Source organism: Microbacterium lacus (assembly GCF_044794305.1).
GTDB lineage: Bacteria > Actinomycetota > Actinomycetes > Actinomycetales > Microbacteriaceae > Microbacterium > Microbacterium lacus_B.
This window is the reverse complement of record NZ_CP084996.1, coordinates 2352067-2466769: the sequence shown is the minus strand read 5'-3', so window position 1 is coordinate 2466769 and position 114703 is coordinate 2352067. Positions and strand designations below refer to the sequence as shown.

Genomic DNA, 114703 nt, shown 5'->3' with positions numbered 1-114703 from the left:
AGGTCACGCTCGTTCCAGATCACCTGAATCATTTCCAGGACGGCCTCGACCTCGGATCGGTAGACATCCGGACGCGCGCCGGAGTCACCGATGGCGATCGGGTCGGCGGGTGCCGCCTCGTTCCAGGAACCGGTGTACCCACGGAAGGCCTGAGCGCGCGCGAGCTCGTCGAGATCCGCCCCGCTCTCAAGTGCACCCGCGAGCGAGTCACGCACGACCCATTCCTCGACCATGCGGCCTCGGCGGTAGAGGCAGTTGGCGATCGTCCGGCTGAACTGCGACGTCTGCAAGTGGCCGGACAGCACGAGATGAGAGCTCAAGAAGGCGTCGTCTCCGCGTGCCTCCCAGATGACATCTTCTGCTTGGCCAGTTCGGTCAGGGGTGGAGGAGATGCGCATGAGCGTTCCCTCGATCACCTCGTCGCGAGTCGTCGAGGTGCCGTAGGCACCGTGGACGATCGAGTCCGGCTCGTAGTTCTCGCGGATGTAGCTGATCGAGCGATCCACCCAGATGAGGTCGGTGACCTCGCGAATGAAATCGTCGGGGTCTCCGTACGGGAGGTAGGCGACCGGATCGAGAGGCACGCGTGCACTCCTTCTGTTCAGGGTTCGCGTGCATCCGATGCGCCGCGAATGGTGGGCAATGAATGCAGTGTATGCGTATGCATTGCGCGAACGCAAGGATGAGCGAGCAGGCAGCGCGAGCTTTAGGTGGCGGATGCCTCGCCCAGAGTGCGCCGCGGAACAAAGGTCGTACCGAACTCGACGTGCTGAATGGGCGAGTCGGGATCGACGATTCGCTGAGTGACCAGTCCCGCCGCTTCGCGCGCCATCGCGGCGAAGTCGTAGGCGATCGTGGAGAGCTCGATGATCGGCCAGGACGCCGCCGGGAGATCATCGAATCCGATGATGGAGACGCCATCCGGCACCTCGACACCCGCCCGGCGCGCGGCGTTGAGGGCGCCGTACGCGACGACGTCATTGCCGCAGAAGATCACGGTCGGCGGCTCGGCAAGGGCGAGCAACGACGCCGCTGCCTCATCCCCGGCTGAGGTGTCGAATGGGCAGCGCCGGACGTAGTTCGCGTCGAGCGTGACACCGCGTGCGGCGAGCGCCGCTCGCAGCGCGGACTCGCGCGACTGTGCCGTGCTGGTGTTGCTCGGGCCGAGAATGGCTCCGATCCGGCGATGCCCCAGTTCGATCACGTGCTCCACCGCTTGATCGAAGCCTCGCTCCGGGCGAACGACAGTGGCATCGGCATCCACCATCGCGGACGTTCGGTTGAAGTACACGAACGGCAATCCACGGTCGCGCAGCCGCACAGGCGCGACCGAGTCGATCGTGGTCGTGGCGAGGATCACACCGTCGAGTCCGTTGGCGATGAGTCGCTCGACGACGGTCTCGTTGTCGGCGGACTCGGTGTGCAGCATGAGCTGGTACCCCCGCTCTTCCAGCTCCAGATGTACGGGCGCGATGACCTGCGCGTAGAACTGGTTGGCGAGGTCGGTGACGAGGAGGCCGACCCTGCGCGTGCGCCCGGACGAGAGTGCCCGACCCGCCTCGCTCGGAACGTAACCCAACAGATCGGCAGCTTCGCGAACCCGTCGCCGGGTGTCTTCAGAGACGCGTGGGTCATCGCGGAGGGCTCGCGACACCGTCGGCTGCGACACGCTCGCCAGGCGAGCGACGTCGCGGCTCGTAACGGCCATGTCACCATTCCTCACGCGTGGCGAAAATCCCGCCTTAATGCTAGCGCCCTTGACCGCTTCTGCATACGCAAGCATAATTGAACATACGTATGCACGAAAGTCGTGCTGAGAGGAACCCCTGATGCCCCTGTACCTGAAGAGCGCGCCGACGAAATCTTTCACCGATGTCGCCCAGGCCGACGTCGCTGAAAAAGTCACCGCGGTCATCGCCGACATCCGCGAAAACGGGGACGCAGCAGTGGCACGGTACTCCGCCCAGTTCGACAAGTGGCAGCCCGAGGCTTTCCGCCTGGACGATGCGCAGATCGAAGAGATCATGGCGACGCTGGACCCCCAGGTCATCACCGACATCGTGTTCGTTCAGGAGCAAGTGCGGCGTTTCGCCCAGGCGCAGCGCGACTCACTCGTCGACCTCGAGGTCGAAACCCTCCCCGGCGTGTTCCTCGGCCAGAAGCACGTCCCCGTGCAGGCTGCGGGCGCGTACATCCCCGGCGGCAAGTATCCGCTCACCGCATCTGCGCACATGACGATCATTACGGCGAAGGTCGCCGGGGTGAACCGAGTCGTGGCATGCACACCGCCCATTCGCGGCGAGATCCCCGCCGCCACCGTTGCCGCCATGAAGCTCGCCGGCGCCGACGAGATCTACGTTCTCGGCGGAATTCAAGCTGTCACCGCGATGGCCGTGGGCACCGAGACGATCGCGCCCGTCAACATGATCGCGGGCCCAGGCAACGCCTACGTCGCCGAGGCGAAGCGACAGCTGTTCGGCGAGGTCGGCATCGACCTCTTCGCCGGTCCCACCGAGATCCTCATCATCGCCGACGACGACGCCGACCCCTTCTTCACGGCCGTTGACCTGCTCTCGCAGGCCGAGCACGGCCCGGAGTCGCCGGCCGTGCTCATCACCACGTCGCAGGCACTCGGCGAGCAGGTCATCGCGCACATCGAGGAACTTCTTCCGGGAATGTCCACGAAGGACTATGCCGAGCCCGCGTGGCGCGACTGGGGCCAGGTCATCGTCGTCGACGACATCGACGAGGCCTATGCGCTGGCCGACACGTTCGCCTTCGAGCACGTGCAGGTCTTCACGAAAGAGCCGCGCGAAGCGCTCGAGAAGATGCACGATTACGGCGCGCTCTTCCTCGGCGAAAACACCTGCGTCTCGTACGGCGACAAGGTCATCGGCACCAACCACGTGCTCCCGACCCTCGGCGCAGCCCGCTACACCGGCGGTCTGTGGGTAGGCAAGTACCTGCGCACGGTCACCTACCAAGAGGTTGTCGACACCTCTTCGTCTGCTCTCCTCGGTGAGGTGTGCGGTCGCGCCGCGCGCGTCGAGTTGTTCGAAGGCCACGCCCGATCTGGTGACGCCCGCGCGTGGCGGCACGGCGGACGCTCTTTCGAGTGGATCGACGAAAGCCTCGCCGCGCAGGCCGGTTCGCGATGACCGAGCTGGCGGGACGCACCGCGCTCGTCACGGGTGGCGGCAGCGGCCTCGGTGCAGCAATCGCCGCCGCCCTTCACGGCGTCGGAGCGAACGTGGTCGTGGTGGGTCGTGACGTCGCCAAACTCGACGCTGTCGTGGAGATGCTTGGCGACCGTGTGCGCGCTCTCCCCTGCGATGTCGCGGACCCCGCCTCCATCACCGCGCTGCGCGATGAGCTCGAAGGCACGCCCGTGTCGATCCTCGTGAACAATGCGGGCGTGCCCGGACCGGTCGCGGCGCTCACCGACATCGAGGTTGAAGACTGGGATGCCGTATTCGACGTGAACGTGCGGGGCACATACCTGATGTGCAAAGCCTTTCTGCCCGCAATGGTCGCCCGAGGCGCCGGCGACGTGATCAACGTCGCTTCGGTGTCGGGCAAACGTCCACTCGCGCACCGCACGCCGTACGTTGCGTCGAAGATGGCCGTGATCGGACTCACGTCCACCCTGGCGTTCGAGGTCGGTCCCTCCGGAGTGAGCGTGAACACCCTCTCGCCTGGTCCGGTTGCCGGCCCACGGATGGCCCGCAACTTCCGCCTCGAGGCGGAGCGATCGGGCACGACCGTCGCCGATGCCGAACACGACTTCGTCTCGCGAGCAGCACTCGGTCGGATGGTCACCGAAGAGGAGGTCGGGCTCGCGGTCATCGCGATGCTGAATATGCCCGGCCTCTGCGGCGCAGACGTCGATCTATCGGCGGGAATGGTGGCCTGATGACTGCCTCGCTACGAAGCCGCGCCGAAGGTGGTGAGAAACTTCTCGGGGTTCTTCTCCGCATGCCCGGTGAAGAGCTCGTCGAGATGGCGGCGATCGCCGGGTTCGACTTCGTCCTGGTCGATTGCGAGCACGGACCGGCCGATGTCGTCGCGTTGCGTCAGCACATTGCTGTGGCCGCCGTCCACGACGTTCCCGTCATCGTCCGCGTGGGCGCGGGCGAGCACGGGCTCGTTCTGCGGGCCCTCGATCAGGGTGCGCAGGGCATTCTCGCCCCGCACCTCGACACCGCCGCTGATGCGCAGGCGATCGTCGAAGCCACGCACTACCCCCCGCTCGGGGACCGCGGGTTTGCCACGTACAGTCGCGCGGGAAGATTCGGTACGACGGATGCTGCAGCCCACCGTGACTGGTATCTCGCGAACACCCTCGTCCTGGGCATGATCGAGTCGCCGCGCGGCGTCGCCGCAGTGAAAGAGATCCTCGCCACCCCTGGACTGGACGGCATCATGATCGGTCCTGCGGACCTCGCCGCCTCCTCCGGCCCGGATGACCTCGCTCCCGCTGTCGCGACGGCTCACGTCAACGCCGCGATCGCCGACTCCGGACAGATGCGCATGGACATCGTCGGCACGCGAGCCGCCGCATCCGCCGCCTTCGATGACGGGGCGACGTTCGTGGTCTACAACCTTGCCGCCGCGCTGATGACTCACCTCGGTGAGTTGCGCGCGGCTCGTCCCTGAGATCGACTTAGCCGGACTGCGCGAGCCAGCCTCGCAGGAGAGCTCCGACCGCTTCGCCTCGCTCGAGGGGGAGCAGGTGCCCGCCTTCGAGCGTGACCATGCGTGCGCGGGGGACCGCCTCGGCGATTTCGGTGTGAAAGCTCGGCGGACACAGCGCATCGGCATCGGCCGACACCACGAGCGTCGGTACGTCGATACTTTCCAGCGCGGAGCGCAGATCCGTGCGGGTGGACTGCAGGAGCAGTTGGGCGCGCAGTGTCTCCGGCGGTGTGTCGTCGCCCATCGCCAGTGTTCGCTCGACGACGTCGTCTCGCAGTTGCGCCGCCGGTGACAGCAACATCGCAACGATCTCCTCCTGAAGCGCCCGCGGGCTCTCCCCGGCGTCCAGCCGTGCGATCCATGCGGCCCACGCAGAATGCTGGGCAGGAGTAGGGCCCTTCGCGTTGGTCGACATCACACAGAGCGCGCTGACACGTTCAGGCGCACGCACCGCGAGAGACATCGCCACGATGGCGCCCAGCGAGAGCCCCGCGAGCACGAAGCGATCGGGCAGTTCATCGAGCAGACGCTCGACCTGCGCATCAATGGACGGCAGGTCGAGCGTCGGAGCAATGACGGATTCCAGGCCACAGTCGGCCCACAGGTCCGCCGTGCAGTTCATGCCGGCGAGCAGCACCAACGGCGGCATATCAGCCCTTGACGGCGCCGTCGCTGAGTCCTGCCACCAGATACTTCTGCGCTATGAAGGCGATCAGGATCACCGGAATGGTCAGCAGAATGGATGCTGCTCCCGCCTGTTGCAGCATGGGCAACGTCTGCCCGAGCTGAGTTGCGATGAACACCGGCACGGTCTTGGACGACGAGTCCGTCAACACCAACGCGGTCAGGTACTCCTGGAACGCGAAGAGGAAGACGAAGATGCCGGCGGTCAAGATGCCGGGCCCCATGAGGGGAATCATGACTCGGCGAAGCATCCCGATCCTGGTGCACCCGTCGATCATGGCCGCTTCATCCAGTTCGCGCGGGATCTCGGCGAAGAAGTTCCGAAGCAGCCAAATCGTGAAGGGTTGGTTGATCGCCACGAGCGCGATCGCCAGCGCGAACGTGGTGTCGTAGATTCCGAGCGCCCTGCTGATGTCGTACATCGGCAGCACCACAGCGAACCGGGGCAGCGCACGGAAGATCAACGCCAGCACGAGCAGAAGTGCCGAGATGTAGCTCGGGAACCGCGAAAGTGCGTACGCGGCGGGAATCCCGATCACCAGCGCGAGCACCGTCGAGACGACCGCGACGACCAGTGTGTTGACGAGGTAATCCGAGAAGTAGGTCGTCTCCCAGAGGTTGACGAACGCATCGAAGGTGGGTACGTAGCCCCACATGACGGGCGGGTTGGCGAATGCGACGTTGGTGGGTTTGGTGACCGAGAGCGCCATCCAGATGAAGGGGCTCATCATGAGCAGGCAGAGCACCGCCAGCAGCACACCGGTCACCACAGGAGGGCGCTTGCGTACACGCGTGCGGCGACCCTTGCCCTCCACGTCACCCGTAGTGATCGCGCGGGTCGAGAGGTCCAGGCTGTTGAGCGTCATCGCAGGGCCTTCGCTTCCTTGAAGATCCCTTGAATGAAGGGAATGAGCATGATCAGGATGAGGATGATCGTGAGCACGTTGATCGCGCTGCCGAGACCGAGTTGTTGCGCGCCATCGGCGAACGCGACGGAGTAGACGTAGAGCATGATCGATTCGTTTCCGATCGTCTCGGCCTGTGGTGACAGCGGAATGAGGTTGTCGAACATCCGCAGCACATCCATGATCGTGATCAGTGTGACGAAACCGAGCACACCTCGAATGGTCGGGATGATGACGTGCAGGTGAGTCTGCAGCGGACTGGCGCCATCGATCGTGGCAGCCTCCCGGAGCTCGATCGGAACGCCCTGCAGGCCCGCGAGGATGATCAGCATCGCGAACGGAAGCATGTGCCACACGGTGTTCGCGATGATGAGAATCGCATTGGGCACCTGATCGGTGAACCACAGCACTTGTGTGCCGCCGATGAGACCGATGAACCGGTTGACGACACCACCGAAGTTGTCATCGAAGAGCCAGGAGAAGGCAACGGCACCAACGAGGTTGGGGAGGACGTAGGAGATGAGCATGATGCCGAGCACCAACGGGCGTGATTTCGTCAGCCGGTTGAGGCCGGTCGCAACGATGTAGCCGAGCACCAGCATGATCGCGGTCGTGATGATCGTCACCACGATCGTGAAGAGCGCAGCCTTGCCGAAACGCGGGTCCGTGAGTGCTTCAACGAAATTGTCGAGACCGACGAACGTTCCTGGAGTGCCATAGCGCACGTCCTCGAAACTCCACTGAATCGTGCGGACGAGTGGGATGACCAGGAGAGCTGACATCACCACGAAACTCGGCGCGAAAAGCAGCCAAAATTCTCGTGTCTTCATTACTTACCCCCTTCGTGGGCTGTGGCCCGAAGCGTCGTTCGGGCCACAGTCCACGATTGTCGGATTGGGTGGTCGATTGTCAGCCGGAGACGGCTTCGCCCGCCGCCTGCATCTGCTCCATACCTTCGGCGACCGAGATCTGGCCCGCGATCACCTGCATGAGGATGGGACGGATCTCGTTGGTGACATCGGCGATGAACGGTGACACGACCGGGGGCATGGCGCCCGCGATCGATCCGTTCGCAGCCTCACCGTAGGGCGAGTTCTCCGGCGTCATCATGCCTTCGCGCGCGGGGAACGCCGCGGGCACCGAAGCCTTCGACGCCTCTTCGCTGACGGCGGATGCCATCATCACGAAGAGCATCTCGTGGTCGAGCGCGGTGTTGAAGGGAATCGACCATCCGTCGATCGACAGGCGGGTGTAGACGTAGTCTGCCGCGTCACTCACCTTCGGCGGCGTGGCGAACCCGAACGATTCCGACAGGTTGCTGTTCGTGTCGAGCGTGAGGTCGTTCATACGGCCGGAGAACATGACCGACATCGCCGCGGTCCCGTTGTACATCTGCTGCTGGACCTTCGGCTGATCGAACGTGGTCACCTGCGGATCCATGTACGGCTTCAGCGCGAGCATCGCCTCGAGTGCTTCCTCTGCGACCGGAGTGTCGAGAGTGACCTCGCCGTCTTCGCTGACGAAGTCAGCGCCGAGCGAGTTCATCACGGCCTGGTAGCTGGTGGAGACATCGCTCGTCGCAAGCCACGGCAGCGCGATCGGGTAGTCCATGAGGCCCGCCGCCTGGATTTCTTCGGCGGCAGCGATCATCTCGGGGAAGGTCTGGGGAACCTCGAGGCCCAGGTCTTCGAAGATGTCAGTGCGATACGCCATCACGAACATCTGCGCTTGCATAGGCAATGCGTAAAGGCTTCCGTCGAACGACATACCCTTGCGCATCGACTCGCTGATGGCTCCGAGGTCGTAGTCGTCGGCGTACTTCTCGAACAGGTCATCGAGCGGGACGAGCTTCTCGTCGGTGGCCAGGCCCGGGATCACGAAGCCGTAGGTTTCGATGATGTCGTATGTTCCGGTGTCGCCGGCGAGTGTCGCCGTCGTCTTGGTGACCTGACCGCCGAAGTCGATCGGGTCGTGCTTGACGGTCACGTTGCCGCGGGTGCAGCTCGAGACCATCGTGTTGGTGAAAGGGTCGATGGCGGATGAGTTGTACGCCAGGACGTTGACCGTCGTGGCGTTCTCGGGATCTGGGAAATCGCATACGACATCGGTCGCGTTGGCGTTTCCGGTACGGCTGCCTGCACCACAGCCGGTAAGGGCGATGGCTGCGACGGCAACGGCGGCGACAAGTGCGGTGGCACGCGTGGTGGTGGTGGACATGGCCACAGCGTATACGTATGCACCGAGGTTAGGAAAGCCTAATTTCTAGGGCAGTTTCCGCCCTGAATACGTATACGACCGCTCGAGTGCCCAAACGAGTGCCGCGCCCCCAACCTTCGAAGAGGTCAGAGGCGCGGCATCCGGCGCGAAGGACTTACCGCTTGCCGGCGATCTGACGGCCGACGATCTCACGCATGATCTCGTTCGTACCGCCGTAGATGCGGTGTACGCGAGCGTCGAGGAATGCCTTGGCGATCGGGTATTCGGTGATGTAGCCGTAGCCACCGTGCAGCTGGACGCCCATGTCGAGGATCTCCCACTCGCGCTCAGTGGTCCAGAACTTGACCTTCGCGGCTTCTTCGGCGGTCAGCTTGCCGTCCTTGTAGGCCAGCAGTGCGCGGTCGAGGTATGCCCAGATCACGTCGACGGTCGTGGCCATGTCGGCGAGGCGAAAGCGAGTGTTCTGGAAGTCGATGATGCGCTCACCGAACGCCTCGCGGCTCTTGGTGTAATCGACGGTCCAGTTGAGGGCGGCTTGCGACGCGGCACCGGCGGCGATGCCAATCGACAGACGCTCGAGCGGGAGGTTCATCATGAGCTGGATGAAGCCCTGACCCTCTCTTCCACTGATGAGGTTCTCTTCGGGAACGAAGACGTCGCTGAACGAGAGCTCAGCGGTGTCATGACCGTGAGAGCCCATCTTGTGAAGCTTCTTGCCGTGGTCGAAGCCCTCCATGCCGTTCTCGATGATGAGCAGGCTGAAGGCATCGGCCTTGTTGCCCTCACCGGTCTTGACGAAGGTCACGACGATGTCGGCGGTCTTGCCCGACGAGATGAACGTCTTCGCGCCGTTGACGATGTAGCCGCCATCGGTCTTCTTCGCAGTGGTCTTGATGCCGCGGAGGTCAGAACCGGCGCCGGGCTCGGTCATCGCGAGTGCGCCGAGCACTTCGCCGGTGGCCATGCGCGGCAGCCACTTTTCCTTCTGCTCCTGCGTGCCCATGTGAACGAGGTACGGCACAGCAAGGTCGTCCTGGATACCGAAGGCACCGGCGAGAGACCCGGCGCCTGCGCCGATGACCTCTTCGTTGACGATCGTGCGGAAGCGGTAGTCCTGCAGCATGCCGGCGCCGCCGAACTCTTCGGGAACCGAAAGACCGATCAGGCCCTGCTCGCCGGCGGCGAGCATCGTGGCGCGGTCGATCTCGCCGTCCACCTCCCACTGGGCCATCTTCTCGGCCGTGGCATACCGCTTGATGAACTCTTTGACGACGTCGCGAAACGCCTCGTGGTCCTCGTCGTAGATGTCGCGCTCCATGAGCTGCGTCCTTTCAGTTGACTGATGGCGGAGCCCCGGAAGGCGACGTCGCCGCAGGCGAGTCTAGCCAGGATCAGTGCTCTCCTGCCAGACGTTTTGAGATTGCATCTCACGTTTCATGGTACTGGGTACCGCGATTTGTGGGATGCCTCTACCCCGCCCGATTCCGTCTAACCCAGGTACTGAGGCGCAGCCGGAAGGCCGAAGAACTCCTCGAGCGACTGCCACCCGCCGGCGGTGTACTCCGCGGCGAGTTCGGGGCCGACGTACCGCAGGTGCCACGGCTCGGCGATGTAGCCGGTGACCTCGGTCTTGCCTTCCGTGTAGCGCACGATGAAGCCGTACTCCGACGCGTGAGCCTTCACCCACGCGCCCTGTGGCGAGGCGTCAAGGTCGTCGATCGTGCCGCACCCGGCGTTGCAGGGCAAGACGTCGCAGGTGAGTCCGGACTGATGCTCGCTGTAACCGGGGCGCGCACTGACGAGGTCCGCGCCTTCAACCCCGCGCGCAACGACCTGACTGGAGTAGGTCCGCTGCTGCGTCGCGTACGAGCGGAACGCGCTGCCGAGAGCGACTTCCCCCGCGCCGGCGGCAGCGGCACCCTGGACGAGCGCGGTGAGGGCGGCCGCAGCATCCGCCCGCAACCACCCACCGTCGATGTTGCGCACCCCTTGCGGCGCAACCAGCGACGCCGGACGGAAGTCGATCGGCGCATACGGGCGCGCTTTGTTGACCACGACCCAGGCGAGGTTTGGGTTGTCGAGTGGAATGCAGGAAGCTCTGCCCTCGGCGATCTCGGTGCGGAACGTGTCGGCGCCGCCCGCGGCTGCGATGACGCCGGATGCATCGCCCGCGGCGAGCGCGTCCGTCACCGCGGGCTGGCTGCATACGTCAAGGGCGGCAGGTTCTGGGGCAGCGAGTGCTTCTGCGGGGAGCGGCTCGGCCATGCGCGCGAAAGCCTCGGCGCCCGTAACATCGGCGACGGGCGGCTCGGGTGAGGTCGTGCCGACAGCCTGCGGGACCGCGGGCTCCGACATCGCCGCCGTGACCGCTGCCGTTGAGCCGAGCAGCAGGGTGCCGACGATGCCTACGGCAACGATGGTTCCGGCTCGGCCGAGCGGTCCGATTCGGTGCCGCCGCGCGTGCCGAGCGCGTGCCGGGCGACCCGGCAGAAGCACCTCGCGGCGAGTCGAGGGATGGTGCGCATCGGCGGGTGCGAGCGGAGAAACCCTGAAAATGACCGGGGTGGGCTGTGTGTCGGCCCGTTCCTCGGAGGCGCGCAAAAGCGCCTCCTCGCGCAACGCACGTGCAGCGCGGCGCGATGAGGGGATGTCGTGCGGTCGGGAAGCCGTCACTTCTCCAGTCTGCCTCGGACTGAGCGTGAGACCTAGGGCGAGGCACCCGTTCACATGTAGTGTTCGATTTTCGCACGCGCAAGCTTGACACAGTATCGAATCTCTGTTCCCATGGATGCATGCGGTGGCAAGGGCAAGAGATAGGTACGGCGGATGCTGCAGCCCTGCCGGGTATGGAGCACCTGGGCGGGTTCGTCCAGTCAGTGACCACCCCTGATTTCGCCGGTGTGACCTTTCACGAAGTCATGTCCAAGAGCGCTCTGAACCATGTGCCGGGTGCATCGGCGATGCCCTTCGACTGGACGGTCAACCCGTATCGAGGATGCAGTCATGCATGCCTTTATTGCTTCGCGCGGGGAACACACGAGTACCTCGATCTCGACGCGGGGCGCGACTTCGACTCGCAGATCATCGTGAAGATCAACGTCGCTGAGGTTTTGCGGCGCGAACTCGCGCGCGGGTCCTGGCAGCGTGAACCCGTCATGCTCGGCACCAACACCGACCCCTATCAACGCGCCGAAGGCCGGTACCGGCTCATGCCCGGCATCGCATCGGCGTTGACCGACGCGGGTACGCCATTCTCGATCCTCACTAAGGGCACTCTGCTGCGGCGCGACCTGCCGATGCTCGCCGAAGCCGCGGCCGAAGTGCCGGTGTCGATCGCGATGTCGATTGCGGTGTTCGACGATGCGCTGCAGAAGATCATCGAGCCGGGCACTCCGTCGGCGGCGGCGCGCCTCGACACGGTACGAGCGGCGACGGATGCCGGGTTTCGGGTGACCGTCTTTCTCATGCCGATCCTCCCCCACCTCACCGACTCGGTCGAAGCGATCGACCACGCCCTGACCCAGATCAAGGCCGCCGGCGCGGTGCGTGTGGTGTTCGGCGCCCTGCACCTGCGCCCTGGTGCGAAGCAGTGGTTCATGCAGTGGCTCGAGCGGCAGCATCCGGAACTCGTCTCTTCGTATGTCGGCCTGTACCCGGGCATGTCGACGACCGCGCCGAAGGCGTACCGCTCGTGGTTGAGCAAACGGGTGCGACCGCTGCTGCGGATGCATCGGCTCGACGGGTACGACGAAGAGGACGCTCCCCGGCGATCGGGGGTGCCGGGGCTTGCGGCGCGACAAGCTGTCGTCACGACCTCTCGCGGGCGTGCCGCGAAGCTCTCCTCACAATCGCAGGCCGCGCTCCTGTTCTGAGCTGTTGGCGAGCGCGCGCTGGTACCGATGTATTTTCACGCGTGAACGCGACACTATGAGTGCAGGAGGTCTTGATGGCCAGGTTCATGCTGTCTGCGATGCCGTTCACCGGGCACGTCGCGCCGCTGTGCGTCGTCGCCGCGGAGCTCGTCGCGCGGGGGCACGATGTGCGGGTCTACTGTGGTTCGGCGTTCCGCGCGCGGATCGAGGCATCCGGAGCACGATTCGTCCCGTGGCAGACCGCCCCCGACTTCGACGAGAACGACCTTGCATCGACGTTCCCTCGGCTGGTCGGCAAGAAGGGCTTTCGCCAGGTGATCATCAACGTGCAAGACGTCTTCATCGAGACCGTCCCAGAGCAGATGGACGACCTCGCACACGAGTGGAAGCGCGAACCGTGGGACGCGATCGTCGCCGACGAGATGTCGATCGGGGCCTCGTTCACGGCCGAGAAGCTCGGCTCACCGTGGGGGACGGTGTCGGTGATTCCGCTGAACCTCGCGAGCAGCCAGGGTGCGCCCAGCACGCTCGGGCTCGCTCGCGGACGCAATCCGGCGACCAAACTGCGCGATGCGCTCATCCGCGGGCTGGTTCCGCTGATGTCAGCTCCGATCAATCGGCCCATCGCCCGGGTGCGCACCTCGGTGGACCTGCCGCCGACGAAGCACGGGCTCGACCGAATCGCCTTTTCGCCCCGGCTCGTCGTGGCGAGCGGATCACCAGGCCTCGACTTCGAGCGCACAGATCGGCCGTCGAGCGTAGAGTTCGTCGGTGAGCTGCGTCGAAACGCGCCTTCAACCGAGCAGCTGCCGCCCTGGTGGGGCGACCTCGCGGGTCGCACGGTCGTGCACATCACGCAGGGCACGCAGAACATCGATCCGACCGACCTGATTCGGCCGGGGCTCGAGGCGCTGGCCGACCTCGACGTGCTCGTCGTGGTCTCGACCGGCGTTCGCGGGCGCGACGAGTTGCCCTTCCCGGTGCCCGCCAACGCGCGGGTGGGTGGGTTTCTGTCGTACGCGCAACTGCTCCCGCTGGTCGATGTCGTCGTGACGAACGGCGGATGGGGTGGCACGCTCGCCGCACTCTCGCACGGGATTCCGCTCGTGATCGGCGGCGGCGACCTCGACAAGCCCGAGATCGCGGCCCGCGTGGCCTGGACCGGTGCCGGGGTGAACCTTCGCACCGGAACCCCGACTGCGGCGCAGGTGCGGCGAGGCTACGACCGTGTGGTCGCGGATGCGTCTTTTCGGGATGCCGCGGCCCGCGTGGGTGCGGAACTCCGCTCGCTCGGCGGCCCGACGCGGGCGGCCGAGCTGCTCGAGACCCTCGTCACGGCCTGATCCGCGGCGACGGGAGGAGATGCGGCGAGGTCGTGTGCCGAAGCGCGCAGTTCGGGAAGAGAAATGCGAAACGGGAGGATGCCTGGGGTCCAGGCATCCTCCCGTTCTGTCGATCTCCTCCGGAGCGACGCGCTTACGCGACCGGGTTGACCTGACGGCCGGTGAGCTCTTCGATCAGATCGTCACCGATGCGTACGTCGTCGAACGGCGCCTCGATCTCGGCCCGGTCGAGCATCTCGACCATCTTGCGGCGACGCTGGCGGGTGATGAGAGTCACGACCGTTCCCGAGCGACCCGCGCGGCCGGTGCGGCCGGAACGGTGCAGGTAGGTCTTGTACTCGTCGGGCGCGTCAGCCTGAACCACGAGATCGATGTCGTCGACGTGGATGCCTCGGGCAGCAACATCCGTCGCCACCAGCACGTTGACCCGACCGGAGGTCAGGCGCTCGAGGTTGCGCGTGCGCTTGGCCTGGTTCAGGTCACCGTGCAGCGCGACCGCGTTGATGCCGGCGTCGTCGAACTGCTCGGCGAGCATTTCGGCGTAGGCGCGGGTACGAGCGAAGACGAGCGTCTTGCCCTCGCGGTCGACGAGCGAGGTGAGGATCTCGGCCTTGTCACGGTGCTCGATGACGAGGATGCGGTGGTCGATGGTCGAGGACTCCTGGTCTTCACCGGCGACTTCGTGCACAGCCGGCTCGACGAGGAACTCGTCGACAAGGGCCGCGACCTCGCGGTCGAGCGTCGCCGAGAAGAGCAGCTTCTGCGAGCCTTCACCGGTGGCGCGAAGGATGCGCTGGACGCCCTCGAGGAATCCGAGGTCGCACATGTGGTCGGCCTCATCGAGGACCGTGATGCGGATCTCAGACAGGTCGAGCTTGCCCTGGTTCATGAGGTCTTCGATGCGACCGGGGGTGCCGATCACGATGTCGACGCCCTTGCGGAGCGCTCCGACCTGGCGGCCCTGGGGCACGCCACCGTAGATCTGGGTGGTGAACAGGCCGACGCTGCGCGCGATCGGCTGGATGGTGCGGTCGATCTGCAGGGCGAGCTCACGCGTCGGGGCGAGGATGATCGCCTTCGGGCTGCGGGCGAATTCGCGACGCTGTCCCTTCTGGCTCTGCAGGATCGACTCGACGAGCGGAGCGCCGAACGCGATCGTCTTGCCCGAGCCGGTGCGGCCACGAGCAAGCACGTCGCGACCCGCGAGGATCGCGGGGATGGTCGCTGCCTGGATCGGGAAGGGAGCTGCGGCACCGAGGTCGGCGAGGGTCTTGACGATGTTGTCGCCGAGGCCCAGGTCACCGAACGTGGTGTCAGCAACGTCGGTCGCCTGGACGGCCTCAGCCTGAAGGCGCTCGTGCACGACATCGACGCGGTCCTGGTGGGCCTTGTCGCGGGTCGGCGTGGCGTTCCAATCGTTGCGAGCCGGGCGAGCGCCGGAATCACGGCGAGGGCCACGGTCATCACGGCGGGGAGCCCGATCGTCACGGTTGTTGTACGACGGACGCGCGTTGTCGCGGTTGTACGCGGGACGGGCATCGCGGTCGTCACGACGCGCAGGGCGCTCGTCGCGGTTGAACGACGGACGCGCATCGCGGTCGTCACGACGGGCGGGACGCTCGTCACGGTTGTAGGCGGGACGCGCGTTGTCGCGGTTGTACGCCGGACGCGCGGGGCGCTCGTCACGGTTGTATGCGGGTCGAGCCGGTCGCGAGTCGTCGCGACGGGCCGACGGGCGGGCATCGCCGAACGAGCGACGGTTGTCGCGGTCGACGTGCTCCTGACGAGCAGGACGTGCGTCGCGGTCGTAACGGGGGCGATCGTCCTGACGGGCGGGACGCGCGTCGCGGTCATAGCGGGGACGGTCACCCTGTGCGGGGCGGTCACCAGCAGAGTGCGAACGGATGCCGCGTGCTTCGGCGCGACCGGCGCGCTCCTGCGCGTTCCACCGGGCCTTGACAGGCGCCTCGGAGGTCTCGGCGCGGTAGCCGCGGTGGCTGGGGCTCTTGCTCCCGGGCTTGGACGCCGCGGGGCGGCCGGTGGAAGCATCCGTCCGGTTCTTGCGATCGTGGAACGATGTCTTCTTCTCGCCGTAACGCGGTTCGAAGTTCTTGGCCGGGCGTCCGCCGGCGGGCTTTTTGCTCTTGGGCATGATGTGTCTTTCTGGGTTGTCTCACTGTGAGAACAGCACTCCAGAACGCTCCGCGACATACGGAGGCGTCGCCGCTGTATCGCGGCGCGGGAGAACCCGGACACTGTCGGCCGGGGGCCATTCATTGATGGTCGTCGGGATGAAAGCATCCCCACCATCGGCCCCTTGGACTCACAAACCCATCCGCGAATCACCGCGGTGTCCAGAGCCGACTGAGAATAGCGTAGCGAAGACGCCTGAGAATCCCCCCGGCGGGTCGTTCAACGGACTATGGATCACGGCCGTGGCCGGCTCTACACTGGCGCCATGAGCGCCGACTCCCCCGCATCGCTGTTCGCCGACACTCCCTCCGCCGACACCCGCAGAACCGAGGCGGTCGCGCTGTACACGGCCTTCGGCGCCGGGATCCTCGGTGCGATCTACGGCTTCATCGTCGCGGTCGTCGCCCGCGCTCAGCAACTCGATGCTGTGGACGGGTCGTTCGGACTTCTCGCCGCGACGGGCGCGACAGTGGTCGCTGCTGTCGCCGCGGGCGTCGGGTTCTGGCTCGCACGAACCCTGCCCGGTCAGGAGTGGCGCCAGAAGCTCCCGTCGTGGAAGTTCACCGTCAACACGATCTCGGTCGTGATCGTGCACGCCGGCCTCGCCTTCGTCATGACGTACGCGCTCTACCGGGTGCTCGCGCTCGGGTTCATCGGCATTCCCGTCGTGCCGTTCTGGTCGGTCGTTCTCATGGCGGTCACGCTCGGGCTCACCGCCTGGATCGTCTACCTGTCGGTCTCACGCATGACGACGCAGCGCATGTCGTCGCTGCTCATGATGTTCATCGTCGTGGGCACCCTCACCGCGATGGTCACCACCCCCGACCCCGAATGGTGGAAGGTGCACTTCAGCCAGCTGGGCACTTTCGGCGACCTCTCGAGCTGGGTGTTCAACGGCACACTCATCGCCGGAGGGCTGCTCGTCACGACGTTCGGGGTCTACATCGCCAATGACATGGAAGCCCTCGCCGACCGGGGAGTGCTCACGAGCCCCAGCGGACCACGCATCGTCCCCGCGCTCTTCGTCGTGATGGGCATCATGCTCGCGTGCGTCGGCATCTTTCCCGTCGACGTGAACCTGTGGCTGCACAATCTGTCTGCGTCGGGTATGGCCGTGATGTTCTTGGCACTGCTCATCGGAGGGCCGAAGTACTTCGCCGGAATGCCGCGCACCTACTTCGTCGCTTCGTGGACTTTCCTCGCGGCCACGGTCATCTCGGTCGTGCTGTTCGCGGTGCAGTACTTCTCGCTGACGGCGTTCGAGATCATCGTGTTCGCGCTCATCTTCGGCTGGATCGCGGTGTTCATCCGCTTCCTCGGGGTCGCGGGCCAGCGCGCCTGACGATGAACTCGGCGTAGCCGCGCAGGTGGGCAATATCGACGACGACAGAACGCTGGGGCTCACCCTCAGCGGCGGCGGTGCCTATGGGGCAGCGCACGTCGGGGTCCTGCAAGAACTCGAGGTGCGCGGCATCCATCCGGGGATCGTCGCGGGTACCAGCTCCGGTGCTTTGGTGGCGGCCGCCTACGCCGCCGGTATCTCCCAGGAGTCCATCGAACGAGCCGCGCGCGCGTTTCGCTGGAGTTCGATCGCCCGGATGTCACTGACTCCTCGCTGGGGGCTGCTGGATTCCGGCGCGTTGACCGTGGCCATCCATCGAGCCCTCGGCCACGATCCGCTCATCGAAGAGCTCCCGCGTCGCTTCGCAGCCGTGGCAACCGACGTGCGAACTCGGCGGGCCGTGGTGATCGACAAGGGGCCGTTGAACGTCGCTCTTCGCGCGTCGATCGCGGTTCCCGGGCTTCTCCCTCCGGTTCGGCGCGGCCGCCAGGTGCTCATGGACGGCGGGATGGTCGACAATGTGCCGGTGGCGGCCGCCCGCCATTTGGGGGCGGCCAGGGTGATCGTCGTGCGCCTGCACGCCAAGTGGGAGAACGTGCGCATGATGCGCGTCGCTTCGAGTGCCGCAGAACTCGAAGCGGACGGGTCGATCATCCTCATCCAGCCGGAGATGACGGGTATGGCGCAATGGACGATGGCGGACGTGCCTCATCTGATCGAAGAGGGTCGCCGTGCGGCGCGCGAAGCGCTGGATACGGCGCCGCTCGGATTTCGCAAGATGTGACGAACTTCGCAGGATTTCGTCGTGATCGTGCGAAGTTCGCGCGATCCTGCGAAGTTCGTGACCGCGGTTCAGGCGCGTGGCGCGTTCGGGTCCTCGTCGTGGGCGGGGGCGGATGCTTCGACCTCAGCGTCGCGCTCGGCAGCGCCGGCGATCTCAGCCGACTCCTGGACCTCGTCGTTTGCGGCAGCCTCGAGCTCACGGCGCTCGCGACGCGTCAGCGCCTCGCCGGTCGCGCCCGCCAAGGCAGGTCCAGGTTCGGCGGTCGAGGCATCCGTCGACGACAGCTCACGCCGCGCTTTGCGACGCTCTTTTGCACCCTCGACGAGGTTGTAGAGCGTCGGCAGCACGAGGAGGGTCAGCACGGTCGACGAGATCAGACCGCCGATCACGACGATCGCGAGCGGCTGCGAGATGAAGCCTCCCGACCCGGTGATGCCCAGAGCCAGCGGCGTCAGGGCGAAGATCGTCGCGAGCGCCGTCATGAGAATCGGGCGGAGCCTGCGTGACGAACCGGCCTCGGTCGCCTCACGGGCAGTGAGCCCCTTCTCGCGGTACTGGTTGACGAGGTCGATGAGCACAATCGCGTTCGTGACCACGATGCCGATCAGCATCAGCACGCCGATGAGCGAAGCGACACCGAGAGGCACTCCGGTGATGATCTGCAGCAGGATGGCTCCTGTCGCCGCGAACGGCACCGAAACCAGCAGCAGCAACGGCTGGCGCAGCGACTTGAAGGTCGCGACCATCACGATATAGACGATCAAGATGGCCGCGAGCAACGCCAGACCCAGTTGCGTGAACGCATCGGTCTGCTGCGAAACGACGCCACCGAGCGCGGCATCGGCCGTCTCGGGCAAGTCGGCCTCGGCTAGCGCTTCAGTTACCGACGTCGAGGCTTCGGCGAGGTTATCGGTCGACGGTGTGACGGTGACCGTCGCGGTGCGCTGGCCGCGCTGGGTCGTGATCGAGCTCGGGCTCTCGGTCGCTTCGACGACCGCGACGTCGGTCAGCGGTACGGGTCCAGCGGCCGAAGGAATCTGCAACGCGCGCAGGTCCTCGAGCGAGGCGGGGGTGTCGGATGCTGCGAGGTACACCGTCAGCGCCGACTCGTCGATCTCGACCGAACCGATGCGCTGCGGCTGCATCGCACCCGAGACGATCGCGCCGACAGCGACCTCTGGCAGGCCGAGCGATGCGGCCTTGTCGCGATCGACGACCACCGAGATGTAGGGGAGAGATGAGGAGAGGTTGCTCGAGACCTGGCCCACACCCGCGGTTCCCGACACGGCGTCGACGACCGCGTCGGTTGCTTCTTGCAGGGTCGCCGAGTCGGGGGCGGTGACGTCGATCTCGATGTCGCTCGACCCGAACCCACCGCCGCCTCCGGCGACGGTGAAGGTGCCAGCATCATCGAGGTCGGCCACAGCCTGCTGAACCTCTTCGCGCAGGGCGACCTGATCGGCATCGGGGTCGGTCGTGATCGAGTACGTGATGCCGCTGCCACCGCCGGTGAAGGCGTCACGCAGCGCCGAACCGCTCGAGCCGATCGAGACCTGCACGGTCTCGATACCGTCGATGTCGAGCAGCAGGGGTTCCACCTCGGCCGCAGCATCCGACTCCGCTTCCAAGCTCGGAGCCTCACCGATGGACTGGGTCATCGTGAAGGTATTCTGCCCCGAGTCTCCGAGGAAGTTGGTCTTCATGAAGGGCGCCGCGGCGATGGTTCCCGCGAGCACAAGCACGGCCATCAGGAGGGTCGCCCACGAGTGCTTCAGCGTCCAGCGGAGGATCGGCAGGTACGACTTCTGCAGCCCGCTCGGCGGAGCCGCCGGGTCTTCAGGGTCGATCTGGTGACCTTGCTCATCAAGCGTCGGCTTGCCCGGGCGCAGGAACCAGTACGCCAGCACGGGCACGATCGTGAGCGCGACGAACAGCGAAGCGAGCATCGCGATAGTCACGGTCAGAGCGAAGGGACGGAAGAGTTCGCCCGTCACATCACCGACGAACGCGATCGGAAGGAAGACGGCGACGGTCGTGATCGTCGACGAAGTGATGGCGGTCGCCACCTCGCGCACACCGCGCAGGATCGATCGGAGCTTGTCGGCCGTGCCGACGTAGTGACGCTTGATGTTCTCGATGACGACGATCGAGTCATCGACCACGCGTCCGATCGAGATCGTCAGGGCGCCCAGCGTGAGGATGTTGAGGGAGTAGCCGAAGACCTGAATGCCGATGAACGTGATGAGCACGCTCGTCGGAATCGAGATGGCGGTCACGAGGGTCGCTCGCACCGACATCAAGAAGACGAGGATCACCAGGACGGCGAAGACAAGGCCGAGTAGGCCCTCCTTCGCGAGGGTGTCGATTGACTGCTGAATGTAGGGTGCCTGGTCGAAGACGACGGTGAACTCGCCGCCGCCCAGGTTGTCTTGGAGGGCCGGAAGAGCCGCGAGTATTCCGCGGCTGACGTCAACCGTGTTCGCCGAGGGAAGCTTCGTGACGGCGATCGTCAAGGCGGGCTCGCCATCCACCCGCGAGATGCTCGTCACGGGATCTTTGTCCTGCACGACCGTGGCCACATCGGCGATCGTCGTCGTGCCGCCGGCGAGTTGCTCGGCCGACGTCGCGACGAGCGGAAGGGCGGCGATCTCATCGACCGTGCTCAGCTTCGCGCCGGTCTGCACCGTGAGGGTCTGATCGTTCTCAGTGATCGCTCCACCGGGGAAAAGGATGCCGTTCTGATCGAGCGCGTCGCGGATGGCCTGCTGCGAGAACCCGGCTCCCGCGAGGGCCGCAGCATCCGGAGTAATCGTCACGCGCTGCCCGATACCGCCGACGATCGCGGCGGCGTTGACCCCGGCCACGTCTTCGAGTTCGGGAATCACGCTCGCTTCGAGCTCGGACTGAATCGTGTCGGGGTTGTCATAGCCGGTCACTGCCAGCTGAATGACCGGAAAGTCGTCGATGCTCGCCGTGATGACGAGAGGCTCCACACCTTCGGGCAGCTGACTGGAGATGCGGTTGATCGCCTGGGTGAGCTTCTGCTCGGCGGTCGCGAGGTTCGTGCCATAGGTGAACGAGGCCTGGATGATCGAGGCGTTCGTCGTGCTGGTGGCCGACGTCGCTTCGAGCCCGGCGACGCCCTGAATCGCGGACTCGATCGGGGTCGAGACATCGTTGTTCACGACCTCGGGCGACGCGCCCGGATAGTTCGAAACGATCACGAGCTGCGGGAACTCGATCGAGGGAATGAGCTCTTGCTTGAGGCTCGTCAGCGCCAGGCCGCCGAACACGGCGGCGACGATCGTGACGAGGGCGATGAGCGCGCGGTTCTTGAGGCTCAGGATGGCGAGGTTCTGCACGGGACGCCTTCGGAGAAGATGCTGTGGTGCCGCGAGAACTGCGGCCCGATACGCGAATGTATCGGGCTTCAGTATCCCACGGTGATTCCTGAGCCGAGGCCGTGAGCGGCGCGCCGCGTGGCCCCTAATGCCGGGCGAGCAGGATGCGGATCGCCGACTCGGGGGCGATGCCGAGGTCGAGTGTCTCGCCGCGGGCGAAGCGGGCGAAGACCCGCGGGTCGATGTAGCTCGACCGTGCGACGGCGGGAGTGTTTCCCAGGGCATCCGCGGTGGCCTGCACAGCGAGCCGCTCGGCGCTCTTGAAGTCTTTCGCAGTCGCAGGAACCCCGATGTGCGCGAGCGCCTCGGCGGCGAGGATCGTGCCGCGCAGAGTGCGGAAGTCCTTGGCCGTGAACGCCCCGCCGGTGAGGGTCTTCACGTGGTCGTTCACTTCGCTCGGAGTGAGGGGTTTGCGCCGGTTTCCGAGGCGATGCGCAAGCAACGCCGATCGGGCGCGCCCGGTCACCAGCTCTGACACCGCCTCAGCGAGGTCGTCATCATCGATCTGCAGGAACGCGCGCTTTCCGCTCTTGCCGGGAAAAGACAGAGTGACCACGGATGCCTCGACCGAGGCATCCCGTCGCTGCAAAGTCGTCAAGCCCCGGCTGCCGTGGCGTTCGAGGTAGCGGGAAGAGCCCACGCGCGGGGCCGCAGTGTCAAGCAGGCGGAAAGAAACCGCGAGCACACGCTCGCGGTCGAGGGTGTCTGTACGCAGCGCCGAGGTCACCCGGCGCCGGGCCCGAGGGAGGGCCTCGGCAAGCTCGAGCGCCCGTGCGAACTTGCCCTTGTCGCGGCGGTCACGCCACTGCGGGTGATAGAGGTACTGCCGCCGGCCAGCGGCATCGGTGCCGACGGCCTGGATGTGGCCGCGCTCGTCGGCGCAGATCCAGACGTCTTCCCAGGCGGGCGGAATGACGAGCTCGTCGATGCGCTCGCGGTCGATCGGCAGAACGGCCGCGCCATCGGCGTCAAGGTAGCGAAAGCCGGACCCCGACCTCATGCGACGGAGTCCGGGGGTTTCTCCGGGGCTGACCCGCGCGAGCCGTCGGCTCGCGGACGCGCTCTTCCTATCTGGCACGCTCACACGTTAGGTGTGACGGTCACACAGATCCAGACCGTTGACATCGCCGCTCATTCCACGTAAGCATCCCGCGGCTACCACGCTCCACGGCTCTGCGCAAGGGGTGGCGGGCCACTTCACAGCAGTGTCATAGTCGATGTGTACCCAAGAGGTATCCGCTGAGCATCGCGCTCATCGGCAAACGGAAGGAGACCCCCCTCCCATGAACATCGCACTTATCATCATCATTGTCGTCGCGGTCGTGCTGGCGATCGTTGGTGGACTCAACGCGGCCTTCAGCTGGCTGCTCTGGGTTGCTCTCATCGTCGGAGCCATCGCCCTGATTGCATTCCTGTTCCGAGTTATCAGCGGGAACCGCGCAGCGTAAAGCAGTCGACGGACCCCCGCAAGAACAGAGAGGATGCCGCGACCCGAAAGGGTCGCGGCATCCTTCTTCTGTGTCTCGGTCGTGACTCAGTCCGCGTGTGCCATCAGCCACACGGTGGACTCCCCCGCCACTGCCCCGACACGCGTGTCGGCGCTCGCGAGAAGGAAGTCGGCGTCGTCGAGGTCGAACGACTCGGTGCCGAAGTTCGTCACCACCGTCCATCCGTTCGGGCGCGTGAACCGCAGCACGTCGGGGCGCCCTGTGTCGACCCACTCGAGCTCTTCGCCGGACTGCAGCTCGTGGCGCAGCGCCAGCGCGCGGCGGTAGAGCATCAAGGTCGACTCGCGGTCACCGTCCTGCTCAGCCACCGAGTGCGCGGCGAACCAGTCCGGTTGCGGCAGGTGCGCACCGTCGGCACCGAAGCCGAACGACGCACCTGACGAGGTCCACGGCAGCGGAACGCGGCATCCGTCACGACCCATATCCAGCCCGGGGCTGCGGAAGAAGGTCGGGTCCTGACGCTCTGCGTCGGGAATGTCAGCGACCTCGTGCAACCCGAGTTCCTCGCCCTGGTAGAGATACGCCGAACCCGGCAGGCCGAGCAAGAAGAGGGCGGCGGCCCGCGCCCGCCGAAGTCCCCGAGCACGGTCGAGTTCCGGCTGCATGCCCCCCGACAGCAGCCACTCGTTGCCGTGTTTGAGCGCGGGCCGCCCGCTTTCGTCGCGGTCCGGATGCGGCAGCCCGTACCGCGTCGCGTGCCGAACGACGTCGTGGTTGGAGAGCACCCACGTCGTCGACGACCCCGAGGAGCTCGCGAGCACAAGGTTCGCCGACACGATTTTCTGGAATTGGTCGGCATCGAAGTCGGCCTCGAGCAGATCGAAGTTGAACGCCTGGCCGAGACCGCTCGCGCTGGCATACAGCGGCACACGCGACGGGTCCACCCACGCCTCAGCCACCGCGGTGCGCGGCGGGTCGTACGAGTTGAACACCTCGCGCCACTGCGCGTACACCTCGTGCACATCGTCACGGTCGACCATCGGGTGGTTGCCGTCCTTGGGGAGTGCCTCGAGCTCGGCGTGCGAGAGCAACGGCTCGGTGAGGTCCTTCGTCAAGAAGTGCGCGACGTCGATGCGGAACCCGTCGACCCCGCGGTCCGACCAGAAGCGCAGCGTGCGCACGAAGTCCTCACGCACTTCGGGGTTCGACCAATCGAGGTCAGGCTGCTCGACGGCGAAGTTGTGCAGGTACCACTGGCCGTCTTCGACGCGCTCCCACGCCGACCCTCCGAACAACGACTTCCAGTCGGTCGGCGGCTCAGCACCATCGGGGCCTCGTCCCTCGCGGAAGATGTACCGCTCGCGCGCGGCCGAGCCACGGCCGGCCGCGAGCGCCTCTTGGAACCACTCGTGCAGATCGGAGGAGTGGTTCGGCACGATGTCGACCACGACGCGAATGCCGGCCGCGTGCAGGGCCGCGAGCATCTCGTCGAAGTCTTCGAGGGTGCCCAGGCGCGGGTCGACGTTGCGGTAGTCGGCCACGTCGTACCCTCCGTCGGCGAGCGCCGACGGATAGAACGGGCTCAACCACACCGCATCGATACCCAGTTCTTGCAGGTACGGCACGCGCGAGGTGATGCCGGCGATGTCGCCCAAACCGTCGCCGTTCGCGTCGGCGAAGCTGCGCGGATAGATCTGATAGACCGCGGCCTGCCGCCACCAGGTGGCGTCGTCGATGGCGAAAGCGGAGGAGAGGGTATGGAGAGTGGTGGTCACGGGGACCGGGTCCTTTCGGTTTCTTGGGTGTTTTTCGACGGATGCCGGGGCCTTAGCCCTTGACGGCACCCTGGGTGACGCCTTCCATGACCCATCGCTGGGTGAACAGGTAGACGATGATCGCGGGCGCCATGGCCATGAGGTACGAGGCGAACGAGACGTTGTAGTTGTTGCTGAACTGCGACTGGAATAGCGAGTTCAGCACCGGGAGTGTCTGCTGCGCCGGGTCGGCGATGATGAGCGACGGCATCATGAAGTCGTTCCAGGCGTAGAGGAACGCGAAGATGCCGATCGTCGCACTCATCGGTGCCAGCAGCGGGAAGATCATGTGCCAGAAGGTCTGCCACGTGGATGCGCCGTCGATGCGCGCGCTCTCTTCCAATTCGAACGGGATCGAGCGCAGGAACGCGGTGAACAACAGCACACTGAAGCTCAGCTGGAACATCGTCGCGAGGATGACCACACCGAAAGGGTTCGCCAGCCCAACGAGACCCGTCAGCTGCACCTGTGAGAGGGCGACCACCGGGAACGGGATGAACATCGCCGCGAGCAGGTAGAAGAACGAGTAGCGGAAGAACTTGCGATCCCAGTTGCGGACGATCGCGAACGACGCGAACGCCGCGAGGAAGATCGTCGCCACAACCGTCCCGGCCGTGACCAGCAGCGACATCGCCGCGCCCGCCGGGAAGTTCGTCAGGTTCCAGGCCGCGACGAAGCCCTCCACGCTGAACGGCGCGGGAAGCGAGAACGCGTTGCCGTCGACGGCCTGTGCGCCCGTCTTGAACGCCATCGAGATGGTGACGTAGAGCGGCAGCAGCACCGTGACCGCGCAGAGGATCAGGATGATCGTGCCCGACCAGTTGACCCGCTCTATGGTGAAGCGACCCTTGGCCTGTTTCGGGGCTTTACCCTCGAGGACTTCGGTGGCCTCGACCGTTTCGATGACCAAAGCTGGCTGAACAGACATCAGAGAGCGTTCCTTCCGCGCGTGATCGAGAGTTGGAGGACGGCGATGAGCACGGCGATCACGAAGAACACGGTGGCGTTGGCCATCTGGTACGCGTAGTCGCCGGTGGTGAGCCCCGAGACGACAGTCATCGCGATGCTGTACGTCGAGGTTCCAGGTCCTCCGCCGGTCAAGCCCTTGATGACGTCGTACGCGTTCAGGAAGCCCTTGAAGCCGAGGATCACGTTGATCACGATGTAGCCGAGCATGAGCGGCACCGTGATGCGCATGAGCTGCTGGAACTTGCTCGCCCCGTCGATGTCTGCCGCTTCGTATACTTCGCCGGGAATCGACAGGATGCCGGCGATGTAGATGAGCAGCGCCCCGGGGATCGCCTGCCACGCCGTGACGATGACGACCGCCAGCCACGCCCAGTCGGGGTTGGACAGGATGCTCCCTTCTAGCCACGCGATTCCCGACCATGTGCCGAACGCCGGCACTGAGTTCGAGAACAAGAACTTGAAGACGAACGAAATGATGATCGCCGAGATCACCATCGGGATCACGAAGATCGTCCGTAGCGGGGTCTTCAGCCTGATCCGCGACGTCAACGCGACTGCCAGGAGCAGAGCGATGATGTTCACTGCGACGACAGTGACGAGCGAGAACGAGAACGTGAACACGTAGCTCTGCACGACCAGCGGGTCGCTGAACAGGGCGATGTAGTTCGTGAGCCCGATGAACTGCCACTCACCGATACCGATCGAGTTGGTGAAGCTGAAGAAGATGCCGATCACCGCAGGAACGGTGATAGCCAGCGTGAACAGGATCAGGGTCGGAACCAAGAACCAGTAGTAGATGGGCTCGACTCGGCGGTGATCGCGCGGCTGCCCGCGACGTCGCGCGCCCTGCGTAACGAGGGTCGTTGTCGTTGTCATGAGGGGACTCCTTTGTTCCCGATTACTGCTGACGGAATGCGAGCCGCGCATAGTCGGCGTCGATGCTGCTGAGGATTCTCTGCGGGTCGCCGCCGAGCATGAGGGACTGCGCGTAGTTCATGATCGGAATCGCTCGCGGCACCAGCTGCGTGGAGCCCTGATACATGTCGCCAGCGTCGATGTACTCCTGCAGGCCGAGAATGCGCTCGTCCGACGCCGGCGGGGCGCCCTTGGTCGGCGTGAAGCCCAACTGAGCCGCGTTATAGGCCTCGATGATCTCGGGCTGGTAAAGGTAATCGAGGAACACCCGTGCCGCCTCTTTATGACTGGATGCCTCGGGGATCCATGCGGCAAGGTCGATGTTGATGCGCGCCTTGCGGTCGTCGGGGTTGTCGGTGACGGGCAGGGGGAACATCCCGAGCTCAAGATCCGGCGCAGTCTTCGCAATCTCGCCGAGCGCCCAAGGCCCCTGCATCAGCATCGCGGCATCGCCGTTCGCCATGGCCGTGTTTCCGTCGCCGTAGCCGCGACTCTCGGCATCGTCGTTGACGTACTGCGACAGCTCGAGCATTTTGGCGACAGGCTCAGCGTGGTCCTGTTGAAAAGACGCGGTCGAGTTCGGGCCGACGTTCACGCCTTCCTCGGCGAGAGTCTCGAAGAACGCGACCGAATCGAGCATTCCCCCCACGGCATAGTCGTACCACCCCTGACCGATCGTCCAGTTCTCGGCGAATGTCGCGTAGAACGGCGTCACGCCCGCGGCCTCGAGCGTCTCGCACACCTCGATGAGCTCATCCCACGTCGTCGGCACCTCGAGACCGTTCTGTTCGAACACCTCGACGTTGTAGATCACCGCCGCGCCCATGACCGAGTACGGAATCGCGCTTGTCTGGCCCTCGCACACACCGAACTGATCCATGAACACGTCCAGGTCGTCACGCACACTCTGCGCTGCAGACGTGTCGGACAGGTCTGACATGGCGCAGCGCTGGATGAAGCGGGCCGTCTCCTGGTTGTAGTTGTTGAGGCCGATGTCGGGTGGATCGCCACGGACGAACCCCGCGGCGAACGCATCGGGACCTGAAGAGTCCAACATCACGGTGACGTCGTCTTGCGAGGCATTGAACTCCTGAACGACTTCCCGCATGTAGGGGACCGCCTCGGGCTTGTTGAAGGCGAACTGAATCGTCTCTCGACCGTCAGAGGAGCATGCGACGAGCGTCGAGCCCAGGAGAGCCGTGAGCGCTCCTGTCGCGAGCGCTCTTTTCTTGCTTCGGGGGGATAGTGCAGCCACTTTGCTGTCCTCTCGGAGACTCATCATTGGTGTCCAGGTTTTCTCCGGTTATTAGATTTACCCGCCGGATCAACTCGTTATGGACAATAATGCAGGGTGAGCCCCGAAAGGTCAAGACCCTTGTCTCTCCCGATTTCTGCCGCCGGCGCACTACGCCGCACAAGCCTCGACGCCGTGCTCTCTTTCGCGTGGGATGCCCCTGAGTTCACCGCGAGTGACGCCATGGCGGCGGTCGGCCTCACCCGCTCGACGACGATCGATGTGATCGAAGAGCTCGTCGACCTCGGTCTGCTTCGCGAACTGCCGAACGCGCGTGCCGTCGGCGACTACCAGAAAGGGCGACCGGCCAGGCGGTTCGAGCTCGCCGCTGACTCCGCGGTCGTGGTCGGAATCGACGTCGCGCCCGACCACATCCTCACGGCGATCACCGACCTACGCGGATCATCCCTCGCCCTCGAACGCACCGAAACGGACCTCCTGCACGACTCACCCGAAGAGCGTCGCGCAGCGGCGACCTCCGCGGTCGACGGCGCGCTCACCGTCGCCGGACGTGAGCGCGCTGACGTTCTCGCCCTCTGCGCAGCGGTGCCAGCCCCTGTGGATGCCACCGGGTCCTCTCCCCCGCACCGGACCGGATTCTGGCGGCGTATGAACCCCGACCTCGCCGAGCTTTTCAGCTGGGTTCCCCTCGTGCGCGTCATGAATGATGCGTCACTCGCCGCCGTGGCGGAGGGATCGGTGGGATCCGCCGTCGGCCTCGACAACTACGTCACGGTACTGAGCGGCGAGTTCCTCGGCGCGGGCGCCGTCGTGGATGGCAATCTTCTGCGTGGGGCGCACGGCGGAGTGGCCGAGATGGTGGCGTTCGACCACGTACGTGGCGTCGACGATGCCGACGGTCTGTGGGCGCACGCGGCCCGGTGGGCGAAAGACGCGGTCGTCGCAGGAGAGATCGATGAATGTTCAGCCGTCGCTACGATCGCACCGGACACTCTCGGCGGTGTCGCGCTCTTCGCCCTCGCTCGAGCGGGCGATCCCGACGCCGAGCGCGTCGTTGCCCGCGCGGGCAACGCCCTGAGCATCATCACCGGGGTGTTCGGCAGTCTGTTCGACCCGGTTCGGGTGGTGCTGTCGGGGATGCCGCCAGCCGATGCCGCACAGATCGTCGCCGCCGCTCGGGATTCGATTCCGCTCGAACTCGATCTGCCTGCCCCCGAACTCGTGGCCAGCGAACTCGGTGTCGATGTGGTCTGCGTCGGAGCGGTCTCGGCCGCGCTCGATACCGCCCGCACCGGAGTGCTCAACCTCGGCGAGCGCCGGCGGGGAGCTGCGTAGATTGCACGAATGGATGCCGCGACCCGGCCGGGTCGCGGCATCCGTCACCTGTTCTTACAGGTGCGCGTCTGCGTAGACGCGCAGTGCGTCGCGGACGAACTCGGCACCCCGCGGGCCGCCGTAGTTCGCACCGAAGCGGTCATCGGCCACGTACATCTCGCCGAGGCCGATCACGTAGGCCCTGAGGTCGCCCGGAATGCCCGGAACCGACGTCAACCACTGCACATGCCGCTCGGCGAGAGCCTGAGCCTCGGCGCTGCCCGGCGCGATGCCGGTCTCGGCGGCCGTCGCCCAGTCGCTGCTGAGCTGCGCGACCTGCTGCTGAAACGCTGCCTTCTCGTCAGCACTCTTTCCCCGCCACCAGCGGTCGCCGTCGGCGTAGGCCCTCTTTCCCCAACGCTCTTCGACCTCATCCTTGTATTGGGTGTGGTCGAAGCCGTCGAACATGTCTTTCGCCATGATCTGTTCACCTCCTCTCAGTGCCTCGATGGTGAGCTGGACCGACAGGATTTGCCGTCCAAGTCGTTGTTGTTCTTGACGCAGCCACGCGAGGTGGCCGGTCAATGCGTCGGTTTCGGATGCCTCACGCCCCAGCACCGCGCTGATTTGCGGCAACCCCAACCCCAGATCGCGCAGGAGCAGAATGCGCTGCAGACGCACGAGCGCGCTCCGGTCGTAGTACCGGTAGCCGTTGTGACCGACGCGCGAAGCAGGCAGAAGCCCGACCTCGCCGTAGTGGCGCAACGTGCGGCTGGTGGTGCCGGCGATCTTCGCGATCTGCTGGATCGACCACTCCTTCTCGTTCATGATGAAAGGCTAAAGGTTGACGCTGCGTCAATGTCAAGCGAAGCGCACTGGCGCCCGCCGCGAAGGGAGGAGATACAGCTTGCCAACTCGCGATATATCGTGTTACCGTGGTGGAACGCGATATATCGCGTACCAATCCTCACACCTGGAGAAGCAATGACCCTCGAGAAGTGGATCATCCACCCCGGCGAAACCCGCGTCATCGACATCGAGGCCGTGCGTTCGCTCAAAGTCGGCCTCGTCGGAGGCCAGATCGACGTCGTCGCTCACGACGAGCCCGGCGCCCGCATCGAAGTGCACGGCGTCACCATCAAAGACCTCCGCATCGAGGTGACCGGCGATGCCGTCGAGATCGACCACCCCCAACTGCGGTGGGACAACTTCCTCGAAGTGTTCCGCAACTTCGGCTCGAGCGGGCCGAAGGCCGAAATCAGCGTGGCTGTGCCCCGCGAGGTGGCTCTCACTCTCGGGGTAGTGTCGGCGAGCGCGCTGGTCAGCGGCATTCGCAGCGATGCGCGCCTCAACACCGTCTCGGGCGACATCATCGTCGACGGCCTGGTGGGCGACATCACCGTCAACGCCGTCTCGGGCGATGTCCAGGGGCGCGAGCTCGTCGGAGCACTCTCGGCCAACAGCGTCTCGGGAGATGTGGCCGCGACCGGCACCCTCCGCAAGGCCAGCATCGACACTGTCTCGGGCTCGATGGTCGTCGACTCGACAGGCCCGATCCAGTCGGTGAACCTCAACACCGTCAGCGGCAACGCGACTATCCGCCTCGATGAGGGGCTGTCGGCCAACTACGTCGTGCGTAGCGTGAGCGGCCGCGTGCAGGTCGACGGCATCGTCCGGTCGGGGCAGGGCACCGGCCCGACCACAAACTACAGCGGCTCGATCGGTGAGCTCAGCAGCGAGTTCGCTGACGTGCGCTCGAACTCGGTCTCGGGTGACCTCACGGTGCTTCGCCGGGCGGCACTCACGCCCGCGCAAGAGCAGCCCATCGAGCAGACTGCCGCTCACCCCACCGAACAGCCCGCCCCGGCAGCTGAGCCTTCCACCGACGGCGAGGCCTGGTCATGACCCCGACGTTCTCGCACGGCGACCTGCGCCTCTACCTGCTGAATCTGCTCGATGAGGGCCCACGCCACGGGTACGACATCATGCAAGCGCTGTCTGACCGCACCGGTGGCACTTACACTCCGAGCGCCGGCACCGTGTATCCGCGGTTGTCGAAGCTCGAAGAGGAAGGTCTGGTCACGAAGTCGGTCGATGGCCGTAAGACGGTGTACCAGATTACGGATGCTGGACGCGCTGAGGTCGCCGCCCGCGCAGGCGATCTCGAAGGCATCGAGGCCGGCCTTGCCGACAGTGTGCGCCTGATCGCCGACGAGGTGCGTGGAAGCGTGCGCGAAGCGATGAAAAGTCTGCGAGCAGATCTTGCCGCGGCCGCGCGCGACGAGAAGGCGCACGCGACGACTGCACCGCCCTCCGACGACGTGCGGGTGCAGAGCCGTGAGCAGTTGCACCGCTCTGACGCGCTCGTGAGTGAATTCCGCGCCCGCATCCGCAGTGACGTGCGTACCTATGTTGCCCGCGGCGGAGTGCTTACTTCTACCGTCGTCGATGATCTCGAACGCTCGCTCGACGACGCAGCCCGCGCGGTGACCCGCGCGCTGTCGGTCTAAACCAGCTGCTCGCGCCTGAGAAGATCAGGCCGTCGGCCAGATCGCCTCGTCGTCCGGCACGGGTTCGCCTAGCGGGACGACGAGGATCGGCCGATGTTGGCGGTGTGCCAGACGCGCCGCTACCGACCCGGTGAAGAATTCGCGGATGGACTCACCCAGACCGTGCCGCCGCGTGCCCACGACGAGAAGGCGTGCATCCACCTGATCGGCGAGGTGCTTCATGGCCATCGCCGGGTCGCCGACCAGCTGTCGCACGCTCCATTCGATTCCTGAGCCGTCCAGCACGGCGGCGGCCGAAGATCTCACCGATTCGAGTGCACCTTCGCCCGATGCGATGTCGATGTCGATCGGGGCAGAGTGCACGTACCCGTCCGGGTCTTCGTAGGTGACGAACCGCGTCACATCCACATGCACGACGAGAAGGTGCACGCCGAGCAGCTTCGCGTATCTCGCGCCCTCTTTCAGCACTCGAGACGACTGATCGGGAATCGTTCCGACGATTACGGCGCCGTGCGCCGCATTCGTCGCTTCCGCTGACTGTGCGCTTGCGGATGCCTCGTTCGTCATCGAATTCCACCCTTCCGGCGTTTCTGCGCCGACTCGCGCCGCCGGGGTCCGGGGGCTCCGTGTTATCCTGAATGCTACTCTTACCGGCCTCGATGCCGGATGTCGTTGAGCGGGCGCACTCGAGGCCCGTAACTCAGAAATGAGGGGGTCTCGCATATGGGGCGTGGCCGTCAGAAGGCGAAGAACACAAAAATCGCCCGTGAGCTCAAGTCGTACAGTCCGAACCTGAATGTGTCTGCCCTGCAGCGCGAACTCGGGCACCCGGACGAAGATCAGTATGTCGACAAGTGGGCTGATCAGTACGCCGACGAGTACGAAGAAGAGAAGGCCTAAAGCCTCACTCCGACGTGCGCGCGCCTAGTTGTAGGCGCGTGCCGCCTACTTTCGTGCGCGTCGCGCTCTCCACCTTGCCCAAAACCGGTCGGGCATGCGCTTGAGCCAGTTGGCAATGCGTCGCGCCCAGTGAAACTCGGTACCGCCTCACCACGCCCCGTGCCGGCGCTCCCACTCGTCCTCGATGGTGTGCTCCGGCGCCGCCACGAACCCTGCAGGGATCGCGGTCGCAATGACGACCGCCAGGACGATCAGAGGCCCGGTCCAGGAATCGGTCGCATCGTGGAGCAACCCGATGCTGATCGGAAAGACGGCGACGATTGCGTAGCCGACGCTCTGCACGAACCCGCTGAGGGCGACGGCGCCTTCGTGTGTGCGGGTCCGTAGCCCCAGCAGCACAAGGGTCAAGGGGAAGAGCAACGGCGCGGTACCGAGCAACACCATCCACAGCCACGGCGCAGCGGCGGGAGCGAAGAGCAAACCGGCGACGCCAGAGAGACCCGCGACGACGGCGACCCCGAACAGGATGCGCGTGGCGTTGTAGCGCACTACGAGCACCGGAACGAGGAGCGAAGCCGGCAGCCCCATGGCGGCGAACAGCGACAGCAGGACGCCCGCCGTGGCAGGAGTCACCTCGGCGATGTCGACCAGAATGCGCGGCATCCATGCGAAGGACGTGTACGCGAGCACACCCGACACCAAGAACCCGACCGTCAGCGCCCAGGTGAGGGGCAGCTTCCACAGTCGCCCGAAAACGCGAGGGTTCGCGCTCTCGATGTCGACCTTGTCGCCGCCCCGCTCACGGATCAGCATGAGAATCCACGGGATCATCGCCACGACCGCAAACACGGCCCACATGCCGAGCGAGAAACGCCAGGACGTAGCATCCGCCACCGGCACCGCCACGAGCGGCGGTAGGAAGGTCGACACTGCGAGGGTCGTGGAGTAGATCGTCATCATCAGGCCGATGCGATCGGGGAAGTACTTTTTCACCAGCGGCGGCAGCAGCACATTGCCAACGCCGACGGCGGCGAAGATGATCGCGGTCGAGCCCAGCAAGGTGTACGCGTCCACGGCCAGCGCCCGCGCGATGAGTCCGACCGACGCGACCGCCATCGCTGCGACCGCGAGCCGTTCGAGGCCGAAGCGTCGCTCGAGTTGAGGGGTGACGATGCCGAAGATCGCGTAGCACACCGCCGGGGCAGTGCCGATCAAGCCGATGACAGCGGCAGGGAGGTCGAAGTCTTCAGAGATCTGGCCGAGCACCGGCGAGAGCGAAGCGACCGCCGTGCGCAGCGAGAAAGCGAACAGCACGATGCCGAGCACCGCGAGGGTTCGACCCCGCCAGAGGGGCTGGGCGGGGGTGGATCTCATCAGGCCAGCCTAGGGCCGCCCGCAGCTGGGCAACGCGTTGTCGCCTGCGCTCAGCAGACGTAACCCGGTTGCATCGCCGCGGAGGCCGACATGTCGCGTAGCACCGACGGCCCACCGATGAGGACACTCGATGCAACACTTGTCGTCTCGGTCCCCATCCGAGTAGGCCACGGAACACACGTTGCGGTCGACAGATACAGCGGAGCGCGAAGCCGTGCGGCAAGGGGGACAGCCGACAATGCGTCCGCGAAGTTCAGCCCCGAGGCGACCACGACCCGATCCGGTTGGTCGAAAGCCTCGAGATTCACCAGCCATGCGGTCTCGAACCTTTCCGCCGCACCGATTCGCTTGACGTCCGTGATGGCGCGAAGGTCAGACTCGATCTGCATGCCGACGGCCGCCGGCCCGCCGGCGATGACGACATGATCCACGCCGAGGTCATCGATGAGTGCCTCGGTGCGCTGATCGAGGGCTCCTGTGCCGTTGACCAACAACACAGGGCTTGCGGTACTCGCCGCCGCAGCGCCGGCCGACAGTGCATCAGGAAAATTCAGGCCCGATGCCACATATGCCTTCGTAGCCGCCTGGAAGGCGTCCCTGATGACGAGGTCCGCCGTTGCGAAACGGTCGGCACCACCCAGTCGAGTCACCTCGGCGTCGCCGGGCGCCAGCGCGGCGATCTGCACCCGCACACGCTCAGATACGGCGGCCGGTCCGCCCACAATGACGATCCGCTCCGGACGCAACCGCGTGAGTTCCGCGACCACGACCGCGGGCAGCATGTCGGCCGTGGTGAAGAGTACGACACCACCATGCTTTGCCGCGGCCGGCCCGGCAGTCAGTGCGTCCGGGAAGCTCAGACCGTTAGCGACGTACACTACCGGCGCGCGCGTGCCGGTAGGCACCAGTTTCTGTGAAACCAACGCAGATGTCTCAAACCTGTCGGCGCCCGCAACACGCTCGGTGTAGATGACGTGGGGCTCGAGCACCAACTGACCCAGATCAGCCACATCGCCCGCGCGAAGCTCGAAGGTACGGGCCTGATCGATGTATCCGGTGTCGTCGAAGAAGCGGCGTGGGAGTTCGATCCAGCGTTCCCCGACCCGCACATCCATACCCATCACACCGAATCGGTACGTCCCGGCCCTTAGGCCCCACTGTTCGGTCGGGCCTGAGATCGTGCCCCCGACGTGAGGCGTTCTCACCTCCCATCGTCCAGTCTCTTCGTCCCACTGATCGATCGTCACAACGGCTTCGTTCTGCGGAAGGAGTGGCCCGCCGGGATCGGCACGGAAGACCACCGACCCGGTCATCCCCGCGTACGCCTCCACCTGGCCGTCGATACCGGTCACCTCGCCCCCGTCGGACACAGTGATGCGCGCGGCTGTCTCGAGCGAATCGCCGCCCCAGAAGGATCCCCATGACTTATCAGCCGTTAACGCCACAACGTACACACCTGCGAGAAGCACAGGAACCCGATACCTGCCGTTAGCGTCTGCCCGCGCGCCCTTTGCGGATCGCGGGACCCCTTGGTCATCCAGTTTGTACAGCTGAGCCCACCCGTCGACCGGCGAAACAACCCCCTGGCTGAGGCGGGTGATGGTGCCCGAGACTGCCCCATAGCCGGATTCCGGCGCCACCGCGTGAGCGGGTGCCGAAAAGAGGGTGGCGAACAGCGCGACAATGAGCGCCATTGCGGCGCGGCGGGGGGCAATCACTGCGGAACTACTCCGATCCGGAGCGCATCGGGGGGACGCGTGTAAGCAGACGATAACACCCGCCGAAACCGTTCTGCTACGACGATTTCAACTCTGCTGGGACCCCTCGACCCAGGCAAGGTATTCGTCGCTCACGGTGCCGGTGACGTACCGGCCATCGAAGCAGCTCATGTCGAGGTCGTCGACATCCGACCCCTCCAGAATCGCTGCCTTCAGGTCTTCGACCTCTTGGTAGACCATGTAGTCGGCGCCGAGTTCTTGCGCGATCTCGGGAATCGTCCGGCCGTGCGCGACGAGCTCGTGGCGTGAGGGCATGTTGATGCCGTACACGTGCGGGTACCGCACCGGCGGCGCGGCGCTGGCGAACGTGACGCTCTTGGCCCCGGCATCCCGCGCCATCTGAATGATCTCTTTACTCGTCGTCCCGCGAACGATCGAGTCGTCGATCAGCAGGACGTTCTTGCCTTTGAACTCGCTCGACATCGCGTTGAGCTTTTGGCGCACGCTCTTCTTGCGCACCGCCTGCCCCGGCATGATGAACGTGCGGCCGACATAGCGGTTCTTGTAGAAGCCCTCGCGGTACTCGAGTCCGAGCTTGCGGGCCACCTGCATCGCGGCGGGGCGCGATGAATCAGGAATCGGCATGACCACGTCGATCGAGCCCTGGGGCGTGTACTTCGCAATGGTGTCAGCCAGACGATCGCCCATGCGCAGGCGGGCCTCGTAGACAGAGATGCCGTTCATGATCGAGTCGGGTCGGGCGAGGTACACGTACTCGAACGAGCACGGAATCAGCTGCGGGTTCGTCGCGCACTGCTTGGTGTGCAGGTGCCCCTCGAGGTCGATGAACACGGCTTCGCCGGGCTGGACGTCTTGGACGACCTCGAACCCGCCGTTCTCGAGGACGAGCGATTCGGATGCCACGACCCATTCGTATGACCCGTCTGCGGCTTTGCGGGTTCCGAGGATCAACGGGCGGATGCCGTAAGGGTCGCGGAAGGCGAGCAGCCCGTACCCGGCGATCAGCGCGATCGCGGCGTACGAGCCCTCGACCCGCTCGTGCACGCGCGAGACGGCCTGGAAGATCTCGTCGGGAGCGAGGTCGATGCCCGAGATCGAGGCCTGCAGCTCATTGGCGAGCACGTTGACGAGCAGCTCGGTGTCAGAGCTCGTGTTGAGGTGCCGACGGTCTTTGTGGAAGAGCTCGTCGGTCAGCTCACGCGTATTGGTGAGGTTGCCGTTGTGCACCAGCACGATGCCGTACGGCGCATTGACATAGAACGGCTGGGCTTCTTCTTCGTTCGAGGCCGTGCCCTGGGTCGCGTAGCGCACGTGGCCGAGGCCGATCTCGCCCTGGAGCGAGCGCATGTCGCGCGTGCGGAACGCCTCGCGCACCTGACCCTTGGCCTTGTGCTGGTGAAAGACACCGTTCGCCTCGGCGGTCGCGATGCCCGTCGAGTCTTGACCGCGATGCTGCAGCAGAGCCAGCGAGTCGTAGATCTCTTGGTTGACGTTGCCGCGCCCGACCATGCCGATGATTCCGCACATGGGCGTCAGACTCCGTCGCTGTAAGTGCCGACGAGGCGCACGGCCCCGCCGTCGACGCCCTTGGCGCCCTGTTCGAACTCTCCGTCGGGCGTGGTGCCGGTACGTACGGTTCCGACCTGCCAGGTGGCGATGCCGTCTTGGGCGAGGGCGGATGCTGCAGCACCGGCCTTGTCGGCAGAGACCACCGCGAGAAACCCGATGCCGAGATTCCACGTGCCCTCGGTCGCCTGCAGGTCAAGGCCGCCGAGGTCGGCGAGAACCCGGAACACCGGCGGCGGAGACCATGTCGAACGGTCGACCTCGACCCACGAGCCCTGGGGAAGCACTCGGGCGAGGTTCGCGGCGATGCCGCCACCCGTGACGTGACTCAAGGAGTGCACGCGGTCTCCGTGCTGTGAGATCAACCGCAGCAGGGGCGAGGTGTAGAGGCGCGTGGGCTCGAGGAGCGCTTCGCCCCACGTGGTGCCGTGGGTGCCGAGGTCGGCGGCACGATCGCCGTACTGAATGCCCGCGCCCGCCACGATGTGACGCACGAGCGAGTAGCCGTTGGAGTGCAGGCCGCTGCTCGCGAGAGCGAGGACGACATCGCCGTCCTCGACGCGATCGGCGCCCAGAAGGTGCCCGGCCTCGACGATGCCGGTCGCGGCACCCGCCAGGTCGTAGTCATTGATGCCCAGAAGACCAGGGTGCTCGGCCGTCTCGCCGCCGACGAGGGCGGTACCGGTCTCGGCGCAACCGGCCGCGATACCGCGGACGATGTCGGCGATGCGCTCGGGAAAGACCTTGCCGCACGCGATGTAGTCGGTCATGAACAGGGGCCTCGCCCCCACCACCACGATGTCATCGACGACCATGCCGACCAGGTCGAGCCCGATCGTGTCGTGCTTGTCGATCGCCTGAGCGATCGCGACCTTCGTGCCGACGCCATCCGTGCTGGTGGCGAGCAAGGGCCTGTCGTAGGCCTTGAGGGCCGACGCGTCGAAGAGACCGGCGAAACCGCCCACTCCGCCCAGGACCTCAGGCCCGTGGGTGCGGCGGACCGCCGACTTCATCAGTTCGACAGCAAGATCACCGGCGGCGGTATCGACGCCTGCAGCGGTGTAGGGATTGGTGGGTGTGACCACCGTCCCAGCCTACCGGGGGTCGGGCCGTGTCATCGCCCGGGGTCTCTGCCTCCCGCTGCAGCCGGCCGGGCGCCGTGGTCGGTTCGCAGCCGCCGGGCGTCAACGTTCCGGGACGAACTGGGCGCCTAGGGCCTCACGCCTGGCCGGAGGCGGAGTTTCGCCCGGAACTTTCACAGCCGAGCGCCGAGACCACCCCTCCCACGGCGCAACCCCCGCAATACAATGGCGGCATGGGTGGTGCTCCGGAGTGGTTGGTGCGCGAAGACGCGAGCCAGCCCGTCCTGCTCGCCCTCTATCTGCGGCAAGTGCTCGGCATTCGCTCGCCCGATGAGCTGCCGCACCTGCGCGGTATCCCGCCCCGCACGATCGAGCGCCCCGAGCACGACCAAGACGTGCTCGAGCGACAGTGGCGGAGCTACTGGGACATGACCGTCGAGCCGCAGGCGAACATCTCGCCCGTGCCGCTTGATCTGGTCGACGGGTTCGAGACGCTTCTGGCTCTGCCCCTCGAAGGCGCCGACGAACTGCGCGCCGCCGTCGAGCCGTTCGGCCCCGACGCGGTCGCCTTCTCTCAGTCCGCCAACGCCCGCTACCGCCGAGAAGTCGGTTCGGGCAGCGGCAAGGCGTACCGCGCGTACGCGAGCGCGATCGCCGAACACGAACGGGTCGTCGGCCGGCGCGCGCACTCGTTCGAGCTGAATGTGCAGGTACTCCCGCTCAGTCAGCGGGGGGTGTGGTGGATCGGATCACTCACCGTCGCCGTCACCGACGGGCTGCGCGGAGATGTCGTCGCGTTCGACGCCGCGATCCACCCGATCATCGCCGAACTGGCCTAAGCCTCAGCGTCAGTCGGTGTGTACCGACGTGTGGTCGACCGTGACCTCGCGCGCGTTGCGCGTCGCCCGGCGGTCGAAGATCAGAGCGACCGAGCCGCCGATGATCAGACCGACCGAGATGCAGATGAGCGAGAGAAACCCGAAGACCTGCAGCGGAGCGTAGACGACACCCGTGTTGGGACTGATCTGGTCGGTGCCGTTGAACGCGAACGTCAGAATCAGCGCGACCAGCACCCCGAGACCGGCGCCGAGCAGAAGAAAGACCGAGATCTTCGGCGCACGACGCACGCTGACCGTCTCGACGCGGTCGTCACTTCGGGTGCGCGGTGCGGCGGGTGTGGATTCGGGAACGGATGCCTCGTCGGCCATAGCCCTATTCTCCCACCGTTGCCGGGCGCGAGGCGCAGGTCTCGCTGGTTCAGGGCCGCAACGGCAGAAGGTCCGATACGTCAGCGCGAGTACCACTGGCGATGATGCGGCCGGAGGTCGAAGCATCCGCCCACTGCAGTTCACCCAGAGCGAGAGCGATCCAGGTCGCGGCGTCGGTTTCGACGACGTTCGGCGGCGTGCCTCGGGTGTGGCGGGGGCCTTCGATCACCTGGACGGCTCCGAAGGGCGGCACGCGCACCTCGACCGACCCGCCCGGTGCCTTCTCGACCAGCAGCTGCAAGAGGTACCGCACGGCCGTGGCGAGTTCGGCGCGGGCAGGTTCACCCGCCGCAACGGCGGCGAGCGCGGCACGGCCCTCTCCGGTCAGGATCTTCTTCGGCACGGTTCCACGCTACGCCTCCACGGGCTTCGGCCCCCTCTGGACCGCGCCCGCTGGGTAGGCTGGGCGGGTGAGAATCCTCGTCCTCGGCTCGGGCGCGCGCGAGCACGCCATCATTCTCGCCCTGCGTGGGGAGGCAGAGCCGCACGAGGTTTTCGCCGCCCCCGGCAATGCCGGTATCGCCCGCGACGCGACCATCGTCGACCTTGATGCGAACAGCCCCGCCGCCGTGACGACCTTCGCCGAGGCCGACGCGATCGACCTCGTCGTGATCGGCCCCGAGGCTCCGCTCGTGGCGGGTGTCGCCGATGCCCTCCGGGTTCGCGGAATCCCGGTGTTCGGTCCGGGCAAGGCCGCCGCTCAGCTCGAGGGATCCAAGACCTTCGCGAAGCGCATCATGGATGCGGCCGGGGTTCCGACCGGCCGGGCCAAGCGCGCGACCACCCTCGACGAGGTCGCGAGCGCGATCGACGAGTTCGGCTCTCCGTACGTGGTCAAGGCCGATGGCCTGGCCGCCGGCAAGGGCGTGCTCGTCACGGACGACCGCGCGGCTGCCCTCGCCCACGCTCAGACTTATCTCGCCTCGGGCGCGATCCTGGTCGAGGAGTTCCTTTCCGGCCCCGAGGTGTCGCTGTTCTTCCTGAGCGACGGCGACCACGTGCTGCCCCTCAGCCCGGCACAGGACTTCAAGCGCCTCGGCGACGGGGATTCGGGCCCGAACACCGGAGGTATGGGCGCGTACTCTCCGCTGCCGTGGTTGGCGGAGCCCTACGGCGGCGAAGACGCCTTCGTCGACCTCGTCACGCGCGAGGTCGCCGAGCCCGTGATCCGCCAGCTCGACGCAGAGGGCACGCCGTTCATCGGGTTGCTCTACGCGGGCCTCATCCTGACGAAGCAGGGCGTGAAGGTCATCGAGTTCAATGCACGATTCGGCGACCCCGAAACCCAGGTGGTCCTTCCCCGACTGCTCGACCCACTGTCGCAGCTTCTTCTGGCCGCAGCATCCGGCACCCTCGAAACCGTCCCCCGCCCGGCGTTCGCCGACGCGGTCGCCGTCACAGTCGTACTCGCGAGCGAGGGGTACCCGGCAGCGCCGATCACCGGTCGCGAATTGCAGGGGACGGATGCCGCATCCGCCGTCGACGGAGTCCACCTCGCCCACGCTGCCACCGCAGAGCGCGAAAACGGCCTCGTCGCGACCGGCGGCCGCGTGCTGAACGTCGTCGGGGTCGGCACGACGTTCCATGAGGCCCGCGAGCGCACGTACCGGGCGCTGGCTGAGATCAGTCTCGAGGGCGGGCAGTTCCGCACCGACATCGCCGCCCGCGTCGTCGAGAGCTGACACACCCGGGCCGCTCGCCCGCGATAATGGGCGGGTGACCACTCCTCTCGCGATGCCCGGCTGGAAACACGTCTACTCGGGCAAGGTGCGCGACCTGTACGTGCCCGAGAGCCACCAGCAGGACGCCACGCCCGAGCGGATGCTTGTTGTGGCCAGCGATCGCGTCAGCGCGTTCGATCACGTGCTCTCGCCCGGGATTCCGGGCAAGGGAGTGCTGCTGACCACCCTGAGCATGTGGTGGTTCGACCAGCTGGCGGGAGCTGACGGAGGTCGCAGCATCCCGAACCATCTCTCCTCGCCGTTCCTGCTGAGCGACGGCGCAGACAGGGTGGCCAACACGTCCGACGACCTGACCAGCCAGATTCCTGCCGAGGTGGCCGGGCGGGCGATGGTGGTGCAGACCCTCGAGATGCAGCCGATCGAATGCGTGGTGCGCGGGTATCTCACCGGGTCGGGGTGGGCGGAGTATCGCGAGAACGGGACGGTCTGTGGCATCCGCCTGGCAACGGGCCTGAACAACGGCGATCGACTGCCCGCACCGATCTACACCCCCGCCTACAAAGCGCCGATGGGTGAGCACGACGAGAACATCACGTTCGAGCAGTCCGTAGACCTCGTCGGCGAGGCCTGGGCAGAAGAGCTGCGCGACCTGTCGCTTGAGATCTACGAACGTGCCGCGCGCACCGCCGAGGCGCGCGGGCTGATCCTCGCCGACACGAAGTTCGAGTTCGGGCTCGATGATGCCGGGGTCATGACGCTCGGAGACGAAGTTCTCACGAGTGATTCATCGCGATATTGGGATGCCTCGACCTGGGCGAACGGCACCACCCCCGAAGAGCGCATGGCGAGCTTCGATAAGCAGATCGTGCGTGACTGGCTCGCGACGAACTGGGATAAGACGGGCACTCCGCCTGACCTCCCCGCCGAGATCGTCGACCGTACGACGGCGAAATACCGCGAACTGCTCGAGCGCCTGACCAGCGCGTAGCGGCAGGCCTGTTCAGCCGAGCAGGATTCGCTCGAGGTTCTCGATCGGGCCGTACCAGCCCTGCTCGAGGATCCACGCCTGGAGCAGGCGGTCCCAGCCGAGCGCGACGCCGATGCCGACGACCACGAGGATCCCACCGACGATTCGGCGGAAGAGTCCGTGCGGGTCGGCAAGCCAGCCGAGCTTGCGGACGAGTGCCGACCCGGCGAGTGCAATGGCGAGCAACGCCAGGGCGAGGCCGATCGCGTACGCCGAGACGTAGAGCACGCCCGCACCGAACGTGGCCGGCAGCACGGTCGCGACGATCAGGGCGTACGTCGGGCTGCAGCTGCTGAACGCTGGCCCGAGGGCCGCGCCGAGCGCGATGTCACCGCCAAGGCCGGTGCGGCGGTAACTGCGGTCGAGCAACTGCCCGCCGCGGGCCTGCATTCCGGTCGCGACGGTCAGGCGTTCCCAGAGTGTCGGGAAGAGCATCGTGAGCCCGAAGACCGCGACAATCACCCCCGAGATCGACTGCCACACCCAGGCGGGTACGCCGAGGAGCGCGGATGAAGCCTTGAGCAGCAGGGTGAACGCCACGACCGAAACCGCGAGTGACGCGGCGATCACGACCGGTCGCAACCATGTGCGGTCTGACCCGGCGCTCTCTCCCGCGGTGCGAGCCGCGGTGCCGCCGACGATCACCGGCAAGAGCGGCAACACGCAGGGCGCGAGCACGGTGAGCACCCCCGCCGCGAACGAGACGATCGTGAGCGCGAGCACGTCAGCCCGTCAGCCCGTCAGCCCGAGGCCCGCGAGCCCGGCGTTCAGGGTCGGATCGTCGTACGCGACGAACAGGCCCGCTCCGTCCCCCGCATCGTCGAGGGCGACGAGCGTGGTCTGCAACCGAACGTCGTAGCGCTGGCGCAGGTCCTGCTGCGAGTCGTAATCCACCTTGAGGATCGTCACGCCGTCGGGAACGCCATTTGCCTCGATGTCCTCCTCCAGCGCCCGGCACTGCGGACACCACGGCGCGTGGAAGAACAGCACCCGCGCGCCCTCGGCCGCTGCGAGCGCAGCATCCGAATAGTCCACATACGCGCCCGGCGACAGTGCCTCGGCGGTTGGAATCTGCTCGACCGGAGTCGTCTCGGCCGGACTGGGCATCGCCGACGCCGACGCGGATTCTTTCGGCGGGGCCATCGTCGATTCGGAGGTCGTGGGCGCCGCCTGACCGGCGCCACCCGTCGCCGACACCGCGACCGCAGCCCCGACCCCGCCGACCAGGACGGCGGCGATGACGATTCCCACGACGGTGGTGCGCTTCATGCCCCCATTCTCGCGGAGCGAGAGCGCGCGACGACCTCGAGGGCATTACGGTTCGATGACGCGCACCCCGACGAGAGAGCGACCGGAGGAGCGCAGCATCCGGAATATCACCGCACTCGCCGCCGTTCCCTATTCACATGCATGAAAAGATGGCGGATGCCACGACCATGGGCGCGGTCACTCTGCTTGTCGGCGACCTCGACGCGATGACCCGGTACTACCGCGATGTCGTCACCCTCGATGTGCTGTCCGCCGAGGGCGATGTCGTCACCCTCGGACGTGCAGGCCGACCGATCGTCGTCCTGCGGCACGAACGGCAACTTCGCCACGCCTCCCCGGGTTCGGCGGGCCTCTTCCACACGGCGATCCTCTTCGAATCGCAGGCCTCGCTCGCTGCCGCGCTGTACTCGGTCGCCCGCCGCGCTCCGGGCACCTTCACCGGCAGCGCAGATCACCTCGTGAGTCAGGCGTTCTACTTCACCGACCCCGAAGGCAACGGCATCGAGCTGTACTGGGACCGCGACCGCACCGATTGGTCGTGGGTGCACGGCCAGATCGAGATGGCGACGCTGCACCTCGACCCGAACGCCTTCCTCGCCGCCCACCTCACCGACGAAGCGGCGAGCGGAACCATGACCCGCGACGCGGCCTCGGTGGGTCACGTGCATCTTTCGGTGGGGGATGCCGCCGCCGCCCGCGCCTTCTACGTCGATGCGCTCGGGTTCGATCAAACCGCGGCGCTGGGCAACCAGGCCGTGTTCGTCAGCGCGGGCGGCTACCACCACCACATGGCGATGAACGTGTGGAACTCGCGCGGAGCGGGACCGCGCACGCCCGCTCTCGGGTTAGGGCGTGTCGACCTCGTCCTGCCCGACGCGGATGCGCTCGGCGCGCTGGACGAGCGACTCGGTCACCGCGGCTTCGCTCGCCGGGACGACGGTCGAGCCCTGAGCTTCGAAGACCCCTGGAACAACCTTCTGGTCGCGTCCGTCGGCTGAGAGCCACTCAAACCGAGTCGCGCACGACCAGTTCGGTCTCGAGGATCGTGACGTGCCGCGGGTGACGACCTGCGAGCAGATCGAGCAACACGGTCGCCATCCGCTCACCCTGCGTGAAGGAGGGCTGCTTCATCGTCGTGAGCGCCGGGGTCACCGATGTGGCCACCGGCGAATCGTCGAACCCGATGATGGCCACATCGCCCGGGACGCTGAGACCGGCTGCGGCAAGTTCAGACAGAGCGCCGCGCGCCATCAGATCGCTCGCGACGAAGATCGCGTCGGGTCGTTCGTCGCGCTCGAGAATCTTGCGCATCGCGACTGCCCCACCGTCGGAGGTGAAGTTTCCGTCTTCGGCGGAGTGTTCGGTGAGCTCCCACGCGCCGAGCGCGTCGCGGAAGCCCTTCAGTCGGTCGACGCCCGCAGGCATCGTCAGCGGGCCGGTGATCGTCGCGATCTTGCGATGGCCGCGCTCGATCAGGTACACCGTCGCGTCGTGCGCGCCGCGGGTGTTGTCGACATCGACGTAGTAGTCCCGCTCGCGCTCGCGCACGGGCCGACCGCCGTAAACGACAGGGACAGCAGAGGCAATGCGGTCGATGAAGCTGTCGCTCGTGTGGTGAGAAACGACGATCGCGCCGTCAACGGCGCCGCTGCGGACGTAGCTGGTGGTCTTGTCACCCGGGTCGTCGCTCGCGATGAACAGGTTCAACACATAGTCCGAGCGGCTGAGACGCGCGTTGATGCCCGACACGATCGCCGCGAAGAACGGGTCGCCGAAGAACCGGGTCGTGTCTTCAGGGACGATCAGGGCGATCGCGTGCGTCTGGCGGCTGGCGAGCGACCGGGCCGCACGGTTCGGGACGTAGTTGAGCTGGGCGATAGCGCGCTTGACGGACTCGAGCGCCTCAGGGCTGACCGCGGTCGACCCATTCACCACTCGCGACACCGTCGACCGCGATACCCCCGCGGCCACGGCGACCTCTTCGATCGTCGCGGCTACACGCATCACTTCCGTGCTCATGTCCCGCCCTTCTCTCCGTGCTAGGACTGCACCGGGGAGTTGCCCAGATCCAGGCTACGCGCCTCGATGATGCGGGTGTACTCGCGTCCGCTGTCTTTCACGACTCGCTCTTGTGTGTCGTAGTCGACTCGAACGATACCGAAGCGCTTTTCGTAGCCCCACGCCCACTCGAAGTTGTCGAGCATCGACCAGTAGAAGTAGCCGCGCACATCAACGCCGGCATCGATCGCGTCCAGCGTCGCGCCGAGGTGACCCCGAAGGAAGTCGACGCGGGCGGCATCGTGCACGCGAGGCTCACCGTCGGTGAGGACGAGTTCGTCGTCGTAGGCCGCGCCGTTCTCGGTGACGTAAAGGACGGTGCCGGCGGGAGCGGCGTACTCGGTGCTGACGCGCTGCAGCAGGCGGTTGAGGCCCTCGAACTGCACCTCCCAGTGCATCGAGGTGCGCTCGAGTCCGCGCTCGTTGGAGTGCCCATGCCCCGCGGGGAACGCCGACTCTCCACGGCGGTCAGTCGGGGCATCTCCACCGGTGGGCGGGTTCGCCGGCGGCTCGGCGCTGACGAGGTCACCGTGGTAGTAGTTGACGCCCAGCGCGTCGATGTGCGCTGAGATCTTTTCGAGGTCGCCGGGCAGCACCGCAGATTCGAAGGCCTCGGTGGCGGCAGCATCCACCGCACGGAAGTCCTCGACGATGTCAGCCGGGTATTCCCCGCGGAACACCGGGTCGAGGAACCAACGGTTGTGCTGGCCGTCCAGCCGGCGGGCGACGTCGACATCGGCGGGGTTGGTCGGGTCGAGTGCGTCCGCAACGGTGAAGTTCAGCGTGATGCCGAGGTCGAGCGTCTCGTCGCGCTTGCGCAGCTCGGTGACGGTCTGGCCGTGCCCGAGCAGCAGGTGGTGCGAGGCCAAAAGGCCCTCGCGCATGCTGTAGTGCCCCGGGGCGTGCATGCCGGCGGTGTAGCTGAGGAACGACGAGCACCACGGCTCGTTGAGGGTCGTCCACACCTTGACGCGATCGCCGAGAGCGTCGTGCATGGTGAGCGCGTACTCGGTGAACTTGTCTGCGGTGGAGCGCGCGGTCCAGCCACCTTCCTCCTGCAGCGCCTGCGGAAGATCCCAGTGATACAGCGTGAGCCACGGCAGGATGTCGGCATCCAGCAGCTCGTCAACCAATCGCTTGTAGAAGTCGACGCCCTGCTCGTTGACCGCTCCACCGTCGGGACGCACACGCGACCATGAGGTTGAGAACCGGTAAGTCTGCAGCCCCATTCTCTTCATGAGTGCGACGTCATCGCGATACAGGTTGTAGTGATTGCACGCGACATCGCCGTTGTCGGCGTTGATCACAGCGCCGGGTTCGCGGCAGAACTCGTCCCAGATAGAAGCGCGACGGCCATCGTCAAAGGCTGCGCCCTCGATCTGGAAAGCAGCGGTGGCCGCGCCGAACAAAAAGTTCGACGGGAAGGAACGCTCGGTCGCAGACATGCGAACAGAGTCCTCTCGGGAAGTAAGGATGGTCATGTGTCAGCCCTTCACTGCGCCGGCCATGATGCCGCTGACCAGCTGACGCCCGGCGAAGGCGAACAGGATGAGGAGCGGAATCGTCGCCAGCAGCACGCCCGCGAGGACGATGGAGTAATCAACGAAGTAATTGCCCTGCAACAGTGAGAGCGCCACCGGCAACGTCGGGCTTTGGCGATCGAGGACGATGAAGGGCCAGAAGAACTGGTTCCATGCTCCGACGAACGTGAACAAGAACAGCATTGCAGCGGCAGGACGCGCCGCGACGACCCCGACGGTCCAGAACGTGCGCAGCTGAGAAGCCCCGTCCACGCGCGCTGCTTCGATGAGCTCGTCGGGGACGGCTTGCGTGAGGTACTGCGTCATCCAGAACACACCGAACGCGCTGGTCAGGGCGGGGATGATGATCGCGCCGATGTTGCCCGTCCAGCCGAGATCGGCGAACAGGATGTACAGCGGCACGACGCCGAGCTGCATCGGAACCGCCATGGTCGCAACGACGAACGCGAGCAGCCACTTTCCCCCCTTGAAGCGCAGCTTGGCGAAGGCCCAGCCGGCAAGGGTGGAGAACACGACGACGGATGCTGCGATCACTGTGGAGGAGAAGATCGAGTTCCACAGCGCCAGCCAGAAGTTGACCGCCGGGTCGTTCATGACCGTGAGGGCGTTCGCGATGAAGTTGCCCCCTGGGATCCACGACATGTCGGGATCGTTGATGGTGGAGGAGTCCCCCGAGCCGATCAGGAACGACCAGTAGTAGGGGAAGATCGCCGAGACGGCGACCACGATGAGGCCGATGTAGACCCAGAAACCGGCGCGGAAGCCGCGAATCTTGGTGCCGCGATCGCCTCGACGGCTGCGTCCCGCGTTCGGGATGCCCTCTTCGACGATCGCGAGGGGAGGGGTGCTGAGGGCGGTCATCGCTGTACTCCCTTACGTCCGCGGCGGGGCGCGGTGACGCCGCGTCCGCCTTCGTCTCTGACCAGACGCCTGGTAATGAACAGATTGATCAAGCCGATCACGATGATGATGATGAAGAGGATCCAGGCCAACGCCGCAGCGCGACCGAAGTTGAACTCGCCCCAACCGATGTTGTAGAGGTACAGCGTGATCGTGAGCCACTGCTGAGCGGAGCCACCCTGGCCGGTGTTGTCGAACATGCGCGGCTCGTCGAAGATCTGCAGACCACCGATGGTCGAGGTGATGATCACGAAGATCAGCGTCGGCTTGAGCGACGGCAGCGTGATGCTCCAGAACTGACGGAACGCGTTCGCCCCGTCGACAGTGGCTGCCTCGTAGTACTCGCGCGGGACGGCCTGCATGGCGGCGAGGAGGATCAGCGCGTTGTAGCCGGTCCAGCGGAAGTTCACCATCGTGGCGATCGCGATGTGGCTCGCGAACGCGTCTTTGTGCCACTGGATCGGCTCGAGCCCGATGTTGGTCAGGATGTTGTTCACGAGACCGTAGTTGTCACCGAACATGTTGCTGAAGATGAGGGCCACGGCGACGGGTGCCATGACGAAGGGGAGCAGAACGCTCATGCGCCAGAAGGTCTTGGCGCGGATGTTGCGGTCGAGCATCGCCGCAATGAACAGCGCGAGGATCAGCTGCGGGATCGTGGAAAGCAGGAAGATGCTGAAGGTGTTGCGCAGCGCCGTCCAGAACTTCGGGTCGTTCAGGATCCAGGCGTACTGCTCGAACCCGACGAACGTGCCGGAGTTGCGGACGAGGTCCCACTCCTGAAAAGAGATGACCGCCGTGAACACGATCGGGAAGATGCCGATGATCGCGAACAGGATGAAGAACGGCGAGATGTAGAGGTAGGGCGAGAACTTGAGGTCCCACCGGCTCAGCTTCTGGCTGAACGAAAGGACGCGCGTCCGTCGCTCAGGCGCTGGCGATCCCGGTGTCGTCCGGGTACGGGTTTCGGTCGCAGTCACGTGAGGCTCCGTTGTCGACGCGGTCAGAAGGTTGCAAAGAAGAAAGTGCGGGCCGCGCCGCGAGGGCGCGGCCCGCACTTTACTCAGGGGATCAGAAGGCCGAAACCTCGGTCACCCAGGTGTTCCACGAGGTCTCCTGGTCTTCGACACCGTCGAAGACGCGGTTGACTGCGTTCTGCAGTGCGTCGTGGTACTTGAAGTAGTTCGCGTCCTTGAAGGGCGTGACCGTGATGGCCTCCGAACGCTCAGCGAAGATCTGACCGGTCGGGGCGTTGTTGAAGAACTCGTTCGTCGAGTCGGTGATCGCGGGGTCGCTCTGAGCCTCGATCGCACTCGGGAACTGTCCTGCGTTGACGAACGTCTTGGCCTGCTGCTCGGGAGCGGTCAGCCAGTCGGCGAGCGCAAGCGCAGCGTCGACGTTCTTGCCGTTGGCGGGGACGGTCAGGTACGACCCACCCCAGTTGGCGCCGCCGCCGGGGAAGACGTTGGCAACTTCCCATCCCTCGACGTCGGGAGCGTTGCCCGAGATGATGCCGAGCATCCAGCCGGGGCAGAGCATCGTGGCGAACTCACCGTTGGCCATCGAGGCGTTCCAGTCATCGCTCCACTGGCCCGAGTACGCAGCGTTCGGGATGGCCCGCTCGACGACGAGGTTGTACGCGTCGGCGATCTCGGGGTTCTCCGTCGCGATGATCGCACCATCGGGCTCGGTGTAGGTGTATTCCATCTGGTTCACGATGCCCTGGAGCACCGAGTTGGCCGCGTCGATCATCGGCTTGCCGGTAGCAGCCTTGTACTGGTCAGCCACGTCGAAGAAGTTGGCCCAGTCGCCGTCGAACAGAGTGGCGACCTCGTCGGGCGTGGACGGGAGTCCGGCTGCCTCGAACAAGTCGGCGCGGTAGCAGATTGCCTGCGGTCCGATGTCGGTGCCGTAGCCCACGAGGCGACCGTCGCCGTCGGTTGCGCCGGCTTCCTTCCAGTCCAGCCAGCGGCCCTTGGCGCTGTCAGGCACCTCGGCGAGCAGGTCGGAGTACTGCATGGCCTCTGCGAACCAGTCGATCTCGACGGCCTCGACGTCGGCGAGGCCTTCCTTACCGAGCTTCTGGAAGTAGTTGGCACGGGCGTCGCCGGACTCGGCGGCCTTGTTGTGGACGATCGTCACGTTCGGGTTGGCGTCCATGTACTCCTGGAGGAGTTCATCGGTGTAGCCGAAGTTGTTGAACGTGGCGAGGGTGAGCTCGATCTTTGCGTCAGGATCGGTGGAAGCGTCGCCGCCACCGTCGCCGCCGCCGGCACAGCCGGCGAGCACGATGGCAGTTGCAGAGATTGTGGCGACGGCCATTGCGCCCTTGCGGAAGGCACGAGAGTTCACTGTCACTCCTTTGTGTTGGTCAGGGTCAGATGTGTATTGCGGGACGTAGCACCTTGACGTATGTCTCGGACCACGGTGTCGTGGGAGCGTTCCCACCGGACGAGACACCACGTTATGGGATCGCTCCCACGAATGCAAGGGAGCGCTCCCACGAAATTGATCACGGTTGGGTCACGACGTCCCACGCACGCGGTCACAGCCCTGGCCGTAGACTGGTCACAACCCTTTCCCGCGACATTCGGAGCTTCTCAATGCCCACCATCGTCGTTGACGTCATGCCCAAGGCCGAGCTGCTGGACCCGCAGGGAAAAGCCGTCTCGGGCGCTCTCGCGCGATTGGGGAACGAATCCTTCTCGGGCGTCCGCATCGGCAAGCGCTTCGAGCTCACCGTCGAGGGTGAAGTCACCGAAGCTGTCTTGGCGGAGGCGCGTCAGATCGCCGACGAGATTCTCTCGAATGCCGTGATCGAAGATGTCGTCGGCATCGAGGTTGTCGAGTGACCACCCGGATCGGGGTCATCACTTTTCCCGGATCGCTGGATGACCGCGACGCGCAGCGCGCGATCCGCATCGCCGGCGCAGAGCCCGTCGCCCTCTGGCACGGCTCGCACGACCTCGAAGGGGTAGATGCCCTGGTGCTCCCCGGTGGGTTCAGCTATGGCGACTACCTGCGCGCCGGCGCAATCGCGGCGCTCGCCCCGATCATGAGTGAGGTGAAGGATGCTGCGGCCAAGGGCATGCCGATTCTCGGCATCTGCAACGGCTTCCAGATGCTCGTCGAGGCACACCTGCTGTCGGGCGGCCTGATCCGCAACGCACACCAGCAATTCATCCGCCGCGACCAGCGCCTGCGGGTCGAGAATGCCGACACGGCGTGGACCTCGGACTTCACCGACGGTCAAGAGATCGTGATCCCGCTCAAGAACGCCGACGGCGGCTACATCGCGTCCGAGTCCGAGCTCGACCGCCTCGAGGGTGAGGGGCTCGTCGCCTTCCGCTACCTCGGGGTAAACCCCAATGGGTCTCTCCGCGACATCGCCGGCCTCACGAACGAGCGCGGCAACGTCGTCGGTCTCATGCCACACCCCGAGCACGCGGTAGAAGAGGGCTTCGGTCCCAACACCCCGGACGCGATGCGGTCGGGCCTGGATGGACTGCCCTTCTTCACCTCGGCGATCGGGGCCGTGCTCTCTGCCGCGGCCTGAGTCGCGGCATCCGGCTGCAGCTAAACCGTCCCGGCGGGCGGCCAGACGCCGATGATGAGCGCCATGACCACGAACGTCACCAGCTCGTGGGCGATGTTCATGACCGTGAGCGACGACGGCCTGCCCTCGAAAGCGTCGTGGGTGATGAAGCGAGCGGCGGTGAAGCCCGCCCACACAGTCACCGCGGTGCCGAGCGCGGTCAGCAGATAGCCACCGCCGTAGAAGTGCCACGCGATCGCGGTCGTACCCGCCAACACCCACGCCGTGACGAAGCTCACGAACACGGTGACGATGATGGGCATCCACGCTTGCAGCGCAGTCTTCTCGGCGTTCATGTCGACGCCTGCGAGCTTCGCCCACCGTTTGCCGAACACTGGCGGGGCGTACCAGACCGACCCGACGACCATCGTCGACAGGGTCGCCAGCAGCACCGCCCAGTAGTTGATTTCGGGAACCATCGGGACCCTCCTTCTGCGGCACGCACCGCACGCCGATGAGAGTACCGCTACGCACGGCTCGGGTCGCCACACCGCGCCGGTAGCGTGGGTGTGTGAGCTCACGCATCCGGAATCTCGTCATCAGCGTTCCCACCCAGGAGTTGGCCGATTCGCTCGCGCCGTTGCCCGAAGGTGTCGAGGTGATCGTGTGGGCGATGGATGCTGCCGCCCCCCGCGATCGATTCGACATGGTGGTTCCGCCCTACATGTCGATGGGGCGCGTGTTCGAGCATCTCGACGGGATCGAGGTCGGGCTGATTCAGAGCCAATCGATCGGATACGACGGTGTCACAGGTCTGATGCCTCCCGGAGTCAGATTTGCCAACGCGTCGAGCGTGCACGAAACGTCGACCGCAGAGCTCGCGGTAGGCCTGGCGATCGCCGCACAGCGACTGCTGCCCCAGTTCGTTCTGGCGCAGGCGGAGGGGCGCTGGGCACCGGCCTTCGCCGAGAGCCTCGCCGACCGACGCGTTCTGGTGATCGGCTACGGCGGGGTCGGCAAGGCCGTGCGCGCGCGCCTTGAGCCGTTCGAGGTCGAGATCACGGCCGTTGCTTCGAGCGCCCGTGTCGAGGATGGCGTTCACGTGCACGGGGTGGATGAACTGCCCGAACTCTTGCCGCACGCGGAGATCGTCATCTTGACCCTGCCCGGCGGCGAGGCCACCCGGCACATCGTGGACGACGCTTTTCTGTCGGCGCTGCCGGACGGTGCCCTCGTCGTGAACGTCGGGCGCGGATCGCTCGTCGACACTCACGCCCTTGTCGCCCACCTTCAGCGCGGACGGATTCGCGCGGCGTTGGATGTCACCGAACCCGAACCTCTTCCCGAGGATCACCCGCTGTGGTCACTGCCCGGAGCGCTCATCGTGCCGCACGTCGGGGGTGCGTCCAGCGCAATGAAGTCGCGGATCGCCCGGCTCGTTCGCACGCAGATGGAGCGGTTGATCGCGAGCGAAGCGCCCCTCAACGTCGTGATCGGTGAAAGTTCCGGGATGGATCGACGTCCCGCGCACGAGTGAGTGCGAAAGCCCTGCATTCGTCCCGGAACTTTGACGCGCGCGCCGGAACTACGCTGGACGGATGCGTCGCACCTCACCCTGGATCGTCACTCTGCTCGCCCTCGGCCTGCTCACCGGCTGCGCGTCGGCGACACCCGAGGCGGGGGGCACTGCAGCCCCCGAGTCGGGTGCGTGTGAGTACATCGAAGCGGCTGGCGGGGTGCGCGACGTGGACGCTCCACCGGCGGACCCGGCATCCGGAACCATCGATGTCGTGCTGACCACCTCGGCGGGCGAGATCCCGATCACCCTCGACGCCGATAGCGCGCCGTGCACCGTCGGCAGTTTTCTCTCGCTCGCAGAGCAGGGCTACTTCGATGAGACCTCCTGCCACCGCCTCACGACCCAGGGCATCTTCGTGCTGCAGTGCGGCGACCCCTCGGCCACGGGCCGCGGAGGCCCCGGTTATTCGTACGCCGACGAGCTCGACGGGTCAGAGACCTACCCCGCGGGCACGGTCGCGATGGCCAACGCCGGACCCAACACGAACGGGTCGCAGTTCTTCCTCGTGTTCGCCGACACAGAGCTTCCCCCGTCGTACACGGTGTTCGGGCAGATGGATGCCGCGGGCATCGAGGCCGTGAAGGCCGTGGCGATGGACGGTGTCGCCGGCGGCGGCCCCGACGGAAACCCCGCGACAGAGGTCACGATCGAGTCGGTGCACGTGCGCTGAGGCGCACGGTTCGCGCGTTCGCGCCGGGTCAGGCCACGAACACCGCGTGCACGTCCGGCACGAGTGACCTGCCGCCCAGCGCGACAAGCTCCATCAGCACACTCGTGCCCACGACCACTCCGCCGAGCAGACCCACGAGCGTGTGCGCGGCCTCGAGCGTGCCGCCGGTCGCCAGCACATCATCGACCAAGAGCACCCGAGTGCCGTCGGCGATGTCGTCGTGCGCTTCGATCGTCGCGGTGCCGTACTCGAGCGAGTAGTCGACGGATGCCGCGGGCCGAGGCAGCTTGCCCGCCTTGCGGATCGGCACAAGGCCCACATTCGCCACAGTGGCCACAGCCCCGGCGAGTAGGAATCCGCGGGCTTCGACACCTGCCACGACGTCGAACTGCCCCGCGAACGGCTCGATCATGCTGTCGATGACGGCACGGAGGGCGGCGGCATCCGCCAACAAAGGAGTGATGTCGCGAAAGAGGACCCCCGGTTCGGGATAGTCGGGAATCGTGCGGATGAGGGATTCGGCGCTCTCGATCGCGGAGGTCACGCGCCCACGTTACCGGCAGCCCCGAGAATGCCGTGCCGCACGTCGATGTAAGCGCTTGCAGTACCCTGGGGAGCATGACTTCGCTCGACACCATCGCGCTCCCCGACACTGCCGGCCTCTCCACCGGCTCCGAGTGGTGGCGCACCGCCGTGATCTACCAGATCTACCCGCGCTCGTTCGCCGACAACTCCGGCGACGGCATCGGCGATCTGCCGGGCGTCACTTCTCACCTCGATGAGCTGCAGCAACTCGGTGTCGACGCGATCTGGCTGAGCCCCTTCCAGACCTCGCCCCAGAAGGATGCCGGCTACGACGTCGCGGACTACTGCGACGTCGACCCGCTCTTCGGCACGCTGGCCGATTTCGACGTGATGCTGGCAGAAGCGCACACGCGCAGCATCCGGATCATCGTCGACCTGGTTCCGAATCACTCGAGCGATCAGCATGTGTGGTTCCAGCAGGCACTCGCGGCAGCCCCCGGCAGCACTGAGCGTGCGCGCTACATGTTCCGCGATGGGCTGGGAAAAAACGGCGAACTGCCTCCGAACAACTGGGAGTCCGTCTTCGGTGGTCCCGCGTGGACGCGGGTCACCGAGCCTGACGGCTCCGCCGGCCAGTGGTACCTGCACCTGTTCGACACAAGCCAGCCCGACTTCGACTGGCACAACGAAGAGGTGCGCGCGGAGTTCCGCCGCGTCCTCCGCTTCTGGCTCGACCGCGGTGTCGACGGATTCCGCGTCGATGTCGCCCACGGTCTCATCAAGGCCGAGGGCCTTCCCGACTACACCCCCGACCCCGATGCGGGCTCGATGGGTGGCGAAGAACTCGGTGTCCCGTACTGGGGCCAGGATGGCGTTCACGAGGTCTACCGCGACTGGCATGCCGTGCTCGCCGAGTACGACGGCGATCGTGCCCTCTGCGCCGAGGCCTGGATGCCCACGCCCGAGCAGACCGCCCTGTGGGTGCGGCCGGATGAGATGCATCAGGCGTTCAACTTCGCCTACCTCGAGACGGGGTGGGATGCTGCGGCCCTGCGCGCAGTGATCACTCGGTCGATCGAGGCCTACAGCGCCGTCGGCGCCCCCAGCACGTGGGTGCTGTCGAACCACGACGTCGTCCGCCACGCGTCGCGCCTGGCGCTCACGGCCGAGAACCCGCAGGGTCACGGCATCGGTCCGGACTCTCCGGGCAAGCCGATCCCCGAGGTCGGCCTCCGCCGTGCACGCGCTGCCACCGCGGTGATGCTCGCACTGCCCGGTTCGTCCTACCTCTACCAGGGTGAAGAGCTCGGTCTGCCCGAGGTCATCGAGATCCCCGGCGATGCCCGGCAGGACCCGACCTGGTTCCGCACGAACGGCGAGCGCTATGGCCGCGACGGATGCCGGGTGCCGATCCCGTGGACGGCCGACGCTCCGGCGTACGGCTTCAGCCCGACCGGCGAGGCCTGGCTGCCCCAGCCTGCCGAGTGGGCGACGCTCTCCCGCGACACCCAGGTCGGTGACGCCGACTCGACGCTGAACCTCTATCGCACACTGATCTCCGCGCGCCGCGCGCACAATCTGGGCGCGGGCCTGCTCGAATGGCTCGAGGGCTTCGGTGACGACATCGTCGCATTCCGCAACGGGAATGTCACCGTGATCGGCAACACCGGCGGGGCACCGATCGTGCTGCCGGAAGGCCTGGCACAGGGTACTGTGATCGCCACAAGCGGTCCGCTCGGCTTCACCGGCACCGGCACTGCGCTGCCCGCCGACACGACCGTCTGGATCACGACGGACTGAACTATCCGCTCTGTGTCTGGGCGGATGCGAGAGGGATGACACCGTGGTCAGCATCGACGATGTGGCCCGCCATGCGGGGGTCTCGACAGCGACGGTGTCGCGCGCGCTCAGCGGCCGCGGGCACGTGTCGGGTGCCACGAAAGCTCGAGTAGAAGCAGCAGCGCTTGACCTCGGCTACGTCGTGTCTTCGTCGGCGTCGAGCCTGGCCTCGGGACGCACCCGCAACATCGGGGTGCTCGTCCCCTTCCTCGACCGCTGGTTCTTCTCGACGGTGCTGAGCGGAGTCGCATCGGGCCTGATGCGCCGCGGCTACGACATCACCCTCTACAGCCTGACGGCCGACCGTGAACAGCGACGGACGATCTTCGAGACGTTCCTGCGCCGCCAGCGGGTCGACGGCGTGATTGCGATCTCGCTCGAACTCGGCGACGAAGAAACCCAGCGCCTGCGCGAACTCGAACTGCCGGTCATCGCCATCGGCGGCCCGAACCCGCGCCTGACGACCCTGACCGTCGACGACGTCGCCGTCGCCCGCCTGGCTACCGAACACCTCATCGCGCTGGGCCACCGCGACATCGGACACATCGGCGCGAGCCCCGAGTTCGACATCGACTTCCACATTCCCACGCATCGACGGCGCGGTTTTGAACAGGCCTTGGGGGATGCCGGAATCCCCGTGCGCCCCGGTCTCTTCGAACCCGCCGACTTCACCATCGAAGGTGGCTTTCGCGCAGCAAAGCAGTTGTTGGGCAAGCCCGGGGGGCGCCCGACGGCCATCTTCGCGGCATCCGACGAAATGGCTATCGGGGCGATGCTGGCCGCCCGCGAACTGGGCTACCGCGTACCGGAAGACCTTTCGGTCGTGGGCATCGACGGCCATGAGTTGGGCGAGTTCTTCCGCCTGACCACGGTCGACCAGTTTCCGCTCGGGCAAGGTGAACGCGCCGCGGATGCGATCGTCGACGAGCTCGAGAGCCCCGGAGCCGAGCACCAGCCCGGCAGACTCCCCTACGACTTGATCGTGCGCGGGTCGACCGCGCGCCTGTCTTCGTAGCGCCCGCACAAGCGCGGGTTCGCGCCCGAGCGACCCCACACACCCCGCGGGTAGGCTCGACCCCATGACTCTCGACCTCGAAGCGCTCTACATCGATCTGCACCGGCACCCGGAGCTGTCGTTCCAAGAGACTCGAACGGCCGGGATCATCGCGAGCCATCTCACCGCGCTCGGCATCGAGTGTGAAGAGGGCATCGGCAAGACCGGCCTCGCTGCGAAGATCGTAAACGGCGAGGGTCCGGTCATCTGGTTGCGCGCAGACATGGACGGTCTCCCGGTCGAAGAGCGCACCGGCCTGGACTACGCCAGCACCGTGCGCGGCACCGACCCCTCGGGGCTCGATGTGCCGGTGATGCACGCGTGCGGCCACGACATGCACGTGACCGCCCTGCTCGGGGCCCTCGAGCGCCTGGTCGCCACCAAGGATGAGTGGTCGGGCACCATCGTCGCCATCTTCCAGCCTGCCGAAGAGTACGGCGCCGGCTCGCAGGCGATGATCGCCGACGGCGTGCTCGACCGGTTCCCGAAGCCGGACATCGTGCTCGGCCAGCACGTCACCCCGCTCCCCGCTGGAGTCATCGGCGTGCGCAGCGGCACGCAGATGGCAGCATCCGACGGCCTCACGGTCACGCTGCACGGTCGCGGTGGCCACGGGTCGCGCCCGCACGCCACGATCGACCCGGTCGTCATGGCCGCCGCCACCGTCATGCGCCTGCAGACGATCGTCTCGCGTGAGGTCGACCCCCGCGATGTCGCCGTCGTCACGGTGGGGTCGATCCACGCGGGCTTGAAGAACAACATCATCCCCGCCGAGGCGAAGCTGGAACTCAGCCTCCGCTACCCCGATGACGAGGCCCGCGCCCGTGTGATCGAGAAGGTTGAACGCATCGTGCGGGCAGAGGCCCAAGCATCCGGAGCCGAAGACCCACCCGTCATCACCGTCGACCACTCGCTCCCGCCGACGATCAACGACGCAAAGGCGACGGAACGCCTGACCGCTGCATTCGAAACCGCGTTCGGTGCCGGCACGGTCATCGACCCGGGCATGTTCACCGGGTCGGAAGACGTGTCGTGGTTCGCGCGCGACTCGGGAGCACCCCTGGTCTTCTGGTTCTGGGGAGGGGTGGATGCTGCCGCCTTCGCCGCCGCGAAGGAAGCCGGCACCCTCGACCGCGATATTCCGACCAACCACTCGCCGTTCTTCGCGCCGGTGTTGCAGCCGACGCTCGACCGGGGTGTGGATGCGCTGGTCGTGGCCGCTCGGGAGTTCTTGGGCCAGAGTCAGCGAACCGGCGTAGCCTGGAGGGATGAGCTCCACCGCTCCTGAAGCACCCGCGAGGGCCCTCGACTCGACGGCGATCCGCGCGGACTTTCCGATCCTGCAGCAGACCGTTCACGGCCAGCCGCTGGTGTACCTCGACTCCGGCGCGACGAGCCAGAAACCGCAAGCTGTGCTCGACGCCGAGATCGACTTCCTCACTCGCGCGAACTCGGCCGTCCATCGCGGGGCGCACACGCTTGCCGGCGAGGCGACCGAGCTATTCGAAGGTGCCCGGGCGACGGTCTCAGGGTTTCTCGGCGCCCGCCCCGAGCAGCTCGTCTGGACGAGCGGCGCGACGTTCGCCCTCAACCTCGTGGCGTACGCGATCGGCAACGCGACCCTCGGCCGCGGCGCCCCGACGAGCACGCGCTTCGCACTCGCGCCCGGCGATGAGCTCGTCGTCACCGAGAGCGAGCACCACGCGAACCTGATTCCCTGGCAGGAGCTCGCGGCACGTACTGGTGCCGTTGTGAAGCACATCCCGGTGCGCGTCGACGGAACGATCGACATGGATGCTGCGGCATCCGTCATCGGCGAACGCACCCGTGTCGTCGCCTTCACGCACGTCTCGAACGTGCTCGGGATCGTGAACCCGGTCGCCGAGATCGCCGCCCTCGCAAAGTCGGTGGGGGCGCTGACCGTGCTGGATGCGTGCCAGTCGGTGCCGCACCTGCCGTTCGACTTCGACGCGCTCGGCGTCGACCTCGCCGCATTCTCCGGCCACAAGATGCTCGGTCCCTACGGAATCGGCGGGCTTCTCGGCCGTTCCGAGGTGCTCGACGCGTTGCCGCCGTTCCTGACGGGTGGCTCGATGGTCACGACGGTGACCCTCGACGAAGCCGGGTTCCTTCCCGCGCCGCAGAAGTTCGAAGCCGGCACCCAGCCTGTGTCACAGGCGATCGGCCTCGCCGCCGCCGCGCGCTACTTGGACGCGCACGGAATGGATGCCGTCCACGCCCGCGAGCGTGTGATCGAGCGTCGTCTCATCGAGGGGCTCCGCGAGGTCGAAGGTGTTCGCATCCTCGGTGACGCTGTCGGCGTCGACCGGGTCGGACTCGCCGCCTTCGACGTGGATGGCGTGCATGCGCACGATGTCGGACAGTTCCTCGACGACCGCGGTGTCGCCGTGCGCGTCGGGCACCACTGCGCCAAGCCGCTGCACGCGCGCTTCGGTCTCACGGCGTCCGTCCGCGCCTCCAGCTCGGTGTTCACCACCGACGACGACGTCGACGTCTTCCTCGATGCGCTGTCGGGCGTCCGCCCGTTCTTCGGAGTGACCGGTGTGACGGGAGCAGGCGCATGAGCGGTCTCGAGGGGCTGTACCAAGAGCTGTTGCTCGATCACTCGAAGCGGCCGCGCGGCAAGGAGTTGGCCACCGAAGAGGGTCGCACCGCGACCTCCCACCAGCACAACCCGATCTGCGGTGACGACGTGACGCTCCGCGTGCGGATCACCGACGACGGCGGAGTGATCCGCGATGTCACGTGGGAAGGGTCGGGCTGCTCGATCTCGCAGGCGTCAGCGTCCATGCTGACGGAGCTTGTCGAGGGGATGCCTCGGGCCGAAGCATCCGCCCTCATCGATGGTTTTCGCACCGCACTTCGCTCCCGCGGCGAGATCATCCTCGACGAGGACATCTACCTCGACGCGACCGCGCTCTCGGGTGTCTCGAAGTACGTTGCCCGGGTCAAGTGCGCGATGCTCGCCTGGGTCGCCCTCGAAGACGCCCTCGCCCGGGCCTGACCGCCGGCAAGAATCACTCCCCGTCGAACTCGCGTCGCAGGTACTTCGGCGCTTGAGTGCGCCATGCCTCGGTGACGAGCTCGGCCAAGTGCTCGAGGTCGATGCCGGCCATGCGGAATGCGACCTTCGGCTCGTTCCACGCGGTCGTCGTCCGCAGGAACACCTCGGGGTGCATCTCGGCGAGGGCGACAGCATCCATTCGATCGGCGATCTTCACGCCGACGACCAACTCGCTCGCCACAATGGCGCGGACGTCGGCCGGAATGCTCGGCCAGGGATGTACCTCCCACGCGTAGAGCTTGCCGCGCACGAACCACGCGGCGCCGCCGGTCATTGCGCGCTCTTCGCTGCCCGGGAGCTCGTCGGCGGTGCGCCGCAGGTCGTCGAGGCTAGCCACCCCTTGACCCTACGACGCACCTCCGACGCACGCTCCGCGCGCAGCCGACCACGCAGAACTGCTCAACCGACGCGGCGTCGATAGAGCGTGGTCGCGATCACGTAGGCGACGATCAGGATGCCTCCACACCACGCGAGCGCAACCCACAGCTCGCCACCGACAGGCTGACCGCTGAGCAGGGCGCGCATCGAGTCGACGATCGAGGTCACCGGCTGGTTCTCGGCGAACCAGCGCACCGGCCCGGGCATCGTCTCCGTCGGCACGAAGGCAGAACTCAGGAACGGCAGAAAGATCAGCGCGTACGAGAACGCACTCGCCCCGTCGACGGACTTTGCTGAGAGCCCTGCGATCACGGCTATCCAGGTCACCGCGAGAGTGAAGAGAATCAGAATCCCGGCGATCGCCAGCCACTCCAGCACCGAGGCACCCGAGCGAAACCCCATGATGAGCGCCACGCCGACCACGACGACCAAGGAGGCGACATTCGCCACGAGCGAGGTGAGTACGTGCGCCCACAGCACGCTTGATCGCGCGATCGGCATTGACTGGAACCGCTCGACGATTCCGCCGCTCAGGTCGAGAAACAGGCGGTAGGCGGTATAGGCCACGCCTGAGGCGATCGTGATGAGCAGGATGCCGGGGAGCAGATACTCGACGTAAGACTCGGTGCCCGTATCGACCGCGCCCCCGAAGACGTAGACGAAGAGCACCATGATCGCGATCGGCATGAGGGCCGTCGTGACGATCGTGTCGGGGCTGCGCAGGATGTGGCGCAACGACCGCCCGGTGAGGACGGCGGTGTCGCCGACGGTGTGAATGGTCATGACGGTGTTCCTCCAGAGGGGCGGGCCGCGGCATCCGACCCGATGATGGCGAGGAAGACCTCTTCGAGCGTCGGCTGCTTCTCGACGTACTCGACCTTCGCGGGAGGCAGGAGCTTCTTGAGCCCGTCGAGCGTGTCGTTCGCGATGATGCGGCCTTCGTGCAGGATCGCGATGCGATCGGCGAGGTGCTCGGCCTCGTCGAGGTATTGAGTGGTCAGCAGGACCGTGGTGCCGGTGGCGGCGAGCTGTTCGATGGTGCGCCACACTTCGAGGCGCCCCTCGGGGTCGAGCCCCGTTGTCGGTTCGTCGAGAAAGATCACGCGCGGTTCGCCCACCAGACTCATCGCGATGTCGAGTCGGCGCCGCATGCCGCCGGAGTAGGTGGCCGTCTTGCGAGCCCCCGCATCGGTCAGCGAGAACTTCGCGAGCAGCGCATCGGCGATCGCCCCCGGACGGGGCAAGTGGCGCAGACGAGCGACGAGCACCAGGTTCTCGCGTCCGGTGAGCACCTCATCGACCGCCGTGAACTGGCCCGTGAGACTGATCGCCTCTCGTACCTCTGCCGGGCGGGTCTCGACATCGAACCCCGCGACCGTGACGGTTCCGGCATCCGCCTTCGACAACGTCGAAAGAATGCGCACGACGGTCGTCTTGCCCGCGCCGTTCGATCCGAGAAGGGCGAAGATGCTGCCGCGCGCGACGTCGAAGTCGACCCCGCGGAGGACATGAATGTCCTTGAACGACTTCTCGAGCCCCTTGACAGAAATGGCGGATGCTTCGGCCACGCTCATTGCCCCGACCTCTCGATGGCGTCAGCGATCGCTGAGTTCAGGCGTGCGCGCTCCTTGTCGATCCACTGCCTACTCGCGTAGGCCTGCACGAACTCTTCGCCGAAACCCACCGGGTCATCGCCCACGATCGCCTGCACCGATGTGCCGTCGGCGGCCGCGCGATCCCACAGGTCGGCAAAGTCGCTCCACATCCTGACGAGGTCGTCGGCGTCGACCGTTCCGCCGTAGTACATGAAGTACCGCTGGTAAGCCTTGGCCGTGGTGCGGTAGGGCTCGGGCAGCGCGTCCATCCGTGCGACGGCCTGCTTGTACTGCTTCTTCTGCTCGAGCGAGCCGGTGAGCAGCTCGATCCATTTTGCAGCCATGATCACTGTCCTCCTTCGTGGAGCTGATCCAGTTGTCGTTTCAGGAAGCCCCACGTCTTCCAGAACTCTTCGAGGTAGTCACGCCCTGCGGCGTTGAGTGAGTAGACCTTGCGCGGCGGGCCTTTCTCCGACGGCACCTTTTCGACGTCGACGAGCCCGCGCAGCTCGATGCGCACCAGGAGCGCATAGATCGTGCCCTCGGCGATGTCCGCGAAACCCCGATCCCGAAGATCCGACGTGATCTCGTAGCCGTACGCCGCGCGGCCGGCGAGGATCGCCAGCACGATGCCCTCGAGTACTCCCTTGAGCATCTCTGTGCTCTGCTTGCCCATGCGCTCTCCGCACTACTCGGTGTTATTGACTACCAGTAGAAGGTAACACTAGGTACCGGTAGAAAGCAACACTGAGTACCGGGACGGTTGGAGCGGAGCTAGGAGGCCGAGGAGCGCGTGCGCGCCCAGCGGTCGATGAAGGCCGCGAGCCACGCACCGCCGATCCCGAGCGCGATCACCACGCCCTCGAGCACCAGGACGTACGAACCGCTGGTCCACGAGGCATCCACGATCATGCGGCTCACGATCGGAGGAACGACCGCGAAGAGAAGAACGATGAAGGCGAGCGGATGCCTCTCCCGCACGATCAGCCAGCCTCCCAGGCCGACCACCAGAGCAATGAACCCCTGACCCGTGACGAAGGTCCAGAACTCGATCGGGTCGACGATGTTGCCGACACCGCGCTCAATCCCCACGGCCGCCCAGAGCAGCAGCACAACCGCCGCGAGCGTCACCGCGCCCAGGCGTCGCCCGGCCGTCGTCGGCGCGATGCTGAACGACACCACGAACAGCCCCAGCATGAGCAGGTACTCGAAGAGGTCGACCAGCGGCTGATCGGTGCCGAGGGTGCCGGCGTAGTTCGCGGCCTGCACGAACGCGCTGAAGTCGGTCGACACACAGAGGTAGGTCGCGAAGAGTGTGCCGACGAGGGCTGCGCCGTAACGGGCGTTGCGGTCGAAGCGGAGGGGTTCGGCCATGGGTAGACCCTATCGGCGGGCCGACCCCGTCACCCGCGCCGGTAGGATTCGAGCACTGCCAGGGGGGTCGGCATGACAACGAAGAACTCGGAATCCGCGCGCGACAGCTCGCGTCGAGACTTCCTTCGCCGCGCCGGAGTACTGGGTGCGGGCGTCGCCATCGGCGGAGCTGCGGGTGCCGCGGTGACCGCCGCCGCGACCGCGCATCCTCCCGAGTTCGAACCTCTGCCCACTCGCACGGCTCCCGGCTTCGACCACATCGTGGTGCTCATGTTCGAGAACCGCAGCTTCGACAACGTGCTCGGCCACCTGTACTCGGCCGATGAGAAGACCAAGGAGCAGTTCGACGGCCTTGCGCAGGGCGCTTACTCGAACACCGCCCCCGACGGCACGGTCGTGCCGACCTATATCTACGAGGGCTCGACCGACCAGATCATGCAGTCGCCGCAGCCCGACCCCGGCGAGTACTACCCGCACGTCAACACTCAGCTGTTTGGCACGGTGGATCCGCCAGGAAACGCCGATCTGCGCAGGAACGGCCTGCAGCCTCCGTTCAACACCCCGCCGGTCGGCGCCGTACCCGACAATTCCGGGTTCATCACCGACTACATCATCAACTTCCGCAACGAGAAAGGCCGCAAACCGACCTTCGACGAGTATCGAGTGGCGATGGGAGGCTTCAGCCCTGACATGCTCCCGGTGCTGTCGACCTTGGCGCGCGAGTTCGCCGTGTACGACCGCTGGTTCGCCGCGGTGCCGTCGCAGACGTATACGAACCGCCACTTCTTTCACGCGTCGACCTCGAACGGCTACGTCACCAACCACGGGGGCGACAGCTACGGCAAGTGGATCAACGGGCCCGCAACGCCAACGATCTTCAATCGGCTCGAAGAGGCGGGCATCCCCTGGCGCGTCTATTACGACCGCTCGCAGTTGGTGTCGCTGACCGGAATGATGCACGCTCCGGTGCTGCAGCGGTACTGGAAATCGAACTTCCGCGACATGGTCCAGTTCGAGAAGGATGCTGCGCAGGGCAACCTTCCGGCGTACTCGTTCATCGAGCCGCGCATGGTGTTCAACCACAACGACATGCATCCGCCGTGGGGTCACCTGAGGGAGTCCGACGTCGAGATCGACGGCGAGACGGTGCCCATCTACAACAGCGCGCTCTCTGACGTGCGCGCCGGCGACGCGCTCGCCCAGCGCGTCTACGACGCAGTGCGAACCGGCCGCTCGGCCCGGGGCTCGAACGCCATGAACACTGCCCTGGTGATCACCTTCGACGAGCACGGCGGAATCTACGACCACGTCGCTCCGCCCGCGGCGACCCCGCCCGACCGCAGTGGTGCTGGTGAGATGGGCTTCAACTTCGACCGACTCGGGCTCCGGGTGCCCGCGATCGTCGTCAGCGCCTACACCGCCTCAGGAACGGTCATCCACGACGAGATGCACCACGGCTCCGTCATCAACACCCTGTGCCGCCAACACGGGCTTGCCCCGCTGACCTCGCGCGACCAGACCGCCAATCCCGTCTTCAACGCGGTGAACCTCACCCAACCGCGCCAGCCGTACACCTGGCCGAAGCCGAAGGCGCTCTACGTCGCGAAGAACCCCGAAGAGTCGCCGGCGGCCGCCGCCAGCACCCACAAGAACCGGCCCCTGACCGCGCCCGCGCGGGGCCTGATGGGCCTGCTTCTGGCCCGTTTCAACCCGGGCGGCAAGGCCCCGACGACCTATGGCGAGGCATTCGAGGCCATCAGCACCCACGGCAGCGAACTCTTCGGAACGACCGACGACAAGGCCTGACGGGCGGGCGCTGCCTCGGGTAGCCGAGGCGATCAGCCCAGGCCGGCGCGCTCGCCGGGTTCAGCATCCGCCCCGTCACCCGCCACGGGACGCCGTGACAGACCGACCGAACCGCCGCTCTCGGCGCCGGTCAGTGCCGAGTGCACGGCGACCGACTCGTCGACGTCGACGTAGCGAGGACGCAGCTGGACCGCCTGCAGACGCTTCTGCTCGCGCTTTGCCTTGCGGGCCGAGTAGGTGAGGTTGAGCGTCTCGACGAGAATCGCGAACGCCATCGGTGCGTAGATGAGCGCCTTGTCGATGGTGATGCCGAAGCCCTCGGCGATCAGGAACACACCGATCAGCATGAGGAACGACAGCGCCAGCATCTTCACCGTGGGGTGCTTGTTCACGAACGTGAAGATGAAGCGGGCGGCGAACAGCATGATTCCGAACGAGAGCACGACCACCGTGATGATGATCACGAGGTTCTCGGTCATGCCGACCGCGGTGATGACCGAGTCGAGCGAGAAGACGATGTCGAGAAGCAGAATCTGCGTGATCACCGACGCGAAGGTGACGGTTGCGAGCTTCTTACCCGAGCCGTGGTCTTCTTCGGCGCCCTCGAGTTTGTGATGGATCTCGGTGACGGCCTTGTAAACGAGGAACAGACCCCCGGCGATCAGGATGACGTCTTTCCACGAGAAGCCCATCTCACCGATGAAGAAGATGTCTTCCTTCAGCGTGATGATCCAGCCGGCGAAGAACACCAAGATCACGCGGATCAGCATCGCGAGCGTCAGCCCCAGGTTGCGGGCCTTGGCCTGCTGCTCTTTCGGGAGCTTGCTGGCGAGGATCGAGATGAAGATGACGTTGTCGACGCCGAGGACGATCTCGAGCACGAAGAGCGTCACGAAGACCGCGATGGTGTCGGGGGTAAATTCCAGGGAGAAGTCCACGGGATCAAGAATACGGTCGCGTGGTCGTCAAAGTTCCGGGACGGATGGGCACTGTGCGCGTGTGTGCGCCGCGCGAGGGCCCTTTCGTCCCGGAACTTTGACGGTTGCCTCAGACCCCCACGAGCGTGGACTCGAGGCGGGCGTAGCTGGTCTCCATACCGTCGGTCATGCCGGTGGCGAGCACCATGTCGCGCGTCTCTTTGTCGGGGTACTCGATGAGGAGGGTGATGAGGGTGGCGCCGTCCTCCTCGTCGAGCGAGAGGTCGTTCAGCGTCGACGGAAAGTCGGTGCCCGTCATGTGCTCGGTCGTGACCGCCCGGCGCGGGGCCTCAGAGACCAGGGTCACCCCGTCGAACCCGAAGGCCTGGCCCTCGGTGTCGCCCACGGGCTCCCATTCGTAGCGGTACGCGCCGCCGGGCGTCTGGTCGATCTCGCACACGCTCATGATCCAGCCATCCGGCCCGAGCAGCCACTGCTTCATCAGCTCGGGCTCGGTGTGGGCACGCCACACGAGATCGCGCGGACCCTCGATGAGCCGCGTGATGCGCACGTGGGTGTCGTCGAGCAGTTCGGTCTGGGTGCCCTTGCCCTGCCCGTAGGCACGGAGGCCCTCGAGCACACGATCGAGCTGGTTCATCGCTGCGGTCGAGCCCTCGATCGCGCCGAACTCGATGATCTGCTCGAGCGCGTCGAGCGTCGCGAAGTACGTCACGCTCGTCATGCGCGTGCCAGCGTCGGTCGCATCGAAGGCGAAGGTCATGCGCATCGTGGGCATGCCTTCGAGCACGTCGCCGTCGTCGTTCGCGAATGCGTCGAGCACCTCGAAGCGATGCGGGGCGTCAATCGCGAGAAACTCCCAACGCCCCGCCGAGGTCTCGCCCTGCGGGCTGGTCATGCGGTACTGGGCCCGGCCTCCCACGCTGAGGTCGAACTCGGTGAACCGCGCGGGCCATCCGGGCGGGCCCCAGAACCGCTCGAGCTGCTGCGGGGTGGTGAACGCGTCCCAGACACGTTCGACCGGCGCGGCGAACTCCGCGGTGAGCGTCATGGTGAGCGCTTCGGGGTCTGTGGTGACGTCGGTGACGGGCATGTCACTCTCCTTGTTTCTTGGGTGGATCGGTGGTGGTGGAGGTTGGGGATGAGCCGGATGCCTCGGCCAGCAGGTCGTCGAGGCGTGAGATGCGTGCGCGCCAGAGGTCTTCGTACCGGGCGAGCAGGGCACGGGCGCGGGCGATCATGGCTGGGTCCGCCCGGACGAGCCGCTCGCGGCCTTCGGCGCGTTTGATGATGAGTCCTGCTGCCTCGAGGACTGAGACGTGCTTCTGCACTGCGGCGAACGACATGTCGTAGTCGCGGGCAAGGACGGACACAGAAAGCTCACCCTCGATCGTCCGGCGCAGGATGTCGCGCCGGGTCGAGGCCGCGAGCGCCTGAAAGACGCGATCGATCTGTTCATCACTGAGCTCCCGTTGTGCAACCATTTGGTTGTAGATTACGGATGCTTCAGCCCGGTGTCAAGAGCCCGTTCGTACACCCGCGCATCCGCTGGGAACTCCCCGGCAACCTCCCCCGCATTCCCCTGGGGTCATATGGACCGCCGTAGTGTGGGCCACAGCGATCGGCATCAGCCTGTGGCTCCGCGTCGGCCCGGCCGACACCCGAAACCGAAGCAGGTGCGATCATCGCCATCCTTGCTCCCACGTCTTCACAGGCCCCCACGTCGTCACAGGCAGCCACCGCGGCTCCCTCCGCGACCCTGGGCCCGATCCGCCAGACCTACGCCGGCACGGACTCGTATCCGAACCTGACCAAGGCCTACACCGAGGTCTCGCAGGTCGTTCGCGAGATGGGCCTTCTGAAGCGCAGCTACTGGTTTTACGGCGCCGTCGCGCTCGTGCTCTTGCTCGCCCTCGGCGGCCTGATCACCGGGTTCATCCTGCTCGGCGACAGCTGGTTCCAGTTGCTCATCGCCGCGGGCCTCGGCATCGTGCTGACGCAGTTCGCGTTCCTCGCTCACGAGGCCGGCCACCGCCAGATCCTCACCACGGGTCCCGCGAGCGACCGCCTTGCGCGAATCCTCGCCGCCGGCATCGTCGGCATCAGCTTCTCGTGGTGGACCACCAAGCACACCCGCCACCACGGCAACCCGAACCGCGTGGGCAAAGACCCCGACATCGAGGTCGACACCATTCGCTTCCTCGAAGCGGATGCCGCGAAGGTCAGTGGTGTCATGAGCTTCATCACCCGCCGTCAGGGCTGGCTGTTCTTCCCCCTGCTCACTCTCGAGGGCTTGAACCTCCACGTCCTCGGCCTGAAGCATCTGTTCTCGCGCGGCGAGGTCAAGGCCCGCTGGCAAGAACTGGCCCTCATCACAGTGCGCTTCGCGCTCCTGCTGACGGCGCTGTTCATGTTCTTGCCGGTCGGCATGGCGTTCGCGTTCCTCGGTGTTCAGCTCGCTGTCTTCGGTGTCTACATGGGGGCGGCCTTCGCGCCGAACCACAAGGGCATGCCGATCATCGCGGCTGACGCCAAGCTCGACTTCTTCTCGAAGCAGGTTTACACCTCGCGCAACATCCGCGGTGGCTGGTGGGCCAGCGCCCTCATGGGTGGCCTGAACTACCAGGTCGAGCACCACCTCTTCCCGAGCATGCCGCGCCCGGCGCTGGCCAAGGCTCGCGAGGTCGTCATCGACCAGTGCGAGACGCTGAACGTGAAGTACACCGAGACCGGCCTCATCGAGTCGTACGCCATCGTCATCGCGTACCTCAACAAGGTCGGACTCGCTGCCCGCGACCCTTTCGATTGCCACATGATCGCGCAATTCCGCAAGGCCTGACCACTCGATCCTCCTGTTGAGTGTCCAAGACACGCCGCCTGGCTCCCGTGCCGGACGGCGTTTTTTGGACACTCAACGGCGGTGGGTGACAGTCACAGCGGGATGCTTCGGCCGAACTAGACTTGAGCGGTCCGGCGTCCCCGAATTATGGAGTTGAGCCGAGTGACCGCTTCCCCGAAATCCCTGGCTGACACTGTCGCGAACGCCGAAAGCACTCCTGAGAAAGAGCAGCCGTACGGAGCGCTCGGTCTCAAGCCCGACGAGTACGCACAGATCAAGACGATCCTCGGCCGCAGGCCCACGAGCGGCGAGCTCGCGATGTACTCGGTGATGTGGTCAGAGCACTGCTCCTACAAGTCGAGCAAGATCTACCTGCGCCAGTTCGGCCAGAAGGTCAGCGACGAAATGAAGACCCGACTGATGGTCGGCATGGGCCAGAACGCCGGCGTGGTCGACATCGGCGAAGGCTGGGCGGTCACCTTCAAGGTCGAGTCGCACAACCACCCGAGCTTCATCGAGCCGTTCCAGGGCGCCGCGACCGGCGTCGGCGGTATCGTCCGCGACATCATCTCGATGGGTGCGCGCCCGGTCGCGATCATGGACCAGCTGCGCTTCGGCGCGATCGATGACCCCGACACCGCCCGCGTCGTGCACGGCGTCACGAGCGGTATCTCGTTCTATGGCAACTGCCTGGGCCTGCCCAACATCGGCGGTGAGACCGTGTTCGACGCGGTCTACCAGGGCAACCCGCTCGTCAACGCGCTCGCGGTCGGTGTGATGCGCCACGAAGACATCAAGCTCGCCAACGCGACCGGCGCCGGCAACAAGGTCGTGCTGTTCGGCGCCCGTACCGGCGGTGACGGCATCGGCGGAGCATCCATTCTCGCCTCCGACTCGTTCGATTCCACCGGGCCCACCAAGCGACCGGCCGTGCAAGTGGGTGACCCGTTCGCCGAGAAGGTGCTCATCGAGTGCTGCCTCGAGTTGTACCAGGGTGACCTCGTCGAGGCGATCCAAGACCTCGGTGCCGCCGGCATCTCGTGCGCGACCAGCGAGCTCGCCGCGAACGGCGGATCGGGCATGCGCGTCGACCTTGAGAACGTGCTGCTGCGCGACCCGACGCTGACGCCCGAAGAGATCCTGATGAGCGAGAGCCAGGAGCGCATGATGGCGATCGTCGCGCCCGAGAAGCTCGACGCGTTTCTCGAGGTCGTCGGCAAGTGGGATGTCGAGACCAGCGTGCTGGGCGAAGTCACCGGCGACGGACGCCTGCAGATCTTCTGGCACGGCGAAGAGATCGTCAACGTCGACCCCTCGACGGTCGCCGTCGACGGGCCGGTCTACGAGCGCCCTGTGGCGTACCCGACCTGGATCGACGCCCTGCGCGACGACTCGGCGAGCGCCCTCGACCGCTCGGATGATGCCGACACCCTGCGCCGCCAGTTCCTCCAGCTGGTCGCGAGCCCGAACCTCGCCGACACCGCCTGGGTGACGAACCAGTACGACTACTACGTGCTCGGCAACACGGCTCTCGCCTTCCCCGATGACGCCGGCATGATCCGCGTCGACGAGAGCTCGGGCCTGGGTTTTGCCATCGCGACCGACTGCAACGGCCGGTTCTGCCAGCTCGACCCATACGAGGGCGCCAAACTCGCCCTCGCTGAGGCGTACCGCAACGTCGCTGTCACCGGCGCTGTCCCCACCGCGGTCACGGATTGCCTGAACTTCGGAAGCCCGGAGAACCCCGAGGTCATGTGGCAGTTCTCGCAGGCGGTGGAAGGATTGAGTGACGGATGCCTCGAACTGGGCATTCCCGTCACCGGCGGCAACGTCAGCTTCTACAACCAGACCGGCGATGTGCCGATCTTCCCGACTCCTGTCGTGGGTGTGCTCGGAATCATCGATGATGTTGCGCGCCGCATCCCGTCCGGTTGGCAGGACGCGGGCGAGAACATCTACCTGCTCGGAGTCACCTCGACCGAACTCAGCGGCTCGCAGTGGGCCGGCACGATCCACGGTCACCTCGGTGGTCGCCCGCCGGCGGTCGACCTCGGCCAAGAGCGCAAGCTCGCCGAGCTGCTCCACGCCGCCGGCCAGCAGTCGCTCGTCTCTTCGGCCCACGACCTGTCCAGTGGCGGTCTCGCACAGACCCTCGCCGAGGGCGTCATGCGCTTCGGCGTCGGCGCGCGCGTCTGGCTGCGCGAGATCATGGAGCGCGATGGAGTCGATGCCGCGACCGCCCTCTTCTCCGAGTCCACCGGCCGTGTCATCGTGACCGTGCCGCGCGAGGATGACGTGAAATTCCGCGGGCTGTGCGAAGGTCGGGGCTATCCGGTGCTGCGCATCGGCGTGACCGACCCCGCCGCGGACGGTGACGAGGCGGCGCTCGAAGTGCAAGACCTGTTCACGGTTCCGCTGGCTGAGCTGCGCGACTTGTCGCAGGGCACCCTCCCGGCCGCTTTCGGCGCAACCGTTTCGGAGTGAATCGACGCGCTGACGCCGATTAGACTCAACCCATGACCCAGAGCGACGACGAGTACGGCACCTACGGCGAAGCGCGCCAGAAGCGCATGAAGGTCATCGCCTGGGTGACTATCGCCGCCCTCGTGCTCGTTGGTGGCGGCGCGACTGTGCTCGCCCTACTTTTCGGCTGACCTACACCGTTCTCACAACCGGAGTCCCAGCCGATGTCCAGGACACCAACCACCCCCGGCGGTTAGCATGACAGGGTGGAGCCGGTGCTCATTTTTCTCGGCGCGTGGTGGTGGGTCGCCCCGGCCGTGGCCGGTGCGGGCGCCGTGGGGTACAGCGCAATGACTTCCGGCAGGCGTCGAGCGCGCAGGCTCGAGCTCGACGCCGCTCGGCACGAGCAGCGCACCGCGTACCTTGCATTGCAGACCGCGCGCATCGACTCGCGTGATGCCCGCGCGAACGTCCTCACCGCGAAGGCTCGGCGTGACCCGGGAGCAAGCTTCGCGCTGGCCGAGGCTCGTCGCATGCTACATGCGACGAAGCAGGCCGAGCGGGGCGCGGCTCTGCGCCTGCGAGCGCAGCGCGATCGCGTCCGCGCGGCTCTGTTCCGCTACCGCGCCACCGGCCGGGACGCCCCACTCCCCCTCGAGCAGGTTCTCGCACGCCATGACGCGGTGACCGCGCGTTGGCTGGAGTACGAGACGGATGCCGCGAAGGCTCTGTCTTTTCCGCAGATGCTCGACTCAAAGCATCCGTCTACCTATGCGTTTCTGCGCGCACAGCGCGACGCGCAACAGCTGCGCCCCACCTCATCGCTCGCGCGCCTGACTCCCGAGGCCTACTCCACCTATCGGGACGCCGTCGCCCAGATGGAGGCCGCGTTCAACGTCGCCGAGGCTGACGCCACGAACGCCACACGGCAGAGTGTCGCCGGGCTGTCGTGGCGCGAAGTGGCGCGACAGATCGCGCGCGCGACGGGGTTGCCCGAACCCGATCTCAGCGGATTCGCCCGGCAGCCGCCCGCACCGGAGGCGACCGCACAACAGGCACCCGCGCAACAGGCGCCGCCCGCACCGCCGCGGCGCGACGACGTGTGGCCCGTCCCCTCGCGGACCGCGAAGCCGTAGGCGCGGCCTAGGAGATCCCTGACCACCTGCGTCACGTTCGCACGCGGCCGTTAGCATGGCAGGGTGGAGCCGTTCTTCACCTTCCTAGGTAACTTCTGGTGGCTCATCTTCCCTGTCATGGGGGTGATGGGCGGACTCGGTAGCGCCTGGGAGCGGGGGGCCCGACGCAGGCACAAGCGCCGCATCGAAGTCATCCACGCCAAGGCCGAGCTGAAGTCCGCCGAAGCAGCCGCGCGGGGACGAGCGTCGCCGGTGCCGCTCGCGCAGCCGACGACCGACGGTGCCGCGCCGAAAGCGCCCTCGGCAACCGGGAGTTCCGCCTCGCAACTTGAACGTCTGATGCAGTCGCACGATGCCGTGAGCGCGCGCTGGCTGGACTACGAGCTCGATGTCGCGAAGCTCATCGCGTACCCCGCGATGAGCGATGGCCGTCAAGCGCTAACGGCCGCGTTCCTCCGAGCAAAGCGCATCGCCGACGGTCTGCGCCCGGCTTCACCGAAGGCTCGCCTCTCGCGCGAGCAGCTCACCGAGTACCGAAACGCGGTCGCCGATTTCGAGGTCGCCTTCGATGTCGCCGAGCGAGACGCGCGTCGGCTCAAGGACTCGTCGTTCAGCGAGGTCGAGCGCAAACGCCTCGACACCGCCAAGCAGTTGCTCACGATCGCAATCGATCAGGCCGCCACTCCCGCCGAGCGCCAGCTGGCGTACCGTCGCGTGCGCGAAGAGCTCGACGGACTGCTGTCGATTTCAGACGAAGCGATCGTCGTTCTCGAAGGCAAGGTTGCGCTGGAGCTCGGCACGGGCAAAGTGCAGACGGCGGATGCTGACGCCTCCGCCGATACGCCCTCGACAATGCCTCAGACGCCTCTTCCGACCCCGCCGGCTCAGCCCGCTGCGCGCGAACCATCGCCATCCCCCGCGCCCTGGCCCGTTCCCTCCCGGGCGACCGATACGGGCACGGGACGCGTCATCCATCCCAAGCCGCACCTCTGACGACGAAGGGCGAGACCCCGCGAATGCCGGATCCCGCCCTGTACTGACAGGTGTCGTCAGTTGGTGATGATGGTGTCGAACGCGTCGGGGTTCTCTGCGAGCCAAGCCTCGATGGCTTCGGCCTCGCGACCCTCGCCGTACTCGTTGACCACGAGGTCTTCGAGCGAGCCGTACTGCTCGTCGTCCAGCTGGATTCCGGCGATCAGGTCGGCCGCATCACCGCAGCGCTCCGAGAAGCCATCGGTACCGAGGAAGTGCAGGGCCTCGGGCTCGCCCATCGCACCCAGCGGGTCCTCGAGGTCCTTGATGTCGAACGCGTCGTTCGCCCAGAACGGACGCCACAGCGTCACCACGATGTCTTCTTGCGCGGCGATCGCGTTCTCGAGCTCGGTGAGCATAGCTGCGGTCGATGAGGTGACCAGCGAGTACTCCCCGTCGATGCCGTACTCGGGCATCATCGTGTCTTGCGTCTGTGCCGTCAGGCCCGCGCCGGGCTCGATGCCGACGACGCGTCCCTCGAAGCGGTCGGCATTGCCTGCGAGGTCTTCGATCGAGTCGATGTCGACGTAGCTGGGCACAGCGATGGTGAGCTTGGCGTTGTCGTAGTACGCGCCGAGGTCTTCGATGCTGTCGCCGAACTCCTCCATGTACTGCGCGTGGGTGAGCTCGGGCCAGGCCGACGGATAGATGTCTACGTCACCCTGCGCGAGTCCGGTGTATAGCGGGCCCGCTTCGGTCAGCGTCTCCATCTCGACGGTGTAGCCGAGCTTCTCGAGCTGGTTCTCCAGCAGGTACGCCGTGCTCAGGCCGTCCGTCCACGAGGGGAGGAAGCCGAGTGTGATCGTGTCGCACTCTGCGGGCGCAGGGTTCTCGCTGCCGGTCTCGTCACCGTTGTCGCCGGCACCCGTGCAACCGGCGAGGGCAAGGGTGGCGACGGCTCCGAGGCCGATCATTCCGGTGAGGTTTCGCTTGTTCATGTGTCTCTTCCTTTACGTATAAATCGTTCGTTGCGTGTGTTCTCTTGGTGTCGCACGCAGCGCTCTCGGGTGAGCGCAGGTGCGTTCAGCCGAGCAGTGTCGGCCCTCGGCGCGATGAAGCTGCCTCCACGCGCGCCTGTTCTTGGATGTCTGTGTCGTCGTCGCCGCCCGAGGCGTCGAGTATTGCGGCCTTCTGCGCCGCTCGTCGCCGCGCCATGACGCCCAGCAACGACGAACGGTAGTCGGCCGGGTTTCCCAGTGCCGCGGTCACGCGGTCGAGGTACACGGCGATGACCACGACGGCCAGGCCCGCCTCGACACCGATCGCCAGCCGTGCCGACGAGACCGATTGCACGACGATCTTGCCCAGGCCGTCGGCCCCGACGATGCCGGCGAGCACAGCCATCGACAGTGCGAGCATGATGACCTGGTTGACACCGGCCATGATCGTCGGCATCGCGAGCGGAAGCTGGATGCCGCGGAGGATCTGGCGCGGTGTCGCACCGAAAGCCTGCCCGGCCTCGACCGTTTCGGAGTCGACGCCGCGGATGCCGAGCTCAGTCAAACGCACGCCCGGGGGCAACGCGAAGATCACGGTGGCCACGACGCCGGGGACGACGCCGATGCTGAAGAACGTGATCGCCGGGATCAGGTAGACGAAGCCGGGCATCGTCTGCATGAAGTCCAGCACCGGTTTGAGAATCGCGCGCACGGTGTCGTTGCGGGCAGACCAGATCCCGAGCGGAATCGCGATCAGCAGGGCGACGAGCGTCGCGATGATGACGAGCGAAAGCGTCTGCAGGGTCGGCACCCACAGGTCCATCGCGACGATCAGCAAGAACGCTAGTGCGGTTCCTGCCGCCATCCGCCATGACCGCAACAGCCAGCCGATGAGCGCGAAGATCGCGATCAACACGGGTATCGGTGTCGCGACGAGGACGTCGGTCAGCCCTTCGACCAGCCACCGTACGGTGACGGTGATGAAGTCGAAGAGCGCGCCGAGATTGTCGCGAAGCCAGTCGACTCCGGTCTCGACCCATTCTCCGATCGGAATGCGGAAACCGTCCATCAGCGCACCTCCTCGGGGTGGGTGGCGGATGCTTCGCCGTGCGCTGCGCCTCCCAGCGCGGCATCGATTTCGTTCGCCGGCAGCGGCTGCATCGGCAGGCTGATCTCGCCCGTTGCTCCGGGGCCCGGGCCGAGCGCTGCAAGCAGGGTCACGCGCGGGATGACACCGGTGAGGTGGCCTTCAGCATCCACCACCGCCAGCGGCACGGGCGACTCGACCGACGGGACGAAGAGGTTCATCAGGATCTCGTTCTCGTCGACGCTCTGCGGCACACGCCCGATGATCGCGCTGATAGAGGTCTCGCCCTTGCGGACGAGCTTGATGGCGTCGCGGTCGCTCACGACGCCCAAAAGCTTGCGGTCCCTGCTCACGACGTAGGCGGCGGACATGTAGGCGTCGCGCATCTCGCGCAACGCCGTTCGTGGTCCCGCCGTCTCGGTCACGACCGGGCGCGGGCGCTCCATGACGTTTGCGGCGGTGAGCACGCGAGCACGGTCGACGTCCTGCACGAACTGCTCGACATAGTCGTTCGCTGGGTCGGTGAGGATGTCTTCGGGCGTGCCGATCTGCACGATACGACCGTCGCGCATGACCGCGATCCGGTCACCGAGGAACATCGCCTCGTTGAGGTCGTGGGTGATGAAGACAATCGTCTTCTGCAGTTTCTGCTGGAGCTCGAGCAGCTGCTCCTGCATCTCGCGGCGAATCAGCGGGTCGAGCGCACTGAATGCTTCGTCCATCAGGAGTACATCGGGGTCTGCGGCGAGCGCACGGGCGATGCCGACGCGCTGCTGCATGCCCCCCGACAGGGCGGACGGAAGCTTGTCACCCCAGCCTTCGAGACCCACGAGCGCGAGGATCTCATCGGCCTTCGCGCGCCGTTCGCTCTTGCCGACACCGCGCAGTTCGAGCGGATACGCGACGTTGTCGGCGACCGAGCGGTGCGGCAGCAACGCGAAGTGCTGGAACACCATCGAGATGCGATCGCGTCGCAGTTCGCGGAGCTTCGTAGGCGTCGTGTCGGTGACCGACTCACCCTGCACGGTGATCGATCCGGCGGATGCCTCGAAGAGGCCGTTCAGCATGCGGATGATCGTCGACTTGCCCGAGCCGGAGAGGCCCATGATCACGAAGATCTCACCGGGCGCGACCGAGAAGCTGGCATCGATGACAGCGGCGGTGCCGCTGCTTGCCACGTCGGCACGGCTCGCGCCTTCTCTCAGCCGGCGGACGGCTTCCTTCGGGTTGCGCCCGAAGACTTTGAACACATTCGTCGCTTCAACAGCGGGTGCGGTACTCACGTGCATCACCTCGGCAGCCTGTGAAGGCCGCACCGGTTACGCCCGGGTGACGGTCATCCGGCAGCGGGCGATCTCCATCACATTCGGAGAGACCGCACCCCCTGCAGCGGCGACACACATCGGGTCTGTCGCCCAAACCGTCGACCATACGCCTGCATGGGCAACTCCGAATCGAAGTCGTCGCCGCGCAGTCGCGGACTGGTCTTTTCCGGCCCGAAGGCCATCGACCAGGCTAACGAGGCTCGCCATGACCTTCAAACTCTCTTCGGCGAGATCTTGACAGAATCAGGGTTGTGTTGCATGGTTAGTTGGTCAAGTAAGTAACCAAAAGAGTGGGTGGCCGTGATCGAAGAGGGAAAGGCGCTCTTCCTGCAGATTGCAGAGAGCGTCGAAGAGTCGATCATCGACGGGAGTCTGGCAGAAGAATCCCAGGCCCCGTCGACAAACGAGCTTGCGGCGTTCTACCGCATCAACCCCGCGACCGCAGCGAAAGGAATCACCGTGCTCGTCGACAAGGGAGTGCTCTACAAACGACGGGGAATCGGGATGTTCGTCGCTCCGGGAGCCCGCGAAACCCTCCTCAAAGACCGACGGGCATCGTTTCCCGATCGTTACCTCGACCCCCTGATCGTCGAGGCCCACACCATCGGGCTCGGTGCCGATGACCTCATCCGGCTGATCCGCGAACGCGCAGCCACCTACACGGAAGGAATAGGACGATGACCACGGTGATCGAGGTGACAGGGCTCACCAAGCGCTACCGCGAGACGCTCGCCGTCGACAATGTGAGCTTCGCCATCGAGAAAGACACGATCTACGGACTGCTCGGGCGCAACGGAGCGGGCAAGACCACGGTGATGTCGATCCTCACCGCGCAGAACTTCGCGACCTCCGGTGACGTGCGCGTATTCGGCGAACACCCCTACGAGAACGCCAAGGTGCTCCAGCGCATGTGCTTCGTCCGCGAGAGCCAGCGTTATCCCGACGACGCCACCCCGCGCCACGCTTTCGCGATGGCACGGCTGTTCTATCCGAACTGGGATCAGCCGCTGGCCGAGCGTCTCATCTCCGACTTTCAGCTGCCGATGAAGAAGACCATCAAGAAGCTCTCGCGCGGCCAACTCTCTGCGGTCGGTGTGATCATCGGACTGGCCGCCCGCGCAGAGATCACGTTCTTCGACGAGCCCTACCTCGGCCTCGACGCGGTCGCTCGGCAGATCTTCTACGACCGGCTGCTCGAGGACTACACAGAACACCCGCGCACCGTTATCCTCTCCAGCCATCTGATCGATGAGGTGTCGAACCTCATTGAACGCGTGATCGTCATCGACGCAGGGCGCATCATCATGGACGAAGAAACGGATGCTGTGCGCGACCGCGCCGCGAACATCGTTGGGGACGCCGCCGCCGTCGACGCCTTCGTCGCCGGCCGCGAGGTCATCCACCGGGAAAGCCTCGGACGCGTCGCGTCGGTGACGGTCCTCGGCGGGCTCACCTCCGCCGACCGCGAGGCGCTGGCCGTCGCCGGACTCGACGTCGGCCCCGTTTCTCTCCAGCAACTCATCGTGCGCACCACCCAGCACGCGGCCGACACGCAGGCCGCGGCATCCACCATCGACGAAGGAGCACTCCGATGAGCCGCACGCTCAATGTCGTCCGCATGCAGTTCGTGAACAAGCAAACCTACATCTGGGTGCCGTTGCTGGTGCTCGTCGGGGCCTTCGTGCTGACCCTCATGGTGTTCGCGCTCATTCCCTATGACGGCGTCAAGACCGGCGGCGGCACGATGGCTCCGCTCTGGTACTTCCTGGTGGTCGGGGTGCAGTCGCTGACCCTCACCTTCCCGTTCTCGCAGGCGATGAGCGTCACTCGACGCGAGTTCTACCTGGGCACCCTGCTGGCCGCAACGTGTACCTCTGCCATGCTCGCGGTGATCTTCGTGATCGGCGGACTCATCGAGCAGGCGACGAACGGCTGGGGCATGAACGGGTTCTTCTTCTACCTGGAGGGCCTGTGGGCCGCCGGCCCGCTCGGTGCCCTGTTCAGCTTCTTTGTCATCTCGATGCTGTTCTTCATCGCCGGGTTCTGGTCCGCGACGATCTTCAAACGATTCGGGACACTGTGGCTCACCGCTGTCTTGGTAGCCCTCGGACTGGTGATCGTCGGGATCATCTGGCTGGCGGGACGCCTGGACGCCTGGGCACAGATCGGCGAGTGGATCGCGGCGCAGGGCTCGCTCGGACTCACGCTCTGGGGAGTGCTTCTCGGGGTCATTCTCGCGGGGGTATCGTTCCTCACGTTGCGGCGCGCGATTCCCTGAGCTACCCGTTCAGCGCAGCGGAACCTTCACGTCGCTGCCACCCTCGTGGGTCAGCCGGGCCCCCATCTGGACAAGGCCTGGTTGATCGACGAATCCGCCAGCGAAGAGCGCTTGGCCCTGGGCGAAACCGGTCGCCCGGGCCAAGAGCGATTCTGGCGCGTAGCCGAAGACGCCTCCGAGCTCGTCAAGATCGCGCGGCGAACTCATGCGCATCAGCGCCAGGTTGTCGCACTGCGACAGCGCGTTCGGGTGCACCTTCGAGGGCCGCTGCGTGGAGAGCAACAGCCACAGTCCGTACTTTCGCCCCTCGGCGGCTATCTGCACGATCCGCTCAGTGAGCAGCCGCTCGACCGGGGTCGCCGGGTCGGGGGGGCAGAGGTTGTGGGCCTCGTCGATCACGATCAACCGACCGACGCGCTGCTCACGGTTCTCCCACAGGTGATCGAGCACCGCGAGCGCAGCGGTCTTCGACTCAGCGGACGTCGGAAAGCCAGCGAGATCGATCACCGTGGCGTCCGGGCTGTCATCGATGTCGTCGACCACCGCGCGCTCGCCCCACGCCCACAAGTGCCAGTCGGTCACTCCGAGGTTCTGCAACCGCATTGCGAACTTGTGGCGCACCGGATCGGGGTGAGTGCGTAGATAGGTCACGATGTCATGGTCGGGTATGGACACGATGTCTGCTTCCATCTGAAGCATCGCGTTGTAGTCGTCCGCATCGCGCAACGGGTCGATCTGCAGGATCGCGGCGCGGGTGCGCACGGGCAAGTCGACGAACCGCACATGCAATGTCTCGCCGACACCCGATGTGGCGCTTCGCACGCGGATGTCACGCGACGCGAGGGCGGCGGCATCCGTCTCCGGCGCGTCATCGCGCAGCTCGCCCAACCGGACGAAATCTGAGTTGGGATCGAGGATCACCAACGGCAGCTTCGTGTGCAGGAGCAACTGCTCCAGCGCTACTCCGAGCGCGTAGGTCTTGCCCGAACCGCTCTGCCCACACCAGAAGGTGTGCCGGTTCATTCTCGATGCGATCAGCCGCGCGGGCGCGGAGTCCTCCGACTCGAGCAAGGTGCCGACCGTCAGGGTTTGTGCCATCAGTGATCCTCTGCTGCCGCAACGTGGTGTCGAATGACTTCGGCCACCACGAAGGTGAACCATTTCTGTGCAAACTCGGGGTCGAGGTCCGCATCGAGTGCAAGCGTGCGAAGGCGGGCGAGTTGCTGTTCTTCACGAGCGGGGTCGGATGCCGGCATCCGATGCGTTGCCTTCAATTCGCCGACCTGCTTCGTCGCGCGAAATCGCTCGGCCAGCAGGTACACCAGCGCGGCGTCGATATTGTCGATGCTCCCGCGCAGGCGGTGCAGTGTTGTGAACGCCTCGGCGTCATCCAGCTCGGCCATGAAAATCCTCCTCGTCTCACGACGATATCGCGTAGGCACGGCCCGCTAGTGTGTGTCCATGACAGATGGCACCCCCGGGTCGGATTCCCTTGCCGCAGGCCCCGCGACCGGAACCGACACCGGCTTTGCCGCGATCGACGCAGTGACCACCGACACCGGCGAGATCATGGCGCAGGCCACCGAGCCGGCTGATCGCGGGGGCAAGCCGTTCTGGGCCCGTCTCGACAGCCCGTTCACCGCGGGCTTTCTCCTGACCTTCGGTGGCCTCGGCGCCTTGCTGCTCGGGCTCGCGCTCGCGAACATCGCGACGGTGCTCATCTACATCGCCTTCGCGGCGTTCGCAGCCCTCGGTTTGGAGCCGGTCCTGAAGTGGTTCGAGCGCCACAACGTCAAACGCGGTTGGGCGATGACCATCGTCTTCCTCACGTTCGGCGTCGTCCTCGCGGGAGGGCTTCTGCTGATCGTGCCCACACTCGTCGAGCAGGTCACCGCCTTCTTCAAGGGGCTCCCTGCCACTATCGCCAACTTCGAAGAATCCGAAACGTTCGCGTGGCTCGAGGGCATCTTCGGCGATGGGCTCGGCACGCTGGTCAACGACGCCGAACAGTGGCTCCTCAATCCGGCGAACATCGCGACGGTGTCGGGCGGGCTGTTGCAGGTCGGTCTCGGCATCGCGACAGCCATCTCGGGCGGCCTCATCGTGATTGTGCTGACGCTGTACTTCAGCGGTTCACTCCCGGCGATCAAGGAGTCGCTGACGCAGTTCGCTCCGGCCCGCAACCGCCCCAAGGTACGGGCGATGACCACCGAGATCACCGATTCGGTCGGCGCCTACCTGATGGGCATGGTGCTGCTCGCGTTCTTCAACTCGATCATCGCGTTCCTGCTGCACCTCTTCTTGCAGCTGCCGTTCCCGCTCCTGATGGGTGTGATCGCGTTCCTCATCACGATCATTCCGCTCGTCGGTCCCGTGCTGTACTGGATCTTCGCCTCGGTGCTCGCGTTGTTCACGAATCCGGTCGCCGCGCTGATCTTCGCTATCGCGTACCTCATCTACATCCAGATCGAGGCGTACGTGATCACGCCGAAGGTGATGAGCAAGGCCATCGCCATCCCCGGCGCGCTCGTGGTCATCGGTGCCCTGATCGGAGGCACGCTGCTCGGGCTGCTCGGCGCCCTCATCGCGGTGCCGGTCACCGCATCCATCCTGCTGATCATCAAACAGGTCTTCCTGCCCAGGCAAGACGCGAAGGTCTAGCTCAGGGGCAGCACGCAGGTCGGCGACGGCGCTTCGACCCGGTGCCGGACCCGCCCCGGAACACCGGTGCGCAAGTCGAGAGAGAGGGACGCGACCTCGTTCGAGCGTTGCCCTGCCACCAGAACGGTGTCGCGCACCACGACGTGATGACGGGGCCAATCGACCCCTGAGTCGACCAGCGCGACGGGCGAGAGCACATCGCCCGCCCCCTTGACCCGCACAGTGGCCAGGGTGTTGCTGCCGCGGATTCCGGCATAGAGAATGCTGCCGTCACGCGAAGCCGCGAGTTCGGCCGCGGTATCGCCCGGCAGGGTCCCCTGGCCGAGCGATGTACCGGCGACGATCCGCCACATACCGGAGACATCGGCCGCGAGCGCGAACACCTCGCAGCTCAGCTCGGTGACCACGTACAGGTGGCCGCTCGGGTGCCACACCATGTGCCGAGGCCCACTGCCTCTCGGCAGCACAACCTGTTGAGAAAACACCGGCCCCGCAGCCGTCGCGCGCCAGAATCGAACGAGGTCGAGCCCCATATCGGTCGTGGCGACTAGTCCGCCGGCGAGGTAGACGGCCTCGTGAGAGCGTGAGACGCGGGATGCCGCATCCGTCCCCTCATCCGTGTTCACGGGTGCCGGCTCGGGCTCCTCGTCGTAGCCCGGCACAAGGTGCTCGTACTCGTCACCTGCCGCGGCGCGCAGCGCGCGTGCGGCCTCGGCGAGGTCGATCGCGCCGGTGAAGTCCGCGCCCGCAGGATCGGCCGGAGCCGCGTCGGGCCCGTAGGGATCGACTGCCGCCGCCGCGATAACCGGCGCAGAGGGTCGGCCGTCAGCATCCACCGTCATGCGAACGATGCGACCGTCCGTCCAGCAACTTGCCACCAGCGAGCCGCCACCGGGCGCGACAGCAACGTGGCAGACCGAAGCGCCCGCCGCGATCGCGCGGCCGTGTGCTGTGAAGGATGCCTCACCCACGCGCCGAAAGGCCTGCACGGTGCCCGCACCCTCGAGCGCGGCGTAGACGACCTCGAGGGTCGGGTGAGAAGAAACCCATGAGGGCGAACCGCCCGTCGAAACGGCATCTCCCGCGAACCGGAGCTGACCGCCTGCCAGCGGATCGTCGGCGTCGCCCGCGAGGAGCACGCCGATTCCGGACGCGTTGCCGTCCGACTCGGCGGTGTATCCGCCAACGAGAAACCGCACGTCAGTCGACGAGGTCGTGACGCACGATGACGGCGTCGCGGGCAGCCCCGACGCCGATCACCGAGATGCGAGTACCGCTCAACTGCTCAAGGGCAAGCACGTAGTCCTGCGCTTCGAGCGGAAGCTCGTCGAATGTGCGCGCAGTGGAGATGTCCTGCGTCCACCCCGGGAAGAACTCGAGTATCGGCCTGGCGTGGTGGAAGTCGGTCTGGTTGACCGGCACCTCGTCGAAGCGCACGCCGTCGACGTCGTACGCAACGCACACGGGGATCTCATCGAGCCCGGTGAGGATGTCGAGTTTGGTGAGGACGAGGTCGGTGATGCCGTTGATGCGTGTCGCGTAGCGCGTGATGGGGGCGTCGTACCAGCCCACTCGGCGCGGGCGCCCAGTGGTCGTGCCGAACTCGAAGCCGCGCGAACGCAGGAAATCGCCGTTTTCGTCGAACAGTTCGGTGGGGAAGGGGCCGGATCCGACACGCGTCGTGTACGCCTTCACGATTCCGACGATGCGGTCGAGGCGATTGGGCCCGACACCGGAGCCGGTCGAGGCACCACCGGCCGTCGCGGACGACGACGTCACGAACGGATACGTGCCGTGATCGACGTCGAGCATCGTGGCCTGACCACCTTCGAAGACGACAACCTCGCCCCGATCGAGAGCCTGATCGAGCAACAGTGAGGTGTCGCCGACCATCGGACGCAGACGCTCGGCGTATCCGAGCAACTCTTCGACGATCTCGTCGACCGTGATCGCCCGGCGGTTGAACACCTTCACCAACAGGTGGTTCTTGCCGTCGAGCGCACCTTCGACCTTCTGACGCAGGATGTTCTCGTCAAAGAGGTCTTGCACGCGGATGCCGACGCGGTTGATTTTGTCGGCGTATGCGGGTCCGATGCCACGCCCGGTCGTACCGATCATGCGCTTGCCGAGGAAGCGCTCAGTCACCTTGTCGAGCGTGCGGTGGTATTGCGTGATGATGTGCGCGTTCGCGCTGACCTTCAGGCGCGAAGTATCAAGGCCGCGCGCGTGCAGCGCTTCGAGTTCGTAGAAGAGCACCTCGAGGTCGATGACGACGCCGTTGCCGATCACGGCATTCACGCCGGGCGACAGAATGCCGCTGGGAAGGAGATGAAGCGCGTACTTCTCGTCACCGATCACGACCGTGTGGCCGGCGTTGTTGCCGCCGTTGAACTTCACAACCCAGTCGGTGCGTTCGCCGAGCAGGTCGGTGGCCTTGCCCTTACCCTCATCGCCCCACTGAACGCCGATGATCACGATGCCTGGCATGGGTTACTCCCCCGTTTATCGGACGGTTACACCCCATCCTATCGAGAGCACCTCAACCCGCCGGTAAACACCCAGGCTCCGGCCCTATGTAGAAAGCACACAACAATCGCGCGCACAGGCGAGGGAGGTATACATTTCCGGCGCCAACGCCTCTATCGCCGATGTATCGGAGGCGCTACACCTGTGCTCAGGGAGAGGAACCGCTGGGGAAACGGAAGGTTCATCGCATGGGAAGTTCACGGATGTGGGCGTGGCTACGTATCGCTGGGGCGATCGTCGCCTTCTCGGGAGTCGTTGCCGGGTTCATCGTCAACTTTGATCGCAGCACGCGCGAGGGCTGGGACCTCGGGCTCGTGCTGACGAATTACTTCAGTCTGTTCACGATCCTCACTTCGATCCTGACGATCGTCGTGCTGTTGGTCGCCGCGCTCTGGTCGCTGAGAAATCCGGGAACGATGCGTGAGCCGTTCGGCATCGCGCTGGGCCTCGCGATCATCAGCGGTCCGCTCCTGCTTCTCGGAATCGTCTACAACGTGCTGCTGCGCGGGCCACCATCGGGAGTGGCCGTCGAGGATTCGGTGGGCATCGCCTTCGCTGACCAGTGGGCCGCCGAAACTCTGCACGTCGTGCTGCCGCTCTACCTCCTGGTCGATCTGCTGTTCGCTCCGCGGCGCCGTGGTCTGCCGTGGTGGGCACTCGGCGTGGTCGTTGCCTACCCGGTCGTCTGGGTCATCTACACGATGGTGCGCGGCACGATGGTCGCGAACCCCGATGGGAGCAATCCCTGGTGGTACCCCTACCCGTTCCTCGACCCCAACGGCGACGGCGGCTACGCGTCCGCCTTCACCTACATCGCCGTGATGACGGTGGGGCTCATACTGATAGGTGTCCTCGTCATCGCGATCGGGAGGTACCGCGATCGGCGCGCCTCGCGGCGCGAAGAGGCGGTGGAAGACGCCGCCAAGATCGTCGTCTGAGAAGTGCCGGATGCCTCAGGCTGAGGCATCCGGACGCTCGTCACTAAACTGGGATGCATGTCGAAAGTCCTGCAGTCCCTGCCCGTCGGCGAGCGCGTCGGCATCGCCTTCTCTGGGGGCCTTGACACCTCGGTAGCCGTCGCGTGGATGCGCGACAAGGGTGCCGTTCCCTGCACGTACACCGGCGACCTCGGCCAGCCCGACGAGGACGACATCGACGCGATCCCCGACCGCGCCCTCGAGTACGGCGCTGAGATCGCGCGGATCGTCGACTGCAAGACCGCGCTCGTCGAAGAGGGCTTCATCGCCCTGCAATGCGGCGCCTTCCACATCCGCTCGGGCGGCAAGACGTACTTCAACACGACCCCCCTCGGGCGCGCCGTGACCGGCACACTCCTCGTGCGCGCGATGAAAGAAGACGGCGTCGACATCTGGGGCGACGGCTCGACCTACAAGGGCAACGACATCGAGCGGTTCTACCGCTACGGACTGCTCGCCAATCCCGCGCTGCGCATCTACAAGCCGTGGCTCGACGCGGACTTCGTCACCGAGCTGGGTGGACGCAAAGAGATGAGCGAGTGGCTCGTCGAACACGGCTTCCCCTACCGCGACTCGGTCGAGAAGGCCTACTCGACCGACGCCAACATCTGGGGTGCCACGCACGAGGCGAAGACCCTCGAGCACCTCAACGTCTCACTCGAGACCGTCGAGCCGATCATGGGCGTGCGCTACTGGGATCCCGCCGTCGAGATCGCCACCGAAGATGTCTCGGTCACGTTCGACCGCGGACGCCCGGTAGCCCTCAACGGTGTCGACTACGCAGACCCGGTTGAGCTCGTCTTCGAGGCCAACCGCATCGGCGGTCGTCACGGTCTCGGTATGAGCGACCAGATCGAGAATCGCATCATCGAGGCGAAGTCGCGCGGCATCTATGAAGCACCGGGCATGGCCCTCCTCTTCATCGCCTACGAGCGACTGGTGAACGGCATCCTCAACGAAGACACGCTCGCGACCTACCACGAGCAGGGTCGCCGCCTCGGGCGCCTCATGTACGAGGGCCGCTGGCTCGAGCCGCAGTCGCTCATGCTGCGCGAGTCGATCCAGAAGTGGGTCGGATCGACGATCAACGGAACGGTCACGATCCGCCTGCGTCGCGGTGATGACTGGACGATCCTCGACACGGTCTCGCCCAACCTGTCGTATGGCCCCGAGAAGCTCTCGATGGAGCGCGTCGGCGACTCCGCCTTCGGCCCCACCGACCGCATCGGCCAGCTCACGATGCGCAACCTCGACATCGCCGACTCGCGCTCGCGCCTCGAGCAGTACGCCGAGCTCGGGCTCATCGGCGGTGCCACCGCTGCCCTCGTCGGGCGGGTCACCGCGGGCGAAGCGAACGAGATCACCGAGTCGGCAACGCCTCAGGATGCCGCGGCCGAAGCGCTTGCCGACGCCGTGGATGTGTCCTCCGAGGCCGCAGCATTCGACAGCGGCACCGACTGACGCACTGGTTCACCTAGATGCGAGAACTCGCGGTCAATTCGTTTGGATAGATCGTCCGGGTTACGATGCCTGACGGAACCGCGTGCCCGAACACGTGAGACCCAGGATCGCGGTGGGGTGCCGTGATTCGCCGCATCCACTCGAAAGAACTTCAATGTCGAAGCCTCTGACTGGCCCCATCGTGCTCGAAGACGACGCACCGGCCCCTCGCAAGCGTTCGATCGGTCGCATCGCGGGCATCACCGCGTTCGGAGTCATCGCCGGCCTCATCGTGATCGCACTGATCGCTGCGGGAACCGTCGTCTATACGATCCAGCGTTCCTTCCCGCAGCTCGACGGCACGATCGACGTCGAGGGCCTCAGTGCCGACGTGACCGTCCAGCGCGACGTGCTGGGCATCCCGACGATCACCGCCGAATCGACCGACGACCTCTTCTACGCGCAGGGCTATGTGCATGCGCAAGACCGGTTCTGGGAGATGGACTTCCGACGGCACGTCACGAGCGGCCGGGTGTCCGAGCTCTTCGGCGAATCGCAGGTGGCTACCGACAAGTTCCTCCGCACCCTCGGCTGGCGCGTCGTGGCCGAGCAAGAGGTGGCTGCCCTCGACGAGACGAGCTTGGCGTACTACGAGGCCTATGCCGACGGCGTTAACGCGTACCTCGACGAGAATCAGGGGGCGGATGCGTCGTTCGAATATGCCGTCCTCGGTCTGCAGAATTCCGACTACGAGATCGAACCGTGGACCCCGGCCGACTCCGTGGCGTGGCTTAAGGCGATGGCCTGGGACCTCCGCACCAACATCGAAGACGAGACCGAGCGCGCACTCTTCGCCGCCGAGCTGCCCGCCGACGAACTCGCCGCGCTCTACCCCGCCTACCCGTTCGACCGGAACCCGGTGATCGTGCCAACGATCACCGAGGTACCCGCGGTGGGAACGGTGGGAACCACGGTTCAGGATGACGCGTCCGTCGCGACCGCATCGATCGAGTGGAGCGAAGTCGACGGGGTCATCGAGGCCGTCGGCGCCCTGCTCGGCGGAGCTGGAGAAGGCATCGGCTCGAACTCGTGGGTGGTGTCGGGCGAGCTCACCGACACCGGGATGCCGCTCCTCGCAAACGACCCGCATCTTGGGGCATCGCTCCCGAACGTCTGGCACCAGATCGGTCTCCGCTGCGGGACTCTGTCGACGGCGTGCCCGTTCGATGTGTCGGGCTTCAGCTTCTCTGGCGTGCCCGGGGTCATCATCGGCCACAACTCACGCATCGCGTGGGGCTTCACCAACCTCAGCACCGACGTGACCGACCTCTACCTCGAAAGGATCGACGGAGACGAGTACTGGTACGACGGTGTGCTCACTCCGCTCGAGGAACGCACAGAGACCATCGAGGTGTCGGGCGGCGACGACGTCGAGCTCGTCATTCGTTCGACGATCAATGGCCCGATCGTCTCGGGCCTCACCGATGACTTCGATGAGATCGCAGCCGACCCGTACACGACCACGACCGACGGAGCGATCTCTGCCCCGGAGGGCGCTCCTGAGGGGGAGTATGCGGTCAGTCTCAAGTGGACAGCTCTCGAGCCGGGACAGACCCCGGACTCGATCTTCGCGCTCAACGTCGCTGAAGACTTCGACGACTTCCGTGCCGCGGCATCCCTCTTCGACGTCCCCGCGCAGAACCTCATCTACGCCGACGTCGACGGCAACATCGGCTACCAGACGCCCGGCAAGCTTCCGATTCGCGGTGCCGGTGACGGATGGATGCCGCAGCCCGGCTGGGATTCCGCCTACGCGTGGAAGGGCTTCATCCCGTTCGAGGAGCTTCCGGTGGTTTACAACCCCGACAGCGGCTACATCGTCACCGCGAACAACGCGGTTGTGGGCGAGGAGTACCCGTACTTCTTGACACGCGATTGGGACAACGGGTGGCGCGCAGCGCGCATCGTCGACCTGCTCGAGCGCAAGATCGCCGCGGGAGAGCTGACCGCCGAAGACCTGCGCGAGATTCAGGCCGACAACGAGTTCTTCATCGGGAAGGATCTCTCTGCGGCGACGGCTGACCTCTCGACCGGCAGGACGGGCCCCGATGAAGCTCTCGCGCTCCTGCGCACGTGGGACGCGCAGAACGACGCCGACTCGGCTGCCGCTGCCTTCGCGAACGTTCTGTGGGACGAACTCGTGCAGAACATGTTCGTTCGCGGGCGCGAGAACCCGGCGCCGATCACCGATCAGTCACGGTTGTTCCTCGTGGTGGACGATTTGCTCACGGACCCCGCATCTAGCTGGTGGCAGAACGACGAGCTCGAGGTGTCGGGCACCGAAGCGATGCTCGCGCTCTCGGCCAACGGAGCGTACGACCGGCTCGCAGTGCTGCAGGGCGACGCCCCGGCGCGCTGGAACTGGGGCACACTCCACGCGCTCGCCCTGCGCAGTGACACGTTCGGTTCGTCGGGCATCGCGCCGATCGAGATGCTCTTCAACCGCGGCCCGTTCCCGACAGGCGGAGGATCCTCGGTGGTCAACGCGACGGGCTGGGCCATCGGCGGCGATTTCGCCACGGCGACAGTCCCGTCGATGCGGATGATCGTCGACCTGGCCGACTTCGATGACTCGGTCTGGAACCACCTGACCGGCACCAGCGGTCATACCTTCCACCCGAACTACGTCGATCAGACAGAGAACTGGCAGAACGTCGTGCTCACCCCGTGGGCGTTCTCGCCGGCGGCGGTCGAAGCATCCGCCACCCACACTCTGGTGCTGACGCCCGGGGACTGACAACAGGCTCCCGCGGGAGCACAATCGACGTAGCATCCGCGAACCTTTTCCGAATCCGCGGACACTACAGGGTATGAACGATGGCGACGCGGCCGACTGGGCTCGAGTCCTTCAGGGGGATTCCGCCGCCTTGACCGCGCTCTTCGACCGCCATGAGGCGCGGCTCTTCCGGCACGCGGTCCGACTCCTGACGGATCGTGAGGACGCGAAGGATGCCGTCACCATCGCCTTCTTTGAGCTCTGGCGCAAGCGTGCCTCGGTGCGGTTGGTCGAAGGATCACCGTTGCCCTGGCTGCTGAACACCGTGTCGAACGCGGCACGAAACCTGGAGCGATCCGGCCGAAGATACCGCACGCTCATCGCGCGCGCGCCGCGGCCCGAGTATGTGAAGGAACACGCCGGCAGCGACGAGACCGGCGTGCTCGCGGCCCTCCGCCGGCTACCGGCCCGGGAACAGAGCGTCATGGTGCTCACCGTGCTCGAGGGGTATCCCGAACGGGAAGTGGCCCTCACCCTCGGCATCCCGGTAGGAACCGTCAAGTCTCGGCTGTCGCGCGCCCGCGCACGGCTTCGCGAAGCGATGACGACATTGGAGGCATCGTGAGCGTCAATCCCAGCGAGCTATCTGCTCGCGAACGCGGCGAGATGCGCGATCTGGTGCTGGCTGGCGCGCAGCGCATCCGCCCCGTGAGCTCGCACCGCGCTCAGTTCGTCGCGATCGGCCTGACGCTGTTGGTCGTCGGTGGCGTCGCTGGCGGTATCCTCACCGCCACCCTCCGGGACGACGGTACTCCGGCGCCGATCGGCACCGTCGATCCCGACCCGGCTCCGACCTCGCCGTCCCTCCCCGGGGCATCGGGGTGGGTCGCCTACTCCTCGGGCTTCAACGAAGGCGACATCTACGTCGTCAAGGAGGGATCCGCGCCGCATCGTGTCCTCGGTGCCGACGATGCCGCCGATGACCTCGACGAGGTGTGCCCCGCGTTCTCTCCGGACGGCACCCGACTCGCCTCGGGGCAGGCGCAGCTGGACGACGTCACGAGCCCGCAACCCGCACGGCAGAACGCGGCGCTCGTGCTCAGCAACATCACCGCAGATGCCGAGATCGCGGACTCACGCGTTGTGCCGCTCGACGGACTCAGCATCCCGCCCTGCCCGATCTGGTCGCCCGACGGGCGTTGGGTCGCTTTCGGCAGCCCGGCGCAGACGCAGATGGTGGTGCCGGCGCCCCAGGTGTGGATCGTCGACACCGCGACCGATGAGATCCGGCGGCTGACCGACCTCGCTGCGAATGATGTCGAATGGGCCCCCGACAGCGCTGCGCTGTACATAGCCGATGACGAGGGTGTGCTGGTCTACTCGCTCGCCGAGGATGACTTCTCGACCATCGACGACACAGCAGGCGCGATGGCGATCGCCGCCTCGCCCGACGGATTGGCGCTGTCGGTCGAGCTCGCCGTCGGTGAGTTGCGGACACCGGAGTCTCGCGTCGATCTCTGGCGCATGGCCGTCGACGGCTCGGAGCGGAGCCTCCTCGACGAGGGCTACACCTACTCTCGCGGCATCGGCCCGGTGTGGTCGCCCGACGGCAATCGAATCGTCTATCAGCGGACCTGCAGCCAAGACTGCGCCGACCTGCCGTCCGATCTGCGGCAGGACGAGCTCGGTATGGTCATCGTCGGCAGTGGCGATCCGCTCGGAGATGTCGGCACGCAGGTGGTGCTCCCCTCGACCCGCTCGGCCGAGAGCAGCGAGCCCCGACTGTGGATCCCGGTGACCGTCACCTGGGCCCCCGACAGCACGACGCTTCGCTTCCTCGGGTGGGAGCTGACCGCAGCGGGCGAGATGGCCGCCGGGTCGGGTCTACTGGCCGTCGCGGTCGATGACCCCGCAGCTTCCACGATCCTGTGGGAGACCTATGAGGGTATCGGCGCCTTCGGCGTCTTCCCGCAGAACGACTTTCAGAGTTGGAGCAGATAATGATCACTCGATCGACGGCTTCGTGGGCCGCAGCATCCTTAGTCGTCGTGCTCGTCGGATTGACCGCGTGCGCCTCGACACCCTCTGCATCGCCCAGCACGAACGCCCCGATTCCACCTGTGGGTCCCGACATGAGCGCTGACGACGGCTGGATCGCGTTCTCTGCCAACTGGGAGTCCGGTGACATCATGCTGGTCCGCCCGGACGAGCCGGCACACCGCATTTTCGGGGCGGACGACGACGGCATCCTTCGGGTCTGCCCGGCGTTCGCCCCGGGAGGCACCCGACTGGCCTTCGGCGAAGCGTCCGGCGACTGGGAGTCCGGGTGGACGGATGCCGCACTCGTGGTCGCCGATGTCACGCCCGAGGGCGAGGCGACCGTCGTCGGCGAGGTCGCGCTGGACACCCTCACCAACCCTGCGTGCCCCATCTGGTCGCCCGACGGCCGGTGGATAGCTTTCGGTGCCCACACCGCCGAAGGCACCCCCCGACTCGGGTCACCTGAGGTGTGGCTGTTCGACACCGAGAGCGGCGAGATCACCGCGATCGCCGACCTCATGATCACCGACATCGAATGGTCGCCCGACGGCTCGGAGCTCTACCTCGCCGACAATGACGGGGTGCTGATCTATTCGATGGCCGATGGCACGCGTCAGCTGCTCGACGGCACGGCGGCCGCCCAGAGCCTGACTGTCTCGCCCGATGGACAGACGCTCGCCCTCGAGCGCCGCAGGATCAACGCGGCCGACCGCTTCGATCTCGTGTTGCTGGGTGCCGACGGCTCGAATCAGAGGGTGATCGTGAGCGACTACACCCAGATGCACGGGCTGGGACCAGTGTGGTCTCCGGACGGCACGCGGATCGTGTTTCAGCGCTCATGCGACACGACCCCGGACGGCGCGGGCGGCGAACGGCCGTGCTCCGAGGAGCACGACGTCATCATGATCACGGTGGCCGATGAATCGCAGGCGATGCTCCCGCGGCCCCAAGTCCCAGACAACGACGTCGAGGTGGTGACGTGGTACCCCTACAGCGTCACGTGGTCGCCCGATAGTTCGTCGCTCCTTTATCTCGGGTGGCCCGCACCCGACGACATCGAGGCCGATTTCGAGTGGCGCGACGGCCTGGCCATCGTGTCCCCTGACGCCGCCTCGGCGCCGCTCGTCCTCTACGAGGGTGGCATTCCGGTCTACATCGGGCGTCCGATGAACGTCTCGCAGAGTTGGGGTGCGTCCGCGCAGTGACTTGCATCACCCGCCCGCGGCAGGAGGGGTGCGCTGTGAATCGGCGAGTTCGTCGACCAGCAACGACTTCTCGTTTACCGTGCCGTTGCGGTAAGCCTGTCGGCCGACCATATGTGCCGAGAGCGGCGCGGTGGCGAGCTGGATCAGAACAATGGGAATCAAGAACGCCACCACCGGCCACGACCGCAGCGACAGCGCGATCGCCAGGCAGATGAGAATCAACCCGAGCACCTGGGGCTTGGTTGCGGCATGCAGGCGGGTAGCGACGTCGGTGAACCGCACCAGACCGATCGCAGCGGTCAGGCACAGCAGGGCGCCGATCAGAATGAGTACGAGGGCGGCGGTGTCGAGGATCTCGTTCATGCGCTCGGTGCATCCCTTCGGGCGACGAACCGGGCGATCGAGATCGACCCGAACACGCCGACGGCGGCGATGATCAGCAGCACCGGCAGCGTGCGTGTGTGCTGATTGATCGCCATTTCGGCCCCGAGGACACACATCACCTCGGTGAGGAGGACATCGGAGGCTACCGCTCGGTCGAGAATCGACGGTCCTGCAACGATGCGCCACATCGTGACGAGCGCCGCAACCGCGAAAACGACGTAGATGATCATGACGAGTGGGCTCACGCAACATCACCTCTCACAGCTACCGGGGGCGCAGCATCCCGCACCTGCGCGACCTGGGCAGACGAACCGACGGCCATCACGATCCGCTTCTCCCAGCGCTGCACACTCTCGCGCTGTTTATCGATGTCGGTCTCGTTGCGCACGCCGATGACGTGCAAGTAGAGGATGCGGCGGTCACGGTCGGCATCGATGATCAGCGACCCGGGAATGAGCGATGCGGTCACCGCGGTGTGCGTCATGATGAGGTCGTCGTCGATCAGCAGCGGCACGGCGATGAGGGCGGCGCCGGGCTGACGGCGGAGGTCATAGACCTGCCACGAGACGGTGAGCGAGCCGACCACGAGTGCCCAGAGAAACTCGAAGACGAAGATCGCACCGTAGAAGATGTTCACCCGCCCCGACAGCTCGACGGGCGGCAACCGGAAGGTTCGCGTGACGAGCACGGCCGCGGCGACGCCGGTGAAGAAGGCGAGCCAGGTGAACTGGCCCCACAGCAGCATCCACAGCGCGATGAGCCAGACGAAGAACGGGAGTTGCCGCCAGAGCTGGACGAAGATGCTCTGCGACTTCTTGTCGATCACTGGTCCACCTCCTCTTGCAACTGCACCAGGGTGACCGGCTCGAGCAACGAGGCGCCAATGCGCTCGCAGATCCCGTACAGCGGTCCGGCGAAGATGGTGAGCGCGACGGTGATTGCCACCATTCCGGCCGTAGCGGCGGTCATGATCTTGGGGATGACGCGACGCTCGGTGTCGACGCCGCCGGGGGCGGCGCCGAGGTACGAGATGCGCGCCTCGGTCTCGGCGGAATCGTCTTCTTCTCGCCAGAACGCCAGGTTCCATGCGCGCATCAGCGCGTAGAGCGTGAGTAGGGACGTGATGATTCCGCCGACGATCAGCACCATCATGATGGGGGTGCCGACTTCTGCCGCGGCATCGAAGAGCGCGAACTTCCCGATGAAGCCCGAGAACGGCGGGAGACCGCCGAGGTTCACGGCCGGAATGAAGTAGAGCACGGCGATGATCGGCGCCGCTCTCATCAGTCCCTTGACCTTCAGGATCGAGGTGCTGCCCGCGCGGCGCTCGACGAGCCCGACGGCCAAGAACAGGGTGGTCTGCACCACGATGTGGTGGACCATGTAGTAGATCGTGGCGCCGATCGCCGCGGGCGTCGCGATCGCGAGTCCGAAGATCATGTAGCCGACGTGACTCACCAGAGTGAACGACAGAATTCGTTTGAGTTCTGCCTGCGCCACGGCGCCGAGCACCCCGACGATCATGGTCGCCAAGGCCACGATCATCAATAACGTGTTCACGTCGTTGTCGCTGAAGAGCTGCGTCTCAGTGCGGATGATCGCGTAGACGCCGACCTTGGTGAGAAGTCCCGCGAACACCGCCGTCACCGGAGCGGGTGCGGTCGGGTACGAGTCAGGAAGCCAGAACGACAGCGGGAAGACTGCGGCCTTGATGCTGAAGGCCAGTAGCAGCAGAACGTGCAGAACGTACTGGGTGTCTTGCGGGAGCTCTGCCATCCGCTCGGCGATCTGCACCATGTTCACCGTGCCCAGCGCCCCGTAGATCACGGCGATCGCGGCAAGGAACAGGATCGACGACACCAGCGACACCACGATGTAGACGACCCCGGTACGGATGCGTGACTCGGTGCTGCCCAGCGTGATCAGCACGTACGACGCCACCAGCAGGATCTCGAAACCGACGTAGAGGTTGAACAGGTCGCCCGCGATGAAGGCGTTGAAGATGCCCGCGGCGAGGATCAGGTACGACGGGTGGAAGATCGACACCGGTGTCTCGCCATCACCGTCTGCCGCACCTTGACCCACAGAGAAGAGGAGAACGGCCAGCAGTACGATGCTCGAGACGACCACCAGGAGCGCCGCGAGTCGGTCGACGTAGAGCACGATCCCGAAGGGAATCGGCCACCCGCCCACCGAAACCGCAATCGGCATGTCGCCGGCATCGACGATCACCAAGAGCACCGCGGCGATGATCGCCACGATCGTGAGGGTCACGACCGAGACGACGACTTGCGTGCGGCGATGGCGACCGGCGATGAGCGCGACGGCGGCTCCCAGCAGCGGAAGGGTCACCAGCAGAGGGACGAGAGCGCTCATGTGTCGTCACCTCCCGGCGCGCGGTCGTCGCGGGGTCGTTCGTCGGCTGCGGGCTTCTCGCGCGGTCGGTCCACCGGTGCGTCATCGCGCAGGCCGGCGATGTCGCGGCTGCCCAGCACGGTGATCGGAGACGTCATGGTACCGACGAAGTCGGTCGTGACGTCGTCGTCTTCGTCCTCGAGTTCGGTCTCGTCGTCGAGTACCTCTTCGCTTTCGCCGCCGCGCACGCGCACGGCGAGGTCGGCCTCGTCGTCCTCGACGGTGTCAGCCTGACCGAGCTGCCAGGAACGGTAGATGAGCGCCAGGAGGAATGCCGAGACGGCGAACGTGATGACGATGGCGGTGAGGGTGAGCGCCTGCGGCAACGGATCCGACATTTCGTCGGTGGATGCTGCGGCCCCGAAGAACGGCGCGACCCCGGGCCTGCCCATCACGATGAGCAAGAGCAGATTAGTCGCGTTGCCGAGCAGGAGGAAGCCGATGAGCACGCGAGTCAGGCTGCGCTCGAGCATCGCGTACACACCGCAGGCGAAGAGCACCGCCATCACGATGATGAGAGTGGCCGAGACATTCATCAGGAGACCACCGCCTTCTCACGCTGCTCTTGCGCTTGACGGTCGACCTCGGCGCCGAGACTCCGCAGGACGTCGAGAACGAGTCCGATCACGACCAGGTACACGCCGACGTCGAAGATGGTCGAGGTGACGAACTCGACCTCGCCGAGGACCGGAAGGTCTGCCTCGAAGTACGTGCTCGTGAGCGGCGGGGCCCCGAAGAACAGGGGAACGATCGCACACCCAAGCGCGATCGTCATTCCGATGCCCAGAAGTCTTCCCGCGTCCGCGGGCGCCGCGGCCCCGAGCTCGTAGCGCCCGCCGGCGACGTAGCGCATGACGAGTGCCATACCGGCGACGAGCCCGCCCGCGAACCCACCGCCGGGAAGGTTGTGACCGGCGAAGAGCAGGTACAGCGAAACGATCACGATGGTGTGGAAGAGGATCCGGACGATCACCTCGAGAATGATCGACCTGTTCTCGGGGTTCACCTTCTGCCCACCCACGAGCCACGCCTGCCGGTTGCCCGGTGCCTCACCTCGGGGCTTCACGCCCTCCGTCGTCTCGACCAGTGGACGCCGCGTCCGCGCCGCGGCGGCGGGCAACGGGGCGATGGTGCTGGAGAGCGAATCTTGCCGGTGGGTGACGAAGACGAGGGATGCCACGCCCGTCGCCGCGAGGATCAGCACTGAGAGCTCACCCATCGTGTCCCACCCGCGCAGGTCGACGAGGGCGACGTTGACGACGTTCTTACCGTGACCGATCTCGTACGCGAGGTCGGGGAAGCGTACCGAGATCGGAACCGATGACCGCGAAGCGGTGGCGACGACCGCGACGGCCGCCATCGTGGCACCGACGGTCGCAGCGAGTACGGCTCGCGCGACCGGCCACACCGAGGCGTTGTGCTCGCCCATGCGCGCGGGGATCCGCCGCAGGACGAGGGCGAAGGCCACGAGCGTCACGGTCTCGACCAGGATCTGGGTCAGGGCAAGGTCGGGCGCACCGCTCGTGGCGAAGAGCAACACCATGCCGAGCCCGGTGACCGACACCAAGACCACACCGGTGTAGCGCTTGCGCGCGCGCACGGCGAGCAGTCCCGCCGCGATCATGATGGGTGCGACGACGAGCTGCATGGGCGTCTGCCATGCGTCCAGTTCTGCACCCCAGTTGCGGCCCGAGAGCAGAGCGGTGCCCTCGGCCGCGACGAAAACCAGGAAGATCGTGCCGACGTAGACCGGCAGTGATCCGCGCTGGGTGAAAGCCGTGACGACCACCGAGAGTCGGGCGATGCCACGGAGAGCGGCGTTGTAGCCGTCGGCCGCGGTGAACGGGAAGAGGCGCTTGGGCATGCGCGCCCGCGTGACCCAGAACAGCAGCACGCCGATCGCAATCGTCGCCAACGAGATCCATAGCGCGGGTTCGAACCCGTGCCACAGCGCGAGGTGGGCAGGATGCTCGGGCGCTGACACACCGGGCGTTGCACTCGGTGCGGTGTCGGCGTAGAGCGCGAAGGCCTTGTCGAGCAGGGGAGCCGCGACGCCGGCGATGACTGTCAGCCCCGCGAGGACGATCGGCGGCGCAAGGAACCCGATGGGCGGGTCGGGCCACTTCGTGACCGGAAGGGGCTCACCCGAGGCATCCTTCTTCGTCCAGAATGCACCCCACAGAAAGCGCAGGCCGTACGCGGCGGTCAGGACCGAACCGAGGATGATCCCGACGAGTGCGACGATTCCCCAGAGCGACCCGCCCACGGCCTCGTGAAGAAGGGCTGCGAGCACACCCTCTTTGGCGACGAAGCCGATCGTGGGAATCACGCCCACCATCGACGCGATCGCGATCGCCGAGAAGACCGCGAGGGTCTGAGCCTGTCTGCCGACACCGCTGAGCTCGTCGATGTCACGCGTCTGAAGCTGGCGGTCGATGACACCGACCACGAGGAACAGCGCGGACTTGAACAGGGCGTGGCTGAGCAACAGCGCGAGTCCGGCGAGCGCGACATCGCGCGTGCCGTAGCCGAGCACAACGGTGAGCATGCCGAGCTGGCTCACCGTGCCGAAGGCGAGAATGCGCTTGAGGTCGCTCTCGCGGAGGGCCTGGATGCCGCCGAGCAGCATCGTGAACGCGCCCAGCCCGACCACGATCGGGCGCCAAGTCGGAGCGATCGCGAAGATCGGAGCGAGACGGGCGATCAAGTAGATGCCGGCCTTCACCATGGCGGCGGCGTGTAGGTACGCGCTCACCGGCGTGGGCGCGGCCATCGCGCCCGGCAACCAGAAGTGGAAGGGGAAGATCGCGGACTTGCTGAGCGCGCCGACCAGGATCAGCACGAGTGCGGCATCGATCACGGGGCCGGTGGGGGCCTCGGCAAGGATCGTCGAGATGCTCGAGGTGCCCGCATCCACCACCATCAACACGACGCCGATCAGCATCACCAGGCCACCGAGCGTGGTCACGAGCAGGGCCTGCAGAGCAGAGCGACGGCTCGCGGCACGGCGGTGGTAGTACCCGATGAGCAGATACGACAGGACGCTCGTGATCTCCCAGAACATCACCAGCACGACGAGGTCGTCGATGAGTACGAGTCCGTACATCGCGCCGGCGAACGCGAGCAGGACGGCCGCGAACTGCCCGAGGCCCGACTCGTTGTCTTTGCCGCGGAAGTACCAGCGGCAGTACAGCATCACGAGTGCACCGACGCCCGTGACGATGAGCGCCATCACCCAGCCGAGCAGATCCATCCGCATTGACAGCGCGATTCCGAGAGGAGGAATCCAGTCGTAGGTTTCGAACGGGATGCCGCCGCTGAGCACTGTGGGAGCCTGCAGTATCGCCAGCACGAACGCGGCGATCGGCAAGAGCGAAGCGACGTAGAACGCGCGGGCTCCGATGCGTTTCACCAGCCACGGCAACACGGCGGGGAGGACTGCGAACGCGCCGAGGACGAGAAGCATCAAAGCCTCCTCTGGTCGTCGGCCGTGCGGGGCTCAGGCGATCGGGGTGTCGCGCTTCAGTCTATCGGCGCGGGTGCGCGCCAGGTCACGGCCTACTCGCGCGCGGGGGCGACAGCAGTGGTGTTGCCCCCGCGAAAGGCGCACGTGAAGCGGATGGATACCGCCTCCGCACCGCCCAGCATCGCGGCGACCGCGTGGCCCGCGGCACGACCCTTCTCGGCGGCGGGCTGGACGAGAGTCGTCAACTCGTAGGGCGCCAGGCCGTCGACCACGATGCCGTCGAAGCCGGTCACACTGAGGTCCTCGGGAACACGCAGCCCCGCCTCCTCGGCGGCACGGATGACACCCGCCGCGAGCAGGTCGCTCTGCGCGAGAATCGCCGTGGGCAAGGGTCCGGGCCGCGAGAGGATCGCTCGACCCGCGGCGAGCCCTTCGTCGATGAAGCTGCCGGCCGCGGCATAGGCGACGGCATCCGGATACACGTCCCGGGCACCGGCCAGGCGTTCACGAGTGACGTCGATCGTGATCGGTGTGGAATCCAGCACCCAGCCGCGCTGCCAGCCTGTGCGAGCGGGGAGGGTCACGATCGCCACGTCGACATGGCCCAGCCCGCGCAGGTGACGAGCGGCCTGCGCCTGCGCCTCGCGGTTGTCGAGCTCGATGCGCGGCACGTCCTCACCGGCATCGCCCTCGATGACGACGACCGGGATGCCTCGGGCACGCACCGTGTTCAGCGACTCGCGCAGCAGGCCGCTGCAGCCGATCAGAACAGCGGCATCCAGCGGCGCCGTCGTCAGCGAAGGGCCTTGGCCCGTCTCTTGGTCGCGCAGGAGGAGCAGGCCCGCACCGAGCGGAGCGACCGCCTCGGTGAGGCCATCCATCATCAAGGTCTTGACGGGGTCGAGAAAGGCGGTGCCGAGGTGCTCTTCGAAGACGACCCCGACGATGCCCGAGCGCCCGGTACGCAACGACGCGGCGCGGGGGTCAGGCCCGGTGTAGCCGAGGGCCGACGCAGCATCCACCACGCGTCGACGCGTCGCATCAGAAACCGGGGTCTTGCCGCTGAACACCACGGAGGCCGTCGATGGCGAAACCCCTGCTTCGCGCGCGACGTCAGAGATGGTGGCCCGGCGTGTGCTCATGACGGGGTCGATCGTACTCGCGGCGTTGGGCTTCTGTCGAATCGATTCGACAGAAGCCGAATCGATTCGGTACCGTTGTCGTCATGGATGGCGTTTTGACTCGACCCCAGCTGGTGCGCTGGCGCACCGCGATCTTCGCGATCTTCTTCGCGACGGGGCTCGGCTTCGCGTCGTGGGCGGCACGGCTTCCGGCGGTCAAGATCGACCTCGGCATCAACGATCTGCAGATCGGCGTGCTGCTGTTCGTCTCTGGTGCGGCCGCGATCGTCGGCCTCTCGCTCGCGAACGTCATCGTCGTGCGGTGGGGTGCCCGACGAGGGATGTTCGGGACGATCATGGCCTTCTCGCTGGGCCTCATGATCGTCGGCCTCGGGGTCCAGTTCCTTCAGTCGTACGAAGTGACCGCGATCGGTCTCGCCCTGATGGGTGCGGGCATGAGCGCCACCGACGTCATGATGAACGTCGAGGCGGCAGCCGTCGAGCAGTCGTTCGGCAAGACACTCATGCCACTGTTCCACGCGTTCTTCAGCTTCGGAACCGTCGCCGGAGCCGGGATCGGTGTGGCGATCGTGGCCTGGGGCGTCGGTGTCGCGTGGCACCTCTGGGCCGTGGGAATTCTCGTCCTCATCACCGGGCTCGCATCGCTCGGCGCCGTGCCGGTCCGCGAACTCGTTCAGGATGAACCTGGTACCAAGGCGTCCCGTCGCGAGCGGTTCACCGTGGCCCTCGCGGTCTGGCGCGATCCGCGCACCTACGCGATCGGCGTGATCATGCTCGGCATGGCCTTCGCCGAGGGCAGTGCGAACGACTGGCTCACGATCGCGATGGTCGATGGCCACCGGGAGTCGCAGACGGTCGGTGCGATCGCGCTCACGGTCTTCTCCGTCGCGATGACGGTTTTCCGTGTTCTCGGCGGCCCTCTCGTCGACTGGCTCGGCCGAGTGTGGACGCTCCGGATACTCTCGATCGCCGCAGTCGTCGGCCTCGTGATGTTCATCCTCGCGCCGAACCTCCCGATCGCTTTCGTCGGCATCGCGCTCTGGGGAGCCGGCGCATCGCTCGGGTTCCCGCTCGGCATGTCAGCCGCTGCCGACGATCCCGCCAAGGCGGCGGCATCCGTCTCGGCCGCGGCGACCATCGGCTATCTCGCCTTCCTGTGCGGCCCTCCGATCCTCGGGTGGATCAGCCATGAGATCGGCATCCTTCCCACGCTGTGGATCATCGTGGTGCTCATCGCACTGTCGGGCCTGTTCTCGGGCGCAGCAAAGCCTCTCGCCACCTCGACGGTCGGCGCAGGTCACACGCACAGTCCTTCGCGCAGCCACTGAGCCGACCGCGGCTAGGGTAGGCGGGTGCGTCTTGTCATTGCCCGCTGCTCGGTCGACTACACCGGTCGCCTCACCGCGCACCTGCCCCTCGCTACGCGCCTGCTCGTACACAAGGGCGATGGGTCGCTGCTGGTGCATTCCGACGGCGGCTCGTACAAGCCGCTGAACTGGATGTCTCCGCCCTGCCGCCTGGACGTCGAGAGTCCGGATGCCGACTCCGCCGCCGCAGGAGTGCTCGAGCATTGGCGGGTCACGCATGCAAAGACCGGTGATGCCCTTCTCGTGCGCATCTATGAGGTACTGCACGACACGATGTTCGATCTCGGTGTAGACCCGGGTCTGCAGAAGGATGGCGTCGAGGCTGACCTGCAGCGACTGCTTGCCGAACAGGTCGAGGTGATCGGCGATGAACTCACCCTCGTCCGTCGCGAGTTCCCCACCGCGATCGGGCCGGTCGACCTCCTGTTACGCGACCCGGCCGGCGGCACGATCGCTGTCGAGGTCAAGCGGCGGGGCGACATCGACGGTGTCGAGCAATTGACCCGCTATCTCGAACTTCTCAATCGTGACCCGCACCTGGCTCCGGTGACCGGAGTGTTCGCCGCGCAAGAGATCAAGCCTCAGGCCAAAGTGCTCGCGGCAGATCGAGGCATCCGGTGCGTCACTCTCGACTACGACGGCATGAAGGGCACGGACTCCGGGGCACCCCGACTGTTTTGACACGAGCCGCTGCGTGTCAAGGTCGAGCGTCGGATCGAGACCCTCGCAGAACCGAGCTGACTCAGGCCGCATAGGGTGGAGCCATGCCGCGCCGCTCACCCTGGACCTGCATCCTGTGGGATGTCGACGGAACGATCGTCGACGCATCAGAGGGAATCCTCCGCCGACTGACCACCGCTCTCGAGCACTTCGGCAAGACGCCGCCCACGCGTGCGGAACTCGTGCACTGGATCGGCCCGCCGATGTACCAGTCGTTCCAGGTGAACGTGGGAATGACTCCGGATGAGGCGTCCGACGCCGTCACCTTCTATCGCGGTCTCAATAAGAAGGAGGGCTACTCCGCCGGGGCGAAGCTCTTCCCCGGTGTGAGCGAGCTGATCCACGAGATCGATGCTGCCGGTGTGCCGCAGGCGACGGCGAGTTCGAAGCCCGAGATCCAGGTCAACGCCCTCATGGAACACTTCGAACTCACGCCCGCATTCACCGCCATCGTCGGGGCCACCGCCGATGAGCGCACGCTAGCGACCAAGGCCGACATCGTCGCCGAGGCACTTCGGCGGCTGGAGGTCGCGGGCGTCGACACGAGCCGTCCCGTGCTGATCGGCGATCGCCATCACGATGTCGAGGGCGCCGCTGTGCACGGCATCCCCACGGTGTTCGTCCGCTGGGGTTTCAGCTGGCCGCACGAGTCCGACGGGGCTACTGCTGCCGTCGACACGATGGACGAGTTGCGCGCCCTGCTTCTGCTGGACCCCGTCGATGCCTGAAATCGTCGCTGCGATTCTGCAGTGGGCGGTGCCCGCGCTCGTCGTGTTCGGCGTTACCGCGATCGCCCTCGCGGTGATCGTCTGGGCGATCCGTCAAGCCCGCCGCTCGCCTCGAGCGCGCAAGGCTGCCGAAGCTCAGCGCGATCATGCGGGCGTGGCGCTTGTGCGTCTCGATGACGCGGTCGATGAGCTCGATCTCGAGGTCGGCCTGTCGGGTGCGCTGTACGGAGGCGGGGCGCCCTCGTCCCTGCGCCGCGCACGCCTGAGTGCGGGGCACGTCCGCGATGCATCGTTCGAGGAGTACCGCACCATTTCGGGGTCGGATGCCTCGCCTGCTGACATTCGCCGCGTCGCGGCGCGCATCCGCTCGCGCTCCGATTCCGCGCTGAAGTCGATCGAGAAGGCCCGCGTCGAGCACAGTGCGTGGGTCCACGCGAACGTGTCGGCTCCCCAACAGATCGCCGCGGCGAAGGCCCGACTGGCCGCCGTGCGCGCAGCACTCGGAGACCCGGCAGCCCTCGTCTCCGACCTCTCTTCCCGTTTCGCCGAGGAGGAGTGGGCGTCAGCGTCTTCGGCTGCCGCGGCGGCTGTCGACGAAGCCGACTCGGCAGAGGCCGCGCTCGCACGGGCCACGGCCCACGCCGATGACCCGACCCGGTCGGCACTCGCCGACGTCGCCGAGGCGGAGCGGTCACTCCGTCGCGCCGAGACCGAGGCACGAACTCTCGAAGAGACTCACCGGCTCGTTTCGCAGGCGTCGCTGGCGGTCGAGGGTGAACTGACCGCAGCGCGCACCGCCGTCCGCCAGGCGATGACCATCCGCGAGAGTCTTGAGCCCGTCGATGGTGAGCGCCTCGGGCTCGAGATCCGGGCCGTGATCGAGGGCCTCGATGCAGCCGAGGCGACCGCGGTACGGCATCCCACTCGGGCCATCGACGCCATCGCGCGGCTCCGCGACCGTCTCGACCTCGCCCTCGGCGATGCGCGGACTGCGCAGCAACGGCTTCGCGGAGCGCGCACCGCTCTGCCCGGAACCCTCGCGGCCGCGCGTGCGGTGGTCGTGCGAGCCGAGGCATCCGTCGCTCATTCTCATGCCGGTGCCGATGCTCGCGCACGGTTGATGTCGGCGCAGAGCGAGTTGGCGAGCGCGCGCGGATCTGATGATCCGGTGGCGGCTTTGGATGCTGCGCGTCGCGCCATGCGCGACGCCGAAGATGCGATCGCGCTGGCCGATTACTCCCACCGAGGCCAGCGCTGACACCGAGGGTCGCTATCGTGACCGGTATGAGCGAGCAGAAAACTCCGACGCCGCACCCCGTGTGGGTACTCGCCCGAAGCATTCCCGCCACCCTCACCTTCGTGCTGGTGATGCTCGCGATAGGGGTGGTGTTCGGCGGTCTGTGGTCGTCGTTCGAGGACTCTCCTCTCTATGAGTACGTCGCGTACGGCCTGCCCGCTCTGCTCGAAGGCCGCTGGTGGACGCCGGTGGTCGGCACGTTCTTCGTCAATCAGCCATGGGTCTACCTGTTCACCATCGCGAGCTTCATCGGCATGGGCTATCTCGAATACCGGCGGGGCAGCCGTGTGGCGCTGGCGTACTTCTGGGTGGGGCAACTGTTCGCGATCTTCGCCACCGCGCTGGTGCTGGGGCTGCTGGCGTTGACGCCGTGGGTCTGGGCGCAGACCGAAGCGCAGGCCCTGGACGTCGGCGCCTCCGGCGGAACAATGGCCTGCATCGCTGCGGCCGTCGGCCTGGCGAAGCCGCCGTGGCGCGTGCGTGGATGGCTCATCCTGCTCGCCTTCGTCTTCATCGCGATGTTCTACTGGGGCGAGCTGGCTGACCTCGAGCACCTGATCGCCGTCCTGCTGATCCTGTTCGTCGACCGCTCGTTGCGCGTGCAGCGGACGACCGTGCGCGAACAGCGTCTTCTGGCATGGATCGGTCTCATTGTGATGGGCACGATCCAGATCATCACGATCGTGATCCCCACGGATGGGCCGTTCGGTCAGACCCAACCCGCGACCGGCGGTTTCATCGACGCCGCGGTCGACGCGCTCATCATCCTGCTCATTGCGAACGGATTGCGGCGTGGCCGACGTTGGGCGTGGATCGTCGCGCTGGTGCTGGGCATCATCAACCTGCTGGTCGCCGCCGTCGTGGTCGCTGTGATCGTCGCGATCGGCCCGGGGTGGATCGATGAGTTGGATGTCAGCGGCGTCGAACTGCTCCTTGCGAGCGGGTTCCTCTGGATCCTGATGGTCACGTATCTGATTTGGGTTCGTGCGGCCTTCCGGTCGAAACGGTCGTCGCGTTTGGGGATCCAGCCCGCGCCGGATCAGGACGAAGTGAAGGAGATACTGAAGGCCCACGGGGGCGGAACACTGTCGTGGATGACCACCTGGGACGGCAACTCCTACGCACGCGTGCCGTCCGGAGGCGTCGTGGCCTACCAGCGTCGCGCAGGCGTCGCCCTGGCGCTCTCGGATCCCCTCGGGCCTGAGGCATCCCGCGCTGCCGCAGTGCAGGAGTTCATCCGCACGACCGAGGCCGCGGGCCTCATCCCGTGCTTCTTCAGCTCGGACGAAGCAACCCGGGCTGCAGTCCCCCCAACGTGGCGTAGCATCGTCGTCGCCGATGACACCATTGTCGATCTCCCCGGCCTGCAGTTCACCGGCAAGCAGTGGAACTCGGTGCGCTCGTCGCTCAACCGTGCCGGTCGCGAAGAGATGACCTTCCGCCTGACACACCTGCGTGACGAGCCGTGGGGCGTTCAGCAGCAGGTACGCGCGATCTCTGAGATGTGGGTCGGCGACAAGGGCTTGCCTGAGATGCGCTTCACCCTGGGCACCCTCGAAGAGGCAGAAGTGCCCGAGGTGCGGCTCGCTCTCGCCATCTCGCCGTCGGGCGATGTCGACGGGTTCTTGTCGTGGCTTCCGGTGTACTCCGCCGACGGCGCGATCCGGGGGTGGACGCTCGACCTGATGCGCCGGCGTGACGGCGGGTTCCCGCCGGTGATGGAGTACCTCATCGGCTCGTCAGCGCGGGCGTTCTCCGAAGAGGGAGCGCAGATCATGTCGCTCTCCGGGGCTCCGCTCGCGCACGAGTACCCGCCGGATGCGGGGGCCATCGCCACGCTCTCCGATTGGCTGGCCGACAAGCTCGAGCCGGTCTACGGCTTCGCTTCACTGCACCGCTTCAAAGAGAAGTTCCACCCCCGGTACGAGACGATGTACCTGCTGTTCCGGGACGAAGCCGACCTCACGCGAATCGGCGCGGCGCTGACCCGTGCGTTCTTGCCCGACGCGACAGTGCGTCAGTTCGCCGAGGCCGGGTTGGAGTTGGTACGCGGCGAGCGCGACTGAGCCGCGGCATCCGTCGCCTGACGCTTCGTTCTCCGAAGTGTGGGTTCAGGATGCCGCGGCACAGGTGCGCCGAAGCGTTCGTGAGCCTGAGGCTCAGAGAGGACGGATGTCCTCCGCCTGCAGGCCCTTGGGGCCCTGGGCGATTTCGAACTCGACGCGCTGGTTCTCTTCAAGCGAGCGGTAGCCGCCCGCCTGGATTGCGGTGTAGTGCGCGAAAACGTCTGCGCCACCCTCGTCCGGAGCGATGAAGCCGAAGCCCTTCTCCGAGTTGAACCACTTGACGGTGCCCTGCGTGCTCATGAAATGCCGTTCCTTGCGTGTCCGCGCCACGTGCGCGAATCGATTCCACGCTAACGAAGCAGGTCAGCAGATTCGCAGGGTGTCGAAAGATGGTGACACAAATGTTGCACAGCCGATATGCGCGGCCATCGAACGCCCGGGCCGAGCGGTGCTCTAAGCCCGGACGTCGACGGATCCCCCCGGATAGGTCACGCCAGGCGTGACACGCATACTCTACCGATATATCGGCTCTGCGGGACATGTAAATGCCGTGAGTTTCGCGGTTGTGGATGAGCTCCATCCGTGAGAATCGATCGACGTACACTGGAACCCGCCATGGCCACACCGCTGACCCCCTTGAACCCGCACGGGACCGTGCTGGGTGACGAGGTCTACACCACGCTGGGTGAGGCGATCCTCGACGGAACGCTCGCTCCGGGTGAACGTCTGCGTGACCACGACCTGGCAGAGCGACTGGGCATCTCGCGCACTCCCGTGCGTGAAGCGCTACAGCGCCTCGAGCGCATCGGGCTCGTCGAGGTGTCACCGAACCGGTACACCCGGGTGTCGTTGCCGAATGACAAACTCATCAGCGACACCGACGAGTTCGTGGCCTATCTGATGGGCGACTGCCTGCACATGGCACTGCGTCGCTGCGACGATGAGACGCTCGCGATCTTGGTGGAGCGCGCCGACGCCATCGTCCTGGCCTCGCGGTCCGACGAGCGTGTTGTGCTGATGGAAGCGACGATCAACTTCTTCGCGGTCGTGTCGCAAGCCACACGGAATGTCGCGATTCTGACGATCCTGCGCGAGGCCGAGATGGCGATCCGGCGAAACCTGTCGCAGTGGCATCCGTTCATCGCGTGTCCGATCGATCGCTCAGACCGTTACGAGCGCCTGCGCGATGCGGTCGCCGCTCGTGACGGTGATTCCGCCCAGGCACTCGTGCGCGAGCTGCACGGGTTCGCCTGAGTTCCCGCGTCGAGTGCGGCAGATTGCTGCGAGCGCTGCGTCGATCGCCGTAGCACTCGCAGGAATGTGCAGCGCTCGGTACGGTGGGGCCGTGAGCCACATCGAGCTGCGTGACCTCGACGATGACGACCTCGACGCCATCTTCGAGATGATGCGCGACCCCGAGGGCGTCGCGCGTGCCGCTTTCACAGCCGCAGACCCCGACGACCGCGAAGCCTTCGATGCATGGATCACCCGTCAGCGCGACCACCCCGATGTGCTCTATGCCGTCGTCACCGAGAACGGCGGTTTCGCCGGCAGCATTGCAGCCTTCACGATCGACGGCGACCGTGAAGTGAGTTTTTGGATCGCGCGGCACGCGTGGGGACGCGGCGTTGCGACGGCGGCACTGCGAATGCTGATCTCTCGCGAGGCGGAGCGCCCGCTGTTCGCCCGCGCGGCCGCGCACAACGCCCCCTCGATCGCGGTACTCGAGAAGGTCGGTTTCACCGAGCTCTCGCGCGACGTCGCGTTCGCCCCCGGGGTCGGTCGCGAGATCGAAGAGATCGTCTTCACCCTGCTTCCGTCGCTCGACGGCAGCTGATGCCCCGCTCGCGACGGAGCTGGATCGAGCCGCTCGATGTGGTGGACGTGTTCGTCTACGTGCTCGTGTTGAACCTGGCGACGCAGTTCGTCCCGCAGATGATCACCGAGACCTTCGTGGTTTCGGTACTGACGGCGATCCTGCTCAAGCTCGTGCTCGAAGTCGTGGTGGCGCTGAAGAAGCGAGTGACCGGCAGCATCCGCACCGCGCCGAACGTATGGCGCCGCGTGATCTCCATCGTTTCGCTCGTCGCGCTGTTGCCAGGGAGCAAGTTCGTCGTCCTGCTGCTCGTCGACGCCGTCTTCGGAGAGTCCGTGAGCCTCGGCGGCTTCTGGTTGGTGACGCTGCTGATCCTCGCGCTGATGGGTGCTCGGGCGCTGGTGCGCATCGCCTTCGAGGGCGTGAAGGGCTGGGACGGCGCGGGGTAAGTGGCGTCCGGACGAGAACGACACAGCCCCCGACCAGTTGATGCCTGATCAGGGGCTATGTGATTGAGTCGTGCGCGAGGGGGGACTTGAACCCCCACGCCCTTGCGGGCACTGGCACCTGAAGCCAGCGCGTCTACCTATTCCGCCACTCGCGCGAGCTGCAGAATCCGAAGATCCCGCAGAACTCAACCTTGCGAGGATATCATGCGAGGTTCTGAGTGCCGAACGACGCAGTTCTGCGTGCTTTCAGTCCAGCCAACTAACATGTACCAACCGGCACCCCCCGACCGAGGAGCCCCGTGGGACTACTTGACAGCTTCGAGAAAGGTCTCGAGCGCGCCGTCAACAGCGCGTTCGCCAAGACCTTCCGCAGCGGCATCCAGCCCGTCGAAATCGCCTCGGCATTGCGCAGCGAACTCGACAAGAAGGCGGCAGTCGTCACGCGCGATCGCATCCTCGCGCCCAACACGTTCACTGTGAGCCTCGCCCCGGCAGACGATGAGCGGATGGCGACGCTCGGTGCCGCCCTCGGCGACGAGCTGCACACCCTCGTGCAGAAGCACGCGCGTTCGCAGGGCTACTCCTTCGCGGGTCCGGTCTCGATCTCGATCGTCCGTGACCATGGGCTGTCGACCGGGACTCTTCGCGTGGAGTCCTCCACCGCGCAGGGGCGAGTGGCTTGGCGTGGGGTGGTGGACGTCGAAGGCAAGAGGCATCCGCTCACCGCATCACGCACCGTCATCGGACGCGGGTCTGACGCTGACATCACCATCTCGGACGCGGGCACCAGCCGCAAGCATGTCGAGATCCTCTGGGACGGCGAACGCGCGATGGTGCGCGACATGAACTCCACCAACGGGACGTCACTGAACGGCCGTCCGGTGAAGGAGGCAGCTCTGCCGCCGGATTCGACCGTGCGCATCGGTCACACCGACATCGTGTTCCGGGTCGTCGCGCAAGCGGCTCCGCCGAAACCGACGATGCCTGCCGAAGATGCCACGCGTGCCTTCGACCTCCGAGAACAAGGACCCCTCGCGTGAGTGAACTCACACTGCTCCTCCTGCGCATCGGGTTTCTGATCCTGCTGTGGGGCTTCGTGTTCGCGGTCATCTATTCGCTGCGAGCCGACCTCTTCGGCGTGAAAGTGCGCCGGATGCCGGAGCCCGTCCCCGCGGCGGCACCCTCACCAGCTCCGGACCGTGCGGCAGCCGCAACGGCCCCCGTTTCTTCTCCGCGCCCGTCACCCAGGGCCGCCGGCGGAGCAGCGACGACGTCCACCGTCTCGCGCATCGTGATCACCAGCGGTCCGAAGACCGGACTCGAGCTTCCGCTCGGCAACGAGCCGCTCACGATCGGGCGCTCCAGCGAGTCGGGCCTCGTCATCCGCGACGACTACACCTCCAGTCACCACGCACGGTTGGTGCTCTGGGGTGAGCAGTGGATGCTGCAGGACCTCGACTCGACCAATGGCACGTGGCATAACGGCGAGCGCGTCGCGTCCCCCGTTCCCGTGAACGTCGGTGCTCCGATCAAGGTCGGCGCCACGACCTTCGAGCTGCGGAAGTAGCCCGCTCCCGCATGGTCTTTCAGGGTTCGAGCGTTGCGATTTCGCACACCGGCAAGGTGCGCGCCAATAACCAGGACTCCGGCTATGCCGGTGCGAACCTCTTCGTTGTCGCCGATGGAATGGGCGGGCACGCCGGTGGCGATGTCGCCTCGCACCTGGCGATCTCGCGGTTGGAGAGCCTCGACCACCCCTTTGGCTCACCGCCCGAAGCAGAGCGCGCGCTTGCTGATGCGATAGCCGACGCGGCGGTCGAGCTGATCGATACCGTGCACGTCAAGCCTGAGCTCGCCGGCATGGGCACGACCGTCAGTGCTCTCGTGATGGTCGACGACTACGCGGTCATCGCGCACATCGGCGATTCGCGCATCTACCTCTACCGCGACGACGCACTGACCCAGATCACGACCGACCACACGTTCGTCCAGCGACTTGTCGATTCGGGACGAATCACTCCCGAAGAGGCGCGCTATCACCCCCGCCGCTCGGTGCTCATGCGCGTGCTCGGTGACATGGACGCTGATCCCGAGCTCGACACGTTCATCATGCCGACTCAGCCCGGCGATCGCTGGCTACTCTGCTCTGACGGCTTGTGCGGTGTGGTGGACGACGCCCACACCGCCAAGGCGATGGGCCTCGGAATGGCGCCGGGGCGCACCGCCGACAATCTTCTCAAGCAGGCGTTGGATGCCGGCGCCCCTGACAACGTCACGATCGTCATCGTCGACGTCGGTGGGCAGCATCCGCTCTTCTCGGGAACGCCGACGATCGTCGGCTCGGCGTCGAACCCGATCGGTATCGACGTGCCGGCCGCCCGGCCCGGCCGACCCAGCTGGTTGCACCCGAACCGACAGGCAGCGAACGAACCGTCGCACTTCGAGCCAGCGGCAGAGTTCCTCGAAGAGCTCATCGAAGAGGATCGTCGTCGCGCACGGGGGCGGCGCATCGGCTGGGCCGTCGGCGTCGTACTCGTGCTGGTACTTCTCGCCGCAGCGATCTTCGGCGGATATCAGTGGACTCAGACCCGCTTCTACGTCGGAGCCGACGAAGACTCCGTCGTGATCTTCCGCGGAATCCAACAGAACATCGGCCCGATCGCACTCTCTCAGCCACACGAAGACACCGGCATCGAACTGGACTCGCTGTCCGAGTTCGCGCGCACCACGGTGGAGTCAACGATTTCGGCCGAGAGCCTCGATGACGCCCGCCGCATCGTCGACAGCATCGCCGCGACCGGGGAGGTCATACCGTGACCGCTTCCCCGACGACCGATGCCGTCGCAGCCGACACGGCCGTGATCCGCGCGCTACGCCGCATCCGTGTTCCGCAAACCCAACGCAACCGCGAACTCGGACTGCTGATCTTCACGATCATCATCTACACCTCTGCTGTCGTGCTCGTCCAGCTGGGCGCCGTCGGCGAGCTCGACGTCGGATTCCTCATCTACTGCTGCGGCGGACTCACCGTGCTGGTGGTCGCGATGCACATCGTGCTGCGTTTGCGGGCACGGGATGCTGATCCGTTCGTTCTGCCGATTGCCACCCTGCTCACCGGCATCGGGCTGGCAATGATCTATCGGCTCGATCTGCACTGGAACCGCAACGGGTGGGAGGGCTACTCCACTCGCCAACTCGCCTGGGCGGCGATCGCGATCGTGCTCGCCATCGCGGTCACGATGCTCCTGCGCAACTACCGCGTGCTGTTCCGGTACACGTACATCTTCGGGTTCGCCGGCATGGGCCTGCTGATCCTGCCGATCATTCCGGGCCTGGGCACCGATGCGAACGCCGACGTGTGGGTCTCACTCGGCTTCTTCACCTTCCAGCCCGGCGAGCTCGCGAAGATCTCGCTTGCCATCTTCTTCGCCGGCTATCTCGTGCGCACGCGCGAGAGCCTCACGTCGGTCGGCACGCGTTTTCTCGGCATGACCTGGCCGCGAGCGCGGGAACTCGGACCGCTCCTGGTGATCTGGGGCATCTCGCTGGGCATCATCGTGCTCCAGCGCGACCTCGGAACCGGAATGCTGATCTTCGGCATGTTCATCGCGATGCTCTACGTCGCGACCGGCAAGACGAGCTGGGTGCTGATCGGTGTCGTTCTGGTGGTCGTCGGTGGCTTCCTCGCGTCGCGTGTCCTGCCGTACGTCCAAAGCCGTTTCACCAACTGGCTCGACCCGTTCAACCCCGACACGATCAACGGCAGCAGCTTCCAGCTCGTGAACGGACTCTTCGGACTCGCCCAGGGTGGACTGGTGGGAACGGGACTCGGCCAGGGACGCCCGTGGCTCACTCCCGTCGCCGAGAGCGACTACATCTTCCCGAGTCTCGGCGAAGAGCTCGGGCTGATCGGTGTCTTTGCGATCCTGTGTCTGTACATGGTGTTCACCAGCCGTGGCATCCGCATCGGCCTCGCCGGTCAAGACGACTTCGGCAAGCTCCTCGCGACCGGGCTATCGTTCACGATCGCGATGCAGGTGTTCATCATGGTCGGGGGCGTCACTCGCTTGATTCCGCTGACCGGGCTCACGACCCCCTTCCTCGCGGCGGGTGGGTCCTCGCTGGTCGCGAACTGGATCATTGTTGCCCTCCTCCTGCGCATTTCTGATGCCGTCCGCTCACGCCCCCGGGTGGTGATCGGCTGATGACGAATGAGCACACCCTGAAGAGCACGAGCCGGCGAGTGCGTGTCGGCCGAAGGGGTCGACCGTGACTAAAGAGCACACCCTGAAGAGCACGAGCCGGCGAGTGCGTGTCGGCCGAAGGGGTCGACCGTGACAAAAGAACTCAGACGGCTCAGCATCCTGATGCTGGTGATGTTCCTCGCCCTCTTCGGTGCCACCAGTTGGATCCAGGTCGTGCAGGCCGAGGCTCTCTCAGCGAACGAGAACAACCGGCGTGCGCTCTATGACTCGTACGCCGTGCAGCGCGGCTCGATCATCGCCAGCGGCGCAGCGATCGCGACATCCGTCCCATCCAATGATGTGTACAGCTGGCAGCGCGTCTACACCGACCCCGCCATGTGGGCGCCGGTCACGGGTTACATCAACCCCGTGCTCGGTTCATCCAGCGGGCTCGAGCAGGCGATGAACAAAGACCTGAGCGGAACGGCGAGTTCGCAGTTCCTCTCACGCATCAACCGCATCATCACGGGTCAGGCTCCGCAGGGTTCCAATGTCGTGCTGTCTTTGGATGCTTCGGTCCAGCGTGCGGCGTTCGAAGCGCTCGGCAACCTGCAGGGCGGAATCATCGCGATCGAACCCTCAACGGGTCGCATCCTCGCGATGGTGACGAGCCCGAGTTATGACACCAATCTGCTCGCCTCGCACAACGCCGACGAGGTCAACGCGCTCTTCGCGGAACTCGAAGCCGACCCGACGAAGCCTCTGTCGAATCGTGCGATCCGCGGCGACTTGAACCCGCCGGGATCCACCTTCAAGCTCGTCGTCGCGTCGGCCGCTCTCGCGTCGGGCGACTACACACCGGAGTCGACGTTGCCCAATCCCGCCTCCTTCCCGCTTCCGCAGTCGAGCAGCGTTGTCTACAACGCCTCAGGTGGAGCCTGCGGCCCGGGCGAGACGGTGACGCTCGCGGAGGCTCTGCGCTTGAGCTGCAACATCCCGTTCGCCGAACTCGCGATCGAACTCGGCGACACCGCCATCCGTGAGGAGGCCGAGAAGTACGGCTTCAACCTGTCATTCGAGATGCCACTCACCTCGACCGCCTCGGGCTACCCGCGCACGATCATGGACGACGCCCAGACCGCTCTTTCGGGCTTCGGCCAGGGCCAGGTCACGGCGACGCCCCTGCAGATCGCTATGGTCTCGGCCGGTATCGCCAACGACGGGGTCGTGATGAGCCCGCGCATGGTCGATCGTGTCATCGGTGCGGACCTGTCAGTGCAGCAGACCTTTGACGACACCGAGTTCGGACGGGCCCTGGATGCCGACATCGCTGCGGAGTTGGTCACGATGATGGTCGCCAATGTCAGTGATGGCGCGGCGTCGGGTGCAAGAATAGACGGGGTCGACGTGGCAGGTAAGACCGGCACCTCAGAGAATGGTCCAACGCGGCCGTACACGCTCTGGTTCACCGGTTTCGCCCCCGCAGACAATCCGCAGGTAGCGG

The 114703-nt window shown here is 66.0% G+C and carries 110 protein-coding genes and 1 tRNA gene (2 of these 111 running past the window's edge); 54 read left to right on the top strand and 57 right to left on the bottom strand.

The genetic code is table 11. The features are described from left to right. Both LG299_RS11785 and LG299_RS11780 read right to left on the bottom strand, forming a co-directional pair. Window positions 1–584, bottom strand: partial view of an ester cyclase gene (locus tag LG299_RS11785; RefSeq protein ID WP_404430429.1) — the 5' portion only. 397 nt of this gene lie to the left of the window's left edge; 584 of the gene's 981 nt are visible here — the first part of the coding sequence; the start codon lies at window positions 582–584; its stop codon lies beyond the left edge, outside the window. A 122-nt stretch (window positions 585–706) separates the two neighbouring features. Next, window positions 707–1708 (bottom strand): LacI family DNA-binding transcriptional regulator, encoded by a 1002-nt coding sequence (locus LG299_RS11780; RefSeq protein WP_404430427.1) that lies wholly within the window; start codon window positions 1706–1708, stop codon window positions 707–709. Between the two features lie 121 nt (window positions 1709–1829). Here LG299_RS11780 and hisD point away from each other — a divergent pair, with 121 nt between their 5' ends. From hisD to LG299_RS11765, 3 genes are read left to right on the top strand one after another with little or no spacing between them, the layout of a single operon-like run. Further along, window positions 1830–3158 carry a histidinol dehydrogenase gene (hisD, locus tag LG299_RS11775; protein WP_404430425.1) on the top strand — a complete coding sequence of 443 codons (1329 nt, stop codon included), beginning with the start codon at window positions 1830–1832 and terminating at the stop codon, window positions 3156–3158. Further along, window positions 3155–3913, top strand: coding sequence for an SDR family NAD(P)-dependent oxidoreductase (locus tag LG299_RS11770; RefSeq protein WP_404430423.1), 759 nt, complete (start codon window positions 3155–3157; stop codon window positions 3911–3913). Before hisD ends, LG299_RS11770 begins: the two co-directional genes overlap by 4 nt. After that, window positions 3913–4656 (top strand): HpcH/HpaI aldolase/citrate lyase family protein, encoded by a 744-nt coding sequence (locus tag LG299_RS11765; protein ID WP_404430421.1) that lies wholly within the window; start codon window positions 3913–3915, stop codon window positions 4654–4656. Before LG299_RS11770 ends, LG299_RS11765 begins: the two co-directional genes overlap by 1 nt. 7 nt (window positions 4657–4663) lie before the next feature. Here the strand turns inward: LG299_RS11765 and LG299_RS11760 are convergent, their stop codons facing one another. From LG299_RS11760 to LG299_RS11735, 6 genes are all read right to left on the bottom strand, one after another. After that, window positions 4664–5344 carry an alpha/beta fold hydrolase gene (locus LG299_RS11760; RefSeq protein WP_404430419.1) on the bottom strand — a complete coding sequence of 227 codons (681 nt, stop codon included), beginning with the start codon at window positions 5342–5344 and terminating at the stop codon, window positions 4664–4666. Window position 5345: 1 nt separating this feature from the next. After that, on the bottom strand, window positions 5346–6245 hold the full coding sequence (locus LG299_RS11755; RefSeq protein ID WP_404430417.1) for a carbohydrate ABC transporter permease: 900 nt from the start codon (window positions 6243–6245) through the stop codon (window positions 5346–5348). Beyond that, entirely contained in the window at window positions 6242–7114 is an 873-nt protein-coding gene (locus LG299_RS11750) for a carbohydrate ABC transporter permease (RefSeq protein ID WP_404430415.1), read from the bottom strand. Before LG299_RS11750 ends, LG299_RS11755 begins: the two co-directional genes overlap by 4 nt. Before the next feature lie 79 nt (window positions 7115–7193). Beyond that, window positions 7194–8297, bottom strand: a complete 1104-nt coding sequence (locus LG299_RS11745) for an ABC transporter substrate-binding protein (RefSeq protein ID WP_404434873.1) — start codon at window positions 8295–8297, stop codon at window positions 7194–7196. Between the two features lie 358 nt (window positions 8298–8655). Further along, a complete protein-coding gene (locus LG299_RS11740; RefSeq protein ID WP_404430413.1) occupies window positions 8656–9819 on the bottom strand; it encodes an acyl-CoA dehydrogenase family protein in 1164 nt (387 codons plus the stop codon). Window positions 9820–9989: 170 nt separating this feature from the next. Beyond that, a complete protein-coding gene (locus tag LG299_RS11735; protein WP_404430411.1) occupies window positions 9990–11174 on the bottom strand; it encodes a M15 family metallopeptidase in 1185 nt (394 codons plus the stop codon). 119 nt (window positions 11175–11293) lie between these two features. Between LG299_RS11735 and LG299_RS11730 the strand changes: the two genes are divergently transcribed. Beyond that, window positions 11294–12373, top strand: coding sequence for an Rv2578c family radical SAM protein (locus tag LG299_RS11730; protein WP_404430409.1), 1080 nt, complete (start codon window positions 11294–11296; stop codon window positions 12371–12373). A gap of 74 nt (window positions 12374–12447) precedes the next feature. After that, window positions 12448–13716, top strand: a complete 1269-nt coding sequence (locus LG299_RS11725) for a glycosyltransferase (RefSeq protein ID WP_404430407.1) — start codon at window positions 12448–12450, stop codon at window positions 13714–13716. Window positions 13717–13849: 133 nt separating this feature from the next. Here the strand turns inward: LG299_RS11725 and LG299_RS11720 are convergent, their stop codons facing one another. Beyond that, window positions 13850–15868, bottom strand: coding sequence for a DEAD/DEAH box helicase (locus LG299_RS11720; RefSeq protein ID WP_404430405.1), 2019 nt, complete (start codon window positions 15866–15868; stop codon window positions 13850–13852). Between the two features lie 306 nt (window positions 15869–16174). On the opposite strand from LG299_RS11720, the gene LG299_RS11715 reads away from it, so the two are divergent. Together LG299_RS11715 and LG299_RS11710 are read left to right on the top strand one after the other, a co-directional pair. Continuing rightward, on the top strand, window positions 16175–17251 hold the full coding sequence (locus tag LG299_RS11715; protein ID WP_404430403.1) for a DUF998 domain-containing protein: 1077 nt from the start codon (window positions 16175–16177) through the stop codon (window positions 17249–17251). A gap of 25 nt (window positions 17252–17276) precedes the next feature. Beyond that, complete coding sequence (locus tag LG299_RS11710; protein ID WP_404430401.1) at window positions 17277–18035, top strand: patatin-like phospholipase family protein; 759 nt, start codon at window positions 17277–17279, stop codon at window positions 18033–18035. A 68-nt stretch (window positions 18036–18103) separates the two neighbouring features. Here LG299_RS11710 and LG299_RS11705 read toward each other — a convergent pair whose 3' ends face one another. Together LG299_RS11705 and LG299_RS11700 are read right to left on the bottom strand one after the other, a co-directional pair. Next, window positions 18104–21397, bottom strand: coding sequence for an efflux RND transporter permease subunit (locus LG299_RS11705; RefSeq protein ID WP_404430399.1), 3294 nt, complete (start codon window positions 21395–21397; stop codon window positions 18104–18106). A 124-nt stretch (window positions 21398–21521) separates the two neighbouring features. Beyond that, window positions 21522–22436 (bottom strand): DNA topoisomerase IB, encoded by a 915-nt coding sequence (locus tag LG299_RS11700; protein WP_404434872.1) that lies wholly within the window; start codon window positions 22434–22436, stop codon window positions 21522–21524. Window positions 22437–22719: 283 nt separating this feature from the next. On the opposite strand from LG299_RS11700, the gene LG299_RS11695 reads away from it, so the two are divergent. Next, window positions 22720–22884 carry a hypothetical protein gene (locus LG299_RS11695; RefSeq protein ID WP_404430397.1) on the top strand — a complete coding sequence of 55 codons (165 nt, stop codon included), beginning with the start codon at window positions 22720–22722 and terminating at the stop codon, window positions 22882–22884. Between the two features lie 86 nt (window positions 22885–22970). Here LG299_RS11695 and LG299_RS11690 read toward each other — a convergent pair whose 3' ends face one another. Genes LG299_RS11690 through LG299_RS11675 form a run of 4 tightly spaced genes read right to left on the bottom strand, consistent with a single transcriptional unit; the run spans window position 22971 to window position 27837 of the window. Continuing rightward, window positions 22971–24659, bottom strand: coding sequence for a glycoside hydrolase family 13 protein (locus LG299_RS11690; RefSeq protein WP_404430395.1), 1689 nt, complete (start codon window positions 24657–24659; stop codon window positions 22971–22973). Between the two features lie 52 nt (window positions 24660–24711). After that, a complete protein-coding gene (locus tag LG299_RS11685; RefSeq protein ID WP_404430393.1) occupies window positions 24712–25626 on the bottom strand; it encodes a carbohydrate ABC transporter permease in 915 nt (304 codons plus the stop codon). After that, window positions 25626–26543, bottom strand: coding sequence for a carbohydrate ABC transporter permease (locus tag LG299_RS11680; RefSeq protein WP_404430391.1), 918 nt, complete (start codon window positions 26541–26543; stop codon window positions 25626–25628). Before LG299_RS11680 ends, LG299_RS11685 begins: the two co-directional genes overlap by 1 nt. 22 nt (window positions 26544–26565) lie before the next feature. Next, a complete protein-coding gene (locus LG299_RS11675; protein WP_404430389.1) occupies window positions 26566–27837 on the bottom strand; it encodes an ABC transporter substrate-binding protein in 1272 nt (423 codons plus the stop codon). Window positions 27838–27957: 120 nt separating this feature from the next. Between LG299_RS11675 and LG299_RS11670 the strand changes: the two genes are divergently transcribed. Then, entirely contained in the window at window positions 27958–29172 is a 1215-nt protein-coding gene (locus LG299_RS11670) for an ROK family protein (RefSeq protein ID WP_404430387.1), read from the top strand. A 54-nt stretch (window positions 29173–29226) separates the two neighbouring features. Here the strand turns inward: LG299_RS11670 and LG299_RS11665 are convergent, their stop codons facing one another. Further along, entirely contained in the window at window positions 29227–29979 is a 753-nt protein-coding gene (locus LG299_RS11665) for a MerR family transcriptional regulator (RefSeq protein ID WP_404430385.1), read from the bottom strand. 156 nt (window positions 29980–30135) lie between these two features. Here LG299_RS11665 and LG299_RS11660 point away from each other — a divergent pair, with 156 nt between their 5' ends. After that, on the top strand, window positions 30136–31056 hold the full coding sequence (locus LG299_RS11660; protein ID WP_404430383.1) for a DUF4097 family beta strand repeat-containing protein: 921 nt from the start codon (window positions 30136–30138) through the stop codon (window positions 31054–31056). After that, on the top strand, window positions 31053–31661 hold the full coding sequence (locus tag LG299_RS11655; protein ID WP_404430381.1) for a PadR family transcriptional regulator: 609 nt from the start codon (window positions 31053–31055) through the stop codon (window positions 31659–31661). The genes LG299_RS11660 and LG299_RS11655 overlap by 4 nt, the downstream gene beginning before the upstream one ends. Before the next feature lie 24 nt (window positions 31662–31685). On the opposite strand, the gene LG299_RS11650 is transcribed toward LG299_RS11655, so the two are convergent. Next, window positions 31686–32228 carry a universal stress protein gene (locus tag LG299_RS11650; RefSeq protein WP_404430379.1) on the bottom strand — a complete coding sequence of 181 codons (543 nt, stop codon included), beginning with the start codon at window positions 32226–32228 and terminating at the stop codon, window positions 31686–31688. Between the two features lie 156 nt (window positions 32229–32384). Between LG299_RS11650 and LG299_RS11645 the strand changes: the two genes are divergently transcribed. Then, complete coding sequence (locus LG299_RS11645; protein WP_404430377.1) at window positions 32385–32561, top strand: DUF3073 domain-containing protein; 177 nt, start codon at window positions 32385–32387, stop codon at window positions 32559–32561. A 147-nt stretch (window positions 32562–32708) separates the two neighbouring features. On the opposite strand, the gene LG299_RS11640 is transcribed toward LG299_RS11645, so the two are convergent. The 4 genes from LG299_RS11640 to purM all read right to left on the bottom strand — a co-directional run bounded on the left by LG299_RS11640 (window position 32709) and on the right by purM (window position 38253). Continuing rightward, the gene (locus LG299_RS11640; protein WP_404430375.1) at window positions 32709–33935 is read right to left on the bottom strand and encodes a CynX/NimT family MFS transporter; all 1227 of its coding nucleotides are present in this window, start codon (window positions 33933–33935) and stop codon (window positions 32709–32711) included. Between the two features lie 50 nt (window positions 33936–33985). Then, a complete protein-coding gene (locus tag LG299_RS11635) occupies window positions 33986–35653 on the bottom strand; it encodes a cell wall-binding repeat-containing protein (RefSeq protein ID WP_404430373.1) in 1668 nt (555 codons plus the stop codon). Window positions 35654–35740: 87 nt separating this feature from the next. Beyond that, a complete protein-coding gene (gene purF, locus LG299_RS11630) occupies window positions 35741–37201 on the bottom strand; it encodes an amidophosphoribosyltransferase (protein ID WP_404430371.1) in 1461 nt (486 codons plus the stop codon). Window positions 37202–37206: 5 nt separating this feature from the next. Beyond that, on the bottom strand, window positions 37207–38253 hold the full coding sequence (purM, locus tag LG299_RS11625) for a phosphoribosylformylglycinamidine cyclo-ligase (protein ID WP_404434871.1): 1047 nt from the start codon (window positions 38251–38253) through the stop codon (window positions 37207–37209). Between the two features lie 302 nt (window positions 38254–38555). Here purM and LG299_RS11620 point away from each other — a divergent pair, with 302 nt between their 5' ends. After that, the gene (locus LG299_RS11620) at window positions 38556–39161 is read left to right on the top strand and encodes a zinc-binding alcohol dehydrogenase (RefSeq protein WP_404430369.1); all 606 of its coding nucleotides are present in this window, start codon (window positions 38556–38558) and stop codon (window positions 39159–39161) included. 9 nt (window positions 39162–39170) lie between these two features. Here the strand turns inward: LG299_RS11620 and LG299_RS11615 are convergent, their stop codons facing one another. Beyond that, window positions 39171–39530, bottom strand: a complete 360-nt coding sequence (locus LG299_RS11615; RefSeq protein WP_404430367.1) for a potassium transporter Trk — start codon at window positions 39528–39530, stop codon at window positions 39171–39173. Window positions 39531–39579: 49 nt separating this feature from the next. Next, the gene (locus LG299_RS11610; RefSeq protein ID WP_404430365.1) at window positions 39580–39933 is read right to left on the bottom strand and encodes a sterol carrier family protein; all 354 of its coding nucleotides are present in this window, start codon (window positions 39931–39933) and stop codon (window positions 39580–39582) included. Window positions 39934–40000: 67 nt separating this feature from the next. On the opposite strand from LG299_RS11610, the gene purD reads away from it, so the two are divergent. Beyond that, complete coding sequence (purD, locus tag LG299_RS11605) at window positions 40001–41272, top strand: phosphoribosylamine--glycine ligase (protein WP_404430363.1); 1272 nt, start codon at window positions 40001–40003, stop codon at window positions 41270–41272. A gap of 52 nt (window positions 41273–41324) precedes the next feature. Continuing rightward, window positions 41325–42260, top strand: a complete 936-nt coding sequence (locus LG299_RS11600) for a phosphoribosylaminoimidazolesuccinocarboxamide synthase (RefSeq protein ID WP_404434869.1) — start codon at window positions 41325–41327, stop codon at window positions 42258–42260. 12 nt (window positions 42261–42272) lie between these two features. On the opposite strand, the gene LG299_RS11595 is transcribed toward LG299_RS11600, so the two are convergent. Both LG299_RS11595 and LG299_RS11590 read right to left on the bottom strand, forming a co-directional pair. Then, window positions 42273–43022, bottom strand: coding sequence for a cytochrome c biogenesis CcdA family protein (locus tag LG299_RS11595; protein WP_404430361.1), 750 nt, complete (start codon window positions 43020–43022; stop codon window positions 42273–42275). A gap of 9 nt (window positions 43023–43031) precedes the next feature. After that, a complete protein-coding gene (locus tag LG299_RS11590; protein ID WP_404430359.1) occupies window positions 43032–43568 on the bottom strand; it encodes a thioredoxin family protein in 537 nt (178 codons plus the stop codon). A 137-nt stretch (window positions 43569–43705) separates the two neighbouring features. Between LG299_RS11590 and LG299_RS11585 the strand changes: the two genes are divergently transcribed. Continuing rightward, window positions 43706–44566, top strand: coding sequence for a VOC family protein (locus tag LG299_RS11585; RefSeq protein ID WP_404430357.1), 861 nt, complete (start codon window positions 43706–43708; stop codon window positions 44564–44566). Window positions 44567–44573: 7 nt separating this feature from the next. Here the strand turns inward: LG299_RS11585 and LG299_RS11580 are convergent, their stop codons facing one another. The 5 genes from LG299_RS11580 to LG299_RS11560 all read right to left on the bottom strand — a co-directional run bounded on the left by LG299_RS11580 (window position 44574) and on the right by LG299_RS11560 (window position 50419). Beyond that, complete coding sequence (locus tag LG299_RS11580; protein ID WP_404430355.1) at window positions 44574–45587, bottom strand: LacI family DNA-binding transcriptional regulator; 1014 nt, start codon at window positions 45585–45587, stop codon at window positions 44574–44576. Between the two features lie 20 nt (window positions 45588–45607). Next, window positions 45608–47071 carry a GH1 family beta-glucosidase gene (locus LG299_RS11575; RefSeq protein ID WP_404430353.1) on the bottom strand — a complete coding sequence of 488 codons (1464 nt, stop codon included), beginning with the start codon at window positions 47069–47071 and terminating at the stop codon, window positions 45608–45610. Between the two features lie 39 nt (window positions 47072–47110). Beyond that, the gene (locus LG299_RS11570) at window positions 47111–48028 is read right to left on the bottom strand and encodes a carbohydrate ABC transporter permease (protein ID WP_404430351.1); all 918 of its coding nucleotides are present in this window, start codon (window positions 48026–48028) and stop codon (window positions 47111–47113) included. Next, window positions 48025–49047, bottom strand: a complete 1023-nt coding sequence (locus tag LG299_RS11565; RefSeq protein ID WP_404430349.1) for a carbohydrate ABC transporter permease — start codon at window positions 49045–49047, stop codon at window positions 48025–48027. Before LG299_RS11565 ends, LG299_RS11570 begins: the two co-directional genes overlap by 4 nt. Window positions 49048–49138: 91 nt before the next feature. Beyond that, on the bottom strand, window positions 49139–50419 hold the full coding sequence (locus tag LG299_RS11560) for an ABC transporter substrate-binding protein (protein ID WP_404430347.1): 1281 nt from the start codon (window positions 50417–50419) through the stop codon (window positions 49139–49141). A gap of 251 nt (window positions 50420–50670) precedes the next feature. On the opposite strand from LG299_RS11560, the gene purS reads away from it, so the two are divergent. Next, window positions 50671–50919, top strand: coding sequence for a phosphoribosylformylglycinamidine synthase subunit PurS (gene purS / locus LG299_RS11555; protein WP_404430345.1), 249 nt, complete (start codon window positions 50671–50673; stop codon window positions 50917–50919). After that, window positions 50916–51623 carry a phosphoribosylformylglycinamidine synthase subunit PurQ gene (gene purQ, locus LG299_RS11550; protein ID WP_404430343.1) on the top strand — a complete coding sequence of 236 codons (708 nt, stop codon included), beginning with the start codon at window positions 50916–50918 and terminating at the stop codon, window positions 51621–51623. Before purS ends, purQ begins: the two co-directional genes overlap by 4 nt. Before the next feature lie 20 nt (window positions 51624–51643). Here purQ and LG299_RS11545 read toward each other — a convergent pair whose 3' ends face one another. Then, window positions 51644–52081: a DUF1761 domain-containing protein gene (locus tag LG299_RS11545; protein WP_404430341.1), complete on the bottom strand. Its 438-nt coding sequence runs from the start codon at window positions 52079–52081 to the stop codon at window positions 51644–51646. Between the two features lie 92 nt (window positions 52082–52173). On the opposite strand from LG299_RS11545, the gene LG299_RS11540 reads away from it, so the two are divergent. Both LG299_RS11540 and LG299_RS11535 read left to right on the top strand, forming a co-directional pair. Further along, on the top strand, window positions 52174–53139 hold the full coding sequence (locus LG299_RS11540) for a 2-hydroxyacid dehydrogenase (protein WP_404430339.1): 966 nt from the start codon (window positions 52174–52176) through the stop codon (window positions 53137–53139). Between the two features lie 61 nt (window positions 53140–53200). Further along, the gene (locus tag LG299_RS11535) at window positions 53201–53851 is read left to right on the top strand and encodes a peptidylprolyl isomerase (protein ID WP_404430337.1); all 651 of its coding nucleotides are present in this window, start codon (window positions 53201–53203) and stop codon (window positions 53849–53851) included. Between the two features lie 28 nt (window positions 53852–53879). Here the strand turns inward: LG299_RS11535 and LG299_RS11530 are convergent, their stop codons facing one another. Continuing rightward, entirely contained in the window at window positions 53880–54395 is a 516-nt protein-coding gene (locus tag LG299_RS11530; protein WP_404430335.1) for an adenine phosphoribosyltransferase, read from the bottom strand. 74 nt (window positions 54396–54469) lie between these two features. Between LG299_RS11530 and LG299_RS11525 the strand changes: the two genes are divergently transcribed. From LG299_RS11525 to sufU, 5 genes are all read left to right on the top strand, one after another. After that, window positions 54470–56176 carry a glycoside hydrolase family 13 protein gene (locus LG299_RS11525; protein ID WP_404430333.1) on the top strand — a complete coding sequence of 569 codons (1707 nt, stop codon included), beginning with the start codon at window positions 54470–54472 and terminating at the stop codon, window positions 56174–56176. Window positions 56177–56219: 43 nt separating this feature from the next. Then, window positions 56220–57230 (top strand): LacI family DNA-binding transcriptional regulator, encoded by a 1011-nt coding sequence (locus tag LG299_RS11520; protein ID WP_404430331.1) that lies wholly within the window; start codon window positions 56220–56222, stop codon window positions 57228–57230. A gap of 64 nt (window positions 57231–57294) precedes the next feature. Then, entirely contained in the window at window positions 57295–58557 is a 1263-nt protein-coding gene (locus tag LG299_RS11515; protein WP_404430329.1) for an amidohydrolase, read from the top strand. Beyond that, window positions 58538–59854, top strand: coding sequence for an aminotransferase class V-fold PLP-dependent enzyme (locus LG299_RS11510; protein WP_404430327.1), 1317 nt, complete (start codon window positions 58538–58540; stop codon window positions 59852–59854). The genes LG299_RS11515 and LG299_RS11510 overlap by 20 nt, the downstream gene beginning before the upstream one ends. Continuing rightward, entirely contained in the window at window positions 59851–60294 is a 444-nt protein-coding gene (gene sufU / locus LG299_RS11505; protein ID WP_404430325.1) for a Fe-S cluster assembly sulfur transfer protein SufU, read from the top strand. The genes LG299_RS11510 and sufU overlap by 4 nt, the downstream gene beginning before the upstream one ends. Before the next feature lie 13 nt (window positions 60295–60307). Here the strand turns inward: sufU and LG299_RS11500 are convergent, their stop codons facing one another. From LG299_RS11500 to LG299_RS11475, 6 genes are all read right to left on the bottom strand, one after another. Further along, on the bottom strand, window positions 60308–60691 hold the full coding sequence (locus tag LG299_RS11500; protein WP_404430323.1) for a hypothetical protein: 384 nt from the start codon (window positions 60689–60691) through the stop codon (window positions 60308–60310). Between the two features lie 62 nt (window positions 60692–60753). Further along, the gene (locus tag LG299_RS11495; protein ID WP_404430321.1) at window positions 60754–61515 is read right to left on the bottom strand and encodes an ABC transporter permease; all 762 of its coding nucleotides are present in this window, start codon (window positions 61513–61515) and stop codon (window positions 60754–60756) included. Then, window positions 61512–62306, bottom strand: coding sequence for an ABC transporter ATP-binding protein (locus LG299_RS11490; protein ID WP_404430319.1), 795 nt, complete (start codon window positions 62304–62306; stop codon window positions 61512–61514). Before LG299_RS11490 ends, LG299_RS11495 begins: the two co-directional genes overlap by 4 nt. Further along, window positions 62303–62671, bottom strand: coding sequence for a DUF1048 domain-containing protein (locus LG299_RS11485; protein WP_404430317.1), 369 nt, complete (start codon window positions 62669–62671; stop codon window positions 62303–62305). The genes LG299_RS11490 and LG299_RS11485 overlap by 4 nt, the downstream gene beginning before the upstream one ends. A 2-nt stretch (window positions 62672–62673) precedes the next feature. Next, entirely contained in the window at window positions 62674–63003 is a 330-nt protein-coding gene (locus LG299_RS11480; protein ID WP_404430315.1) for a PadR family transcriptional regulator, read from the bottom strand. A gap of 98 nt (window positions 63004–63101) precedes the next feature. Continuing rightward, window positions 63102–63701, bottom strand: coding sequence for a hypothetical protein (locus LG299_RS11475; protein WP_404430313.1), 600 nt, complete (start codon window positions 63699–63701; stop codon window positions 63102–63104). 72 nt (window positions 63702–63773) lie between these two features. Between LG299_RS11475 and LG299_RS11470 the strand changes: the two genes are divergently transcribed. After that, window positions 63774–65507 (top strand): alkaline phosphatase family protein, encoded by a 1734-nt coding sequence (locus tag LG299_RS11470; RefSeq protein WP_404430311.1) that lies wholly within the window; start codon window positions 63774–63776, stop codon window positions 65505–65507. Between the two features lie 32 nt (window positions 65508–65539). Here LG299_RS11470 and LG299_RS11465 read toward each other — a convergent pair whose 3' ends face one another. The 3 genes from LG299_RS11465 to LG299_RS11455 all read right to left on the bottom strand — a co-directional run bounded on the left by LG299_RS11465 (window position 65540) and on the right by LG299_RS11455 (window position 67926). Further along, complete coding sequence (locus tag LG299_RS11465) at window positions 65540–66445, bottom strand: TerC family protein (protein ID WP_404430309.1); 906 nt, start codon at window positions 66443–66445, stop codon at window positions 65540–65542. Window positions 66446–66554: 109 nt separating this feature from the next. After that, window positions 66555–67535 carry an SRPBCC domain-containing protein gene (locus LG299_RS11460; RefSeq protein ID WP_404430307.1) on the bottom strand — a complete coding sequence of 327 codons (981 nt, stop codon included), beginning with the start codon at window positions 67533–67535 and terminating at the stop codon, window positions 66555–66557. A 1-nt stretch (window position 67536) separates the two neighbouring features. After that, window positions 67537–67926: an ArsR/SmtB family transcription factor gene (locus tag LG299_RS11455; protein ID WP_404430305.1), complete on the bottom strand. Its 390-nt coding sequence runs from the start codon at window positions 67924–67926 to the stop codon at window positions 67537–67539. A gap of 365 nt (window positions 67927–68291) precedes the next feature. Between LG299_RS11455 and LG299_RS11450 the strand changes: the two genes are divergently transcribed. The 5 genes from LG299_RS11450 to LG299_RS11430 all read left to right on the top strand — a co-directional run bounded on the left by LG299_RS11450 (window position 68292) and on the right by LG299_RS11430 (window position 73873). Then, window positions 68292–69281, top strand: coding sequence for a fatty acid desaturase family protein (locus LG299_RS11450; RefSeq protein WP_404430303.1), 990 nt, complete (start codon window positions 68292–68294; stop codon window positions 69279–69281). A 147-nt stretch (window positions 69282–69428) separates the two neighbouring features. Further along, a complete protein-coding gene (gene purL / locus LG299_RS11445; protein ID WP_404430301.1) occupies window positions 69429–71765 on the top strand; it encodes a phosphoribosylformylglycinamidine synthase subunit PurL in 2337 nt (778 codons plus the stop codon). Window positions 71766–71797: 32 nt separating this feature from the next. Next, window positions 71798–71935 (top strand): hypothetical protein, encoded by a 138-nt coding sequence (locus tag LG299_RS11440; RefSeq protein ID WP_404430299.1) that lies wholly within the window; start codon window positions 71798–71800, stop codon window positions 71933–71935. Between the two features lie 75 nt (window positions 71936–72010). Continuing rightward, window positions 72011–72880: a hypothetical protein gene (locus tag LG299_RS11435; RefSeq protein WP_404430297.1), complete on the top strand. Its 870-nt coding sequence runs from the start codon at window positions 72011–72013 to the stop codon at window positions 72878–72880. A 63-nt stretch (window positions 72881–72943) separates the two neighbouring features. Continuing rightward, a complete protein-coding gene (locus LG299_RS11430; protein WP_404430295.1) occupies window positions 72944–73873 on the top strand; it encodes a hypothetical protein in 930 nt (309 codons plus the stop codon). Between the two features lie 56 nt (window positions 73874–73929). Here the strand turns inward: LG299_RS11430 and LG299_RS11425 are convergent, their stop codons facing one another. From LG299_RS11425 to LG299_RS11415, 3 genes are all read right to left on the bottom strand, one after another. Beyond that, window positions 73930–74850 (bottom strand): glycine betaine ABC transporter substrate-binding protein, encoded by a 921-nt coding sequence (locus LG299_RS11425; protein ID WP_404430293.1) that lies wholly within the window; start codon window positions 74848–74850, stop codon window positions 73930–73932. An 85-nt stretch (window positions 74851–74935) separates the two neighbouring features. Continuing rightward, window positions 74936–75919, bottom strand: a complete 984-nt coding sequence (locus LG299_RS11420; RefSeq protein ID WP_404430291.1) for an ABC transporter permease — start codon at window positions 75917–75919, stop codon at window positions 74936–74938. Next, window positions 75919–77226 carry a glycine betaine/L-proline ABC transporter ATP-binding protein gene (locus LG299_RS11415; protein WP_404434868.1) on the bottom strand — a complete coding sequence of 436 codons (1308 nt, stop codon included), beginning with the start codon at window positions 77224–77226 and terminating at the stop codon, window positions 75919–75921. The genes LG299_RS11420 and LG299_RS11415 overlap by 1 nt, the downstream gene beginning before the upstream one ends. A 336-nt stretch (window positions 77227–77562) precedes the next feature. Between LG299_RS11415 and LG299_RS11410 the strand changes: the two genes are divergently transcribed. The 3 genes from LG299_RS11410 to LG299_RS11400 are packed head-to-tail and all read left to right on the top strand — an operon-like array spanning window position 77563 to window position 79540. Beyond that, window positions 77563–77943: a GntR family transcriptional regulator gene (locus LG299_RS11410; protein WP_404430289.1), complete on the top strand. Its 381-nt coding sequence runs from the start codon at window positions 77563–77565 to the stop codon at window positions 77941–77943. Continuing rightward, window positions 77940–78857 carry an ABC transporter ATP-binding protein gene (locus tag LG299_RS11405; protein ID WP_404430287.1) on the top strand — a complete coding sequence of 306 codons (918 nt, stop codon included), beginning with the start codon at window positions 77940–77942 and terminating at the stop codon, window positions 78855–78857. The genes LG299_RS11410 and LG299_RS11405 overlap by 4 nt, the downstream gene beginning before the upstream one ends. Beyond that, window positions 78854–79540 (top strand): hypothetical protein, encoded by a 687-nt coding sequence (locus tag LG299_RS11400; protein ID WP_404430285.1) that lies wholly within the window; start codon window positions 78854–78856, stop codon window positions 79538–79540. Before LG299_RS11405 ends, LG299_RS11400 begins: the two co-directional genes overlap by 4 nt. A gap of 9 nt (window positions 79541–79549) precedes the next feature. Here the strand turns inward: LG299_RS11400 and LG299_RS11395 are convergent, their stop codons facing one another. Continuing rightward, window positions 79550–80638, bottom strand: a complete 1089-nt coding sequence (locus LG299_RS11395) for an ATP-binding protein (protein WP_404430283.1) — start codon at window positions 80636–80638, stop codon at window positions 79550–79552. Next, a complete protein-coding gene (locus LG299_RS11390) occupies window positions 80638–80943 on the bottom strand; it encodes a chorismate mutase (protein ID WP_404430281.1) in 306 nt (101 codons plus the stop codon). Before LG299_RS11390 ends, LG299_RS11395 begins: the two co-directional genes overlap by 1 nt. Window positions 80944–81001: 58 nt before the next feature. Between LG299_RS11390 and LG299_RS11385 the strand changes: the two genes are divergently transcribed. Continuing rightward, entirely contained in the window at window positions 81002–82201 is a 1200-nt protein-coding gene (locus LG299_RS11385; RefSeq protein ID WP_404430279.1) for an AI-2E family transporter, read from the top strand. Here LG299_RS11385 and LG299_RS11380 read toward each other — a convergent pair. After that, entirely contained in the window at window positions 82198–83400 is a 1203-nt protein-coding gene (locus LG299_RS11380) for a lactonase family protein (RefSeq protein WP_404430277.1), read from the bottom strand. The genes LG299_RS11385 and LG299_RS11380 overlap by 4 nt on opposite strands. A gap of 1 nt (window position 83401) precedes the next feature. After that, window positions 83402–84688, bottom strand: a complete 1287-nt coding sequence (locus LG299_RS11375; protein WP_404430275.1) for an adenylosuccinate synthase — start codon at window positions 84686–84688, stop codon at window positions 83402–83404. Window positions 84689–84915: 227 nt separating this feature from the next. On the opposite strand from LG299_RS11375, the gene LG299_RS11370 reads away from it, so the two are divergent. The 6 genes from LG299_RS11370 (at window position 84916) to LG299_RS11345 (ending at window position 93165) form a co-directional block, all read left to right on the top strand. After that, window positions 84916–85665, top strand: coding sequence for a Pr6Pr family membrane protein (locus LG299_RS11370; RefSeq protein ID WP_404430273.1), 750 nt, complete (start codon window positions 84916–84918; stop codon window positions 85663–85665). A 57-nt stretch (window positions 85666–85722) separates the two neighbouring features. Then, the gene (gene argG / locus LG299_RS11365) at window positions 85723–87165 is read left to right on the top strand and encodes an argininosuccinate synthase (protein ID WP_404430271.1); all 1443 of its coding nucleotides are present in this window, start codon (window positions 85723–85725) and stop codon (window positions 87163–87165) included. Between the two features lie 154 nt (window positions 87166–87319). After that, complete coding sequence (locus LG299_RS11360; RefSeq protein ID WP_404430269.1) at window positions 87320–89941, top strand: penicillin acylase family protein; 2622 nt, start codon at window positions 87320–87322, stop codon at window positions 89939–89941. 73 nt (window positions 89942–90014) lie between these two features. Beyond that, entirely contained in the window at window positions 90015–90545 is a 531-nt protein-coding gene (locus LG299_RS11355) for an RNA polymerase sigma factor (RefSeq protein ID WP_404430267.1), read from the top strand. Continuing rightward, a complete protein-coding gene (locus LG299_RS11350) occupies window positions 90542–91921 on the top strand; it encodes a TolB family protein (RefSeq protein WP_404430265.1) in 1380 nt (459 codons plus the stop codon). The genes LG299_RS11355 and LG299_RS11350 overlap by 4 nt, the downstream gene beginning before the upstream one ends. Beyond that, window positions 91921–93165, top strand: coding sequence for a hypothetical protein (locus LG299_RS11345; protein WP_404430263.1), 1245 nt, complete (start codon window positions 91921–91923; stop codon window positions 93163–93165). Before LG299_RS11350 ends, LG299_RS11345 begins: the two co-directional genes overlap by 1 nt. A gap of 6 nt (window positions 93166–93171) precedes the next feature. Here the strand turns inward: LG299_RS11345 and mnhG are convergent, their stop codons facing one another. The 7 genes from mnhG to LG299_RS11310 all read right to left on the bottom strand — a co-directional run bounded on the left by mnhG (window position 93172) and on the right by LG299_RS11310 (window position 100572). Then, window positions 93172–93528, bottom strand: coding sequence for a monovalent cation/H(+) antiporter subunit G (gene mnhG, locus LG299_RS11340; protein ID WP_404430261.1), 357 nt, complete (start codon window positions 93526–93528; stop codon window positions 93172–93174). Then, window positions 93525–93779 (bottom strand): monovalent cation/H+ antiporter complex subunit F, encoded by a 255-nt coding sequence (locus LG299_RS11335; protein WP_404434867.1) that lies wholly within the window; start codon window positions 93777–93779, stop codon window positions 93525–93527. Before LG299_RS11335 ends, mnhG begins: the two co-directional genes overlap by 4 nt. Before the next feature lie 11 nt (window positions 93780–93790). Next, complete coding sequence (locus LG299_RS11330; RefSeq protein WP_404430259.1) at window positions 93791–94375, bottom strand: Na+/H+ antiporter subunit E; 585 nt, start codon at window positions 94373–94375, stop codon at window positions 93791–93793. Continuing rightward, window positions 94372–95925 (bottom strand): Na+/H+ antiporter subunit D, encoded by a 1554-nt coding sequence (locus LG299_RS11325; RefSeq protein ID WP_404430257.1) that lies wholly within the window; start codon window positions 95923–95925, stop codon window positions 94372–94374. Before LG299_RS11325 ends, LG299_RS11330 begins: the two co-directional genes overlap by 4 nt. Next, window positions 95922–96500: a Na(+)/H(+) antiporter subunit C gene (locus tag LG299_RS11320; protein ID WP_404430255.1), complete on the bottom strand. Its 579-nt coding sequence runs from the start codon at window positions 96498–96500 to the stop codon at window positions 95922–95924. The genes LG299_RS11325 and LG299_RS11320 overlap by 4 nt, the downstream gene beginning before the upstream one ends. Beyond that, entirely contained in the window at window positions 96500–99430 is a 2931-nt protein-coding gene (locus tag LG299_RS11315; protein ID WP_404430253.1) for a Na+/H+ antiporter subunit A, read from the bottom strand. The genes LG299_RS11320 and LG299_RS11315 overlap by 1 nt, the downstream gene beginning before the upstream one ends. A gap of 92 nt (window positions 99431–99522) precedes the next feature. Further along, window positions 99523–100572 carry a LacI family DNA-binding transcriptional regulator gene (locus LG299_RS11310; RefSeq protein ID WP_404430251.1) on the bottom strand — a complete coding sequence of 350 codons (1050 nt, stop codon included), beginning with the start codon at window positions 100570–100572 and terminating at the stop codon, window positions 99523–99525. A gap of 83 nt (window positions 100573–100655) precedes the next feature. Between LG299_RS11310 and LG299_RS11305 the strand changes: the two genes are divergently transcribed. The 5 genes from LG299_RS11305 to LG299_RS11285 all read left to right on the top strand — a co-directional run bounded on the left by LG299_RS11305 (window position 100656) and on the right by LG299_RS11285 (window position 106750). Next, on the top strand, window positions 100656–101900 hold the full coding sequence (locus tag LG299_RS11305) for an MFS transporter (protein ID WP_404430249.1): 1245 nt from the start codon (window positions 100656–100658) through the stop codon (window positions 101898–101900). Between the two features lie 24 nt (window positions 101901–101924). Further along, window positions 101925–102620: an endonuclease NucS gene (gene nucS / locus LG299_RS11300; RefSeq protein WP_404430247.1), complete on the top strand. Its 696-nt coding sequence runs from the start codon at window positions 101925–101927 to the stop codon at window positions 102618–102620. Window positions 102621–102703: 83 nt separating this feature from the next. Next, window positions 102704–103387 carry an HAD hydrolase-like protein gene (locus tag LG299_RS11295; protein WP_404430245.1) on the top strand — a complete coding sequence of 228 codons (684 nt, stop codon included), beginning with the start codon at window positions 102704–102706 and terminating at the stop codon, window positions 103385–103387. Then, a complete protein-coding gene (locus LG299_RS11290; protein WP_404430243.1) occupies window positions 103380–104645 on the top strand; it encodes a hypothetical protein in 1266 nt (421 codons plus the stop codon). The genes LG299_RS11295 and LG299_RS11290 overlap by 8 nt, the downstream gene beginning before the upstream one ends. A gap of 26 nt (window positions 104646–104671) precedes the next feature. Next, window positions 104672–106750 carry a bifunctional lysylphosphatidylglycerol flippase/synthetase MprF gene (locus LG299_RS11285; protein ID WP_404430241.1) on the top strand — a complete coding sequence of 693 codons (2079 nt, stop codon included), beginning with the start codon at window positions 104672–104674 and terminating at the stop codon, window positions 106748–106750. A gap of 93 nt (window positions 106751–106843) precedes the next feature. Here LG299_RS11285 and LG299_RS11280 read toward each other — a convergent pair whose 3' ends face one another. After that, window positions 106844–107050, bottom strand: a complete 207-nt coding sequence (locus LG299_RS11280) for a cold-shock protein (RefSeq protein WP_404430239.1) — start codon at window positions 107048–107050, stop codon at window positions 106844–106846. A gap of 315 nt (window positions 107051–107365) precedes the next feature. Here LG299_RS11280 and LG299_RS11275 point away from each other — a divergent pair, with 315 nt between their 5' ends. From LG299_RS11275 to LG299_RS11265, 3 genes are all read left to right on the top strand, one after another. Further along, window positions 107366–108004, top strand: coding sequence for a GntR family transcriptional regulator (locus LG299_RS11275; RefSeq protein ID WP_404430238.1), 639 nt, complete (start codon window positions 107366–107368; stop codon window positions 108002–108004). A 91-nt stretch (window positions 108005–108095) separates the two neighbouring features. Next, window positions 108096–108587, top strand: coding sequence for a GNAT family N-acetyltransferase (locus LG299_RS11270; protein WP_404430236.1), 492 nt, complete (start codon window positions 108096–108098; stop codon window positions 108585–108587). Further along, window positions 108587–109015 carry a hypothetical protein gene (locus LG299_RS11265; protein ID WP_404430234.1) on the top strand — a complete coding sequence of 143 codons (429 nt, stop codon included), beginning with the start codon at window positions 108587–108589 and terminating at the stop codon, window positions 109013–109015. The genes LG299_RS11270 and LG299_RS11265 overlap by 1 nt, the downstream gene beginning before the upstream one ends. A 71-nt stretch (window positions 109016–109086) precedes the next feature. Here the strand turns inward: LG299_RS11265 and LG299_RS11260 are convergent. Beyond that, window positions 109087–109170: transfer RNA gene (locus LG299_RS11260), tRNA-Leu, on the bottom strand. Between the two features lie 144 nt (window positions 109171–109314). Between LG299_RS11260 and LG299_RS11255 the strand changes: the two genes are divergently transcribed. The 5 genes from LG299_RS11255 to LG299_RS11235 form a co-directional block, all read left to right on the top strand. After that, on the top strand, window positions 109315–110055 hold the full coding sequence (locus tag LG299_RS11255; RefSeq protein WP_404430232.1) for an FhaA domain-containing protein: 741 nt from the start codon (window positions 109315–109317) through the stop codon (window positions 110053–110055). Further along, a complete protein-coding gene (locus LG299_RS11250; RefSeq protein WP_404430230.1) occupies window positions 110052–110582 on the top strand; it encodes an FHA domain-containing protein in 531 nt (176 codons plus the stop codon). The genes LG299_RS11255 and LG299_RS11250 overlap by 4 nt, the downstream gene beginning before the upstream one ends. A gap of 11 nt (window positions 110583–110593) precedes the next feature. Continuing rightward, entirely contained in the window at window positions 110594–111832 is a 1239-nt protein-coding gene (locus LG299_RS11245) for a PP2C family protein-serine/threonine phosphatase (RefSeq protein WP_404430228.1), read from the top strand. Next, complete coding sequence (locus LG299_RS11240; RefSeq protein WP_404430226.1) at window positions 111829–113220, top strand: FtsW/RodA/SpoVE family cell cycle protein; 1392 nt, start codon at window positions 111829–111831, stop codon at window positions 113218–113220. The genes LG299_RS11245 and LG299_RS11240 overlap by 4 nt, the downstream gene beginning before the upstream one ends. 129 nt (window positions 113221–113349) lie before the next feature. Further along, window positions 113350–114703 carry the 5' portion of a peptidoglycan D,D-transpeptidase FtsI family protein gene (locus LG299_RS11235; protein WP_404430224.1) on the top strand. 107 nt of this gene lie beyond the right edge of the window, so 1354 of the gene's 1461 nt are visible here — the first part of the coding sequence; it begins with the start codon at window positions 113350–113352; its stop codon lies off the right edge, out of view.

Coding starts and splice junctions, on each gene's coding strand:
- LG299_RS11780 (WP_404430427.1), bottom strand. CDS start 1,708: ATGGCCGTTACGAGCCGCGACGTCGCTCGCCTGGCGAGCGTGTCGCAG.
- hisD (WP_404430425.1), top strand. CDS start 1,830: ATGCCCCTGTACCTGAAGAGCGCGCCGACGAAATCTTTCACCGATGTC.
- LG299_RS11770 (WP_404430423.1), top strand. CDS start 3,155: ATGACCGAGCTGGCGGGACGCACCGCGCTCGTCACGGGTGGCGGCAGC.
- LG299_RS11765 (WP_404430421.1), top strand. CDS start 3,913: ATGACTGCCTCGCTACGAAGCCGCGCCGAAGGTGGTGAGAAACTTCTC.
- LG299_RS11760 (WP_404430419.1), bottom strand. CDS start 5,344: ATGCCGCCGTTGGTGCTGCTCGCCGGCATGAACTGCACGGCGGACCTG.
- LG299_RS11755 (WP_404430417.1), bottom strand. CDS start 6,245: ATGACGCTCAACAGCCTGGACCTCTCGACCCGCGCGATCACTACGGGT.
- LG299_RS11750 (WP_404430415.1), bottom strand. CDS start 7,114: ATGAAGACACGAGAATTTTGGCTGCTTTTCGCGCCGAGTTTCGTGGTG.
- LG299_RS11745 (WP_404434873.1), bottom strand. CDS start 8,297: ATGGTCTCGAGCTGCACCCGCGGCAACGTGACCGTCAAGCACGACCCG.
- LG299_RS11740 (WP_404430413.1), bottom strand. CDS start 9,819: ATGGAGCGCGACATCTACGACGAGGACCACGAGGCGTTTCGCGACGTC.
- LG299_RS11730 (WP_404430409.1), top strand. CDS start 11,294: ATGCGGTGGCAAGGGCAAGAGATAGGTACGGCGGATGCTGCAGCCCTG.
- LG299_RS11725 (WP_404430407.1), top strand. CDS start 12,448: ATGGCCAGGTTCATGCTGTCTGCGATGCCGTTCACCGGGCACGTCGCG.
- LG299_RS11720 (WP_404430405.1), bottom strand. CDS start 15,868: ATGCCCAAGAGCAAAAAGCCCGCCGGCGGACGCCCGGCCAAGAACTTC.
- LG299_RS11715 (WP_404430403.1), top strand. CDS start 16,175: ATGAGCGCCGACTCCCCCGCATCGCTGTTCGCCGACACTCCCTCCGCC.
- LG299_RS11700 (WP_404434872.1), bottom strand. CDS start 22,436: ATGAGGTCGGGGTCCGGCTTTCGCTACCTTGACGCCGATGGCGCGGCC.
- LG299_RS11695 (WP_404430397.1), top strand. CDS start 22,720: ATGAACATCGCACTTATCATCATCATTGTCGTCGCGGTCGTGCTGGCG.
- LG299_RS11685 (WP_404430393.1), bottom strand. CDS start 25,626: ATGTCTGTTCAGCCAGCTTTGGTCATCGAAACGGTCGAGGCCACCGAA.
- LG299_RS11680 (WP_404430391.1), bottom strand. CDS start 26,543: ATGACAACGACAACGACCCTCGTTACGCAGGGCGCGCGACGTCGCGGG.
- LG299_RS11665 (WP_404430385.1), bottom strand. CDS start 29,979: ATGAACGAGAAGGAGTGGTCGATCCAGCAGATCGCGAAGATCGCCGGC.
- LG299_RS11660 (WP_404430383.1), top strand. CDS start 30,136: ATGACCCTCGAGAAGTGGATCATCCACCCCGGCGAAACCCGCGTCATC.
- LG299_RS11655 (WP_404430381.1), top strand. CDS start 31,053: ATGACCCCGACGTTCTCGCACGGCGACCTGCGCCTCTACCTGCTGAAT.
- LG299_RS11650 (WP_404430379.1), bottom strand. CDS start 32,228: ATGACGAACGAGGCATCCGCAAGCGCACAGTCAGCGGAAGCGACGAAT.
- LG299_RS11645 (WP_404430377.1), top strand. CDS start 32,385: ATGGGGCGTGGCCGTCAGAAGGCGAAGAACACAAAAATCGCCCGTGAG.
- LG299_RS11640 (WP_404430375.1), bottom strand. CDS start 33,935: ATGAGATCCACCCCCGCCCAGCCCCTCTGGCGGGGTCGAACCCTCGCG.
- purF (WP_404430371.1), bottom strand. CDS start 37,201: ATGTGCGGAATCATCGGCATGGTCGGGCGCGGCAACGTCAACCAAGAG.
- purM (WP_404434871.1), bottom strand. CDS start 38,253: ATGAAGTCGGCGGTCCGCCGCACCCACGGGCCTGAGGTCCTGGGCGGA.
- LG299_RS11620 (WP_404430369.1), top strand. CDS start 38,556: ATGGGTGGTGCTCCGGAGTGGTTGGTGCGCGAAGACGCGAGCCAGCCC.
- LG299_RS11615 (WP_404430367.1), bottom strand. CDS start 39,530: ATGGCCGACGAGGCATCCGTTCCCGAATCCACACCCGCCGCACCGCGC.
- LG299_RS11600 (WP_404434869.1), top strand. CDS start 41,325: ATGCCCGGCTGGAAACACGTCTACTCGGGCAAGGTGCGCGACCTGTAC.
- LG299_RS11590 (WP_404430359.1), bottom strand. CDS start 43,568: ATGAAGCGCACCACCGTCGTGGGAATCGTCATCGCCGCCGTCCTGGTC.
- LG299_RS11585 (WP_404430357.1), top strand. CDS start 43,706: ATGCATGAAAAGATGGCGGATGCCACGACCATGGGCGCGGTCACTCTG.
- LG299_RS11580 (WP_404430355.1), bottom strand. CDS start 45,587: ATGAGCACGGAAGTGATGCGTGTAGCCGCGACGATCGAAGAGGTCGCC.
- LG299_RS11575 (WP_404430353.1), bottom strand. CDS start 47,071: ATGTCTGCGACCGAGCGTTCCTTCCCGTCGAACTTTTTGTTCGGCGCG.
- LG299_RS11570 (WP_404430351.1), bottom strand. CDS start 48,028: ATGACCGCCCTCAGCACCCCTCCCCTCGCGATCGTCGAAGAGGGCATC.
- purS (WP_404430345.1), top strand. CDS start 50,671: ATGCCCACCATCGTCGTTGACGTCATGCCCAAGGCCGAGCTGCTGGAC.
- LG299_RS11545 (WP_404430341.1), bottom strand. CDS start 52,081: ATGGTTCCCGAAATCAACTACTGGGCGGTGCTGCTGGCGACCCTGTCG.
- LG299_RS11535 (WP_404430337.1), top strand. CDS start 53,201: ATGCGTCGCACCTCACCCTGGATCGTCACTCTGCTCGCCCTCGGCCTG.
- LG299_RS11525 (WP_404430333.1), top strand. CDS start 54,470: ATGACTTCGCTCGACACCATCGCGCTCCCCGACACTGCCGGCCTCTCC.
- LG299_RS11515 (WP_404430329.1), top strand. CDS start 57,295: ATGACTCTCGACCTCGAAGCGCTCTACATCGATCTGCACCGGCACCCG.
- LG299_RS11510 (WP_404430327.1), top strand. CDS start 58,538: ATGAGCTCCACCGCTCCTGAAGCACCCGCGAGGGCCCTCGACTCGACG.
- sufU (WP_404430325.1), top strand. CDS start 59,851: ATGAGCGGTCTCGAGGGGCTGTACCAAGAGCTGTTGCTCGATCACTCG.
- LG299_RS11495 (WP_404430321.1), bottom strand. CDS start 61,515: ATGACCATTCACACCGTCGGCGACACCGCCGTCCTCACCGGGCGGTCG.
- LG299_RS11490 (WP_404430319.1), bottom strand. CDS start 62,306: ATGAGCGTGGCCGAAGCATCCGCCATTTCTGTCAAGGGGCTCGAGAAG.
- LG299_RS11485 (WP_404430317.1), bottom strand. CDS start 62,671: ATGGCTGCAAAATGGATCGAGCTGCTCACCGGCTCGCTCGAGCAGAAG.
- LG299_RS11480 (WP_404430315.1), bottom strand. CDS start 63,003: ATGGGCAAGCAGAGCACAGAGATGCTCAAGGGAGTACTCGAGGGCATC.
- LG299_RS11475 (WP_404430313.1), bottom strand. CDS start 63,701: ATGGCCGAACCCCTCCGCTTCGACCGCAACGCCCGTTACGGCGCAGCC.
- LG299_RS11470 (WP_404430311.1), top strand. CDS start 63,774: ATGACAACGAAGAACTCGGAATCCGCGCGCGACAGCTCGCGTCGAGAC.
- LG299_RS11460 (WP_404430307.1), bottom strand. CDS start 67,535: ATGCCCGTCACCGACGTCACCACAGACCCCGAAGCGCTCACCATGACG.
- LG299_RS11455 (WP_404430305.1), bottom strand. CDS start 67,926: ATGGTTGCACAACGGGAGCTCAGTGATGAACAGATCGATCGCGTCTTT.
- LG299_RS11450 (WP_404430303.1), top strand. CDS start 68,292: ATGGGCCTTCTGAAGCGCAGCTACTGGTTTTACGGCGCCGTCGCGCTC.
- purL (WP_404430301.1), top strand. CDS start 69,429: ATGGAGTTGAGCCGAGTGACCGCTTCCCCGAAATCCCTGGCTGACACT.
- LG299_RS11440 (WP_404430299.1), top strand. CDS start 71,798: ATGACCCAGAGCGACGACGAGTACGGCACCTACGGCGAAGCGCGCCAG.
- LG299_RS11425 (WP_404430293.1), bottom strand. CDS start 74,850: ATGAACAAGCGAAACCTCACCGGAATGATCGGCCTCGGAGCCGTCGCC.
- LG299_RS11420 (WP_404430291.1), bottom strand. CDS start 75,919: ATGGACGGTTTCCGCATTCCGATCGGAGAATGGGTCGAGACCGGAGTC.
- LG299_RS11415 (WP_404434868.1), bottom strand. CDS start 77,226: ATGCACGTGAGTACCGCACCCGCTGTTGAAGCGACGAATGTGTTCAAA.
- LG299_RS11405 (WP_404430287.1), top strand. CDS start 77,940: ATGACCACGGTGATCGAGGTGACAGGGCTCACCAAGCGCTACCGCGAG.
- LG299_RS11400 (WP_404430285.1), top strand. CDS start 78,854: ATGAGCCGCACGCTCAATGTCGTCCGCATGCAGTTCGTGAACAAGCAA.
- LG299_RS11395 (WP_404430283.1), bottom strand. CDS start 80,638: ATGGCACAAACCCTGACGGTCGGCACCTTGCTCGAGTCGGAGGACTCC.
- LG299_RS11390 (WP_404430281.1), bottom strand. CDS start 80,943: ATGGCCGAGCTGGATGACGCCGAGGCGTTCACAACACTGCACCGCCTG.
- LG299_RS11385 (WP_404430279.1), top strand. CDS start 81,002: ATGACAGATGGCACCCCCGGGTCGGATTCCCTTGCCGCAGGCCCCGCG.
- LG299_RS11375 (WP_404430275.1), bottom strand. CDS start 84,688: ATGCCAGGCATCGTGATCATCGGCGTTCAGTGGGGCGATGAGGGTAAG.
- LG299_RS11370 (WP_404430273.1), top strand. CDS start 84,916: ATGGGAAGTTCACGGATGTGGGCGTGGCTACGTATCGCTGGGGCGATC.
- argG (WP_404430271.1), top strand. CDS start 85,723: ATGTCGAAAGTCCTGCAGTCCCTGCCCGTCGGCGAGCGCGTCGGCATC.
- LG299_RS11360 (WP_404430269.1), top strand. CDS start 87,320: ATGTCGAAGCCTCTGACTGGCCCCATCGTGCTCGAAGACGACGCACCG.
- LG299_RS11355 (WP_404430267.1), top strand. CDS start 90,015: ATGAACGATGGCGACGCGGCCGACTGGGCTCGAGTCCTTCAGGGGGAT.
- LG299_RS11345 (WP_404430263.1), top strand. CDS start 91,921: ATGATCACTCGATCGACGGCTTCGTGGGCCGCAGCATCCTTAGTCGTC.
- mnhG (WP_404430261.1), bottom strand. CDS start 93,528: ATGAACGAGATCCTCGACACCGCCGCCCTCGTACTCATTCTGATCGGC.
- LG299_RS11335 (WP_404434867.1), bottom strand. CDS start 93,779: ATGATCATCTACGTCGTTTTCGCGGTTGCGGCGCTCGTCACGATGTGG.
- LG299_RS11325 (WP_404430257.1), bottom strand. CDS start 95,925: ATGAGCGCTCTCGTCCCTCTGCTGGTGACCCTTCCGCTGCTGGGAGCC.
- LG299_RS11320 (WP_404430255.1), bottom strand. CDS start 96,500: ATGAATGTCTCGGCCACTCTCATCATCGTGATGGCGGTGCTCTTCGCC.
- LG299_RS11315 (WP_404430253.1), bottom strand. CDS start 99,430: ATGCTTCTCGTCCTCGGCGCGTTCGCAGTCCTCCCCGCCGTGTTGCCG.
- LG299_RS11310 (WP_404430251.1), bottom strand. CDS start 100,572: ATGAGCACACGCCGGGCCACCATCTCTGACGTCGCGCGCGAAGCAGGG.
- LG299_RS11305 (WP_404430249.1), top strand. CDS start 100,656: ATGGATGGCGTTTTGACTCGACCCCAGCTGGTGCGCTGGCGCACCGCG.
- LG299_RS11295 (WP_404430245.1), top strand. CDS start 102,704: ATGCCGCGCCGCTCACCCTGGACCTGCATCCTGTGGGATGTCGACGGA.
- LG299_RS11290 (WP_404430243.1), top strand. CDS start 103,380: ATGCCTGAAATCGTCGCTGCGATTCTGCAGTGGGCGGTGCCCGCGCTC.
- LG299_RS11285 (WP_404430241.1), top strand. CDS start 104,672: ATGAGCGAGCAGAAAACTCCGACGCCGCACCCCGTGTGGGTACTCGCC.
- LG299_RS11280 (WP_404430239.1), bottom strand. CDS start 107,050: ATGAGCACGCAGGGCACCGTCAAGTGGTTCAACTCGGAGAAGGGCTTC.
- LG299_RS11275 (WP_404430238.1), top strand. CDS start 107,366: ATGGCCACACCGCTGACCCCCTTGAACCCGCACGGGACCGTGCTGGGT.
- LG299_RS11265 (WP_404430234.1), top strand. CDS start 108,587: ATGCCCCGCTCGCGACGGAGCTGGATCGAGCCGCTCGATGTGGTGGAC.
- LG299_RS11245 (WP_404430228.1), top strand. CDS start 110,594: ATGGTCTTTCAGGGTTCGAGCGTTGCGATTTCGCACACCGGCAAGGTG.